We start from the raw sequence: 115343 nt of genomic DNA, 5'->3' as shown, positions 1-115343 counted from the left end.
TTTCCGTTGGAAAACGGATCCGACCCCGCGCTTCTCAGGCGCCGGTCGCCACCGGGCGGCTGCTGTCGCTCACCCAACCGCTCCAGGAGTCGGCGTAGATGCGTGCGCCGCTCAGGCCTGCGCTTTCCATCGCCAGCAGCAGGTGGCAGGCGGTCACGCCGGAGCCGCACATCAGCACCACCTGCTGCGGATCACGGTTGCCGATCACACCCTGCAGCTCGACGCGCAGTTCCTGTGCATCGCGCAGCCGGCCGTCGGCGACGTTCAACGCAAACGGACGGTTGACCGCGCCGGGTACGTGGCCGGCGACCGGGTCCAGCGGCTCGACTTCGCCGCGGAAGCGTTCGCCCGCGCGTGCGTCGACCAGCCAGCCCGGCGCGTGCTTCAGGCGTGCGCTGATCTCCTCGGCATTGGCGATCCGGGTGGTGTCGAAACGGCCCGGGTAAGCCGGCAGCGCGGTCACCTCATCCGGCCCCGTCGCCAAAGGTTGCCCTGCGGCCTGCCACGCGGCGATACCACCATCGAGCACGGCCACCTTGCTGTGCCCGATCAGGCGCAGCAGCCACCACAGGCGCGAGGCGGCCATGCTGCCGTCGCTGCCGTCGTAGACCACCACCTGCGTGTCAGGACCGATACCCCACTGGCCGAGCTTCGCGGCGAAGGCATCGCTGTCCGGCAGCGGATGGCGACCATGGCCGACGCGCGACAGATCGGACAGGTCACGATTCAGATCGGCATACACCGCACCCGGGATATGACCTGTCAGGTACTGGCCGCTGCCCGCCTGCGGATCGGCCAGCGAGGAACGTGCATCAACCACGCGCACCGCGGTGCTGGCGGTGGCGCGTGCGTCGACCACACGGATGCCCTCGCCCAACGCGGCAGCCAGGGTGGCGACATCGACCAGGGTGGTCCACGGCGGATCGATCGGGTTCATTGCACTTGCTCCAGGCGGCGACGCAGGTTGTAGAGAATGGCCGCGGTGGCACCCCAGATGCGCTGGCCGGGCCAGCTGTACTCAAGGACGTGACGGATGCGGCCGCGATGGTTGATTTCGACCTGGCGCAGGTTGTCCGCCGCCATCAGGTAGTCCAGCGGCACCTCGAACACCTCGGCCACTTCGCTGGGCTGCGGCACCGGCACGAAGTCCGGATCGACCACCGCCACCACCGGGGTGACCCGATAGCCGGTGATCGTCACGAAAGGATCGAGATAGCCCAGCGCCTGCACCTGGCCCGGAGCCAAGGCGATTTCTTCCTGGCTCTCGCGCAATGCTGCCGCCAGTGCGTCGCGGTCGTCGGGCTCGGTGCGGCCGCCGGGGAATCCGACCTGGCCACCGTGCGTGCGCAGGGTTTCGGTGCGACGGGTGAGGATCACCTGCGCGCCACTGGCGCGCGGCACGATTCCCGCGAGCACGGCCGCTTCCACCGGAGGCCCGGGCGGTAGCAGATCGATCAGTTCGCTGCGGTTCCAGCCATCGCCGGCCGGCGGATCGGCCAACGGATGCAGCGCGCGCATCAAACGTTCGTGGTCGGCCAGCGAGCCGCGCAATGATTGCTGGAGCTGGGCCCGCAAAGGCTGCACGCGATGCAGGATGCGACTGCGTTCGTCGTTGCTCATCGACGACCACCGTGCGATTTCATCGATATGACGCCCGCAGCCGGTGCACTGCCGGTGCGGATCCAGCGTGCACACGCCGATGCAGGGACTTGCGACAACACGCGCCGTTTCTTCCATTGTTTGCACCCGGCAACAGTAGCGCGAACGGGCTGAATTTGCGCGGGTGGGCCGGTCGGACGGTAGAGTCGACTGTCAGTCGACTCGCGCGCGCAGCGCGGGCGTTTCCCCGATGTGACCCAAGAGCAGTCGACTGACAGTCGACTCTACCGTCAGGCACTACGCAAACAAAAACGCGCCGGTGGAATCACCGGCGCGTTTGGTTTACTGCTTCGATTTACTTGACGCTGACCAGCTTGATCTCGAACTGCACAGCCACGTTCGGCGGGAACGGGGTGCGCGGGTCCGCACCGTAGGCCTGGTCCGGCGGCAGGGTGACTTCCCACTTCGAGCCGGCCGACATCTGCAGCAGGGTCTCGCGCATGGCCTTCATTTCGACTTCGCTGACCTTGATCGACGGGATCTGCTGGGCCGGGCGGGCTTCGGTCGGGCGCTGGCCGTACGGGAACGGACCGGCCACTTCCAGCTGCACGGTGCTGGCCTGGGTCGGCTTGGCACCCTTGCCGGCTTCGATCACGCGGTACTGGACGCCGCTCGGCAGCGACTGCACGCCGGCCTTGGCCTTGTTCGCCGCGATGAACTGATCGCTCTTGGTCTTGTTTTCGGCAGCAGCCTTCTCGTACTCGGCCTTGGCAGCCTGGGCACGGCCCTGCTCGCGCTTCTGGAACGCTTCAACGGCCGGCTTCAGCTGCTCGGCGGTGATCGCCGGCTGCTTCTTGGCGTAGGCATCCTGCAGGCCCTTCACCACCGAGTTGATGTCCAGCTGCTCACCACGACCGGTCAGCTCCGCCAGGTTGTTGCCGTAGTCGTAACCGAAGTAGTAGCTCAGCTTGCCCTTTTCGGACGAGACGTCCTGGGCGAAGGCATTGCCCGTCAGGGCCAGGGCCGCGACGGCGACCGCGATAGAACGCAACTTCATCAAACAGTTCTCCAGGGGTGGTAACTCAGGGACGTTCTGCGCCGCCCTGAGGCGACGGGTTAGGATAACGGGCGCAACGTGTAACCGCTACTCACGATGCAGGCTATGACCCGTCTGCGTTCGCGGAGTTCAATATCACTTTTTTTTAACGTTCCAGGAGTTTCCCCGTGGCCGATGCCCTGATCGCTGTCACCGACGACGGCGCCATCCGCACCGTGACCGTCCAGCGCCCGGACAAGCTCAACGCCCTGAACGCCGCGACCCTGCAGGCCCTGGCCGAGGCCTTCCGCGCCGCGGCCGCAGACCCGGAGATCCGCGTGGTGGTGCTGACCGGTGCCGGCCCGAAGGCGTTCGTGGCTGGCGCTGACATCGCCGAGATGAACACACTCAGCGCGGTTCAGGGACGTGATTTCTCGCTGCTGGGCCAGGCCCTGATGCGCCAGATCGAGCGCATGCCCAAACCGGTCATCGCCCGCGTCAACGGTTTTGCCCTGGGCGGCGGCCTGGAACTGGCCATGGCCTGCCACCTGCGCATTGCCGCCGATACCGCCAAAGTCGGCCAACCGGAAATCAATCTCGGGCTGATTCCCGGCTTCGGCGGCAGCCAGCGCCTGCTGCGCCTGTGCGGCCGCGCCGCCACCCTGGAGCTATGCCTGCTGGGTGCACCGATCAATGCCGCACGTGCGCTGGAACTGGGGATCGTCAACGAGGTGGTACCGGCCGACGCGCTGGACAACCGCGTGCAGGATATCGCCCGGCAGCTGGCACGCTCGGCGCCGCTGGCCCTGCGCGGCCTGCTCGATGCGGTGCACGTGGGCGGCGAATGCAGCCTGGAAGCCGGGCTGGAATACGAAAGCGCACAGTTCGGCCTGCTGTTCGCTACCGAGGACATGCGCGAGGGAACCAGCGCCTTCCTGCAGCGCCGCCCGCCGGCCTTCCAGAACCGCTGACGCCATGGCATCCCGACCCAACCCCGCGCAGCTGTTTGCCCGGGTCCAGGCAGACGATCTCGACGGCGCCCTGCAGGCCGGGCTGATGGACTATGTCGCCCGCGCCGACGACGCGCAGTTGCTGCCCGGCCACCCGGAACTCCCGCAGCGGTTGCAGCAGGCCCAGCAGCAGCTTCAGGCCGCCTGGGCGGCACGCGAACGCTACCGCGCCCGTGCGGTGCGACTGGCCCGCCGGGAAGCCGAACGCGACGCGCGGCGCACGCCCGCCCCGGCGCCGGACGTGAAGCCCGCCCTGCCCGCTGCGGCGGCCGCCATCCTCGCCCGGGCCAAGGCCCGCGCCAGCGGCAAGGAGCAGTAATGGCCACCACGAAGAAGACCCCACGCGCCCCGGCGCTGCGTGGCGGCACGATGCCGCGCGCCGACGTGGTGGAAATGTTCACCCGCCTGCGTGAACTCAATCCGCACCCCAAGACCGAACTGGAGTACAGCTCGCCGTTCGAGCTGCTGGTGGCGGTCGCGCTGTCGGCGCAGGCCACCGACGTCGGCGTCAACAAGGCCACGCGCCGTTTATTCCCGGTCGCCAACACGCCGGCGAAGATCCTTGCGCTTGGCGAGGACGGGCTGAAGCAGTACATCGCCACCATCGGCCTGTTCAACGCCAAGGCCAAGAACGTGATCGCCACCTGCGCGATCCTGCTGGAAAAGCATGGTGGTGAAGTGCCGCGCGATCGCGATGCGCTGGAAGCGCTGCCGGGCGTGGGCCGCAAGACCGCCAACGTGGTGCTCAACACCGCGTTCGGCGAGCCGGTGATGGCGGTGGACACGCATATCTTCCGCGTCTCCAACCGTACCGGCCTGGCCCCGGGAAAGAATGTGCGCGACGTGGAAGACAAGCTGGTGAAGGTGATTCCCGCCGAGTTCCTGCTCGACGCGCATCACTGGCTGATCCTGCACGGTCGTTATGTGTGCAAGGCGCGCAAGCCGGATTGCCCGGGGTGCGTGATCGCCGATCTTTGCCGGTTCAAGGAAAAGACCACGGCCGAGTGACGGCCGCATCCATGCAGGGCGTGGATCGACTGCAACCAAGGCGCAATCCGGGCGTCATACGCAAGCGGTTTCAATGGCAGGCCCTGCCGTGACGGGGCCTGCGGTGGATGTCTGCCGCGCGTGAACTGTCACATTTACGCAATCTTTACCTTCTAGCCTGCGCGCATCTTCCCACCTGCCTGCAAGGCTCCTCTCCATGAAACTGCATCACCAACTCCTGACGGTGGCCGTGGCTGCTGCGCTGTATGTGCCGGCTGCATACGCCGAAGTCGCCATCGACGTGATCGGCGGTTCGGAAATCACCTTCGAAGGCCTGGTCCAGGCCGATGGCAACTGGTTCCACAACGATGTGGTCGACCTCAACGGTGGCGACGCCGGCAACGGCAAGAACAGCGAATTCGAACTGCGTCGCGCCGAGCTGGTGCTGAAGGGCAAGGGCCCGGGCAACGTGGAGTGGGTGGTCGGCTATGACGCCAAGGCCGACAAGTTCCTCGACACCAACGTGAAGTACAAGCTGCTGGGCAACGCCAACCACTTCCTGCAGCTGGGCCAGTTCAAGCAGCCCAACAGCCTGGAAGAACTGTCCAGCACCAAGAACAACGATTTCATTTCCAAGGCAGCGGTCACCAACACCTATGCCATCGCCCGCCGCCTGGGCGGCGCGTACAGCTACGGCCAGGACAACTGGTCGGTGACTGCCAGCGCCTTCGGCCGCGAGCTGACCCGCAACCTGGCCCACGGCAGCGGCTACGGCGCGCGTGGCACCTGGGCCCCGATCAATGAAAAGGGCCAGGTCCTGCACTTCGGACTGAGCTACGTCAACTACGACACCGACGCCGACACCCTGCGCGTGCGTGCACGTCCGAATGCCGACCTCGCCACGGCCCGCCTGGTCGACAGCGGCAACCTGACCGACACCGACCGCGTCAGCACCATCGGTGCCGAAGCGATGTACTTCCAGGGCCCGTTCAAGGCCCAGGCCGAGTACTACACCAGCAAGGCCAAGCGCTACGACCACGACAACTACACCAGCGACGGCTATTACATCAGCGGCGTGTGGAACGTGACAGGCGAGACCTGGAGCTACAAGGGCGGCACCCCGGGCACCGGCCTGCCGAACAACCCGGCCGGCGGCCAGTGGCAGCTGGGCGTGCGCTACGACCACATGGACCTCAATGACGGCAACCTCGCCGCCAACCCGGTTGCCGGTCGCCCGCCGATCGTCGATGGCGTGCTGGGTGGCAAGATGGACATCTGGACCGTGGGCGCCAACTGGTACCTGCGTTCCAACTTCAAGCTGATGCTCAACTACGTGATGGTCGACAGCAAGAAGTACAGCTCCACGGCGCGCGGTTTCGTCAACGATGATCCCAACATCCTGGAAGCCCGCGCGCAGTTCTTCTGGTAAGTCCAGCCCCCTGCGTTGACCCGCGAAGGCACGGCCCCGGCCGTGCCTTCGTCGTTGCATCGGTAGCCGCGCTGCCCTGCCGGCGCAGCGGACGTGACATCGCTCATGACGCGTGTCACGCCCGCGTCATATGACAGACGCGGGGGTGTCACGCAACCGTTATGGAATGTGCACCGAAACGTCGGGCAACCGCCCTTCGACCACCACCCCAGGAGTCTCCCCGTGATCCACGCCTTCAAGTCGCGCGCCGCTGTCGCCATCCTGGCCGCATCGTCCGTGTTCGCCGCCAACGCCGCCGATATCACCGGCGCGGGCGCATCGTTCATCTACCCGGTCATGTCCAAGTGGTCGGCCGACTACAGCACCGCAACCGGCAACAAGGTCAACTACCAGTCCATCGGTTCCGGCGGCGGCATTGCCCAGATCAAGGCCAAGACCGTTGATTTCGGCTCCTCCGACGCGCCGCTGAAGCCGGAAGACCTGGCTGCTGCGGGCCTGGCGCAGTTCCCGTCGGTGATCGGCGGCGTGGTGCCGGTGGTCAACGTGGCCGGCATCGCGCCGGGCGCGCTGAAGCTTGACGGCGCGGTGCTGGCCAACATCTTCCTGGGCAAGATCAAGACCTGGAACGACCCGGCCATCGCCGCGCTGAACCCGGGCGTGACCCTGCCCAACGCCAAGGTCACCGTCGTGCATCGTTCGGACGGCTCGGGCACCACCTTCAACTTCGTCAATTACCTGTCCAAGGTCAGCCCGGAGTGGAAGAGCTCGGTCGGTGAAGGCACCTCGGTGCAGTGGCCGGCCGGCATCGGCGGCAAGGGCAACGAAGGTGTTGCCGCCTATGTGAAGCAGATCAAGGGCGGCATCGGCTATGTCGAACTGTCCTACGCGCTGCAGAACAAGCTCTCCTACACCGCGATGAAGAATGCCGCCGGCAAGTTCGTGCAGCCGAGCGACGCCTCGTTCGCTGCCGCTGCCGCCAGCGCCGACTGGGCCAACGCCCGCGACTTCTACCTGGTGATGACCAACGCGCCGGGCGCCGAGTCCTGGCCGATCACTGCCACCAACTTCATCCTGGTGCAGAAGACGCCGAAGAATGCTGCCAATGGCAAGGCGACCCAGGAGTTCTTCCGCTGGGTCTACAAGAATGGCGACGCCCAGGCCCGCCAGCTGGACTACGTGCCGCTGCCGGACAGCCTGGTCCGCCAGATCGAGACCTACTGGTCGCAGAACCTGAAGTAAGCAAGCGCGTTCCCCCGCAGGAACGGGGGCGGCGGGTCCTCTCTCCCCCGCCGCTCCCACCCGGGCGCGAGATCCTCGAGATCTCGCGCTCTTCTTGTTTTTGGGGGATGGGTCGTGAAGAGCGCTGCGCTTCCAATCTACTGCCCGGAGTCGGCGCAGGGCCCAGCCCGGGACACGCCGTAAACCCCGCTCCGAGGTCCGGCCCAGCCGCTGGCGGCTGTGCGTTCGGGCGCTTGCGAGGCAGTGCCTCGCAGGCAAACCGCCCTCACCCTTGGGGGCTCGTCCACGGCATCCATGCCGTGGACGGTCCTGCACGCCCTGGCCCACCGCCTCTCGACTGTTCATCGGGCGCGCGGTGGGGTCATGGAAGGCAGGAGCAAAGGCAGGAGCGTTTGTAGAGACGAGCCCACGCTCGGCTGGGTGCTGGAGCGTGCGGACCAACGGTCCGCACCTACCGAGAACAGGGAGCAGTCGAGCATGGCTCAACTCTACAAGGGCCAACCGACCGTCATATCGGTGCGCAGATCGGGGGTTTCCGGGCACCTGCCGGATCGGCGCCAATCCTGTGAAACCCTTGTCAGAACGTGATCCAGGACACCCCTGTCATGGTCGTAATACGGCTGTAACAAAAACATCATTTCATAGCCGCATCCGCCGACCACGTCGGCTCTTCCCCGCTATGGAGTGACCATGAAACTGCACTCGGCCGGCCTCGCCGCCCTTTCCCTGGCCATCGCCCTGGGCCTGTCGGCCTGCGGTGGCGACAAGCAGGCCGCGCAGCAGCCGGCTGCCGACGGCGCCGCCGCCCCGGCCGCTGCCGGTGCCAAGGTGACCGCCGAAGTGTCCGGCGCGGGCGCGTCCTTCATCTTCCCGCTGGTCTCCAAGTGGTCGGCTGACTACAACACCAGCACCGGCGCCAAGATCAACTACCAGTCGATCGGCTCCGGCGGCGGTATTGCCCAGATCAAGGCCGGCACCGTCGACTTCGGTTCCTCCGACAAGCCGCTGAGCAGCGAAGAGCTGGCCCAGGCCGGCCTGGCGCAGTTCCCGTCCGCCATCGGCGGCGTGGTGCCGGTGGTCAACATCGAAGGCCTGGAAGCCGGCAAGCTGCGCCTGAGCGGCGCCCTGCTGGCCGACATTTTCCTGGGCAAGGTCAAGACCTGGAACGACCCGGCCATCGTCGCCGCCAACCCGGGCGTGAAGCTGCCGGACGGCAAGATCACCCTGGTCCACCGTTCGGACGGTTCGGGCACCACCTTCAACTTCTCCAACTACCTGTCCAAGGTCAGCCCGGAGTGGAAGAGCAAGGTCGGCGAAGGCACCTCGGTGCAGTGGCCGGACGGCGTCGGTGGCAAGGGCAATGAAGGCGTCGCTTCCTATGTGAAGCAGATCAAGGGCTCGATCGGCTACGTCGAACTGGCTTACGCGCTGCAGAACGGCATGCCGTACACCGCCATGCAGAACGCGGCCGGCAACTGGGTCGAGCCGAGCGCGGAAACCTTCGCCGCCGCGGCCGCCAGCGCCGACTGGGCCAGCGCCAAGGACTTCAACCTGGTCATCACCAACGCTCCGGGCGAGCAGGCGTGGCCGATCACCGCCACCAACTTCATGCTGATGCAGAAGAAGCCGAAGGACGCCAAGCGCAACCAGGACACCCTGGCCTTCTTCAAGTGGGCCTTCGAAAACGGCCAGGCGCAGGCCAACGAGCTGCACTACGTGCCGCTGCCGGCCGAACTGGTCAAGCAGATCGAGGCCTACTGGGCGACCGACCTGAAGTGATGGACACGACGGTGCCCGCCCCACGCGGGCACCGCTTCTTCCACGCCGTGCCGCCCCGCCCCTTCCTGGCCCTGCCGTCCCCATGAATGCCATCGCCCAGCCTGTAGCCGCCCCGTCCACGCGTGATGCGCGTGATGCCCGCAACGACAAACTGTTCCGATGGGTGCTGGTCGGCACCGTCATCTTCGTCCTGATCGCCCTGGCCTGCGCCGCGCTGTCGATGCTGTGGGGCGGCCGCCATGCCCTGCAGATGCAGGGCCTGAGCTTCTTCTTCTCCGCCGACTGGAATCCGGTCGAAAACAAGTTCGGTGCGCTCGCCCCGATCTACGGCACCCTGGTCACCGCCGTCATCGCGATGGTCATCGCCGTGCCGGTCAGCTTCGGTATCGCCTTCTTCCTCACCGAAGTCGCGCCGCGCTGGCTGCGTGGCCCGGTCGGTACCGCCATCGAACTGCTGGCCGGCATTCCCTCGATCATCTACGGCATGTGGGGCCTGTTCGTGCTGGTGCCGGTGATGACCGAGTACGTCACCCCGTTCCTCAACGAGACCCTGGGCGAATGGCCGATCATCGGCCCGATGTTCCAGGGCCCGCCGCTGGGCATCGGCATGCTCACCGCCGGTTTCGTGCTGGCCATCATGGTCATTCCGTTCATCTCCTCGGTGATGCGCGAAGTGTTCCTGACCGTGCCGACCCGCCTGAAGGAGTCGGCGTACGCGCTGGGCTCCACCAAGTGGGAAGTGAGCTGGGACATCGTCCTGCCCTACACCCGCTCGGCAGTGATCGGCGGCATCTTCCTCGGCCTCGGCCGCGCCCTGGGCGAGACGATGGCGGTGGCCTTCGTGATCGGCAACAGCGTGCGCCTGTCGCCGTCGCTGCTGGAACCGGGCACCACCATCGCCGCGCTGATCGCCAACGATTTCGGCGAAGCCACTGAAACCTACCGCTCGGCCCTGCTGCTGCTCGGCTTCGTCCTCTTCATCGTCACCTTCGTGGTGCTTGCCATCGCCCGCCTGATGCTGATGCGCCTGTCCCGCAAGGAGGGCAACTGATGTCCACCACCGCTGATTCGCTGTACCTGCGCCGTCGCATCGGCAATGTCGTTGCGATCACCGCCTCCTGCGCCACCGCCCTGTTCGGCCTGTTCTTCCTGGGCTGGATCCTGTTCACCCTGGCCTCGAAAGGCCTGGCCGGCATCAACTGGGACCTGTTCACCAAGATGACGCCGCCGCCGATGCAGGACGGTGGCCTCGCCAACGCCTTCTTCGGCAGTGCCGTGATGTGTGCGCTGGCGATCGGCATCGGCACGCCGCTGGGCGTGCTGGCCGGTACCTGGCTGGCCGAGTACGGCAACGCCCGCAAGGCCGGCACCGTGGTCCGCTTCGTCAACGACATCCTGCTGTCGGCACCGTCGATCGTGCTGGGCCTGTTCGTCTACACCCTGTACGTGATGCAGACCGGCGGCAACTTCTCGGCGTTCGCCGGTGCCCTGTCGCTGGCCTTCATCGTGCTGCCGGTGGTGGTGCGCACCACCGACGAGATGCTGCGGCTGGTGCCCTCGCAGATGCGCGAAGCGGCCCTGTCGCTGGGCATCCCGCAGTGGAAGGTGATCGTGCAGGTGCTGTACCGCAGCGCCTCGGCCGGCATCATCACCGGCATCCTGCTGGCGCTGGCCCGCATCTCCGGCGAGACCGCTCCGCTGCTGTTCACCGCTTTCGGCAACCAGTACTGGAACAACAACATCTTCCAGCCGATGGCCTCGGTGCCGGTGGTGATGAACCAGTTCGCCGGCAGCCCGTATGAATCCTGGCAGGTGCTGGCCTGGGCCGGTGCCCTGGTGCTGACTGTCTTCGTGTTGCTGGTCAGCCTTGCCGCCCGCGGCATCCTGCTGCGCAACCGTATCTCCCATGACTGACCTTTCCGTGGACAACGCCATGAACGACCTTTCCAACGCCGTGCCGATGCAGCGCATCGCCGTGCCGTCCTCGCACGAGAGCCTGCACACGCCGTCGCCGGTGAAGCTGGCTGCGCGTGGACTGGACTTCTACTACGACAAGTTCCACGCCCTGAAGGGCATCAACCTGGAGATTCCGGAAAAGCGCGTGACCGCGCTGATCGGTCCCTCCGGCTGCGGCAAGTCGACCCTGCTGCGCATCTTCAACCGCATCTACGCGCTGTACCCGAAGCTGGAAGCACGCGGTGAAGTGCTGCTGGACGGCGAGAACATCCTGTCGCCGAAGTACCCGATGAACCGCCTGCGCAGCAAGGTCGGCATGGTGTTCCAGAAGCCGGTGCCGTTCCCGATGACCATCTTCGAGAACGTGGCCTACGGCATCCGCCACCACGAGAAACTGAGCAAGGCCGACATGGCCGACCGCGTCGAGCAGGCACTGCGTCAGGGCGCACTGTGGGACGAAGTGAAGGACAAGCTGGGGCAGAGCGCGCTGGGCCTGTCCGGTGGCCAGCAGCAGCGCCTGTGCATCGCCCGTGCCGTGGCGCTGCGCCCGTCGGTGCTGCTGCTGGACGAGCCGACCTCGGCGCTGGATCCGATCTCGACCAGCCGCATCGAGCAGCTGGTGGAGGAGCTCAAGCACGAGTACACCATCGTCATCGTCACCCACAACATGCAGCAGGCCGCGCGCGTTTCCGACTACACCGCCTTCATGTACCTGGGCGACCTGATCGAGCACGACCGCACCGAAGTGATCTTCTCGCAGCCGTCGCAGCGGCAGACCGAGGACTACATCACCGGTCGCTTCGGCTGATCGACGCTGATCCTTCGCCACATGCCCCAGCCAGGCACGGCCTGGCTCTACCCGGATTGCAGACCATGAACCTTCCCAACGATCACATCGTCAAGAGCTACGACGAAGAGCAGCAGCGCCTGGTGGCCGAAATCGTGCGCATGGGCGAGATGGCCGTCGCCCAGCTCGAAGCGTCGATGGACGTGATCGAGAAGCGCGACGAGAACGCCGCCCATCGCATCATCGCCAACGACGAAGCCATTGATGCGCTGGAGCAGCAGATCAGCCATGACGTGATGCGCCTGGCCCTGCGCGGCCCGATGGCGCGCGACCTGCGCGAGATCCTCGCCGGCCTGCGCATCCCGGCCGACATCGAACGCATCGGCGACTATGCAGCGAACGTGGCCAAGCGTTCGATCGCGCTGGGCAAGGTGCCGCCGCTGCCGCAGATCCAGGGCCTGCGTGCGCTGGGCCGCCTGGCCGCGCAGCAGGTCCGTCGTGCCATTGCCGCCTACCGCGACAACGACGCCGACGCCGCACTGGAACTGCGCGAGGACGACGCCCGCCTGGACGCGCAGTACACCGCGCTGTTCCGCGAGCTGCTGACCTACATGATGGAAGACCCGCGCAACATCACCCCGTGCACGCACCTGCTGTTCATGGCCAAGAACCTGGAGCGCGTGGGCGACCACGCCACCAACATCGCCGAGAACGTGTGGTTCCTGGTGCACGGGGAGCAGCCGCTGCCGCCGCGCGAGAAGCGCGACGAGACCTCCAGCACCGGCCAGCCCTGACGCTGCACTGCAACACCGGAGTTGACTCCAAGGTGGCCGCTGTCCTGGTGACAGCGGCCTTCTTTTTTGGGGTGTTCCACCCGCGTTGTGGGCGCCGGGCTTGCCCGGTGCGAACCTTCCGGATGCTTCTGTAACAAACCTCACGAAAATTTGAGTTCTTGGCGAGGATTCGTTGAGTAGGATCGCTGCACCATCGTTTCCACCGGCATCCCTGCCGGCCATCCGGGCACCCGCCCACACCACCCAGGAGCACGACCGATGAGCAGTTCCAACAAGACCCTGTCCCTGCTGACTGCTACCGCCCTGGCCGCCGGCCTGGGCATGACCGCCAGTGCCTCGGCCCTGAGCATGAGCGACCTCGCCCAGGGCTACCTGGTTGCCGGGCAGGCAGCCAAGGCCAGTACCGATGCCAAGGCCGCCGACACCAAGATGGCCGCTGACGCGACCAAGCATGCCGAAGGCAAGTGTGGCGCCGACGGCAAGACCGCCGAAGGCAAGTGCGGCGCCGACAAGGGCAAGGCTGCCGGCGCTGCGGCAGGCGCCAAGGCCACGTCCGGCGAAAAGAAGGCGGCTGAAGGCAAGTGTGGCGAAGGCAAGTGCGGTGGCAAGCACTGACGTCCGCGCCAGCGTCGTCAGCCCGCGGTCGCCGCTTCGTGCGGCGGCCGCCGGGTTAGGGCTGCGCAGGGCGCTGCTGCAGGACCTGCGTGATGCACCGGCGGGCGACTTCGATTTCCTCGAATGCGCGCCGGAGAACTGGATCCATGTCGGTGGTCCTGCCGGGGATGCACTGGCCGAGCTGGCACAGCGCCATCCGCTGAGCTGCCACGGCCTGTCCCTGTCGCTGGGTGGCAGTGCGCCGCTGGATAGCCGGCTGCTGGAACAGGTCGGCCAGTTCCTGGAAAAGCACCGCGTGCCGCTGTACAGCGAGCACCTGAGCTACTGCAGCGACGACGGCCACCTGTACGACCTGCTGCCGATTCCATTTACCGACGAAGCGGTGCGCCATACCGCCGCACGCATCGCCCGTGTGCAGGACCTGCTGGGTCGCCGCATCGCAGTGGAGAACGTGTCCTACTACGTGGCGCCGGAGCCGGCGATGGACGAGCTGGCCTTCACCAACGCCGTGCTCGCCGAGGCCGACTGCGACCTGCTGCTGGACGTCAACAACGTCTACGTCAACGCCTGCAACCACAGCTACGACGCCGACACCTTCATTGCCGGGCTGCCCGCAGAACGCATCGTCTGCCTGCACATGGCCGGGCACCTGGACGAGGCACCGGACCTGAAGATCGATACCCATGGCAGCGCGGTGATCGATCCCGTCTGGGACCTGCTGGCGCGTACCTACGCGCGCATCGGCGCACGCCCCACCCTGCTTGAGCGCGATTTCAACTTCCCGCCCTACGCCGAACTGCAGGGCGAGCTGCAGACCATCCGCCGCCTGCAGGCGACGCACGCCGGGAGCGCACATGGCTGATGCTCCCGACACGCTGCGCGCGCAGCAGCACGCATTCACTGCCCATCTGCGTGATCCACAGGGCGTGCCGCCGCCGGCCGGGCTGGAATCACGCCGGGTCGCGGTATACCAACGACTGCTGTTCAACAACCTGCTCGGCCTGTTGAGCAACGGCTTCCCGGTCTGCGTGCGCCTGCTCGGCGAGCCGGCCTGGAGCGGACTGGTGCGCCATTACTTCGCGACCCATCGCTGCCAGACACCGCTGTTCACCGAGTTGGCCGCCGAGTTCGTGCAATGGCTGCAGGCACAGCCACAGCTGCCGCATCCGGCGTTGGCCGAACTTGCTCATTACGAGTGGGTGGAAACCGCGCTGTACCAGCTTCCTGCCGAGCCGCTGCCGGTGCCAGGTGACATCGATCCGCTTCGGGTGCCACTGCAACGCTCGCCGCTGGCGTGGCCGCTGCTGTACCAGTGGCCGGTGCACCGGCTGGGCGCCGAGGATGCACCGACGCAGCCACCCTCCGAACCGACCGGCCTGCTGGTGCGCCGTGAGGCTGACGGCGAAGTGCGCTTCGCCGCACTCAGCCCGCTGGCGGTGTACCTGCTGTCCAGCATCGGCGAACAGCCCGGCCTTGATGGACAGGCCTACCTGCAGCGTCTGGCCGCTGCGCACGGCCTGGCCGAGGATGCGCTGGCCGAACCCGGTGCCGCGCTGCTGCGGCAGTTCCTGCAGGCCGCCGTGATCGGCCCGCTCACAGCCCCTCCCTGACACACCTCATTCGCGGAGACCCCCTGATGAACCTTCCGACCCTGGCCACCGCGCGTGGCCAGCTGGACCGTCTCGGCCCCTGGTTGGCCCCGCTCGGCCTGCGCCTGCTGCTGGCCTGGGAATACTTCGAATCCGGCCGCGAGAAACTGCACGGCCAGAACTGGTTCGCCGACCTGCAGGATGCCTTTCCGTTCCCGTTCGATCAGCTGCCGAGCACGCTGAACTGGCAGCTGGCGACCTGGTTCGAACTGGTCGGCGCGGCCTGCCTGCTGTTGGGTTTCGGTACGCGTTTCGCCGCCGCCAGCCTGCTGGTATTGACCGTGGTGGCCACCTACGCCGTGCACTGGCCGATGCAATGGGACTCGCTGGGCGACCTCGCGATGGGCTATGCGATCACTGACCAGGGCTTCGGCAACTTCAAGCTGCCGGTGCTGTTCATGGCGATGCTGCTGCCGTTGATTTTCAGCGGCGCCGGCAGGCTGAGCGTGGATGCGTGGTTGGCACGGTGGCAGCCATCGGGCACGACGGCACGGCCCGCAGTCCGGTAAATGGCGACCCTGGTCGGCGCGTTGTGTGCCAACCAAGGTTGGCACCTACCGGAATCGTGGGCGCGCGGTGCACCGGTGGGTGTCGACCTTGGTCGATACGCTCCTGCGCAGGGAACCCGTGCGCCACGGGCTGGCCGGGCGCTCAGGGTCGCTCTGCTAGAATTCACGCATGAATGACCCCACTCCCGCACCTGCCGCCGCCCCCGATTCCGCAATCCCCCAGGCGCAGCGCGCGATGTCACAACGCTTCCGCGGCTTCCTGCCGGTGGTGGTGGACGTGGAAACCGGCGGCTTCGACAGCCAGCGCAACGCCCTGCTGGAAATCGCCGCGGTGCCGATCGAGATGGACGAGAACGGCCTGCTCTACCCCGGCCAGACCGCCAGTGCCCATGTGGTGCCGGCCGAGGGCCTGGAGATCGACCCGAAGTCGCTGGAAGTGACCGGCATCATCCTCGACCACCCGTTCCGGCTGGCCAAGGAGGAGAAGGCCGCACTGGACCACATCTTCACCCCGGTACGCGCGGCGATGAAGAAGTACGGCTGCCAGCGCGCGATCCTGGTCGGCCACAACGCCCATTTCGACCTGGGCTTCGTCAACGCCGCCGTGGCCCGGACCGGCCACAAGCGCAATCCGTTCCATCCGTTCAGCGTGTTCGACACCGTCACCTTGGCCGGCATCGCCTACGGGCAGACGGTGCTGGCACGTGCAGCCACGGCCGCCGGGTTGGGCTGGGATGCGAACGAAGCACACAGCGCGGTGTATGACACCGAACAGACCGCACGATTGTTCTGCACCATCGCCAACGCCTGGCCGCGGTAAGACAGCCAGCGGCGCAACCACATCCACGCATGGCGTGGATCTACCACGGCAACACCAGTAGATCCACGCCATGCGTGGATGCGATCAACCAATACTCGTACGATCGCGGCCGTCGCTCTTGGCGCGGTACAGCGCGCGGTCGGCGCGCTGGTACAGCAGCGCCGGGGTGCGGTCATCGGCATCCAGTTCCACAAGGCCTGCGCTGAAGGTCACGCGCAGGCCCGCTACACCGGCCCAGTCGGGGTGGTCATGGAACAGGCCGCGCAGACGCGCGCACAGCTGCGCGGCTTCTTCCAGGCGGGTGTCGTTGAGCAGCAGCGCGAACTCCTCGCCACCGGTACGCGCGGGCAGGTCCGAGTCGCGGCAGGCCGCGGCGATCAGCCTGGCCACCTGCACCAGCACCGCATCGCCGATGCTGTGGCTGTGGCGGTCGTTGACGTCCTTGAAGTGGTCGATGTCCAGCACCACCAGGCACAGCGGGTGGCCGCTGCGCTGTGAACGGGCGAAGTCGCGCGCCAGCGTTTCATCGAAGGCACGGCGATTGGCCAGCCCGGTCAGCGCATCCTCGCGCGCTTGCCGCTCAAAGGCCTCGGCCTGCCGTGCAAGGCGCTCGGCCAGCTCGGTCTTTTCCTGGTTCAGCGCCTGCAGGTGCACGGTCTTGGCCTGCAGGTCGAAGGTTGCCTCGTCCACGCGCCGTGCCAGGCGCAGGTTGCTGGCCTTCAGCTGCTGCAGCAGCAGGCGGTACAGCACCACCAGCCCAGCCAGCAGCAACAACCCGCCCAGCAGCTGCACGCTGCGGCGTTGCCACCAGAACGGCTCCACCGTGAAGCTCCACACGGCTTCCTGCTGGCCCCAGGCCCCGCCTGGATGCGCCGCCGACACGTGCAGGGTGTAGTCACCCGGAGGCAGGCCGACGAACTCGACGCTGCGCTGCGGGCCGCGCTCGACCCAGCCGGTGTCCAGGCCATCCAGCCGCGTGCGATAGCGGATCCGGTCCGACATCAGGTAACTCAGGCCCACATAGCTCACCGCCAGACGTCGGCCGCCGGGAATGTAGTTGCGATCCGGGCCCTCCCAATGCACGGGTGCGCCATCCACCTGCACGCTCTCGATCGCTGCCGGCGGTGATGGGCGCTCGCGGAAGCGCTGCAGGCGTTGCGGGTCGACGGTGCTCAGGCCTCCGGCGGTGACCACCCAGAAGGTGCCGTCCTGGCGCAGGATGGCCGATGGCCCGGAGCTGCCGTTGGCCTGCGCGTTGGCCATGCCGTCGATCTCGTTGTAGCGCTCCACCACCACTCGTGGTGCGCGGCCATCGGCCACGGCATTGAGGGTCGCCATGTCGGTGCGCAGCACGCCGCGGTTGCTGCTGATCCACACGTTGCCAAGACGATCCGGCACCAGCTGGAACACCGCATCCACCGGCATGCCCTGCTCCAGGCCGACGCGCGCCAGCTTTCCGCCGAGCCAACGGTACAGGCCGCGGTCGCTGCTGATCCACATCGCGTCGCCCAGCTGGTGGAAACCGAACACACTGCGGCCCCCGCCCATCGGTGCCAGGTCGATCGACTGCACGTGGTCGCCACGCAGCACGCGGATGCCCTCGATGGTGCCGATCCACAGGTTGCCCTGGTGGTCATGCTCGAGTGCGGTGATGAGGCCACCGGGCATGCCCGGGGCAGTCGACACCTGCACCCGGTCGCCGTCGATGCGTACCACGCCCTTCTGCGTACCCGCCCAGACCCTGCCCTGCGGATCGACACTGATCGCACGGATGTTGCCACCCGGCATGCCGTCGGCTGCCGCATAGTTGTGGCGGAGACTGCCATCGCGGTCCAGCCGGTAAACGCCGTCGCCGAACGTACCCACCCACAGGTCGCCGTCCGGCCCCTGCGCCAGACTCAATACCGATGGCGCCTTGCCGCCGCGGTTGTGCAGGGGAACCGCGCGGAAGCGGCCATCGGGTGTCTGCAGGTCGAGACCACTGGCACTACCGACCCACAACTGGCGGTCGCGGTCCTCCAGCACCGTGCGCACATAGTCGCCACTGAGGCCATCGCGCTCGGTGTAGCTGCTGAACAGTGTTTCGCGCAGGCGGTACAGGCCACCGTTGGCCCCCACCCAGATGCTGCCTTCGGCATCCTCGCGCAGGCTGACCACGCGCCCGCCCGGCAGGTTCAGGCCGGCCGGCAAACGTTCCAGACCATGCGCCGAGATCCGCAGCAGGCCCTGGTTCTCGGTTCCCAGCCACAGGTCGCCGTGCCGGTCCTGCAGCATCGAGGTCATGTGCAGCTGTCCCGGCAGCCGGTGCACCAGCACCAGCTGATCGTCCTCCACGCGGTACAGGCGCTCGCCAGCGACGATCCACAGCGCGCCATCAGGAGCCCGGTACGGCGAGGACAGGCCGGTGCCGGCACCCAGGCCCCACGCCGCGGGCGCGCGCTTGAGCACGCCGTCGTTGTCGCGCAGCACCAGCCCGTCAAGCGTGCCAACCCAGACCCGGTCCTGCGCATCGACCACCAGCTTGGTGAAGCTCATCGCCATCGGCAGGTCGGCCGCCGGCGCCTGGTAGACGATGCCCTTGTCCGGCGTGAGATAGCCGATGCCCTTGCCTTCGTACAGCAGCCACAGGCGCCCCTGGCTGTCCATCTGCATGGACTGGATCAGCACCTGCGGGGTGTCGGCCTGATGCTCCCAGACCCGCCACTGGCCGTCGTTGCCACGATGGCTGACGTTACCGCGCGAATCACTGATCCACAGCCCTCCCTGCCGATCGACCAGCAGTGCGCCGATGCCGTTGTCGCGCAGCCCCGGGCGGGTGCTGCGGTCGAACACGGTGAAATCCAGGCCGTTGTAGCGGACCAGGCCTTCCCAGGTGGCAAACCACAGGTGCCCCTCGGGAGTCTGCGCGATATCGCGCAGCGAGTTGTGCGGCAGGCCATTGCGCGAGGTCCACACGTCGATGGCGTAGTCGCGCAGCGGCGGCGCGCCCTCCTGCGCGGCCAGCGGCAGCGCCAGCACCAGCAACACCCACAGCAGACCGCGCTGCAGTGCCTGCCTGGCCTTCGAAACGCGGCGCTCCACCCAGCACCCGTTGTCCCCTGACCTGCCCATCAGCTCGGCGGCAGTGGCCGGTAACGGCTGCAGGGCATGGCAGCAAGCGGGAACGACCGGGCAACGCGGAACGGCGTGCCGTCAGGAACGGGCTGACTCATCGGGGAGAAACTGGGGAGATGCGCAGATGATAGGCCAAACCCTGGCCCCGGCGTCATCGCGTGCGTCCGGCGGGGCTCAGCCGGGCCGGCCAGGCGGCACCACCTGCGCACTGGCCGGCCACTGCACCACCGCCTCCAGACCGCCCTCGGCACGGTTGCGCAGCCACAGCCGCGCGCCATCCTTCTCGGCCAGGGCGCGCGCGATGGTCAGGCCCAGCCCGGCGCCGCCGGTTTCCCGCGAACGCGAGGTTTCCACCCGCACGAACGGGTCGAACACGGCCTCCAGCTGGTCTTCCGCCAGGCCCGGGCCATCGTCGGACACCATCGCCGTGATCGTGCCGCCGCTGCGTTCCACCCGCACGCGCACGCGGTGGGCATACATCACGGCGTTATCCACCAGGTTGGAGAACAGCCGGTGCATGGCCAGCGGGCGCAACATCAGCACCGCACCGGTGCCGCCCTCGAAGACCACGTCGGCACCACCCTCTGCGGCGTCTTCCACGATGCTTTCCAGCAGCGAATCCAGATCCAGCGCGGCGCGCTGCTCGGCGCTCTCGGCACTGCGGGCCAGCTCCAGCCCTTCGCGCACCAGTGCCTGCATCGCCGCCAGATCGCCGATCAGGCGCTCGCGCAGCACCTCGTCGCTGACGTTCTCCAGGCGCAGGCGCAGGCGGGTCAACGGGGTCTGCAGGTCATGGGTGATCGCCGCCAGCATCTGCGTGCGTTCGGCCAGGTGCCGCTGCAGGCGGTGCTGCATGGCATTGAAGGCCTCGGCGGCGCGCTGCACCTCGCGCGGCCCGCGCAACGGCAGTGGATCGCGCTGCAGATCGTCGCCGAGATCCTCCGCGGCCGCCGCCAGCTCCTGCAGCGGCGCACTGGCCATGCGCGCGACGATGTAGGCCAGCACCGCGATGGCCAGCACCAGCAGGGTCAGGAACCACGGGTCCACGGCCAGAATGCCGTTGTGGGCCACTGCTGGCGAATCCAGCGCCAGCTTCAGCAGCGTACCGTCATTGAGCGTCACATCGACCGCGCGGCACTTGGGCGGAATGAAGGCCGGATCACGCTCACGCGGATGCCGTCGGTGCCCCGGCGGCGGTGGCGGCAGCAGATCCTGCAGCTTGGGAATGCAGGAACGGAACGAGGTGAAGTGCACATGCGCGCGCGACACCGGGCCGGGCCGGTCATCCAGGACTTCCATCAGTGCGGTATCCGCCCGCCCCAGGCGCGCGCCGGGCTGCAGCGCACGCACGCTGGGCCCACCGATCTCAAGCAGTCGCTCGCGCAGTTCGGGATTGCCATCGAGCAGGTTGACGTAGCCCTGCAGGCGGTCGGCGATGCGGTTCAGGTTCTGCCGCTCGAACTCCTGCTGGCGTTTGGAGGTGGCCAGCATGGTCGCGCCGATCGCAGCCACGCTCATGCCCAACAGCAGGATGACGAACAACCGCCCGACCATCGAGGACAGGAAATGGCGCAGGCGCTTCATGACAGCTTATTCCAGGTTCACCGAGGAGGCCAGCACGTAGCCTTCGTTGCGCACGGTCTTGATCAGGCCATCCGGCCCACCGTCATCGCCCAGCTTGTTGCGCAGGCGGCTGACCTGCAGGTCGATCGCGCGATCCTGCGCCTCGTAGTTGCGGCCGCTGCTGAGCGCGACCAGCTGTTCGCGCGACAGCACCTTGTTGGCATGGGCGATGAACACGCGCAGCAGGCGGAACTCGGCACCGGACAGCACCACCACGCGATCGTCCGGATCGACCAGGTGGCGATGCTCCAGGTCGAACACCCAGCGCGAGAAACGCGCACGGCGCACCGCCAGCGGCTCCAGGTTGGCCGGCAGCGCCTCGGTCCGGCGCAGCACGTTGCGGATGCGCGCCAGCAGCTCGCGCGGTTCGAACGGCTTGGCCAGGTAGTCGTCGGCGCCCATTTCCAGGCCGAGCACGCGGTCGATCGGCTCGGCGCGCGCGGTCAGCATGATCACCGGCGTGTTCGAGCGCGCCCGCAGGTCGCGACACAGGGTCAGGCCATCCTCGCGCGGCAGGTTGAGGTCAAGCACGATCAGGTCCACGTGTTCGCGGTCCAGCAGCTGGCGCATGGCGGTGCCGTCTGCGGCCGTGCTCACCTGGTAGCCGGCGCGGCCGAGCTGCTCGGCCAGCAGGGTGCGGATGTCGTTGTCGTCGTCGACGATCAGCAGTCGATGCATCGTGTTTTCAGTCTCCATGTCGCGATCATCCCGTGTCGGCAGCTGAACCGCATCCGGGGCAATGCGTACCAGTGTATCCAGCCATGAGCGGGATACCTGTGGTTACGCGTATTCACCGACAGTGTTACATAGAGACATACCCCGAGGATTGAGCCGCCTGTCGCCCGGTCTTCACAATGCCCACCAACGCCGCCGCCGCGGCCCCGAGAGTGAAGCCACGACGTGACGTTCCGCCTGTTGCCCGCGACCCGCCGTGGTCGCCTGATACTGATCGCCCTGCTCGCCCTGATCGTGGCCGTCGCCGCCTGGTGGCTGCTGCGCAAACCCGTCGCCCCGGCGGTGGCGACCACGCCGGTCAGCCGCGGCGACATCGAGCAGACCGTGGAAGCCACCGGCGTCATCGACGCCTACAAGCTGGTCAGCGTCGGTGCGCAGGCCTCGGGCCAGATCAAGTCGCTGAAGGTACAGCTGGGCGATACCGTGAAGGAAGGCGACCTGATCGCCGAGATCGATGCCACCACCCAGCAGAACCAGGTGCTCAACGCACAGGCTTCGCTGGACCAGGTCACCGCCCAGCGCGCCGTGCAGCAGGCCACCCTGCGCCAGGCCGAACTGGAGTTCGCGCGCCAGCAGCAGATGCTGGCGGCCGAGGCCACCTCGCGCCAGGAATACGATGCCGCCGAAGCACAGCTGAAAACTGCCCGTGCCCAGCTGCAGTCCTACGAGGCGCAGATCAAGGGCCGCCAGACCGAGCTGGGCACCGCCCGCGCCAACCTGGCCTACACCCGCATCACCGCGCCGATGGATGGCACCGTGGTGGCGGTGGTGGCCGAGGAAGGCCGCACCGTGAACGCCAACCAGACCGCGCCCACCATCGTGATGCTGGCGCGGCTGGACGTGGTCACGGTCAACGCCGAGATCTCCGAGGCCGACGTGGTCAAGATCAAGGCCGGCATGCCGGTGTACTTCACCACCCTGGGTGACCCCGACCGCAAGTACCACGCCACGCTGCGCCAGATCAATCCGGCGCCGGCCTCGATCGCCAACGAGAATTCGTCCAGCTCCAGCAGTTCGTCCAGCTCCAGTTCCAGCAGCGCGGTCTACTACAACGCGCTGTTCGACGTGGAGAACCCGGACGGCACCCTCCGCATCGACATGACCGCGCAGGTCTCGGTACTGCTCAAGCAGGCCAAGGACGTGCTGATGGTGCCGGCGGTGGCGCTGGGACCGAAGCGCCGCGGCGACGAGCGCATGGTGCGGGTGCTGGACGACAAGGGCCAGCCGCAACCGCGCAAGGTCACCGTGGGCATCAACAACGGCGCCTCGGCCGAAATCCTGTCCGGGCTGAAGGAAGGCGAACGCGTGGTGGTGGGCGAAGCCGGTGCGGCCGGTGCCAGCGCCGGCGCCGGCGCCGGCAACCGCGGCGGCATGCAGATGCGGGTCGGCGGCCCGGGCATGGGTCCGCGCCGATGAGCACGAAGGCGCCGCTGCTGCGCCTGCGCGACCTGCGACGCGAATTCCCGGCGGGCGATGATGTGATCGCCGTCCTGCGCGACGTCAACCTGGATATCCACGCCGGCGAGATGGTGGCGATCGTCGGCCAGTCCGGCTCGGGCAAGTCGACGCTGATGAACATCCTCGGCTGCCTCGATCGCCCTACCCGCGGCAGCTACCAGGTGGCCGGCCGCGAAACCGGCAGGATGGCGCCGGATGAACTGGCCGAACTGCGCCGCGAACATTTCGGCTTCATCTTCCAGCGCTACCACCTGCTGGGCGACCTGGATGCGCGCGGCAACGTGGAGGTACCGGCGGTGTATGCCGGCAGCCTCGGCCCGGTGCGCAACGCGCGTGCCGAGCAGCTGCTGCAGCGGCTGGGCCTGGGCGACCGCATGCACCACAAGCCGGGCCAGCTGTCCGGTGGCCAGCAGCAGCGCGTGTCGATCGCACGTGCGCTGATGAACGGCGGCGAGGTGATCCTGGCCGACGAACCGACCGGCGCGCTCGACACGAAATCCGGCGAGGAAGTGATGGCGATCCTCGGCGAGCTGCACGCCGAAGGCCACACCATCATCATTGTCACCCACGACATGAGCGTGGCCGAACACGCGCAGCGCATCATCGAAATCCGCGATGGCGAAATCATCGCCGACCGCACCAATCCGAACGCACCAACCTACCGCGCGCAGCGCGAGGCCAGCACCGGCGTGGCCCGCGGCAACAGCTGGCGGGCGGCCCGTGACCGCTTCACCGAAGCGTTCCGCATGGCCCTGCTGGCGATGAACGCACATCGGCTGCGCACCTTCCTGACCATGCTCGGCATCATCATCGGCATCGCCTCGGTGGTCTCGGTGGTGGCGCTGGGCAATGGCTCACAGCAGCAGATCCTGCAGAACATCAGCGCGCTCGGCACCAACACCATCGACGTCTATCCCGGCCGTGGTTTCGGCGACATGCGCTCGGCGCGGGTACAGACGCTCAAGGCCAGCGATGCCGATGCACTGGCAAAGCAGAGCTACGTGGACAGCGCCACCCCCAGCGTGTCGACCTCGGTCACCGCGCGTTACCGCAACCAGTCCTCCACCGCCCAGGTCAGTGGCGTCGGCGAGCAGTTCTTCCGGGTCAAGGGCGTGACCCTGCTCAGCGGCAGCTTCTTCGATACCGACGCGGTGAAGGGCCTCGGCCAGGTGGCGGTGATCGACGAGAACACCCAGACCCAGTTCTTCCCCGATGTCGATCCGGTCGGCCAGGTGATCCTGCTCGGCAACGTACCGGCACGCGTGGTCGGCGTGGCCAAGCGCCAGAGCTTCGGCTTTGGTGGCAGCACCAGCCTCAGCGTGTGGGTGCCCTACACCACGGTGATGTCGCGCATGCTCGGCCAGAGCCACGTTTCCAGCATCACCGTGCGCGTGGACGACGACACGCCGATGGATGCGGCGCAGGAAGCGATCACCCGCCTGCTGACCCTGCGCCACGGCACCGAGGACTTCTTCCTCAGCAACAGCGCCGAGATCCGCCAGACCATCGAGCAGACCACGCGCACGATGACCCTGCTGATCGGCGCCATCGCCGCCATCGCGCTGCTGGTCGGCGGCATCGGCGTGATGAACATCATGCTGGTCTCGGTGACCGAGCGCACCCGCGAAATCGGCGTGCGCATGGCGGTGGGGGCACGGCAGAGTGACATCCGCCAGCAGTTCCTGATCGAGGCGGTGCTGGTGTGCCTGCTCGGTGGTCTGCTCGGCATCGGCCTGGCCCTGCTGCTGGGCTCGATGATCGGCCGCTTCGCCAGTGACTTCCAGGTGCTGTTCTCCACCGCCTCGATCGTTGCCGCGTTCGCCTGCTCGACCCTGATCGGCGTGGCATTCGGCTTCCTGCCCGCGCGCAATGCCGCGCAGCTGGACCCGGTGGAGGCCCTGGCCCGCGAATGAAGATGATGACCCGACTGCCCTTCCCTGCTCCCTCGCGCCCGCTGCTGGTGGGCGCTGTTCTGCTTGCCCTCTCAGGCTGTGCCTCGGTGGGCCGCTACCCGGTGCAGGCCCCCGATGTGGCGGCCAGCTACGGCCGTGGCGATGCCACCCTCAACGCACCGGCCGACGACCCGCGCAGCAGCCTGGATACACCGGGCCGCGACATCCGCCAGGACAGCTGGTGGACGGGCTTCGGCGATGAACGACTGAATCGCCTGGTGGCGCAGGCGCTGGCCGCCAACAGCGATCTGGCCGCCGCTGGCCTGGCCGTGCAGCGTTCGCGCCTGCAGGCCGGCCTGGCCAGCAACGCCCTGTGGCCGCAGCCTTCGTCCTCCGGGGTCAGTGGCAGCGCCAGCCGCGCCACCGACCAGTCTGATGATTGGCGTCGCAGCTATTCCACCGGCGTCTCGCTGGGCTGGGAGGTCGATCTGTGGGGCCGCCTGCGCACCCAGCGCGACATCGCCCGCTGGGAAGCCGAGGCCAGCGAGGAAGACCGGCAGAACACCGCACTGCTGGTGATCGGCGACACCATCACCCAGTACTGGAACCTGGCCTATCTCAACCAGTCCATCGCCACCGGCCAGGCCAACCTGGAGCGCCTGGAACGCACACGCGAACTGGTCCAGGCCCGCTTCGACGCCGGTGCGGTATCGCGCCTGGAAGTACGCCAGGCACTGCAGAACCTGCAGTCGCAGCGGTCCTCGCAGAGCGCGCTGGAGCAGCAGCGGGTGGAGGTGCGCAATGCACTGACCGTGCTGCTGGACGGCACACCCTGGCCCCAGCAGGACGAACCGCAGGACCTGCTGGCCGCACGCAGCCCCGGGATCAACGAAGGCCTGCCGACCGACCTGCTCGGCCGCCGTCCCGACCTGCGCGCGGCCGAACTTCGCCTGCGCAACAGCCTGAAGACCATCAAGGTGACCGCTACCCAGTACTACCCGGCGCTGAGCCTGACCGGCAGCCTCGGCTCCAGTGCAACGTCGCTGGGTGACGTGCTGCGCAACCCGGTGGCCACGCTGGGCGCCGGCCTGTCGCTGCCGTTCCTCAACCTGCAGCGCGCACAGCTGGATACCGACATCGCCGGCACCAGCTATCAGATCGCCGCGACCAATTTCCGCAAGACGCTGTACACCGCGCTGTCGGAAGTGGACAACGCGCTGTCGGCACGCGAGCAGCTGGCGCGCCAGGTGGCGGCCTCGCAGGCGTCGTACGACGAAGCAGTGGAAGTGGAGCGCGCGCAGGAAGTGCGCTACCGCGTAGGTGCCACCGACCTGCGCACCTGGCTGGAAGCGCAGCAGACCCGGCGTGATGCCGAGCTGTCGCTGGCGCGCGTGCGCCAGGGCCAGCTGAACAACGACGTCACCCTGTTCAAGGCACTGGGCGGCAGCGCGGGGTGAGGCGGCAAGGGCGCCAACCCGGGTTGGCGACTACCCGGTGGGTGTCGACCTTGGTCGACACGGCAACGACCCGGTAGGTGTCGACCTTGGTCGACACGGCAACGACCCGGTAGGTGTCGACCTTGGTCGACACGGCAACGGCCCGGTAGGTGTCGACCTTGGTCGACACGGCAACGGCCCGGTAGGTGTCGACCTTGGTCGACACGGCACATGGAAAAGAGATCCGACCCCGAAATCAACCGCGCTGGCGCACGGCCTCGAACAGGCTGACGCCCGCGGCGACGGAGACGTTCAGGCTCTCGATCTCGCCCGGCATCGGGATCTTGACGAGGCCATCGCAGTTCTCGCGGGTCAGGCGGCGCAGGCCATCGGCCTCGCCACCCAGCACCAGGGCGATGTTGCCCTTCAGGTCCAGCTGGTACAGCGACGCAGTGGCTTCGCCGGCCAGGCCGTAGATCCACACGCCCTGCTTCTGCAGGTCCTTCAGGCAGCGCGACAGGTTGGTCACCGCCACCACCGGGATCAGATCGGCGGCACCGGCCGAGGTCTTGCGCACGGTCGCGTTCACCGTGGCCGACTTGTCCTTGGGGATGATCACGGCAGTGGCGCCTGCGGCAGCCGCCGAGCGCAGGCAAGCGCCAAGGTTGTGCGGATCCTGCACTTCGTCCAGCACCAGCAGCAGGGCCTTGCCCTCGGCTGCGGTGACCAGGCCCTCCAGCTCGTTCTCGCTGTAAGTGCGGGCGGCGGCATAGCGCGCGGCCACGCCCTGGTGGCGTACCGAACCGCCGACACCGTCCAGCGCCTGGCTGTTCACCTTGCGCACGTCGATGCCCTTGCGGCGGGCGTTTTCCTCGATCTCGGTCAGGCGCGGGTTCTTCGCACCGGCCTCGACCAGCACTTCGCGGACGTTCTCGGCGTCGTTCTCGATGGAGGAGGCGACGGCGTTGACGCCGACGATCCACTGGCTGTTCTTGCTCATGCGGGCGGGGACCGGAAAGGGGGTGGCTATGGTAGAGCATCGGCGGGCCGGGCGCTGCGGCGGGGCCCCTGTTGAGCCGAGCCTGCGCTCGCCGCCGGGCTGAGGCCGCGGCGACCTGCCAGCCGAGCCTGGGCTCGGCGCTACAGGGGCGTTACCGGCTGCGCGGCGGCCAGTGCGGCGTGTCGTGGTCCGGGTGCTGATGGGACACGATGGTGGCCAGGAACTCCAGCGCCGCGATGTCTTCCTCGGTACGACGGGCCGGCAGGCTGGCCAGCGTATCGACGAACGGCAGCTTGCGCTCGACCCCGTACTGGATCGTCGGCGGCAGGCGCTCGGGTTCGTCAAAGGCGCCGGCCGCCACCGCCACGCCGTCCGGCGCCTCGTAGCTCAGCGGCGTGCCGCAGTCGGCACAGAAGCCCCGGCGCACCACGTTGGAGGACTGGAAATAGCGCGGCTGGCCGCGGGTCCAGCTGAACTGCACGCCGCGCACCGACACCAGCGGTGCGTAGTAGGCACCGAAGGCCTTCTGGCACATCCGGCAATGACAGATCGAACTGTCGGTCAGCGCGCCACGCACCTGGAAGCGGATCGCGCCGCACTGGCAGCCGCCGCTGTATTCGGGTTGGCCCTGCATGCGATGTCTCCTGGTGGTGCCGGCCGCTGGCCGGCAACCCGTCGGTGCCGAGGGTGCCATGGATGCCGGCCAGCGGCCGGCACTACCACGGTCATCAGTATTTCTCTTTCTTCCGCTTGGCCGGCTTGCCACGCTCCGGCAGCGGCGGCAGGCCATCGCCTTCGTCCTCGCCCTTGTGTTCGACCAGGCGGAAGTCGATCTTGCGCTCTTCCATGCTGGCCTTCAGTACCAGGATCCGCACGCGGTCACCCAGCCGGTAGCTGCTGCCGCGGCGCTCGCCGGTCAGCGTCTTGCGCGTGGCGTCGAACTTGTAATAGTCCTGCGGCAGCTGGGTCACGTGCACCAGGCCCTGCACCTTCGACTCATCCAGCTCCACGAACAGGCCGAAGCTGGTCACGCCGCTGATCACGCCATCGAACTGGCCACCCACGTGCTTTTCCATCCACGCCGCGCGGTAACGCTCGTCGACCTCGCGCTCGGCTTCATCGGCACGGCGCTCGCGCTCGGAGCACTGCAGCGCCAGCGCAGCCATTTCGCGCGCGTTGTAGGTGAACTTGTCCAGCGGCTTGCCGGACAACGCGTGCTTGATCGCGCGGTGTACCAGCAGGTCGGGGTAACGACGGATTGGCGAGGTGAAGTGCGCGTACGCCTCCAGTGCCAGGCCGAAATGACCGTGGTTTTCCGGGCTGTAGATCGCCAGGCTCTGGCTGCGCAGCAGCACCGATTCCAGCAGCGTGGCATCGGGGCGGTCGCGGATCTTCTTCAGCAGCTTGGTGTAATCCCCCGGGCGCACCTTCGACCATGGCGGCAGGCTCAGCTTGAACTCCTTGAGGAATTCCAGCAGGTCGGCGTACTTGGTTTCCGGCGGCTTCTCGTGGATGCGGTACGGGGCCGGCACATGGCGCGACAGCAGGTACTTCGCCGCCTCCACATTGGCCGCGATCATGCATTCCTCGATCAGCTTGTGCGCGTCGTTGCGCACCAGCATGCCGGCCTGGGTCACTTCACCGCGGTTGTCCAGCACGAAGCGCACTTCGCTGCTTTCGAACTCGATGGCGCCACGCTTGGCACGCGCCTTGGACAGGACCTTGTACAGCTGGTGCAGGCGCTGCACCTGCGGCAGCAGGTCACCCATCCAGGCCTTGGTATCGGCATCGTCCTCGCCCACCGCCTTCCACACTTGGGTGTAGGTCAGGCGCGCATGCGAGTTCATCACCGCTTCGTAGAAGCGCGAATGCGTGACCAGGCCGTCGCGGTCGATCTGCATGTCGCAGACGAAGCACATGCGGTCGACCTTCGGCATCAGCGAACAGATGCCGTTGGACAGCGTCTCCGGCAGCATAGGCACCACGAAGCCCGGGAAGTACACCGAGGTGGCACGCTTCTGCGCCTCTTCGTCCAGTGGCGTGCCGGGCCGGACGTAGTTGGAGACATCGGCAATCGCCACCACCAGCCGGAAGCCATCGGCATTCGGCTCGCAGTACACCGCGTCGTCGAAGTCCTTGGCATCCTCGCCATCGATGGTGACCAGCGGCATGCTGCGCAGGTCCACGCGGTCGCCGATCATCGCCGGCTCAACCACCAGCGGCACCGAGGCGGCTTCGTCCAGCACTTCCTGCGGGAACTCGAATGGCAGTTCATGGCCGTGGATGGCGGTCTCCACCACCAGCGAGGCGGTCAGCTTGTCGCCGAGCACGGCGATGATGCGGCCGATCGGCGGGCGACGGCTGTCCGGCGCCTGGGTCAGTTCGCAGACCACCAGCTGGCCGTCGCGCGCACCACCGGTCTGGTCCGGCGGCACCTGCACGTTGCGCTGCACGCGCTTGTCGTCGGGCACCACGTAGTTGATGCCCATCTCGATGCTGAAGCGACCGATCAGGCGGGTCATGCCGCGCTCCAGCACGCGGGCGATGCTGCCTTCGCGGCGGCCACGGTGGTCGATGCCGGTCACGCGGGCCAGCACCTTGTCGCCGTGCATGACCTTGCGCATTTCATACGGCGGCAGGAACAGGTCGTCGCCGCCCTCGACCGGGCGCAGGAAGCCGAACCCCTCCGGGTTGGCGATCACCACGCCGGTGACCAGGTTCAGGGTCTGGATCGGGGCGAAGCCGCCGCGGCGGTTCTGCACCAGCTGGCCGTCGCGGACCATGGCGCCAAGCCGGCGCGACAGTGCTTCGGCACGGTCCGGGGCGGTCAGGCCCAGGCGTGCGCCCAGTTCCTCTGCCGTCTGCGGCCCTTCGCAACGCTCCAGCAGGGCCAGGATGGCTTCGCGGCTGGCGATGGGCTGTTCGTACTTCTCTGCTTCGCGGGCGGCATAGGGATCGTCGATCACCTTGCCGGTCGGCGGCAACTTGCGGCCCGGGGCCGGGCCCGGTGCGTCGCTGCTGCGGACCTTGCGGCCACGCGGCGGTGCGCCGCCTTCATTCAATTCGGGGAACCAGCCCGGCAACGGCTTGCCCGGCTTGGTGGTGCGGGCCGTGCCCGCCTTGGCGCCCTTCTTCGGGGCCTGGCCGCGGGAGGTGCTCCCGCCCTTGCTTGGTTTTTTGGTAGTCATCGCCCTACATGGTAGCCGTTGACGGCGTGCAGAACGGGTCAGTGGCCGTCTTGAAGGCCTTGCGTGAAAAATATTCAGGAAGTCGTTGACAGCCTGCGGATTCATCTTCACAATTGCGCCTCTGGAACGCCCAGGTGGCGGAATTGGTAGACGCACTAGTTTCAGGTACTAGCGGGTAAAACCGTGGAGGTTCGAGTCCTCTCCTGGGCACCAACGAAAAAACTCCTCGCTTCGGCGGGGATTTTTTTTGCCTGCAATCCAGCAACGGGGCCGAATTCCTTTCCGAAGGAAAGCGCTCCGACCCCAAGCGAGTGAGATGGGGTCAGAGCCCGCTCCGCACCCGAAACGAGGTCCGACACCGGATCCAGAAAAAGTGTTGACACCCCCGTAACAACACCCCATAATCTCGCTCCTCGACGCCCAGGTGGCGGAATTGGTAGACGCACTAGTTTCAGGTACTAGCGGGTAAAACCGTGGAGGTTCGAGTCCTCTCCTGGGCACCACGTCGAGAATGAGAAAAACCCGCGAGAGCGGGTTTTTTCATGCCCGGAATCCGGCATCAGAGCAGCGGCCGCAGCACCAGTTCCAGCCCGAGCAGCAGCAGGAAACCCAGGAAGCAGCCCCGGAACACCCGCGCACTGATGCGCTGCCGGATCACCTGCCCCAGCCACATGCCCAGCAATGCCGGCAGCACCGCCAGCGCACTCAGCCCCAGCTGCTGGATGCCGAATGCGCCGTGCAGCACCAGGCCGGCGGTCAGCGAAATCGTTGACACCGTGAACGCCAGCCCCAGCGCCTGCACCAGCTCCTCGCGCTGCAACCCCAGCGACTGCAGGTACGGCACCGCCGGCATCACGAACACGCCGGTGGCGCCGGTCACCACGCCCGACAACGCACCCACCAGCGGCCCCAGCCAACGCTCGCGCCGCTGCTGCACGCGGAACACCGGCGCAAGCAACGCATAGGCGGCATAGACCACCAATGCCACGCCCAGCGCAACGCGCGACCAAGTGCGATCGACCCGCATCAGCAGCGCCGCCGAGCCCAGCGTCACCACCACCACGGCCAGCATCATCGGCCACAGGCGCCGCACGATGCGGTCCAGTGACGGCCCGGACAACAGCTGCCACGCATTGGTGACGAAAGTGGGAATGAACAGCATCGACGCGGCCGACACCGGCGACAGCGTGCTGCCCAGCAGCCCCATCGCCACCGTCGGCAACCCCATCCCAGTCACACCCTTGACCACACCGGCCAGCACGAACACCACCACCAGCAGCACGTAGAAGTAGATCGATTCATTCATGCCTTCATTGGATCGGCCGGCCGCTCGGCGCACAATGCGGTGTTTCCGGCCTTGCCTTCGGCTGATCCGAAGGCGCAGCCGTTGCGATGAGGGCATCACATGCGGATGGATATCGCCGACCTGCGCCTGTTCCTGGCGATTGCCGAGGCGGGCAGCATCACGGCCGGCGCAGCGCAGGCAAACCTGGCACTGGCGTCGGCCAGCGAACGCCTGCGCACGATCGAAGCCGATGCCGGCACCGCGTTGTTGAACCGGCACCCCCGCGGCGTCAGCCTGACCGAAGCCGGCGCCGCCCTCGCCCACCATGCACGATTGATCCTGCAGCAGCAGGCGCAGCTGCGCGGTGAACTGCAGGCGTTCGCGCACGGCGCGCGCGGCACACTGCATCTGTATGCCAACACCGCAGCACTGACCAACTACCTGCCTTCGCGGCTGGCACCGTGGCTGGCCGAACGCCCGCGCCTGCACGTGGAACTGCTGGAGCGCACCAGCCCCGAAGTCGTGCGTGCGATCAACGCTGGCCAGGCCGAAGCCGGCATCATCAGTGATGCGGTCGACGCTGCCGGCCTGCAGCAGCACGTGGTCGCCGAAGATCCACTGGTGATGCTGCTGCCCGCAGACCACCGGTTCGCATCGCGGCGCAGCGTGGCCTTCGCCGATGTTGCCGGCGAGACCTTCGTCGCGCTGGCCGACGGCAATGCACTGCAGGCCTACATCGAAGACCAGGCACGCGACATCGGGCGACGCCTGGACGTGCGCATCCGCATGAAGACCTTCGAAGGCGTGTGCATCATGGTCGGCCACGGCATTGGTGTCGGCATCGTGCCGCGCACCATCGCCCGCCATCATCGACGCAATACCCGTACTGTTGCGGTTCCGCTTGCAGATGCGTGGGCACAGCGCCGCCTGTGCGCCTGTTTCGCCGGATGGGCGCAGCTGTCACCGGCGATGCGCAGCCTGCTGCTTCACCTGGGCGTGCAGCCGCAGAAAAATGTGTGAAATGTTGTTGACACACTCTCTGCCGTCCCGCACAATTCATCTCCTGAGTCGCCCAGGTGGCGGAATTGGTAGACGCACTAGTTTCAGGTACTAGCGGGTAAAACCGTGGAGGTTCGAGTCCTCTCCTGGGCACCACGACTCAAGATGATCAAACCCGCGAAAGCGGGTTTTTTCGTTTCCGGGGTTTGGCGATCCTGGCATCGCAACCGCCACTCGGACTGTCGTATCTCGCACCGTCCGGGCGTCGTCTGCGGGTGCATACCTCCTCCTGGCGCGTCGTCACCAGACCTTGAACGGCCCCCTTTTGGGGCGCATTTCACGTTCCCCGTTCAATTCGTACTTTTCCTAGTCGAGATCCACCCGATTCCTTTTCGGTGGGAGGCAGATTTGCGGGAGCCGGTTGCAGGTGTATCGCCACGACCTGACCAGCGCCCCTCCTCTCCCCCAAAGGACGCACCAATGCAGCGCAGCATCATCTGCCCACACTGCCATACCGGCTCGAACCACGGCGTAAGCGTATGCGTGGGATGCCAGGCCGAGGTCCACTACGGCGCATCAAAGGAGGCCGTAATGCTTGTCTTTGTCGCCGCCATCATCTGCGGCGCACTTGTCGGCAGCCGATTTCAGGCCACTGCCGGCTGGCTCGCATGCGGCGCCGTACTTGTGGCGGGGATCTGGGCCATTTCCCGATGGTCTTCCGACCGGGTGGTGTTCAAACGCGTCTATCGCACGCGCTGAACCTGCGCCGTTGCACCACCCCGAGGGCAATGCCCGCGCGACCAGCGTCGCCCCAACAAAAACCCCGCCTCGCGGCGGGGTCAAAATACAGCACGGTGTTTCCAGGGAGTTTCAGTGTCCACCACCGGCGGCTGCACCCGCACCTGCGCCGAATGGCGGCTTGGCCAGCCACAGGAACGTAATGATCGCCAGGAAAATCCAGCCCAGCAGGAAGAAGATGTCGTTGAAGCCCATCTGCGATGCCTGGTGGTTGATCATGTTGTTCAGTACCGCTGCGCCGTGCTGCAGGTCGCCCTGCCCCATCGCCGTGACCTGGTCCTGCATGCCCGGCTGATAGGCCGAGATATGCTCGGTCAGGTCGGCATGGTGCACCTGGGTGCGCCGCGCCCACAGCCACGTCGTCAGCGACGCCGCGAAACTGCCACCCAGCGTACGCAGGAACGTGGCCAGGCCGGAGCCCGCCGCGATCTCGCGTCCATCCAGGTCCGACAGCAGGATCTGCAGCACCGGCATGAAGAACAGCGCGACGCCGATGCCCATGATCAGCTGTACGCCGGCCACGTGCATGTAGTCCACCTGCAGGTTGAAGTTCGATCGCAGGAAGCTGGTCATCGACAACACGATGAACGCGACCGTGGCCAGCATGCGCATATCGAAGCGCGACGCATACTTGCCCACGAACGGGGTCATGATCACCGGCAGGATGCCGATCGGCGCCGTCGCCAGGCCCGCCCAGATCGCGGTGTAGCCCATGTCACGCTGCAGCCACTGCGGGATCAGCAGCGCCACGCTGAAGAACGCCGCGTAGGCCACCACCATCGCCAGCGTACCGGCGCGGAAGTTGCGGTGCCGGAACAGCTTCAGGTCAACGATCGGATCCTTGTCGGTCAGCTCCCAGATCAGGAACACCGTCAGCGTCACCACCGCTACGCAGGCCAGCACCACGATCTTCATCGACGAGAACCAGTCCTCGTCGTTGCCCAGGTCGAGGACCAGCTGAAGCGCACCGACGCCGATCACCAGGGTGACCAGGCCGACGTAGTCCATCTTCGGCTTCTCGATCTGCTCCGGTCGCCCCTTCAGCTGGTTGCCGACCACCAGCGCAGCGAAGATGCCCAGCGGCACGTTGATCAGGAAGATCCACTCCCAGCTGTAGTTGTCGGTGATCCAGCCACCGAGGATCGGGCCACAGATCGGCGCAACCACCGTGATCATCGCCAGCAGTGCCAATGCCTGCCCGCGTTTCTCGCGCGGATAGATCGAGACCAGCAGCGACTGCGTGATCGGGTACATCGGGCCGGCAACGAACCCCTGCAGCGCACGCGACAGCACCAGCATGCCCATGCTCTGCGCCAGGCCGCACAGCAGCGAGGTGATGACGAAGGCCAGCGTGGCCCAGACGAACAGCTTGCGTTCGCCGAAACGGCGGCTGAGCCAGCCGGTCAGCGGCAGCGCGATGGCCGTGCTGACCGCGAACGAGGTGATGACCCAGGTCGCCTGCTGCGAACTGGCGCCGAGATTGCCGGCGATGGTCGGCAGCGAGACGTTGGCGATGGTGGTGTCGAGCACCTGCATGAACGAGGCCATCGCCAGGCCCACAGTGCACAGTGCGACGCTGGGCGGCACGAACCCGGAGGCCGCACCCGGCGCCGCCGGTGCGCCCGGAGCGCCGGGCGCGGCTGGAGCTTGTGCGGACATGGCGACCTCAGCCCACCTTCGCCTGCTGCTGCGGCAGGTTGCCCTGGATGATCGTGTGGATCACCTCGTCGGCATCATGCAGCTGCTTGGCATACACGTCGGTGTCGAACACCGTGCCCTTGGCCGGAGTGCTCGGCAGCACTTCGCCCTTCTGGTCGCGCAGGCTCACTTCAGCCTTCATCGACAGGCCGATGCGCAGCGGGTGTTCGGCCAGCTGCTTGGCATCGATGGCGATGCGCACCGGCACGCGCTGCACGATCTTGATCCAGTTGCCGCTGGCGTTCTGCGCCGGCAGCAGCGAGAACGCGGAGCCGGTGCCCAGGCCCAGGCTCTGGATGCGGCCCTTGTACTTCACGTCACCGGCGTACAGGTCCGACTTCAGCTCCACTTCCTGGCCCAGGCGCATGTGGCGCAGCTGGGTTTCCTTGAAGTTGGCCTCGACCCACATCTGCTCGGTCGGCACCACGGCCATCAGGGCATTGCCCGGCTGCACGCGCTGGCCGACCTGCACCGAACGACGGGCGACGTAGCCGGTGACCGGCGCGACGATGCCGGCGCGGGCGTTGTTGAGGAAGGCCTGGCGCAGCTGCGCGGCGGCGGCCTGCACGTCCGGCTGGGTGGCGATCACGGTGTCGTCGACCAGCGCGCGGTTGCGCTCGACGGTCTCGCGCGAGCCGGCCACGGCCGCTTCGGCGGCAGCCAGCTCGTCACGGGCGTGGGCCAGTTCTTCGTTGGAGATGGCGCCGGTGGCGGCCAGGTCCTTGCGGCGGGCGAAGTCTTCGCGCACGCGCTTCAGGGTCACCTGGCGGGCGTTCAAGTCCGCCTGGGCGCCTTCCACGCTGCGGTACAGACCACGGGTCTGGCGTACCGTCTTGGCCAGGTTGGCTTCGGCCTGCTGCAGTGCCACCGCGGTGTCGGACGGGTCCAGCTGCACCAGCAGCTGGCCGCGCTCCACGCGCATGCCGTCATCGGCGTTGATGGCGACCACGGTACCGGCCACCAGCGGGGTGATCTGCACCTGGTTGCCCTGCACGTAGGCATCGTCGGTCTCTTCGAACCAACGGCCGAACATGAAGTACCACAGCGCCAGTGCAGCAAGCAGCAGCACGACGATCACGAACAGGCCGCGCAGCAGGTTGCCGCGGCGGTTGGGGGCGGCCGGGGCCGCGGTGTCTTGGGTCTGGCTCATGGCGGGCGTCTTCAGGAATGCGAGGAATCGGAATGGGAGGCGATCGGTGCGCGGTCGGCGTCAGCGGGCTGGAAACCACCGCCCAGCGCCTTGCTCAGGCGCACCGAGGACTGCACCTGCTGCGACTGCAGGCCGGCCAGCTGCTGCTGCGACTGCAGCAGGGTGGACTGCGCGGTCAGCACGTCCAGATAGCTGCCGATGCCGGCGCGGTAACGCTGCTGGGCCAGGTCGAAGGCCGAGCGTGCGGTATCCACCGCCTGCAGCTGCGAGTGCGCCTGCTGCGCCAGCGAGCGCACCGCGTTGACCTGGTCGGCGACGTCGCGCAGTGCGTCGAGCACGGTCTGGTTGTAGTTGGCCACCGCCAGGTCGTACTGCGCATCGGTGTTGGCCAGGTTGGCGCGCAGCTTGCCACCTTCGAAGATCGGCAGGCTCAGCGCCGGGCCGATGTAGGCGAAGGTGGAGCTGCTCTTCAGCAGGTCACCCACGTTCGGGGCGACCACGCCGGCCAGCGCGGTCAGGTTGAAGCTCGGGTAGAACCTGGTCTTGGCAACCTTGATCTGCTTGTCGGCCGCTTCAACGCGCCAGCGTGCGGCCACGATGTCGGGCCGACGGCCCAGCAGTTCGCTGGGCAGCACGCCCGGCAGCTGCAGCGCCAGCGGGTTCAGCGGCTGCGGGCGCTGGATCGACAGGCCACGGTCCGGGCCCTTGCCGACCAGCGCGGCCAGTGCGGTGCGCGCCGCATCGATCCGCTGCTGCGCAGCCTGCACCTGCTGCTGGGCGGCCGGCACGCGGGCCTCGGCCTGGCGCACCTGCAGATCGCTGTCGATGCCGGCGCGGCGGCGCTGGCGGGTCAGTTCCAGCGACTTCTGCGAGCGGGCCAGTTCTTCTTCGGCCACATCATTGAGCTGCCACGCATAGGCGAGGTTGGCGTAGGCCTGGGTGATGCCGGTGGACAGGTTCAGGCGTGCGGCCTGGGCCTCGACGGTGGCCGCATGCGCGCCATCCACGGCCGCTTCCCAGGCGGCGCGCTTGCCGCCCCACAGGTCCACGCCATAGCTGAAGTCGAAGGCGACCTGGCTGCTGCCGGCGTAATGGCCACCGATCTCGCTGCCTGCCATCGACTCAGGCAGGCGCAGCCCGGTATAGCCACCGGACACCGACAGGCTGGGCAGCTCATCGGCACGTGCGGTGCCGACCTGGGCCTGGGCCTGGCGCAGGCGCGCGTCGGCGGCGTCCAGGCTCGGGTGGCCGGCCAGGCCCTCGGCGACCAGCGCGTCCAGCTGCGCATCGCCCAGCGCCTTCCACCAGTCCTGCGCCGGGAAGCCGGTGGCGCTCAGGTCGGTGTCGGCCAGGGTGCGTTCGCTGTGCAGGCTGTCCACGTCAAGCACGTGGCCCTGCGGGTTGAGGCCACGACTGCTGGCGCAGGCGGCCAGGGCCAGGGCCAGCGCTGACACCAGCAGCGCGCGCCCGGACCGGCGGAGAGTGGAATGCGGGATCGGGTTCATGGGGTCGTCAGGGAATCGCGGATTCGGGTAAGGAGGGACAGCAGCAGCGTGCGCTCGTCGGCGGAAAGATCACGCAGGGCGTAATCCATCACCGCGTCGCCACGCAGCTTCAACCGCGCCCACAATGCGCGGCCTTCATCGGTCAGCACGATCTGCAGCGCACGCCGGTCCTGCGCATGCGGTTCGCGGCGGACGCAGCCCAGTGCCTCGAGCTTGTCCAGCAGGCGGGTGACTGCGCTGGGTACCTGGTCGATGGCCTGGGCCAGTTCGTTGGCCGTGCACGGGGCCATGTGCGAGAGCACCTTCAACCCGATGTAGTGGGTGAAGCCGATACCCAGGTCTTCTTCAGCCATGGACGCGTCGAGTTGCCGGACCAGGCCGTCGCGCACCTGGCGCAGCAGCAGGCCGAAACTGGGGGGAGTGGTTGCAGGACAGATCATGGGGGAGCATTCTCTTCCAAAGAAAATATTTCTCAATGGAAATATTCGATCTGGCATCGAATGCTGTGTTGCAGCAGTAGGCTGGATCAATGAAGGCGCCTACCTTAATGATCTGGTCAGGTGGCCCGGTAGTACAATTCAGCCAATGGATGACACATTTCAGCCAGCGGACATGATGAACAAGGCAGAAATTCCCGCTCCCAAGCGCCTGCTCAGGGACGACGCACTGGATTGGTTCGAGCGCAACGATGGCCCACCGGTGGTCGCTTTCCGCTTTGACAGCCCGCAGGGGCTGGTCCGGGAGGTGGACTGGCACCACCACCAGCGCGCCCAGCTGATCTGTGTCGAGCGTGGCCTGCTGACCACCCGCACCTCGCACGGGACGTGGTCGCTGGCGCCGGGTTCGGCCGGCTGGATGCCGCCGCTGGAGCCGCATACGGTGACCCTGGACGGTCCGCTGCGCGGCTGGGGCATGGCGCTGGCCGCGCCGGCCTGCGCCACCCTGCCCGCCGATCCCTGCGTACTGGGCCTGTCCAAGCTGGCGCAGGCGCTGGCCGACCGCATCTGCGAATGGCCGCTGGGCTATGACACCACGCCTGAGCGCCAGCACATCATCGAGGTGCTGCTGGACGAGATCCGCACCGCGCCGCGCCAGCGCATGCACCTGCCGATGCCGCACGACCGGCGCCTGCTGAAGATCGCCTCGCAGCTGCTGGCCGACCCATCCGACGAGCGCAGCCTGGCCGAATGGGCGCATTGGGCCGGCCTGTCGCCGCGCAGCCTGACCCGTCACTTCCGCGACGAGACCACGCTCAGCTTCGCCCAGTGGCGGCAACAGGCCCGCCTGTCCGAAGCCCTGCGCCAGCTGACCGATGGCCGCAGCGTGGCCGACATCGCCCATGCACTGGGCTTCAGCAGCGCCAGTGCCTTCGTCACCGTGTTCCGCCGCCACTTCGGGCTGCCACCGGGGCGCTATCTGGCGCGGGCCGGGCATGGCCTCGAAACCGGGCTGGACCCTGCACGTGGCTTGGCATCCCCCGCCGCATCCGGATAATCACAGGATTGCGAGCGGCGACCGCCGTCGCCGCCTCCCGACATAGGTAACAACGCCGCATGACCGAACTTGCCCGCCCCGTGTTCCACGGATTCGAACAACTGCCGCTGCGCGAGTACGCCGAACGCGCCTACCTCGACTACTCGATGTACGTGGTCCTGGACCGCGCCCTGCCGTTCATCGGCGACGGCCTGAAGCCGGTGCAGCGCCGCATCATCTATTCGATGAGCGAGCTGGGCCTGAATGCCGCGTCCAAGCCGAAGAAGTCCGCGCGCACCGTCGGTGACGTCATCGGTAAGTACCACCCGCACGGCGACAGCGCGTGCTACGAGGCGCTGGTGCTGATGGCGCAGCCGTTCTCGTACCGCTACCCGCTGATCGAGGGCCAGGGCAACTTCGGCTCCAGCGATGACCCGAAGTCGTTCGCGGCCATGCGTTACACCGAATCCAAGCTGACCCCGATCGCCGAAGTACTGCTGGGCGAACTGGGCCAGGGCACCACCGACTGGGCACCGAACTTCGACGGCACCCTGCAGGAACCGACCTGGATGCCAGCGCGGCTGCCGCACCTGCTGCTGAACGGCACCACCGGCATCGCCGTGGGCATGGCCACCGACGTGCCGCCGCACAATCTCAACGAGATCGTCAGCGCACTGCTGCACCTGCTGGACAACCCCGATGCGACCGTGCGCGACCTGTGCGAGCACGTGCAGGGCCCGGACTACCCGTCCAGCGCCGAGATCATCACCGCCGCCAACGATCTGCGGAACATCTACGAGACCGGCAACGGCAGCGTGCGTGCGCGTGCGACCTTCAACAAGGAAGCCAACAACATCGTGGTGACGGCGCTGCCGTTCCAGGTGTCGCCGTCGAAGGTGATCGAGCAGATCGCCGCGCAGATGCGCGCCAAGAAGCTGCCGTGGCTGGAAGACATCCGCGACGAATCCGACCACGCCAACCCGGTGCGCGTGGTGCTGGTGCCACGTTCCAACCGCGTCGACGCCGACCAGCTGATGGGCCACCTGTTCGCGACCACGGACCTGGAGCGCAGCTACCGCGTCAACCTCAACGTGATCGGGCTGGACGGCCGTCCGCAGGTGAAGAACCTGAAGATGCTGCTCAGCGAATGGCTGACCTTCCGCAGCAACACCGTCACCCGCCGCCTGCAGCACCGCCTGCAGAAGGTCGAGCGCCGCCTGCACCTGCTGGAAGGCCTGCTGGTCGCCTTCCTCAACCTGGACGAGGTGATCCACATCATCCGTACCGAGGACGAACCGAAGGCGGCGCTGATCGCGCGCTTCGGCCTGTCCGAGGAACAGGCCGAGTACATCCTGGAAACCAAGCTGAAGCAGCTGGCCCGCCTGGAGGAGATGAAGATCCGCGGCGAGCAGGACGAGCTGGCCAAGGAACGCGAGAAGATCCTCGGCATCCTCGACAGCAAGGCCAAGCTGAAGAAGCTGATCCGCGACGAACTGACGGCCGACGCCAAGAAGTTCGGCGACGCGCGCCGTTCGCCGCTGGTGCAGCGCCAGGCCGCGCAGGCCATCGACGAGACCGAGCTGGTGCCGAGCGAGCCGATGACCGTGGTGCTGTCGGAAAAGGGCTGGATCCGTGCCGCCAAGGGCCATGACGTCGATGCGTCCGCCCTCTCCTACCGCGACGGTGATGCCCTGCAGGGCGCGGTGCGTGCGCGCAGCACCCAGCAGGTCGCATTCCTCGACAGCGAGGGCCGCGCCTACTCGACGCCGGTACATACCCTGCCCTCCGCGCGTGGCAATGGCGAACCGCTGACCGGCCGCTTCTCGCCGGCTCCCGGTACCAGCTTCGTGACCTTGGCCAGCGCCGAGCCGGATGCCCGCTTCGTGCTGGCCTCCAGCCATGGCTACGGCTTCGTCACCCGCTTCGAGAACCTGATCGGTCGCAACAAGGCCGGCAAGGCGATGCTGAACCTGTCGTCCGGCTCGTCGGTGCTCACCCCGTCGATGGTCGCCAACGTGGCCACCGACCGCATCGTGGCGGTGACCAGTTCCGGCAACCTGCTGGCGATCGCCGCCAACGACCTGCCGGAACTGGACAAGGGCAAGGGCAACAAGATCATCGAGATCCCGAAGGCCAAGCTCGCCACTGAACGCGTGGTCGCCATCGTGGCGATCAGCCCGGGGCAGACCCTGCAGGTGCGCAGCGGTCAGCGCACGATGGGGCTGAAGTTCAACGAGCTCGACGCCTACCTCGGCGCCCGCGCCACCCGCGGCCACCTGCTGCCGCGCGGCTGGCAGAAGGTGGAAGGGTTGTCGGTGGAATAAGGGCTGGGCCCTGCCCCTGGCGGGTGTCAACCTTGGTTGAGGTGGGTGTCAACCTTGGTTGACACGCATTACCCCCGGCAAACGCCAACCTCGGTTGGCGTTTTCGATCCCAATGGGGTCAGAGCCGTTTTCGTTGAAAACGGATCCGACCCCGGACACGAAAAAGCCGGGGAATTCCCCGGCTTTTTCGTTGTCGGCTGGCGGGCGATGGAGCAGCTGGCTGGCGAAGGCTGGCTGGCGGTGCTCCGGTGCTGGCGGGCGACATTGCTTTGTGCCCCTGGTAGAGCCGACCGCTGGTCGGCTGCCTTTTGCTCCTGGTAGAGCCGACTGTCAGTCGGCTGCTCCTTTGCTCCTGGTAGAGCCGACTGTTAGTCGGCTGCTCTGCCGAAAGGCAGCCGACTAACAGTCGGCTCTACCGGGTTGGCTCTACCGGGTCGGCTCTACCGAAAAGAGCGACGTCGGCTCAGTGCGCCGGGGCGCCGTTGCCGTCGATCTTGCTCAGCTGGTACAGCTCCAGGCCGATGCGCTTGATCAGGCCCAGCTGCTGCTCCAGCCACCAGGCGTGGTCTTCCTCGGTGTCCTTCAGCTGGGCCAACAGGATGTCGCGGCTCACGTAGTCACCCTTCTCCTCGCACAGCTTCATGCCGGCGGCGAGATTGTTCCGAACCGCGTATTCAGTGTCGAGATCCTTCTGCAGCATCTCTTCCACGGTCTTGCCCGGCTCGGTGGCATGCGGGCGCATGTCCGGGTCGCCGCCCAGGAACAGGATCCGGCGCAGCAGCGCATCGGCGTGCTGGGTTTCCTCTTCCATCTCGTGGTTCAGGCGTTCGTACAGCGCGAACAGGCCCTGGTCCTCGTAGCGGCGGGAATGGATGAAGTACTGGTCGCGGGCAGCAAGCTCGCCGCGCAGCAGTTCCTTCAGGCAGGCGATGACGTCCGGGTTGCCTTTCATGGGGGGCTCCTGTGAATCGATGCGGCATAGGGTGCCGCATTTCAAAATACGGTGATCTAATCGGAATCAGTCGCAGTTGCGCCTGCGGCTACAATCGGCCCACGAGTTCGGAAAGGACGTGCGATGCGACGTACATGGCGTTGGGTGCTGGGCGTGTTGGTCGCCATCGTGCTGGTCACCGCACTGGTCCTGTGGCTGCTGCTGCGCGGCAGCCTGGCCGACCTGGACGGCGAGCATGCGCTGCCCGGCCTGGCCAGGCCGGTCACCATCGAGCGCGATGCGCTGGGCGTGGTCACCATCACCGCCACCAGCCAGGCCGACGCAATGCGCGCATTGGGCCGCGTGCATGCGCAGGAACGCTATTTCGAGATGGACCTGATGCGCCGTAGCGCCGCCGGCGAACTGTCCGCACTGTTTGGCCCGAAGGCGATCGATGCCGACAAGCGCATGCGCGTGCATCGGCTGCGCGCGCGCACCGAGGCGAACATGCAGGCTGCGCTGGGCGACAACGTCGAAGCCGTGAGCGCCTATGTCGGTGGGGTCAATGAGGGCCTGGCCGGCCTCTCCGTGCGGCCATGGGCCTACCTGCTGCTGCGGCAGTCGCCGCAACCGTGGCAGGCCAGCGACAGCGTGCTGACCGGGCTGGCCATGTACGCCGACCTGCAGGACCCCGGCAACCAGACTGAGCTTGCACTGAGCCGCATCCGCGCAGTGGTGCCGCCGGCGCTGTACGCATTGATCGCCCACGACGGCACCGAATGGGATGCGCCGCTGTTCGGCGAACCCACCGGCAACGCTGCCCTGCCCGATGCCAGCCAGCTGGATCTGCGCACATTGGACGCGAAACCGGGCACCAAGCAGGAAGAGGCCGATGTCATCGGCAGCAACAACTTCGCCGTGGCCGGCGCGCTCACCGCCGACGGTCGCGCGATCGTCGCCGACGACATGCATCTCGGTCTGCGCGCGCCGGGTCTGTGGTTCCGCGTGCGCCTGCGCTACCCCGATCCACAGGCCGCTGGCGGCCAGGTCGACGTCACCGGTTTCTCGCTGCCTGGCCTGCCGGCGGTGATCGTCGGCAGCAACGGCCACGTCGCCTGGGGCTTCACCAACAGTTACATAGACACCGCCGATTACCGCACTGAACCAGCCAACGCCGCAGTGACCGTGCATGAAGAGCGGATTGCGGTGGCCGGCCAGGCCGACGTGCTGTTCCCGGTGCGCGAATCCGCCTGGGGGCCGATCCTGCACACGCATGCCGATGGCAGCGGCGACGCGCTGCGCTGGGTCGCCCACCTGCCCGGCGCGGTGCGCCTGGACTTCGGTGACCTGGCCCGCGCCGGTGACCTGGACAGTGCCCTGCAGTTCGCCGACCACGCCGGCATCCCCGCACAGAACCTGGTGGTCGGCGACCGCAGCGGACGCATCGCCTGGCGCCTGATCGGCGCCCGCCCCGACCGCGGTCCGGGCTGTGCACCGGCCGGCTTCACCGCCGCCAACAACCACGACTGCGCCCCCTGGCCGATCCGCAGCGACGCCTCGCCGGCATTGATCGACCCACCCAACCATCGCCTGTGGACCGCCAACAGCCGCGTCCTCGACGGCGAGGCACTGACCAATGTCGGCAATGGTGGCTATGACCTTGGCGCCCGCGCGCGGCAGATCCGCGATCTGCTCGCCATCCAGGACCGTTTCGACGAGCACGATCTGCTGGCGATCCAGCTCGACGATCGCGCGGTGTTCCTGCAGCGCTGGTGGGCCCTGCTGCACGACGTCATCGAGCGCAGTGACGACCCTGCACTGAAGCGTTTGAAGGAAGTCAGCCATCAATGGGGCGGTCGTGCCGCGGCCAGTTCGGTCAGCTACCGGGTAGTACGTGAATTCCGCACCCAGGTGATGGAGACGTTGTCCGATGCACTGCTGGCACCGGCCAATGCGCAGCTGGGTGATGACTACCTCGACCCACGACTGGCGCAGCTGGAAGGCGTGGCCTGGCCGATGCTGCAACAGCGTCCGGCCCATCTGCTGCCACCGGCCTTCGACAGCTGGGATGCGCTGCTGATCGACGCGGCACGCCGTACCGAGAGCGAGCTGGCCAAGCAGGGACCGCTGTCCAAGCGCACCTGGGGCGAACGCAACACTGCGGCGATCTGCCACCCCATCGCACGGGCGCTGCCGGGCATCGCCAAGCGCTGGCTGTGCATGCCCGCCGACCAGCTGCCCGGCGACCGTGACATGCCACGCGTGCAGACGCCGAACTTCGGTGCTTCCGAGCGCATGGTGGTCTCGCCCGGCCACGAGGCCGACGGCATCGTGCACATGCCGGGCGGCCAGAGCGGCCATCCACTGTCACCCTACTGGGGCGCCGGCCACGAGGACTGGGTGCATGGACGGCCGACGCCCTTCCTGCCCGGCAAGGCGCAGCACGTGATGACACTGGTGCCGGCGCGGTAGTGCCGGCCATTGGCCGGCATCCATGCAGGTGTGTCCAGCATCATGAGGTTGCCGGCCAGCGGCCGGCACCACCGTTCAACGCTCAAGCCCTGCGACGCTCGATCAGGTTCAGCAGCGGCCCGGTCATCGCCGTGGTCACCAGCGCCATGACCACCAGCACCGCGAACAGGCGGTCGCCGAGCAGGCCCAGCTCGTAACCCAGGTTGAGCACGATCAGCTCCATCAGGCCACGGGTGTTCATCAGCGCGCCCAACCGCCACGCCTCGCGCGTGGGCATGCCGGCACTGCGTGCAGCACTGAAGGTGCCCAGCAGCTTGCCGGCCGTTGCCACCACGATCACCACCCCGCACAACACGATGTCGCTGGCCTGCAGCGAATCGGCACGCATGCGCAGGCCGGTCATGGCGAAGAACAACGGCAGCAGCAGGGTCACCGCAAACGGTTCGACGCGGGCCATCAACAGGTCGCGCAGCTGCACGTTGGACGATACCGCGACGCCCGCCGCGAAGGCACCGAACAGCGCGTGGATGCCCAGCATTTCAGTGATCAGGGCACTACCCAACGACAGCAGCAGGATGCCGAGCAGCCAGCGCCCCTCACGGCCCGGCGCAATCTGCTGGCGGGCAAACCACGGCTTCACCAGCCCCAGCATCAGCGCCACGAAGGCGACCACGCACAGCAGGTTGAGGCTGGCCGGCAGCCATCCACTGGCCTGTGCAGCCGCGACGATCAATGCCAGCAGGCACCATGCGGTGGCATCGCCCAATGCCGCGCAGGCGATGGCGGTCTGCCCCAGCGACGTCTGCGCGATGCCGCGGTCGGCAAGGATGCGCAGCAGCACCGGGAACGCGGTGATGCTCATCGAGATGCCGACGAAAAGTGCGAAGGCAGTGAAGCCCACGCCCTGCGGGCCGTGCTGCGGATACAGCCAGATCGCCAACGCGACGCCGAGCACGAACGGCACCGCGATGCCGGCATGGCTGACCGTGAAGGCGAAACGCCGGCGGCCGCGCAGTGCCGCCAGGTCCAGCTCGGCACCGGCCACCAGCAGGAACATCAGCACGCCCAGCTGGCTGAGCATGCCCAACGGCCCCAACGAGTTGGCCGGGAACAACGCACCATGCAACTGCGGCAGCAGGCTGCCGAGCACCAGCGGGCCCATCATCAGGCCGGCCGCCATCTCGCCAATAACCGCCGGCTGGCCCAGCCGCTTCAGCAATGCACCCGCCCCCTTGGCTACCAGCAACAGCACCAGCAGCTGCAGCAGGAACAGGCCCAGCGGTGACGCCAGATGCTGCGCCCAGCTGCCTTCGGCAGCAACCGTGGCACGGGCGACCATCTCGGGCGCCGCCGGCCCGGCATACCGCGCCAGCAGCACGCCGGCCAGCAACGGCACCCCGGCCCACGCCAGATAACGCCATCCCCATTTCGTGGGCGGCGCGTTGCCGCCTGCCTGTACGTCCATGAACATTCCCCAATGCGCAGGGGGCGATCATACAAAAAGGGGACGGAGGGGATTAAGTCGTTTGTGCCACTAACGACTTAATCCCCTCCGTCCCCTTTTTGGGGCTTAGGCCAGTGCCTGCTCGTGCACGCCGGCGATCGCGCGTCCGGAAGGGTCGGCAGCTGCGGCGAAGCTGGCGTCCCAGGCAATGGCCGCCGGCGACGAGCAGGCGATCGACTTGCCGCCCGGCACGGTCTCCGCGGCCGCACGGCTGGGGAAGAACTGCTCGAACAGGTGGCGGTAGTAATACGCCTCCTTGGTCTGCGGCGGGTTGTGCGGGAAGCGCTTGTCGGCCGCCGCCAGCACGCGGTCACTCACCTGCGCCTCGGCATGCGCCTTCAGGCCGTCGATCCATCCATAGCCGACGCCATCGCTGAACTGCTCCTTCTGACGCCACAGGATGCTGTCCGGCAGGTAGCCGTCGAATGCCTCGCGCAGCACCGCCTTCTCGATGCGACGGCCACCGAAGCCGGCACCGACCATCTTGTGCGCAGCATCGAAGCGCATCGCCACGTCGAGGAATTCACGATCCAGGAACGGCACGCGTGGCTCCACCCCCCAGGCCATCATCGACTTGTTGGCACGCAGGCAGTCGTAGTTGTGCAGCGCGTCGAGCTTGCGCACCAGCTCCTCGTGGAATTCACGCGCATCCGGTGCCTTGTGGAAATACAGGTAGCCACCAAAGATCTCATCGCTGCCCTCGCCGGAGAGCACCATCTTCACCCCCATCGCCTTGATCCGCCGCGCCAGCAGGAACATCGGCGTGGAGGCGCGGATGGTGGTGACGTCGTAGGTTTCGATGTGGCGGATCACTTCCGGCAGCGCATCGAGGCCTTCCTCGAAGGTGTATTCGAAGCCGTGATGCACGGTGCCCAGCGCTTCGGCAGCAATGGCAGCGGCAGCCAGATCGGGCGAGCCCTTCAAGCCGATCGCGAACGAATGCAGGCGCGGCCACCAGGCTTCGGTCTGCCCGCCATCCTCGATGCGGCGACGTGCATAGCGCGCGGCTACCGCCGCCACCAGCGACGAGTCCAGGCCACCGGACAGCAGCACGCCGTACGGCACGTCGCTCATCAACTGGCGTTCCACCGCGTGCTCGAAGGCCTGGCGCAGTTCGGCCAGATCGGCCTGGCGACCCTGCACGTCGGCATAGTCACGCCACGGTTGCTGGTAGTAGCGCACCAGTTCACCGCTGGCACTGTCGAAATAGTGGCCCGGCGGGAACTGCGCCACATCGGCACAGGTATCGACCAGCGCCTTCATTTCCGAGGCCACGCGCAAGCGCCCCTGGGCGTCGTGGCCCCAGTACAGCGGCACCACACCGACCGGGTCGCGCGCCACCAGCACGCGTCCACTGTCACGGTCCCACAGCGCGAAGGCGAAGATGCCGTTGAGCTGTTCCAGCCACTGCGCCGGCGCGCCGCCCTGGCGGTACAGCGCGTTGATCACCTCGCAGTCCGAGCCGGTCTGGAAGTCGTAGGTGGTGGTCAGCGCCGCCGTCAACGCCTGGTGGTTGTAGATCTCGCCGTTCACCGCCAGCGCCAGCTGGCCATCGGCCGACAGCAGCGGCTGCGAACCACCGGCCGGATCGACGATGGCCAGCCGTTCATGGACCAGCAGCGCACCTTCGTCGAGGTACACGCCGCTCCAGTCCGGGCCACGGTGGCGCTGGCGTTGCGACAGTTCCAACGCGTGGCGGCGCAGGGTGGGAAGATCGTCACCGGCCTGCAGGCCGAAGATTCCGAAGATCGAACACATGGGGGAGCTCCTGTTGGGGAATTTCACGGGTGGGAAGGTGTTCGACCGGCCATCCAGGCCCGGGCAGGCTGCGCCCGGGCACAAAAAAACCCGCATCGGCTGATGCGGGTTTTCTGGTGTCCGGGCGTGTGTTGCTGTCTATCTACCCAGGGCGCAGTCCCGCATCGGCCGCGCACGATTATTCGCGCGCAGATTATTGCGGTTGTTGTTGTTGACGGCGGTGGCCAGGCGGATCGACATGGCATCGACCCTACCCCGGTTTCCAGCGCGGCGCAACAGTTGCGTCGGCAACCGAGGCACCGGGGCACTGGTTGCCCTGCCCTGCCTGGGCCTGGCGGCCTACCAGACCCTCACCCGCCTTCGGCCCTGCCAGCGGCGGCCGGCTTGTTCGCCAGGCCCCAGGCGCAGCGCTTCTACATGGCCGCGCCAAGCTACTGGGAAAAGGCGATCATGCCGCCGTTACTCATCTTTTCGGACCAGGGCCCGGCTGCAGTCCTGCGGAAGGTGTGCCGACCGACGATCGGCATCCACCCTCCTCACACCAGCAGCCGTTCCACCAGCCGCTGGTACAGCCCCGGCAACGCTTCCAGATCGTCCACGCGCACGTTCTCGTCCACCTGGTGGATGCTGGCATTGACCGGGCCTACTTCGATGCATTGCGCGCCCAATGGCGCGATGAAGCGTGCATCGGAGGTGCCGCCGCCGGTGCTTTCTTCTGGCGCGCGGCCGATGTGCTCGGCCAGCACCGCACGGGCGATGGCGCGCAGCGTGCCTTCCGGGGTGTAGAACGGCTCGCCGCTTCGATGCCACTTCAATGTGTACTGCAGGCCATGCCGTTCCAGTAGTGCGGTGATCTCCGCCTCCAGCGTAGGCGCATCCCAGTGCGGGTTGTAGCGGATGTTGAAATCCACGTCGAGCTCACCGGGAATCACGTTGTTGGCACCGGTGCCGGCGTGGATGTTGGAGATCTGCAGGCTGGTCGGCGGGAAACTCTCGTAGCCGTCGTCCCAGCGCCGCGCGCATAGTTCGGCCAGGGCCGGCGCCGCCTGGTGGATCGGGTTGCGTGCCTTCTCCGGATACGCCACATGGCCCTGTACGCCGTGGACGCGCAGTTTGGCCGACAGGCTGCCACGACGCCCCACGCGCAGCAGATCGCCCAGCGTCGCGGTCGACGACGGCTCACCGGTGATGCACCAGTCGATGCGCTGCCCGCGTGCGGCGAACAGGCGTGCGACGTGACGCACGCCATCGATGGCATCGCCCTCCTCGTCGCTGGTCAGCAGTACCGCCAGCGTGCCGGGATGGTCGGGATGGTCGGCGACGAACTGCTCGGCGGCCACCACGAACGCCGCCACGCTGCCTTTCATGTCGGCGGCACCGCGCCCATACAGCACGCCATCGCGGATCTGCGGCGTGAACGGGTCGCTGGTCCAGGACTCGCGCGGGCCGGTGGGCACCACGTCAGTGTGGCCCAGCAGAACCAGCACCGGCGCGCCCTGGCCATGGGTCGCCCACAGATTGTCAACGTCGCCCAGGCGCAGATGATCGCACTGGAATCCGGCCTGCTTCAGCCGCGCCGCCAACAGCGCCTGGCAACCAGCATCGTCCGGCGTTACCGAAGGTCGCGCAATCAGCTCGCAGGTCAGGTCGAGGACCGCGCTCATGCGTCGCCCACGCCGAAGCGTGCCTTGAAGCCATTGTCACTGAAACCCTGGCTGGCCTTGCCATCGGCGGTGACCACCAGCGGGCGCTTGATCAGCTGCGGATACTCGCGCAGCAGCAGCTTCCATTCGGCCTCGGAGTCCGCGGCCTTGCGGTTGTCCGGCAACTGCCGCCAGGTGGTGGAGGACTTGTTGACCATCGCCGCCAGCCCCCCCAGCTGCGCGGCCCACGCCAGCAGCATTTCCGGGCTGGGCTTGTTGTCGCGGTAGTCGACGAAGGTGTACGGCACGCCGAAGCGGTCCAGCCACTTGGTCGCCTTCTTGCAGGTATCGCAGTTCTTCAAACCGTAGACAGTGGTGCTCATGGCCATCTGTGATGCTGGAAAACAGAGGGCCAGAATCTCACAACAGGCGCTCGGACACGACCCGGAACGGCACTCTCGGCAAGCGGAAGGCCAGGCCCGATGCAAGCGCCACGCCCATCGCCTGCAGACGCGGGCACTGCAGCTCGCGTTCCAAGCGCAGCGGCTGCAGGCTGTCGAGGTCTACCGGCAGCCCGATGCGGGTGCTGGCCCAGCGACAGTCGCAGGTGCGGGCGATGGCCTCGTCCTGGCAGGTGAGGAAACGCAGGAGGGCCTGATGGCCACCGAAGGCGGCGCCGGCATCGGCCAGCGCCGCGACAGTGCGCGGCGCAGTCGGGTCCAGCGCGGGGCGTACAGCATCCGCCCCAACAGGGTGTCGGACGGATGCCGGTAGATCGCGGACTGCGCCAGATCCTCCGGCGCAGCCACCTTCAGTCGGCCAGGCCGCGCAGCAGGTCGTTGACGCTGGTCTTGCTGCGGGTCCTGGCATCAACCTGCTTGACGATCACCGCGCAGTACAGCGAATGCGTACCGTCCTTGCTCGGCAGCGAGCCGGACACCACCACGCTGTACGGCGGGATGTAGCCGTAGCTGATCTCACCGGTCGCGCGGTTGTAGATGCGGGTGCTCTGGCTGAGGAACACGCCCATGCCGATCACACTGTGGTGGCCAACCACTACGCCTTCCACCACTTCCGACCGCGCACCGATGAAGCAGTGGTCTTCAATGATGGTCGGGCTGGCCTGCAGCGGTTCCAGCACGCCGCCGATGCCGGCGCCGCCGGACAGGTGGCAGTGCTGGCCGATCTGGGCGCAGGAACCCACGGTGGCCCAGGTATCGACCATGGTGCCTTCACCTACATAGGCGCCGATGTTGGTGAAGCTCGGCATCAGCACCACGTCCTTGCCGAAGTACGTACCGCGGCGGGCAATGGCGCCCGGCACCACGCGCACGCCACCACGACGGAACTTCGCTTCGTCATAGCCGGCAAAACGCGATTCGACCTTGTCCCAGAACGGCGCCGGGCGCGCATCGACCACGGCCATGTCGTTGACGCGGAAGTACAGCAGCACCGCCTTCTTCAACCACTCGTTGACCTTCCAGCCACCATGGCCGTCCGGTTCGGCAACGCGGAATTCGCCGCTTTCCAGGCCATCGATCACACGGTTGACCAGCGGCCTGGTCGAGCCTTCCAGTTCGTGCAGGGTCAGCGTGGCGCGGCGTTCGAAGGCACTTTCGATGCCGAACTTCAGTTCTTCCACGCCCGGCGTGGCCGGCTTGCGCAGCGACTTGCGGGCGATGGTTTCGGCGCGTGCGGCTTCTGCACTCTTGGCCGGGGCCTTCTTCGGTGCCGCCACCTTCTTCGCCGGCGCCTTCACCGCTGCGGCTTTCTTCGGCGCGGCAGCCTTCTTCGCGGCCGGCACGGCGGCAATCTTCTTGGCCGCTGCGCTCTTGGCGGTGGCAGCAGTCTTCTTAACAGGCTTGGTGGCCATCAGGCGGGGTCTCCGGCGTTTCGATCAGGGTCCAGGCAGGCCAGCATCGCGTCATGCAGCTGCTGCCGGGCAGGTTCAGTCAGGGGGAGGTCGTGTTCGTCACTGATCACGAAGGTGTCTTCGGCGCGTTCGCCGAACGTGGCAATGCGCGCATCATGCACGCGCAGGCCCTGGTTGCGCAGCACGAACGCCACGTCGGCCAGCAGGCCGGGGCGGTCAGGTGCGACCAGGGCAAAACGGGTTGCGCCCGGTTCATCGCGGAACTCGATGCGCGGGGCGAAGCGGAAATGGCGCAGCTGGCGTGGCACCACCCGACGCGACGGGCGCAGGCGCGACAGGTCACCACTGAGTGCCTCGCGCAGCGCGGCCTCCAGATTGGCGCTGCTGCCATCGGCGAAGCTGTCGGCCGGGTTCACTTCGAAGGTATCGAAAATGGTGTCGGCCGGACCATCCAGCACGCGCGCGCGATGGATGCCGTAGCCCTTGCGGTCCAGGGTCATCACGATGGCGGCGAACAGGCCGTCGCGGTCCGGCGAATGCACGAACACTTCCAATGCCGGGTCGTCGACGCTGATGCGGCGCACCTTCACCAGCGCCTGGCCCTGTTTCACCGGTACCAGCGCGGCGGCCTGCCAGGCCAGCTGCTCCGGGCGCAGGCGGATGAAGCCTTCGTCGGGCATCACGGCGAACTGGCGGTCGATGGTGGCATCGTCGTAGCCCTGCTCGCGCACCAGCGCACGCACGCTGTCACGCGCCTCGGCCACGCGCTCGGCGGCAGGCACCGGGTGCTCAAGGCCTTCACGCAGCGCGCGCCGGGTCGCGAAATACAGGTCGGCCAGCAGGCGGTCCTTCCACGCGTTCCACAGCTTCGGGCTGGTGCCGGCGATATCGGCACAGGTCAGCAGGTACAGATAGTCGAGGCGGTCGCGGCTGCCGACCAGGGTCGCAAAGCGATGGATCACCACCGGGTCGGCGATGTCCTGCTTCTGCGCGGTCACCGACATGCGCAGATGCTGTTCGACCAGCCAGGCCACCAGTTCGGTGTCGGAGATGCTCAGGGCATGCGCCTGGCAGAACGCGCGCGCATCGACCGCGCCCAGTTCGGAGTGGTCGCCACCGCGCCCCTTGGCAATGTCATGGAACAGGCCGGCCAGCAGCAACAGCTCCGGCTTGCGCAGGCGCGGCCACACCTCATGTGCGATCGAGAAGCGCTCGTCGGCACGGCTGCTGGCGAACTGGCCGATGTTGCGCAGGACCATCAGCGTGTGCTGGTCCACCGTATAGACATGGAACAGGTCGAACTGCATGCGCCCGCTGACCTGGGCGAATGCCGGAATCCACTGGCCGAGCACGCCCAGCCGCGCCATGCGCGAAAGCGTATCGACCGGGCGCTGGCCACGCAGCAGGGCCAGGAACTGCTCGCGCGCATCGGAGTCGGCCTGGTCGTAGGCCGGCAGCAGCGGCAGCGATTCGGCCAGCGCGCGCGCGGTCAGCGAATGCAGGCCGCGCACCTGCGGATTGTTGGCCCAGCTGGAGAACAGCGCGAACACCTGGCCGATATCGCCACGCGGCCAATCGGCATCATTGGCCGCCAGGTAGCCGCGTCGCAGGGAAAAACCCACGGTCAGCGGTTCCGGCTGCGCCTCGCCATCGAACTGTTCCTCGAAGCGCTGCAGCAGGCGGTCGCTGATCCGGCGTACCACCAGCGCGGCGCGGTAGAAGCCCTGCATCATCTTTTCGACACCGAGATTCTCGGCATCGTCTTCGAAGCCCAGGCGCGCGGCCAGGGTCTTCTGGTAATCGAAGCGCAGGCGCTCTTCCGGGCGGCGTGCCACCAGGTGCAGGCCGAACCGCAACCGCGCCAGCACCGCACGCTCGCGCTTCAGCGCGGCCGCTTCGTCGGCACCCAGGTGGCCCAGGCCGACCAGCGCTTCCAGGTCGCGCACGCCGAAGGCGCGCAGCGCCATCCAGCCCAGCGTGTTGAGATCGCGCAGGCCGCCGGGGCCATCCTTGAGATCCGGTTCCAGGTTGTCGGCGGTGTCGCCGAAACGCTGGTGGCGGTTGCGCAGCTCTTCCAGCTTGGCCAGGAAGAAGGCACGTGCAGGCCACAGCTCACGGTCGTCGATGGCCTCGCGCAGCGCACGGCGGGCAGTGTCCTCGGCCAGGATCGGACGCGCTTCGATCAGCGCGGTCAACACGGTCTGGTCGGCAGCAGCCTCGCGGCACTGCGCGGCACTGCGCACCGCATGGCTGACCGCCAGCCCGCAATCCCACAGCAGCGCGAACAGGCGCGCCAGTGCGGATTCGTGTGCCAGCTGTGCCGGCGGGTCGCCGAACACCAGCAGGTCGATGTCCGAGCGCGGGAACAGTTCACCGCGCCCATACCCCCCCACTGCGAACAGCGACAGGCCGCTGTCGGCCGGCAGGCAGCGCTGCCAGGCCAGGCGGATCAGATGATCGGCGGCACGCGCGCGCAGCGCCAGCAGGCGCTCGATGTTGTCGCCCTGGTCGAAGCGGCGGTACAGGCGCGCGTCGGCCTGCTGCAGCGCCTGGCGCGCAGCAGCAGCCCAGTCCGGGTCGTTGAGCGACGCGGCCGGCGTGTCCAGCAGCGAACTCGCCGGCAGCATCCTCAGGAGACCTGCGACTCGCCCGGCGACAGCGTCAGCACGTCGACGCCGGTCTCGGTGACCGCGATCATGTGCTCCCACTGCGCCGACAGCTTGCGGTCCTTGGTCACCACGGTCCAGCCATCCGGCAGCACCTTGTTGTAGCGGGTGCCCTCGTTGATCATCGGCTCGATGGTGAAGGTCATGCCCGGCTGCAGCACCAGGCCCTGGCCCGGGCGGCCGTAATGCACCACCTGCGGCTCGTCGTGGTAGACCTTGCCGATGCCGTGGCCGCAGTACTCGCGCACCACGCTGAAACGCTCGCCTTCGGCGTAGCTCTGGATGGCATGGCCGATGTCGCCCAGGGTTGCGCCCGGACGCACCGCACGGATGCCGCGCCACATCGCTTCGTACGTGGTTTCCACCAGGCGGCGGGCCATCACCGACGGCGTGCCGACGAAGTACATGCGGCTGGTGTCGCCGTGCCAGCCGTCCTTGATGACGGTAACGTCGATATTGATGATGTCGCCATCCTTGAGCACCTTCCCTTCGCTGGGAATGCCGTGGCAGATGACGTTGTTGACCGAGGTGCACACGGTCTTCGGGAAGCCGCGGTAGCCGACGTTGGCCGGAATCGCGCCCTGCACGTTCACGATGTGGTCGTGGCAGATGCGGTCCAGCTCCTCGGTGGTGACACCGGGCTTGACGTGGGGGGTGACGATGTCGAGCACTTCGCTGGCCAGGCGGCCGGCGATGCGCATCATCTCGATTTCCTGCGGGGTTTTCAGATTCACGCTCATGGCGCCCATTATCGCCGATCCGGCTGCAATCTGAACGAACGCCACCCAACTGGCGATCCGGGGCATGCACGGTTCCGGCAAGGAAAGTGAAAGCGTGACGATCTCCACCCTTTCGCACGCCTGTTTATCACGGATTACAGACACTTACCCGCACAAGCTGGCCGCGACCGTCGTCAAAGCGGCCCTGAACGCGCCGCCTTCGCCTTGTTCAACAGACCTTCGGGTCAGGGAGGTTGTCCATGCGATCCACGTTCCGCTCACCGCTCGCCTGGGCCCTGACCGGACTGTTGCTGGCCGGCCCCGCACTGGCGGCCGATACCACGACCTTCAACGTCACCCTGGTGGTCACCAAGGCCTGCACGATCACGGCCGCGGCCGCCACCAACGTTGATTTCGGCACGGCGGCCTCGACCACGGCGACCCCCACCCTGGGCCAGGGCACGGTGACCGCCCAGTGCTCGGCCCTGACCCCGTACACGATTTCGCTGAACGCGGGCGCCAATGCCAGCACCGCCAACGACGTCGCCACCCGCCGGATGAAGAACACCAATGCTGCGGTGACCGCCAACAACTTCGTCGGCTACCAGCTGTACCAGGACGCCGCGCATACCCTGGTCTGGGGCGCCACCTCAGGCACCAACACCCAGGCCGGCATCGGCACCGGCCTGGCCGTGCCCTACATCGTCTACGGCCAGATCCTGAACCTGAGCACCAACAACCCGGCCACCGGCAACTACCTGGATACGGTCACCGCCACGATCACCTATTGATGGAGCACGCCCGCATGGCCGGACCCCGCCCGTGGCGCGCCACCGGCGTGGCGCTGCTCGCCCTTTGCCTGCTGGCCACCGCCCCTGCCGGTGCCACCAGCCTGCAGGTCGCCCCCACCAGCCTCCAGCTTGAGGCCCGCCAGCGCGCCGGCGAACTGTGGCTGACCAACAGTGGCACCTCGCCGGTCAGGCTGCAGGTGCGCGTCTTCCGCTGGGTACAGCAGGATGGCCAGGAACAACTGCTGCCCACCGATGAACTGCTGGCCACCCCTCCGATGCAGGAACTGGGCGCTGGCCAGCAGCAGCTGGTACGGGTGATGCGCCCGAACCACGAACCGCCTGCGGCACAGCAGTACTACCGGCTGATCGTCGACGAAGTGCCTGACCTGGCGACCCGTGCCAACGGCATGCAGTTCGTGCTGCGCTATTCGATTCCGGTGTTCGTGCAACCCTCGGGCGGCAAGCTGGCGCCGCGCCTGCAGGCCAGCCTGGTCCGGCTGGAGGACGGACGCAATGGCGTGGAGGTAGCCAACACCGGCAACGCCTATGTACAGATCGCCGACCTGGCGCTGGGCAGCGCCCAGCGTCCGCGCATCGTGCACCCCGGCCTGCTGGGGTATGTACTGCCCGGGCAGGTGATGCGCTGGCCGATCGAGCGCACGGCCATCGACCGCGACAACGACCAGATCACGGCCAAGCTCAATGGCGAGTCGGAACAGACGCCGCTGTCGCCACCACCGGCTCGCTGAGGCGTTGATGGGCGCGCTGTTGGCTGCCCTGGCTCCTGCGGCGACCGAGGCCGCCGATGTGTCCGGCATGGCTGCTGCCGGGGCTGCGGATGTCTCCGGGGTGTCGGCCGATGCGATCCTGCCTGCCCCCACGCCCCTGACCGCCAGCCAGACGCTTTACCTGGACGTCTCGCTCAACAGCACGCCGCGCGGCCTGCTGCCGTTCACCGAAAACCGTGGCCGGCTGCAGGCCAGCCCGGAAGTGCTGCGCCAGCTCGGCTTCAGCGCCCGCGGCGATGCGCCGGTCTATCTGGACCAGATCAGCGGGGCCGTGGTGCGCTACGACGCGCATATGCAGACCCTGGCCCTGGACGTGCCACTGGACAAGCTGACCCTGCCGACCACCGTGCTCAGCCAGCCGCAGACCCGCACACCGGCCGGCAGCGCCTCGCCCGGCCTGCTGCTGAACTACGACGTGTATGGCAGCCGGGTCGACACGCTCGGCAACCTCAGTCTCAGCTCTGAACTGCGCCTGTTCGGGATCGGCAACGGCACCTTCGAGAACACCGCGATCAGCCGCCGCTACCAGCAATCCGGTGACCGCCGCTGGCGTGGCGAGAGCGTGCGCCTGGACACCCGGTGGAGCCTGGACTTCCCCGACAGGGCGATGACCCTGGACGTCGGCGACTTCTACAGTGGTTTCGTCGATTGGACCCGGCCCGTGCGCATGGGTGGCCTGCAGATCGGCCGCAACTACGGCCTGCAGCCCTACCGCGTGCTGACCCCTACGCCCAGCTTCCTCGGCCAGGCGGTGGTGCCGTCCACGGTCGAGCTGTACGTCGATGGCCTGCGCCAGTACAGCGGGCAGGTGCCGGTCGGTCCATTCCAGCTGGCCGCGCAGCCCGGCATCAGCGGCACCGGCAATGCGCAGGTGGTGGTGACCGATGCGTTCGGCCGCATGCAGACGCTGGATTTCAGTTTCTATGGCACCCAGCAGCTGCTGGCCAAGGGCCTGTCGGACTGGTCGGTCGGCGTTGGCCGCCTGCGTGAGGATTTCGGCCAGCGCTCCTTCGCCTACGACGATCGCACCGTGGCCAGTGCCAGCTGGCGCGGCGGCGTCAGCGATGCCTTCACCAGCGAAGCACATGCCGAAGGCGGCGGTGGCCTGGCCCAGGCCGGCATCGGCGGCTGGTGACTGCTCGGCGGCGCGGGCGTGTTCAACGCCGCCTATGCGCACAGTGACTATCACGGCCTGCAGGGCGGGCAATGGGCACTGGGCTACAGCTGGAACAACCGCCGGCTCAACGTCAACCTGCGCACCGTGCGCAGCCATGGAGATTACCGCGACCTGGGCGCACTGCAGGGCAACCTGCCGCCGAGCATCAGCGAACAGGCCACGGTCGGCGCCGATCTGCTGCGGCTGGGCACACTCAGCGCCAGCTACCTGCGCCTGCGCTACCCCGACGGCGAGGACAACCGCTACGCCAGCCTGTTCTGGTCGCGCACCTGGAGCCAGCGCTGGTCGGCGTACCTGTCGGTGAACCAGAACCTGGACAAGAGCGATGACCGCAGCATCTACCTCTCGGTCACCGCCAGCCTGGGCAACAACCGCCAGGCCAGCCTGTCCAGCCAGCGCAATGGCGACAGCCAGAGCTGGGTGGCCGATGTCACCCAGCCCGTGCCTGGCGACGGCAGCGCCGGCGGCGTCGGTTGGCGCGCGCAGGTGCGCCATGGCGAAGATGGCAATGGTGGCCTGGCCGAAGTCGGCATCCTCAATGACGTCGGTCGCTACTCATTCGGCGCCTCGCGCCAGGGCGGCCTGAACTATGCCTACGCCAGCGCCAGTGGCAGCCTGGTGTGGATGGGTGGGCATGCCTTCGCCACCCGCGAGGTCTCCGACGCATTCGCGGTGATCAGCACCAATGGCGTCGGCGGCGTGCCGGTGCGGCTGGAAAACCGGCTGATCGGCGTGACCGATGATCGCGGCCTGCTGCTGGTCAGCCCGCTGCTGTCCTGGCAGCGCAACCGCGTCTCCATCGATACCCTGGACCTGCCCGAGGACATGCGCGCCGACCGCATCGAAGACTGGGTGACCCCACGCCAGCGCGCGGGCACGCGGGTGACCTTCGCGCTGCGTTCGCGGCCGTCGTTGAACCTGACCCTGCACGGCATGGACGGGCAACCGCTGGAGGTCGGCAGCGAGGTGCAGCTGCCGGACGGGCGACAGGCGCTGGTGGGCTATGACGGGCTGCTGTACCTGGAAGACGTGTCCGCCGGCAGCGTGCTGTACATCACCACCAGCCGCGGGCAATGCAGGGTGAAGGTACCGGACGTGCCCAAGGTGGTGGCTTCCGGCGCGCGGCCGAAGCCGGCACCGCTGGCGTGCATCCCGGAGGTAGCGCCATGAGGACGTTGCTGCTCGGCCTGCTGCTGGTCGCCGGCCTGCTGGCGGCGGCACCCGCCCGGGCCGTCGCGGTGTGCGCCGCCGTCGCCGACCCGACGCTGCCGTTCGGCAACGTCAACAGCAATGCCCCCGGTGCAACCACCGGCACGCTCAACATCACCGTGACCTGCACCACTGCCGCGCTGAGCGTGCTGGCCACTACCGGCGTGCGGGTCTGCGTGGGCATCGGCGCCGGCAGCGGCGGCGGCAGCAGCTCCAGCTGGCGGACGATGAAGACCAGCACCAGCGACAGCATGAACTTCCAGCTCTACAACACCTCCAACTTCAGCCAGGTGACCGGGTTGACCCCGCGCGGCTCGCCGCCGGCGCAGGAGCTGACCCTGACCTACAACGTGCCCCTGACCGGCGGCAGCGGCACGCAGACCACGCAGCTGTCCGCACAGATCCCCGCCAATCAGATCCTGGCGTCAGGCGCCTACAGCAGCACCTTCAACGGCGCCAACGTGGTGCTGACCTGGGCCTGGAACGAGGTCCTGCTCGGCAATGCCACGGTGCCCGCCAACTGCAACGGCGGCGCCACCGGCACCAACAGCATCAGCAACGCCTTCAGCTTCACCGCCACCGCCAACGTGTTGCCGCAGTGCGGCAGCTACGTCACCACCAACATGGACTTCGGCAACGTCACCGGCGGCATTCCCGCCAACATCGACCGGACCGCCACCCTGACCCTGACCTGCCTGAAGAACACGGCCTACCAGGTCAGCCTCAACAACGGCCAGAACAACCCCTCTGTCACCAGCACGCGGCGCATGGCCACCACCATCGGCGGCAGCACCTACTACCTCACCTACGAGCTGTACCGCAATGCCGCGCGCAGCCTGCGCTGGGGCAACACCCTCAACGTCGATACCGTTGGCGGCACCGGAAGTGGCAGCGCGCAGCAGCTGACCATCTATGGCCGGGTGCCGCCGGTCACCGGCCAGCCCCCGGCCGGCATCTACAACGATGTGGTGCAGGTGACGATCACTTATTGACCTGTGTGCCGACCAACGGTCGGCACCCACCAGGCAGGTTTCGGACGATCGACGCCCACCGGGGCGGTTTCGGCAGATCCACGTCATGCGTGGATGCGCGCATCATTCCTGTGCCAGGAGCAGTCGACTGACAGTCGACGCTACAGATTCGGCCGATCCAGCCGATACCGCGCAGCGAGATCTTTCAGCACGGTGGTTGCCAGGTGGCTCGCGCATTTCTGATCGGGGCGATACTGTTCGCCAGCACATCGGCGTGGGCCGAACCCGGCCCCAGCAACCTGCAGATCCGCCTGACCGTGGTCGAAGCCTGCCGCGATGACCCCGGCAGCACCCACTGCCCCGCACCCCACCAGCGCAGCGACACACCGCAACTTCCGCCCCAGGTCCGCGAGCTCGCGCCTCCCGCCGACGACGAAGACACGACGTCCGCCGTGACCGTCATCTACTGATGCGGGCACTTCTGACCCTGCTGGCGATGCTGCTGGCGTTGCCTGCCGCGGCATTGGACCTGTTGCCGACCACACTGCAGCTGCCCGCCGAAGGTGGCCAGGGCGAACTTTGGCTCTTCAACCCTGGCCCCGGCCGCTGGCAGGGCCGGGTACAGATCCTGTCGTGGGACCAGCAGACCGACGCCGACGTGCTGCGTCCCACCGACCAGCTGCTCGCCAGCCCCACCCTGCTCGACATCCCGCCCGGCGTCCGACAGCGCATCTGGCTGCTGCCACGCCAGCCGGCATCCGCTGTCGGCGAACAGGCCTATCGGGTCGTCCTGGCCCCCACTACGCCAGGCCTGCAGCGCTATTCGCTGCCGTTGTTCCGCGGGCACGCCACGCCAATGACCCAATCGCGGCTGCATGCAGGGATCGAACCCGGCCAGTCACATACCTTCCTGCGACTGAGCAACACCGGTACCCTGCACGCACGCCTGAACGATCTCGCCTACATCACCAGCGGCGGTCAGCGCACCCTGCTGCTGCCCGGCCTGGCCGGGTATCTGCTGGCCGGCCATGAGCGCCGCTGGGCCCTGCCCGCCCGCGCTGATGGCTACGCCGGCGGTCATTTCCAGGCCCGGCTGCAGGATGGCCGCGTGATCGATCTGGTCGCTCCAGGCCCGGCAATTGCAGCCAGCGCACCGAGCGGGCTATAATCGACCGGATTCCTGCCGCCTGCGTGCGCGGGAACCCGTCCACACCGGACGTCACCGGTGAATCCACACCTGCTGCCCCCATCCGTGCCGGGGTGCTCCGCAAGGAGTTCGGCCACGGAGGCAACAGGGAAGCCCAACCCCGGAACCGATCGCGCTTCCACGCGTCCCGCATACCTATCCCCGCGGGCGGAATCGCTGGTTCCATATCAGGAGTATTGCAATGCCCCAGGTCACCATGCGTCAGATGCTGGAAGCCGGCGTCCACTTCGGCCACCAGACCCGCTACTGGAACCCCAAGATGGCTCCGTACATCTTCGGCGCCCGCGGCAAGATCCACATCATCAACCTGGAAAAGACCGTCCCGCTGTTCAACGACGCGATGAACTTCATCTCGTCGGTTGCCCAGAAGCGCGGCACCGTCCTGTTCCTGGGCACCAAGCGCAGCGCCCGCGAAACCATCAAGGAAGAAGCCGAGCGTTGCGGCATGCCGTTCATGAACCAGCGCTGGCTGGGCGGCACCCTGACCAACTTCCGTACCGTCAAGCAGTCGGTTGCCCGCCTGAAGGAACTGGAAGCCGGTGAAACCGACGGCACCTTCGAGAAGCTGGTCAAGCACGAAGTGCTGGGCCTGCGTCGCGAGCGCGACAAGCTGGAAGCCTCGCTGGGCGGCATCAAGGACATGAACCGCCTGCCGGACGCCATCTTCGTGATCGACATCGGCCACGAAGACATCGCGATCAAGGAAGCCAAGAAGCTGGGCATCCCGGTCATCGCCGTGGTCGACACCAACTACAACCCGGAACTGGTGGACTACGCCATCCCGGGCAACGACGACGCCATCCGCGCTGTGCAGCTGTACGCCCGCGCCGCTGCCGACGCCGTGCTGGAAGGCAAGGCTGCTGCTCCGCACGCTGCTTCGGTGCGTGAGGAAGAGTTCGCTGAAGCCGCTGCTGAAGGCGAAGAGAAGCCGGCCCGCCGCGCTCCGGCCAAGAAGGCTGCCAAGAAGGGCGACGACGCCCAGGCCTGATCCAGGCCCGGGGTGGACGCCCGGCGTCCACCCTCCCTGCGCGCAGCCTTTGGCGCGTGACAGGACCGTGTCACACGGGCCGGCCACCATGCCGGCCCAACCCCTTTCTTTCGTGAGGTAATCCCGTGGAAATCACTGCTTCCCTGGTCAAGGAACTGCGCGAGCGCACCGGCGCCGGCATGATGGAATGCAAGAAGGCGCTCACCGAAGCCAACGGCGACATCGACGCTGCTGCTGAAGCCATGCGCAAGTCCGGCGCCGCCAAGGCCGACAAGAAGGCTGACCGCGTGGCCGCCGAAGGCCGTCTGGGCCTGGCCCAGGATGGCGGCAAGGCCGTGCTGGTCGAAGTCAACTCGGAAACCGACTTCGTCGCCAACGATGACAACTTCAAGTCCTTCGTCAATGCCGTTGCCGCTGCCGCCCTGGCATCGGGCGCCACCGACGTCGAAGCCGTGAAGGCTGCCAAGCTGGCCGATGGCCGCACCGTTGAAGAAGCCCGCGCCACCGCCGTGCAGACCCTGGGTGAGAACATCCAGATCCGTCGCATGGTGAATGTCGACACCACCGGCAACATCGGTGCGTATGTCCACACCAACGGCAAGGTCGGCGTGCTGGTCGATCTGATCGGCGGCGACGTCGAGCTGGCCCGTGGCCTGGCCATGCACGTGGCTGCGCTGAAGCCGCCGCACAACAAGGCTGCGGACGTTCCGGCCGACTTCGTCGAGAAGGAAAAGGAAATCGAGCTGGCCAAGATGTCCGAAAAGGACAAGGCCAAGCCGGCCGACATCCTGGAAAAGATCATCAGCGGCAAGATCAACAAGATCGTCAGCGACGTGACCCTGTACGGCCAGACCTACGTGCTGGGCGACACCACCGTCGAGCAGGTGGTCAAGGCCGCTGGCGCCGATGTTGCTGGCTTCAAACTGCTGATCGTCGGCGAAGGCATCGAGAAGGTGGTGGAAGACTACGCCGCCGAAGTTGCCAAGGCGATGCAGGTCTGATTCCAGCCTTCCGGCTGTGAAGCAACCAGAAGGAGCCGCGGGAGACCGCGGCTCTTTTTTTATGCCGGCGGCCCTGTGGGGTGCGCACAGCGGCACCTTTGCGTTGCGCGCGAATCAAGCCGATACTCGGCACAGGGAATCAACAGTCATTTAGCAGGAACGAAAATCGCGGACTGTGATGCATTCCTAGGTATTCTTGTCCCAATGGAATTGAACGACCCGACATGCCTCCCGAGCTGACAGCTGCCCTGGCGCTCTGCCGCAACCTGCCCTCGCCACCCGGTATTGCCCTGCGCATCATCGAACTGGCACAGGACCCGGAAGCGGATATCGCCACCGCCGCCGACATCATCGCCATCGACATGGCGCTGAGCGCTCGCATGCTGCGCATCGCCAATTCGCCGCTGTACGCCAGCCGCCGCCGGATCGAGAACCTCGGCCAGGCACTGACCATGCTCGGCCTGAATGCCACGATCAGCCTGGCCCTCGGCTTCACCGTCACCCAGGGGCTGACCGGCGGCACCGGCGCCGACCACGACCTGCGCCAACGCGCCTGGAAGCGCAGCATCCTCAGCGCGCTGGCCGCCAGCCAGCTGGGCCAGGCCCGCGGCCTGCGCCGGCTGGAAGAACTGATGCTGGCCGGCCTGCTGCAGGACCTGGGCGTACTGTGCCTGGCCCAGGCCGAATCGGAGCGCTACCTGCCGCTGCTGCGCGAAGCACGCGACAACATCGACCTGGTCGCGCGCGAGCGCGACGAACTGGGCTGCAGCCACGCCGAGGTCGGCGCCTGGGTGGCCGAGCAGTGGGGCCTGCCGCGCTACCTGGTGGAGAGCATCAGCCACAGCGAAGACCTGGACGCCGCGGAATCGCCGTTCCAGGCCTGCGTGCAGCTGTCCGGTGCCGTGGCCGACATCTGGCTGGACGATGACGCCGATGCCGCCCGCGAGCGCGCCCTGCAGCAGGTGCATGACCGCCTTGAACTGGACAGCGCCCGTTTCGACCAGGTCCTGACCCGCATCAGCGAGGCCCTGCCGGACATCGCCAGCCTGTTCGAGGCCGGCCTGAATTCCCCCTCGCGGGTGCGCGAACTGATCGACCACGCGCAGGAGCTGGCCACCCTGCGCAACCTGCGCGAACTGCAGGATGCCGACCAGGCCCGTCGCCGCGCCGACGAATTCGAAGCCCGGGCCAAGCGCCTGGCCGACCAGGCCCATCGAGATGCCCTCACCGGCGTGCTCAACCGGCGCCAGCTGGAAGCCGTGCTGGAGCAGGAATTCCTGCGCGCCGGTCGCCAGGGCTGGCCGCTGTCGGTGGCCTTCATCGACCTGGACGACTTCAAGAAGATCAACGACGCCCATGGCCACCTGACCGGCGACGAGGTGCTGCGGGCCTTTGCCGGCAAACTGCAGGGCCAGCTGCGCCACAGCGACACCGTGGCCCGCTTCGGCGGCGAGGAGTTCGTCGCGCTGCTGCCCAACACCAGCGAAACGGTAGCACTGGACGTGATCCGCCGAGTGCTGGCCAACATCGTTGCCACGCCGATGGCCGAACTGGAAGGCGGCCCGCTGTTCGTCACCTTCTCCGCCGGCGTGGCCACCCAGGGCGGCTACGAACGCTTCGCCGACGTGCAGGACCTGCTGCGCGCCGCCGACGACGTGCTGTACCGCTCCAAGAACCTCGGCCGCAACCGGGTGATCGCGCGCTCCCCCGGCGCCCTCGGCCACGACGAGCTGTCAGCGACCGCGGGCGCCGAGCTGGGCTGAACCGGAAGCCCCGGATGACCGGGGCGAACGCCAGGATTTTACGCCGCAGTGCACAAAACACTATGGCCCGACGCCGCATGCGCGTAGAATCGCCCGCGATTTCCACGCACCCGAGGTCCCCATGTCCAAGCTCGCCTATCGCCGCATCCTTCTGAAACTGTCCGGGGAGGCGCTGATGGGAGATGAGGACTACGGCATCGACCCGAAGATCATCAACCGCCTGGCCCGTGAGGTCATCGAAGCCCAGCAGGCCGGTGCCGAAGTAGCCCTGGTGATCGGCGGCGGCAACATCTTCCGCGGCGCTGGCCTGGCCGCCGGCGGCATGGACCGGGTCACCGGCGACCAGATGGGCATGCTGGCGACGGTCATCAACGCCCTGGCCATGCAGGACGCCCTGGAGAAGCTGGGCGCCAAGGCGCGCGTGATGAGCGCGATCAAGATCAACGACGTGTGCGAGGACTACATCCGCCGCCGCGCCATCCGCCACCTGGAAAAGGGCCGCCTGGTGATCTTCGCCGCCGGCGTCGGCAGCCCGTTCTTCACCACCGACTCCGGCGCCGCCCTGCGCGCGATCGAGATCGGTGCCGACCTGCTGCTGAAGGCCACCAAGGTCGATGGCGTGTACGACAAGGACCCGAACAAGCACAGCGATGCGGTCCGCTTCGACAGCCTGAGCTATGACGAAGTGATCCGCCGCGGCCTGGAAGTGATGGATACCGCCGCCTTCGCACTGGCCCGCGACAGCGACCTGCCGATGCGCGTGTTCGACATGGGCCAGCCGGGCGAGCTGCTGAAGATCCTCAACGGCGAGAACATCGGCACCCTGGTCCAGGGCCGCGATCCGGCCTGAGCCTGAGCGCGCGGCGACAACCGGGCCGATTCAGGCCCGGCAGCGTCCCGTATTCGCCTATAATCGCCCGATTCCAGATACATCCAGGACCGGGCGATGCTCAACGACATCAAGAACAACGCGCAGACGCGCATGGCCAAGAGCATCGACGCTCTGAAGCACACCCTCACCTCCATCCGGACCGGGCGTGCCACGCCGGCCCTGCTGGACCGCGTGACGGTCAATGCCTACGGCAACGCCAGCACCCCGCTGAACCAGGTTGCCTCGATCTCCAACGCCGATGCGCACTCGCTGCTGGTCACCCCGTTCGACAAGGGCATGATCAAGGAGATCGAGAAGGGTCTCTACAACGCCGAGTTCACCCCGAACACGCTGGGCACCGCGATCCGCATCAACATGCCGCCGCCGACCGAAGAGCGCCGCAAGGAGCTGGTCAAGCAGGTGCAGAAGGAAGGCGAAGGCGCCAAGATCGCGATCCGCAACATCCGTCAGGACGCGAACAAGGAAATCGCCAAGCTGGTCAAGGACAAGGCGATCAGCGAGGACGAGAAGAAGCGCGGTGAGGACGACATCCAGAAGTTGACCGACACCAACATCAAGGACGTCGACAAGGTCGTTGCCGACAAGGAAAAAGAACTGCTGTCGGTCTGAAGTCGATGCCTTCAGTCCCGCCTCCGTTGCCGGCCACCCTGCCCCGCCACGTCGCCATCATCATGGATGGCAACGGGCGCTGGGCACAGCAGCGCCGCCGCCCGCGCGTGATCGGTCATCGTGCCGGCGCGCGCGCGGTCAACCGCACCATCGAGCGCTGCCTTGAACTGGGCATTCCGGCGCTGACCCTGTTCGCGTTTTCCAGCGAGAACTGGGGCCGGCCGCAGGAAGAAGTCGACGCCCTGATGAAGCTGTTCCTCGGCGCGCTCGACCGCGAAGTGGACGAACTGCACCGACGCGGCGTGCGCGTACGCTTCATCGGCGAACGCGAGCGCTTTGGTGCCGGACTGGTCAGCCGCATGCAGCTGGCCGAGCAGCGCACCGCCGACAACACCACCCTGACCCTGTCGATCGCCGCCAGTTACGGCGGTCGCCAGGACATCGCCCGTGCCGCGCGCGCGCTGGCCGCTGAAGTCGCCGCAGGACGCCTGCTGCCCGAACAGATCGACGAATCGCTGCTGGGCAGCCAGGTCGCCCTGGCCGACCTGCCGCCGCCGGATCTGTTCATCCGCACCGGTGGCGACACCCGCATCAGCAACTTCCTGCTGTGGCAACTGGCCTACACCGAGCTGTGGTTCACCGAGGCGCTGTGGCCGGACTTCGATGCCGCCCTGCTGCAGCAGGCGCTGGATGCCTATGGCAGCCGCGAGCGTCGTTTCGGCCTGACCAGCGCCCAGATCGCCGCACTGGCCACCGAGACCTCCAGCCCATGACCAAGACCCGAGTCCTCGCCGCGCTGATCATGGCGCCGCTCGCCATTGCCGCGATCCTGCTGCTGCCGACGCAATGGCTGGCCGCCGCCGCCGCCGCCGTGCTGCTGATCGGCCTGTGGGAATGGCTGAAGCTGGCCGGCATCGAAGACACCCTCGCGCGCACCGTGCTGCTGGTGCTGAACCTGCTGCTGATGGTGCTGCTGGTGTGGGCCGATGGCAGCACGCTGGTGCTGTTCCAGATCACCACACTGGCGGGTGTTGCCTGGTGGCTGGCGGCGCTGGCCTGGCTGCGCTTCTTCAACTTTGGCGCCCAGCCGACGGCCCCCTCCCGGATCGTGAAGATGCTGGCCGGCACCCTGGCCATCGTTCCTGCCTGGGCAGCGCTGGTACTGATCCACGCTGGCGGTGACCCGCCAGGCAAGCAGGGCCACCTGTGGCTGCTGGCGGCACTGGCACTGGTCTGGGCAGCCGATTCGGGCGCCTATTTCGCCGGCCGTCACTTCGGCAAGCACAAGCTGGCGCCGCGGATCAGCCCCAACAAGACCTGGGAAGGCCTGTTCGGCGGCCTGCTGGCCGGTGTCGCCGTGGCCCTCGGCCTGGGCTGGCTGGCCGGCATCGACATCGCGCACCTGCCGGGCCTGCTGATCACCTCGGTGGTGGCCGTATTCGCGTCGGTGCTGGGTGACCTGTTCGAAAGCCTGATCAAGCGCCACGCCGGTGCCAAGGACTCGGGCAACCTGATTCCGGGCCATGGTGGCGTGCTCGACCGCGTCGACGGCGTCCTCGCCGCCGTGCCGGTGTTCGCGCTGGGCAAGGAAATCTTCGGGTTCTGACCATGAATGCTGTCGCAGACCTGCGCCGGGTCGCCGTATACGGCGCCACCGGCTCGATCGGTGCCTCCACGCTGGACGTCATCGCCCGCCACCCGCAGCGCTACCAGGCCACGGTGCTGGCCGCCGGCCGCCAGGTGCAGGCACTGCTGGCCCTGTGCCGCCAACACGAGCCGGCGCACGCGGTCATCGCCGACGAAGCGCTGTTCACCGAACTGCGCGACGGCCTGCGCGATGCCGGGCTGTCGACCGAGGCCCACGCCGGTCATGCCGCACTGGACCAGCTGGCAGCAAGCGATGCCTGCGACACGGTCGTCGCGGCCATTGTCGGTGCTGCAGGGCTGTCCTCGACCCTCGCCGCCGCTGCGGCCGGCAAGCGCATCCTGCTGGCCAACAAGGAATCGCTGGTACTGGCCGGCGAGCTGCTGACCCGCACCGCCGAGCGCGCCGGCGCCGAGATCATTCCGATCGACAGCGAGCACAGCGCGATCTTCCAGTGCCTGCGTTCGCGCGACGCCAGCATCGACGGCGCCGGCGTGCGCCGGATCCTGCTGACCGCGTCGGGCGGCCCGTTCCGCGGCCGCAGCCGCGCCGAGCTGGCCGAGGTCACCCCGGCCCAGGCCGTGGCTCACCCGAAGTGGTCGATGGGCCCGAAGATCTCGGTCGATTCGGCGACGTTGATGAACAAGGGCCTGGAAGTCATCGAGGCGCACCATCTGTTCTCGGTGCCCGGCGAGCGCATCGAGGTGCTGGTGCACCCGCAGAGCCTGGTCCATTCGCTGGTCGAATTCGTCGACGGCTCGACCCTGGCCCAGATGGGCCTGCCGGACATGCGCACCACCCTGGCGGTCGGCCTGGGCTGGCCGCAGCGCATCGAATCGGGCGTGGCCGGGCTGGACCTGCTGGCGCAGGGCCGGCTGGATTTCGAGGCGCCTGACACCGACGCCTTCCCCTGCCTGGCGCTGGCCTGGCAGGCCATGCAGGCCGGCGGTACTGCCCCGGCGGTGCTGAACGCCGCCAATGAAGAGGCGGTTTCAGCATTTCTTCAGGGCCGGATCGGTTTCCTGACCATCCCGCAGCTGGTTGCTAACGCTCTTTCAACACTGCCGACCCAGCCAGCCGATACACTGGAGGTCCTGTTGTCCGCCGACCAGCGGGCACGCCAGCTCACCCTGAACGCCATCGACGCCGCCTGAACGACCGCCTCGCCCAGCATGACGCCGCCCCTGCCCGCCACTGTGAGCCTGCATGACTGACTTCCTCGGATCGGTCTGGTGGATGATTGTCAGCCTCGGGCTGCTGGTCACGTTCCACGAGTTCGGGCATTACTGGGTCGGCCGCCTCTGCGGGGTCAAGATCCTGCGCTTCTCGGTCGGCTTCGGCCGTCCGCTGTGGTCGCGCCGCGACAGGCACGGCACCGAGTTCGCCATTGCCGCCATCCCGCTGGGTGGCTACGTGAAGTTCCTCGACGAACGTGAGGTCGAGGTCCATCCCCACGAGCGCGGCCAGGCCTTCAACCACAAGACCGTGTGGCAGCGCATCGCCATTGTTGCTGCAGGGCCGATCGCCAATCTGCTGCTGTGCATCCTGCTGCTGTGGGCGATGTTCGTGATCGGCAAGCAGGACTACTCGCCGACGATCGGCCGGGTTGACGGCATCGCCGCCAGCGCCGGACTGCTCAGCGGTGACCGCGTTCTGCGGGTGGATGAGCGCCAGGTCGCCACCCTGGGCGAGGCCAGCATGGCGCTGACCGCCGCCGCGATGGATCGCCGCGACGTCACGCTTGAGGTACTCGACCCTGCGGACCAGGTGCGCGTGCGCACCCTGCCGCTGTCGCAGCTGCCCGCCGGCTTCGATGAACGACGGGTACCGATCCTGGCCGGCCTGTACTGGCAATCGTGGCTGCAGCCGGCACTGGTCGACTCGCTCACCGCCGATTCGGTGGTCACCGGGCTGCTGCAGCCGGGCGACCTGATCGTGGCGATCGACGGCCAGCGCATCGACAGCGTCGACCAGGTGATCGGCGAGATCCAGGCCCTCGGCCGTGCCGGAGGCCCCGGCATGATCGAGGTCCTGCGAGGCGGTGAACGCCTTGCACTGGAAGTCACGCCCCGCCAGGGCAAGGATGGCAAGGGCAACCCGGTCTGGCAGATCGGCGTCGGCTTCCCCACCACCTACAGCCCCTCCTACGACACCCTGCTGCGCTATGGGCCGCTGGATGCAGTGACCGTCGCCGTACGTGAAACCGGCCGGCTTGCCGCCGATTCGCTGGGCATGATGGCCCGCATCGTTACCGGCAAAGCCTCGCTGCAGAACGTTTCCGGGCCGGTCACCATCGCCCGCGTGGCCAATGTCTCGGCCAAACGCGGCCTCGACTGGTTCCTGCAGTTCCTTGCCCTGCTGTCACTCAGCCTGTGCATCATCAACCTGTTGCCGATCCCGATCTTGGACGGCGGGCACCTGCTGTATTACCTTATCGAGTTGGTCAAGGGCAGCCCGCTGAGCGAGCGTGCCATCGCCGCCGGCCAATACATCGGCTTGGCGTTGCTGGCCGGGCTGATGGGGTTGGCGTTCTACAACGACATCCTCGGCCTGGTCCCGCGATGAACTTTTCCACGTTGTTGCCGTCTACAGCGTCGGCATCCCGCACCAATGAAATCGACCTTCCTACCGGACGTGACATGACGCGACTCCCCAATCGCCGCCTGCTGGCCCTCGCCCTCGCCGCCGTCACCGGCGCTCCCGCCCTGGCCCAGGCAGCCGAGCCCTTCACTGTCAGCGACATCCGCGTCGATGGCCTGCAGCGCATCAGCTCGGGCACGGTGTTCACCTACCTGCCGGTGGAACGGGGCGAGACGATCACCGACAACAAGGTCGGCGAGACCATCCGCGCGCTGTACAAGACCGGCTTCTTCGAAGACGTGCAGCTGGACCGCCAGGGCAGCATCCTGGTGGTGACCGTCAAGGAACGCCCGGCGATCAACAAGCTGACCGTGACCGGCAACAAGGACATCAAGTCCGAGCAGCTGCTCAAGGGCCTGTCCGACATCGGCCTGACCGAGGGTGGCACCTTCGACCGCCTGAGCCTGGACCGCGTGACCCAGGAACTGCGCCGCCAGTACAACGACCGCGGCAAGTACACCGTCGAGATCACCCCGACCGTGAGCCCGCTGGACCGCAACCGCGTGGACATCGCGATCGCCATCAAGGAAGGCAAGGCGGCCAAGATCCGCCACGTCAACCTGGTCGGCACCGAGAAGTTCGAGAGCAAGGACATCCTGGAGACCTGGGAGTCCAAGGAGCACAACTGGGCGTCGTGGTACCGCCGTGACGACCAGTACTCCAAGGAAAAGCTGTCCGGCGACCTGGAAAAGCTCAACTCGTGGTACCTGGACCGCGGCTACGTCGACTTCAGCATCGATTCCACCCAGGTTTCGATCAGCCCCGACAAGCGCGACATGTTCCTCACCGCGGGCGTGACCGAGGGTGCGCAGTACAAGATCTCCGAGATCAAGGTCAGCGGCGACACCATCCTTCCGCAGGAGGACGTCGAGCGCATGGTGATCCAGAAGCCGGGCGACACGTTCTCGCGTGCCCTGCTGGAATTCAGCTCGGACACCATCACCAACTCGCTGTCCAACATCGGCTACGCGTTCGCCAAGGTGAACCCGATCCCGACCACCAACCGTGCCGAACAGACGGTAGGGATCAACATGCAGGTCGTGCCCGGCCCGCGCGTGTCGGTGCGCCGCATCCTGTTCCGTGGCAACACCCGCACCTCCGACGAAGTGATGCGTCGCGAAATGCGCCAGTTCGAGAACAGCTGGTACTCGCAGGCCGCGATCGACCGCTCCAAGATCCGCCTGCAGCGCCTGGGCTACTTCGAGTCGGTGGACGTCGAGACCCCGGCCGTCAGCGGCAGCAACGACCAGGTCGACGTCGTCTACAACGTCAAGGAAACCACCTCCGGCAGCTTCGTGTTCGGCCTGGGCTATTCGCAGTCCTACGGCATGACCACCTCGGTGCAGCTGTCGCAGAACAACTTCCTCGGCGGCGGCAACCGCGTGTCGGTCGAAGCCTCGCGCAGCAGCTACCTGCAGCGCTACGGCTTCAGCTACACCAACCCGTACTTCACCGACGACGGCGTTTCGCTGGGCTACAACCTGTCCTGGCGTGAACTGGACTACTCCGACTTCAACACCGCGCAGTACAACAGCACCAATGGTTCTGCGCAGGTGGTATTCGGCGTGCCGCTGACCGAGACCGACACCGTCTCGCTGATGTTCGGCATCGACAGCAACCAGATCACGACCTACCGTGGCTCGACCCCGGCCTCGATCATCGATTACATCGATGCGGTCGGTTCGCGCACCTTCCATGCCTGGCGTACCGAGCTGGGCTGGGCGCGCGACTCGCGCAACGATTACTTCATGCCGACCCGCGGTACCTACCAGCGCGTCGGTCTGGAAACCACGCTGCCGGGCTCGACCATCGAGTACTACAAGCTGAACTACCAGATCAGCAAGTACTGGCCGATCATGCCGTCGCTGGTGATCAACACCCGCGCCGAAGTGGGCTACGGCGATGCCTACGGCAAGGACTACACCCGTACGATCACCGACGCCGACGGCAAAACCCGTACCGTCACCGCCAGCGGCCTGCCGTTCTTCGAGAACTTCTACGCCGGTGGTACCAACTCGGTACGTGGCTTCGAGGACAACACCCTCGGTCCGCGCGAAGTAACCCAGGGTTATCCGGAAGGCCAGCCGCTGGGTGGTTCGCTGAAGACCGTCGGTTCGGTTGAAGCCTACTTCCCGCGCCTGTTCGACAGCCCATCGGCCCGCGTGTCGGCCTTTGTCGACTTCGGTAACGTCTACAACGGCACCAAGAACTTCAAGGCCAACGAACTGCGCGTCTCCACCGGTGTGGCCCTGCTGTGGCGCGCCCCGGTCGGCCCGATCTCGATCAGCTACGCGTTCCCGCTGAAGAAGGAAGACGGCGACAAGATCGAACGCCTGCAATTTACCTTCGGCGGTCAGTTCTAAGAACTGAACACCGAAGGTGCGCCGCGGCTTGCTGCGCAAGCAGCGGGTCCCGACCTACCTCCTATCCCCCGCGCCATTGGCGCGCCCCCCTTAACAGAAGGGGGGCTCTCCACCAGACGGGGTGCGAATCGCCGGGCTCTGCCCGGCGTTTTCGTTTTACTTGCTCACCACCGTTACTTCCCGCGCTCGCGTGAAATCATCTGGTGATGGCGCAGGGGGCTGACCAGGACCGTTGGCGCCATGGATGGCGCCATCGAGCCCCCAGGGATGGGTCTACGGCGTGTCCTGGGCAGCCCCCTGCGCCATCACCCCGGGACATCAGGCAGGCGCCGCTTTTGACCCCGCATGACCGCAATGGCGTCACACGTTAAACTCCCGCCGTGAATACTCCCACCTACACCGCCCAGCAACTCGCCGAGCAGTTCGGCCTGCAGGTCCATGGCGACCCCGCCACCGCCATCCACGGCGTGGCCACCCTCGCCCACGCCGGTCCTGGCCAGCTGACCTTCCTCGCCAATCCACGCTACCGCGCCCAGCTGGCCGACAGCCAGGCCTCGCTGGTCGTGCTGCGCGCCGACGACGCCGAAGCCGCCCCCGGCGCCGCGCTCGTGGCTAAGGACCCGTACACCACCTTCGCCAAGATCGCCGCGCTGTTCGACATCGCGCCCACGCGCCCACCGGGCATCCACCCCAGCGCCGTCATCGATCCCAGCGCCCAGGTCGCCGCCAGCGCCCACATCGGCCCCTTCGTCTCCATCGGCGCGCGCAGCGTGGTCGGCGAGAACTGCATCATCGGCACCGGCAGCGTGATCGGCGAAGACTGCAGCCTGGACAGCGGCTGCGAACTGATCGCCCGGGTCACCCTGGTCACCCGGGTCAAGCTCGGCAAGCGCGTGCGCGTGCACCCCGGTGCCGTGCTCGGTGCCGATGGCTTCGGCCTGGCGATGGACGCCGGCAAGTGGATCAAGGTGCCGCAGCTCGGCGGCGTGCGCATCGGCGACGATTGCGAAATCGGCGCCAACACCTGCGTCGACCGTGGTGCACTGGAAGACACCGTGCTGGACGAAGACGTGCGCCTGGACAACCTGGTACAGATCGCGCACAACGTGCAGATCGGCGCGCACTCGGCCATCGCCGGCTGCACCGGCATCGCCGGCAGCGCCAGGATCGGCCGCTACTGCCTGCTCGGCGGCCACGTCGGCGTGGTCGGCCACCTCGAGATCTGCGACAAGGTCGTGATCACCGGCAAGTCGGTGGTCCGCAATTCCATCCATGAGCCGGGCGAGTACTCGTCCGGCACCCCGTTGACCGACAACCGCACGTGGCGCAAGAACGCCGCGCGCTTCAAGCAGCTGGACGCATTGGCTCGCCGCGTCCTGGCCGCTGGCAAGGAGAAAGAATGAACGACACGCTGCAGCTTCCGATCGACGTCTGCCAGATCCAGGAACTGCTCCCGCACCGCTACCCGTTCCTGCTGGTGGACCGGGTGCTTGAGCTCGACATCGACGCCAAGCGCATCCTGGCGCAGAAGAACGTCAGCATCAACGAGCCGTTCTTCCAGGGTCACTTCCCGGGCCGCCCGATCATGCCCGGCGTGCTGATCATCGAAGCGCTGGCCCAGGCCGGTGGCGTGATGACCCAGCTGACGCTTGGCCGCGATGCGCAGTCCAAGCTGTTCTACATGGTCAAGGTGGAAAACGCCCGCTTCAACAAGCAGGTCGTGCCCGGCGACGTGCTGATGCTGGATGTGCAGATGAAGCGCCTGATCCGCAACATGGGCTGGTACTACGGCGAGGCCAAGGTCAACGGTGAAGTCGTTGCCTCGGCCGAGGTCATGTGCGCCGGTGCCAAGGGCTGATCCACGGGAGGCAGCAATGACTGACAACGCACCACGGATCCACCCGACTGCCGTCATCGATCCGGCCGCGCGCCTGGCCGACGACGTCCAGGTCGGCGCGTTCACCCTGATCGGTGCCGATGTGGAAATCGGCGCCGGCACAGTGGTCGGCCCCCATTGCAGCATCCACGGCCCGACCAGGATCGGCCGTGACAACCGCTTCATCGGTCACGCCGCGATCGGTGGCGAGCCGCAGGACAAGAAGTTTGCCGGCGAACGCACCGAACTGGTGATCGGCGACCGCAACGTGTTCCGCGAGTTCGTCACCCTGAACCGTGGCACCGGCCGCGGCGGCGGCATCACCACGATCGGCAACGACAACTGGATGCTGGCCTACACGCACGTGGCGCACGACTGCCATGTCGGCAACTTCTGCGTGTTCTCCAACAACACCACCCTGGCCGGCCACGTGACCGTGGGCGACTACGTGATCATCAGCGGCTTCGCCGGTGCCCACCAGTTCTGCCGCATCGGTGCCCACGCCTTCCTCGGCATGGGCGCGCTGACCAACGGCGACGTTCCGCCGTTCACCATGGTCGGCACCGATTCGCTGGGCCGCCCGCGCGGCATCAACAGCGAAGGGCTGAAGCGTCGTGGCTTCGACGCCGAGCGCATCTCCGCCATCAAGCGCGCCTACCGCACCCTGTACGTGGCGGGCCTGCCGCTGGCCGAAGCCAAGGTGCAGCTGACCGAACAGGCACGCGACAGCGATGACGTGAAGGCCATGCTGGACTTCATCGAGCACGCTGAGAGGCCCTTGCTGCGATGAGCAGCACGACCGGCCAGGCGCCGGCCGGCGCCGCCGTGATTCCGCTGGCCTCGATGGCCGGCAGCGTCCCCGCGCAGCGGGTGCTCAGCGAGCGCCCGTTGCGGATCGCTCTGGTGGCCGGTGAGGCCTCCGGTGATCTGCTGGGCGCGGGCCTGGTGCGCGAGCTGAAGGCACGCTTTCCGAACGCCGAATTCGCCGGCATCGGTGGCGATGCCATGCGCAGCGCCGGCTGCCTGACCTGGCACGATGCCAGCGAGCTGGCGGTGATGGGCCTGACCGAAGTGCTGCGCCACCTGCCACGCCTGCTGAAACTGCGTTCCGCGTTCCGCCAGCGTGCACTGGAATGGCAGCCGGACGTGTTCATCGGCATCGACGCGCCCGACTTCAACCTGGGCATCGAACGCTGGCTGAAGCAGCGCGGCGTGCGCACCGTGCACTACGTCAGCCCCTCGGTCTGGGCCTGGCGCGAGAAGCGCGCCGAGAAGATCGGCAGCAGTGCCGACCTGGTGCTGTGCCTGTTCCCGATGGAACCCCCGATCTATGCCAGGCACGGCATCGACGCGCGCTTCGTTGGCCATCCGATGGCCGATGACATCCCCCTGCAGGGCAACCGCGAGGAAGCGCGCGCCGCGCTTGGCCTGCCGACCTCGGCCAAGGTGCTGGCAGTGCTGCCAGGCAGCCGCCTGGGCGAAATCTCGCGCCTCGGTGAACCGTTCTTCGAGGCCGCCTGGCAGGTCTCCGAGCGCATCCCCGGCCTGCACGTGGTAGTGCCTGCCGCCAACCCGGCCTGCAAGCGCCTGATCGAAGAACAGCTGTCACGCTCGGCGCTGCCGGTAGCCTTCTCGCATGTACTCGACGGTGAGGCGCGCAACGCCATGATCGCCGCCGATGTGGTGGTGCTGGCCTCGGGCACCGCGACGCTGGAGGCGATGCTGGTCAAGCGGCCGATGGTGGTCGGTTACCGCGTCAACGAGCTGACCTACCGCCTGGTCAAGGCGCTGGGCCTGATCAAGGTCGACCGCTTTGCCCTGCCCAACATCCTGGCGGGCCAGGACCTGGCACCGGAACTGATGCAGCACGACTGCACGCCGGACAAGCTGGCGGCGGCCATCCAGCAATGGTTCGACCACCCGCAGCGGGTGACCGACCTGCAGGACACCTATGCCCGCCTGCATCAACGACTGCGCCGCAATGCCTCGGCCCGCGCGGCCGACGCTGTGGGCGAGCTGTTGATGCGCGACCAGGCCCAGGCATGAGCCGCCGCCATGCCGCAGCGGCCAGCCTGGCCCTGTTCGACGGTGCTGCCGTGGTCGAGCCGGAGCGTCTGGTCGCCGGCGTCGACGAAGCCGGCCGCGGTCCGCTGGCCGGACCGGTCGCGGTGGCGGCGGTGGTGTTCGACCCGGCACGGCCACGCATCAACGGCCTGGACGATTCCAAGCAACTCACCGCAGCCCGCCGCGAGCAACTGCATGACCGCATCATCGAACGTGCCCTGGCCTGGCACGTGGTGCTGGTGGACGTGGACACCATCGACCGCCTGAACATCTACCAGGCCACCCTGCAGGGCATGCGTGACGTCGTTGCAGCGGTCGCCCACGTGGCCGGCTTTGCCCGCATCGACGGCAACGTGGTGCCCAAGGGCCTGGTACTGCCGGCGCAGGCGCTGGTCGGCGGTGATGGCATCGACCGCGCAATCATGGCCGCCTCGATCCTGGCCAAGGTCTCGCGCGACCGCTACATGCAGGACGTGCATGCCCGCCACCCGCAGTACGGCTTCGAGCAGCACAAGGGCTACGGCACCCCGGCCCATCTGGCCGCCCTGCGCGAGCACGGCCCCTGCATGGAGCACCGGCGCAGCTTCGCCCCGGTGCGTGAGTGCCTGGAAAACCCGGCAGCTGTGACCGCAGACATCGCAATCGCCTGAATCGCCTGAACGGTCGCTGCACCCGGCTGCGAAAGCAGGGTCAGGCGGGGCCCGCGGTTTGCCAGCGAACCGTAGGGAGCGATAGCGCGGATGCGATATCGCATGCCGTCAAGAGCTTGTCGCGCCCTCCAGCCCTCGCTACCCTGACCGGGCACTCCAGCGCTTCCCGACCCCGGCGACGATTCCCCCGTCAGCACCCGGGGCCCGCGCGCTCCAACCTGGTCCGGCATGTCCAACTCCCGCTTCGTACATCTCCACGTCCACACCGAGTTCTCGCTGGCGGACTCCACCATCCGTGTGCCGGCCAAGCCGGACCAGGCGGACCCGAAGAAGGCCAAGCAGGCCAACCTGCTGTCACGCTCGGTCGAGCTCGGCCTGCCCGCGCTGGCGGTGACCGACCTCAACAACCTGTTCGCCCTGGTCAAGTTCTACAAGGCGGCCGAAGGCGTGGGCATCAAGCCTATCGCCGGCGCCGACGTGCTGATCGCCGAGGAAGGGCAGGATCCGTGGCGGATGACCCTGCTGTGCCGCGACCGCGAGGGCTACCTGAGCCTGTCGCGGCTGCTGACCCGCGCGTGGATGGAAGGCCATCGCCCCGAAGGCGGCGTGGCCATCCATCCGGACTGGCTGAAGGCCGGCAACGCCAACCTGTTCGCGCTGGCCGGCCGGCAGAGCCTGGCCGGGCGCCTGGCGCTGGACGGCAAGCATGAACTGGCCGAGCAGCAGCTGGCCGATTGGCAGCGCGTGTTCGGCGATGGCCTGCACCTGGAGCTGACCCGCACCGGCCGCGAGGGCGAGGAAACCTTCAACCAGTTCGCGCTGATGGCCGCCGGCCAGCGTGGCCTGCCGGTGGTGGCCAGCAATGATGTGCGCTTCCTGGCGCCCACCGATTTCAGCGCGCACGAAGCGCGCGTGTGCATTTCCACCGGCCGCGTACTGGACGACCCCAAGCGCCCGCGCGAGTACAGCGACCAGCAGTACCTGAAATCGGCCGAAGAGATGTGTGCGCTGTTCGCCGACATTCCCGATGCCATCGACAACACGCTGGCGCTGGCCGAGCGCTGCAACATCGAGATGCGGCTGGGCACCTACTTCCTGCCCAATTACCCGGTGCCCGACGACGAGACCCTGGACACCTGGATCCAGAAGATGTCGCGCGACGGCCTGGAAGAGCGCCTGGAGAAGAATCCGCTGGCGCCGGGCAAGACCCGCGAAGATTATTTCGAGCGCCTGGAGTTCGAGCTCAACACCATCATCAAGATGGGTTTCCCCGGCTACTTCCTGATCGTGGCCGACTTCATCCAGTGGGGCAAGAACCAGGGCATCCCGATCGGCCCGGGCCGTGGTTCGGGTGCCGGTTCGCTGGTGGCGTGGGCACTGAAGATCACCGATCTGGACCCACTGCCGTACAACCTGCTGTTCGAGCGCTTCCTGAACCCGGAACGCGTGTCGATGCCCGACTTCGACATCGACTTCTGCATGGACCGCCGCGACGAGGTGATCGACTACGTCGCGCGCAAGTACGGGCGCGAGCGCGTCAGCCAGATCATCACCTACGGCACCATGGCCGCCAAGGCGGTGGTGCGCGACTCCGGCCGCGTGCTCGGCTTCCCGTACGGCCTGGTCGACGGTGTTTCCAAGCTGATCCCGAACATCCTCGGCATCCACCTGAAGGATGCACTGGGCAAGGGCAAGGAAGGCCCCAGCTCGGAAATGGCGTCGCCGGAACTGATCCAGCGCTACGAGACCGAGGACGATGTCCGCGACCTGATCGACCTGGCGCTGCAGCTGGAAGACCTGACCCGCAACGCCGGCAAGCACGCCGGTGGCGTGGTGATCGGGCCCGAACCGCTGAGCGAGTTCTGCCCGCTGTACGCCGAACACGACGAGAACGGTCTCGGCAAGAACCCCGTCACCCAGTTCGACAAGAACGACGTGGAAGAAGTGGGCCTGGTGAAGTTCGACTTCCTCGGCCTGCGCACGCTGACCATCATCGACTGGGCGGTGAAGGCGATCAACAAGCGCCATGAGCGCGCCGGCATCCCGCCGGTGGACATCGCCGCGATTCCGCTGGACGACACGCCCACCTACAAGGACATCTTCGCCAACGGCAATACGGGCGCAGTGTTCCAGTTCGAATCCTCGGGCATGCGCCGCCTGCTGAAGGACGCGCGCCCCGATCGTTTCGAAGACCTGATCGCGCTGGTGTCGCTGTACCGCCCCGGCCCGATGGACCTGATTCCCTCCTTCAATGCGCGTAAGCACGGCCAGGAAGAAATCATCTATCCCGATCCGCGCACCGAAGCGATCCTGAAAGACACCTACGGCATCATGGTGTACCAGGAGCAGGTGATGCAGATGGCGCAGATCGTCGGCGGCTACTCGCTGGGCGGCGCCGACCTGCTGCGCCGTGCGATGGGCAAGAAGGTGCCGGCCGAAATGGCCAAGCACCGCGAGATCTTCCGCGAAGGTGCGGCCAAGGACGGCGTGGACGAAGCCAAGGCCGACGCGATCTTCGACCTGATGGAGAAGTTCGCCGGCTACGGCTTCAACAAGTCGCACGCCGCCGCCTACGCGCTGGTCAGTTACCAGACCGCATGGCTGAAACGCCATTACCCGGCCGAGTTCATGGCGGCCACGCTGTCGTCCGATCTGGACAACACCGACAAGGTGGTCGGCTTCCTCGACGAGGTGCGTAACCTCGGCCTGACCGTGCTGCCGCCCAAGGTGAACCAGTCAGCCTTCATGTTCGAAGCGGTGACGCCGGACACCATCCAGTACGGCCTCGGTGCGATCAAGGGCGTCGGCCAGGGTGCCTGCGAGGCGGTGGTCGAGGAGCGGCTGAAGGGCGGCCCGTTCAAGGACCTGCTCGACTTCTGCACCCGCGTCGGCTCGGCCAAGCTCAACCGGCGCACGCTGGAAGCGATGATCAACTGTGGTGCGTTGGACGAGCTTGGCCGCAACCGTGCCTCGCTGATGCTGCAGCTGCCGGAGGTGATCAAGGCTACCGACCAGATGGCCCGCGAGCGCGCTTCGGGACAGAACTCGCTGTTCGGTGGCCCGGACCCGAGCGCGACCACGATCCAGCTGGATCTGCCCGAAGCCGAAGAATGGCCGCTGCTGCAGCGCCTCAACGGCGAGCGCGACACGCTGGGCTTCTATCTCAGTGGCCACCCGTTCGATCCATGGCGCGACGATGTACGCGATCTGGTCGGCAACGACCTGGGTTCGGTGGAGAAGATCTGGAGCGCCAACAGCGGTGGTGGCGGCGGCGGCGAAAAGCGCTGGCGCCCGGAAGTGCAGACCGTGCTGGCCGGCCAGGTGGTCGGTGTGCGTCGCAAGGGCGAGAGCCAGATCTTCATCCAGCTGGAAGATGGCCGCGGCCGCGTCGAGTGCAGCGCCTTCTCCGACGCGATGGCCGAGTTCGGGCACCTGATGACCAAGGACCGCATCCTGGTGGTCAAGGGCGGCCTGCGCGAGGACGAGTTCAACGGCGGCTACGCATTGCGCATCCGCCAGTGCTGGGACTTCGACGAAGTCTGCGCCAACTACGCCACGCGGCTGTCGCTGCGCCTGGATCTGCGCCAGCAGCGCCCGGTCTGGGAGCGCGTCAATGCGCTGCTGGACCGCCATCGCCCGGGGCGCACGCCGCTGCGCCTGGACCTGCTGCTGAAGGGCCCGCACGGCGGCGTCGCCGGCATGCTCGATGTGTCCGGGCAGAGCGCGGTGCGCATCGATTCCAAGTTGATGGAGGCGCTGCGCGCCGACCCCGCCGTGCGCACGCTGAAAGTGCGCTACAGCCCACCGTGGGCCAGCTGAGGTCGGCTCCTCCGTATTCCTGTTTTTCCCGTTCCAGTCATCAAGGACGATTGCCAATGAAGACCCTGCTGTTCCCGTTCGCCGCCGCGCTGGCCCTGGCCGCCTGCTCGCCCTCGAAGGTCGAGTTCCAGATCGACAACCCGACCGACGCGCCGCTGGCACTGAGCATCGATGGCAAGGACCTGCCAGTGGCCGCACAGGGCTCGCGCCCGATCTCGCTCGCTGTCGGTGAGCACCGCCTGCACACCGACAAGCTCGGCGACGTGCGCTTCATCGTCTACGTCGACGGTCGTGGCGGCCTGATCAATCCGACCCTCAGCGAGTACGTGATCGCCCGCGAGGTCTATGTCACCGACGAGAGCAAGCTGAAGAACTTCGGCGTCGGCAACAAGGGCATCGAACTTGGCGGGGTCGACTTCGAAGGCCCGTTCGAAAAGAGCCACGACCTGTTCATCGACAAAACCTGGACCTACGGCGTGCGCGAGCCCTTCCCGAAGGAAAAGGTGGTGGCCCACGTCGACGCCAGCGGCGGCCAGATCGTGGCCAAGGTGTTCACCGCCACGGACTTCATCGCTTACGTGGAAGAAGGCATGGGCGAGCCCGGCGCGTTCAAGCGCGAGCAGCCGGCTGGCTACGTGGCCCCGGCGTTCAGCCTGGAACCGGCCCCGGCCAGCCTGCCGGCGCTGGTGCCGGCCTTCGAGGCCCACGCCGCGCCGCTGCGCGAGGTCTATGCGCGCTGGCTGAAGGCGACCACCGCCGATGAACAGAAGGCCCTGCGCAAGCAGGACTTCGCCGCGCAGATGGCCTTCACCTCGGCCACCGCCACGCTGGGCAGCGGGCTGGGCCGTGACGCCAACGAGGCCTACAACGACTTCGTTTCCCAGCGCAGCCAGCTGATGGGCCGCAGCGCCTTGGTGGTGCCCTGAGCTGACTGGCGCGCCCCGCCCGGCTGCGCTACCGTCGCCTTCCAGACGAAGGCGTACGGGTGGTTTGCGCGCATTCGGCTAGAATTCCCCTCTTCTTTACACGACGGCTTCCGATGAATCCGAACTACCTCGACTTCGAGCAACCCATCGCCGACCTGGAAGCCAAGATCCAGGAACTGCGCAACGCCAGTGCCGGGCCGGCGGTCAATGTCGAGGCGGAAGTGCACGCGCTGCAGGACAAGCTGCGCATGCGCACCGCGCAGATCTTCCGCAACCTGACCTCGTGGCAGGTGCTGCAGCTGGCCCGTCATCCGTCGCGCCCGTACACCGCCGACTACCTCCGCGTCATGTTCGATGAGTTCCAGGAGCTGGCCGGCGACCGTGCCTTCGCCGACGACAAGGCGATCATGGGTGGCCTGGCCCGCATCAACGGCCGTGCAGTGATGGTGATCGGCCACCAGAAGGGCCGTGACACCAAGGAGAAGATCAAGCGCAACTTCGGCATGCCCAAGCCGGAGGGCTACCGCAAGGCCCTGCGCCTGATGAAGATGGCCGAGCGCTTCGGCCTGCCGGTGCTGACCCTGATCGACACCGCTGGCGCCTGGCCGGGCATCGACGCCGAATCGCGCGGCCAGTCCGAAGCGATCGCGCGCAACCTGATCGAGATGGCCGAGCTGAAGGTGCCGATCATCTGCACCGTGATCGGTGAAGGCGGCTCAGGCGGCGCGCTGGCGCTGGGCGTGGGCGACCGCACCGTGATGCTGGAATACGCGGTGTACTCGACCATCACCCCGGAAGGCTGCGCCTCGATCCTGTGGAAGGACGCCGGCAAGGCCAAGGACGCGGCCGAACAGCTGGGCCTGACCGCCCCGCGCCTGAAGAGCCTGGGCCTGGTCGACAAGGTCGTGCGCGAGCCCACCGGCGGCGCCCACCGCAACCCGACGCAGATGGCCAAGCGCCTGAAGGCGGTGCTGCTGAACGAGCTGGATGCGCTGGACAAGCTGTCCACCGAACAGCTGCTGGAACAGCGCTACGCGCGCCTGCGCAGCTACGGCACGTACGAAGCAGCCTGACGTAGTGCCGGCCGCTGGCCAGCATGCAGGTAGGCCTGGTAGTGCCGGCCGCTGGCCGGCAACACGCAGGTGATTGCAGAAACGAAAGCGCCGGGCATTTGCCCGGCGCTTTCGTTTGCGCCCTGACGGCATCCACGCATGGCGTGGATCTACCGGGTGCAGATGACCCCGCCTCAGAACGGCTTGGCCAGCACCAGCCATACGATCGGAATGAAGGCCAGCAGCGGGATCTCGTTGATCCAGCGCAGCGCGCGCGACGACGGCAGCGCCCTGCCCTTGGCCACGCCCTTGAGCAGGCGGCCGATCCAGCCGAAGTACACCAGCAGCAGCACCACCAGCCCCAGCTTGGCATGCAGCCAGCCGGCGCCACCAGGCGCGACCATGGTCGGGAAATCGGGGATGACCTTGTAGCCCAGCCACAGCACCAGGCCCAGCAGGAATGCCAGGCCGAACATCGAGTGGCCGAAGCGGTACAGGCGCAGGCCCATCAGCTGCAGGCGCTCGGTCACCGCCGGCTGGCCCGCAGTCTCGGCCAGGTTCACCAGGATGCGCGGCAGGTAGAACACCGTGGCCATCCACGCCACCACGAACACGATGTGGAAGGTCTTGACCCAGTAGTAGCTCTGCATGCGCTCGCTCCGGCGGCTGGCGTAAATGGGTACCCATTGTCGCAGTAGAGCCACCCCATGGGTGGGTGCCGCGTCCAATCGCCGCAGCATGGCAGCCACCCATGGCGTGGCTCTACTGCAGGCCCGCCACACCCGGGGGCGCAACACCGTACGATAGGCGCCGTTTTCCCCGATCGCGCACCGCCCCATGGACAAGACCTACGACGCCGCCTATTTCCAACGCTGGTACCGCCGTGCCGACATCGGCGGCAGCGCCCGCCTGGCGCGAAAGGTCGCCCTGGCCGTGGCCAGTGCCGAGTACTACCTGGAACGACCGATCCGCAGCGTGCTGGACATCGGCTGCGGCGAAGGCGCCTGGCGCGCACCGCTGCTGAAGCTGCGTCCGAAGGTCGAATACCTCGGCTTCGACAGCAGCGAGTACGCTGTGCGCCGCTACGGCAGGACCCGCAACCTGCACATGGCCCGCTTCGGCGATTTCGCCTGGCTGCGGCCCTGTGCCCCGGTCGACCTGCTGGTCTGCTCGGACGTGATGCACTACGTGCCCGACCACGAGCTGCGCGCCGGACTGGCCGGCGTGGCAGAGCTGACGGGCGGCGTGGCCTTCCTGGAGACCTTCGCCGCCGAGGACGCGTTCGAAGGCGACCACGACGGCTTCCAGGCGCGTCCGGCGCGCTGGTACCGCCGCACGCTGGCCCGGCATGGCCTGCAGCCGGTGGGGTCGCACTGCTGGCTCGGCCCCGCCCTGGCAGGCGATGCGGCCGCGCTGGAACGGATGTGAATCCAGATTCATTATTTTCAGCCGACTTAACCTGCGGGACACCCGGATGGGATATGCTGCGCGGCAACATATGACCATACATATTCGGTCGTCATGCTCTATCAACTGCACGAACTGACCCGCAACCTGCTCGCCCCCTGGGTGCACCAGGCCCAGGCCAACGCCAGGTTCTTCGCCAACCAGGGCCACTGGTGGTCGCAGATGCCCGGCGCTGATCGTCTGGCGGCGGTCAATGAACTCTTCCACCGCATCGGCAAGGATTACGAGAAGCCCGAGTGGGGCATCAACGAAATCGACGTCGATGGCGAACGCGTGCCGATCGTCGTGCACGAGGAAGTAAGCAAGCCGTTCTGCAAGCTGCTGCGCTTCAAGCGCCACAGCAATGAAGCCGACCAGCTGCACACGATGCTCAACCAGCCGTTCGTGCTGGTCGTTGCGCCGCTGTCAGGCCACCATGCCACGCTGCTGCGTGATACCGTGCGCACGCTGCTGCGCGACCACCGCGTGTACGTCACCGACTGGGTGGATGCGCGCATGGTGCCGGCCAGCGAAGGCGAATTCGGCCTGGACGACTACATCGCCTACATCCAGGAATTCATCCGCCACCTCGGCGTGGAGCGCCTGCACGTGGTGAGCGTGTGCCAGCCGACCGTACCGGTGCTGGCCGCGGTTTCGTTGATGGCCAGCCGTGGCGAACCGACGCCGCGTACGCTGGTGATGATGGGTGGCCCGATCGATGCGCGATGCAGCCCGACCGCAGTGAACAACCTGGCCACGCAGAACCCGCTGTCGTGGTTCGAGAACAACGTCATCCACACCGTGCCGGCCAGCTATCCCGGCGCCGGTCGCCGCGTGTACCCGGGCTTCCTGCAGCACGCCGGCTTCCTGTCGATGAACCCGAGCCGCCACTTCAGTTCGCACTGGGATTTCTATACCGACCTGGTCAAGGGCGACCTGGAAGACGCCGACGCGCACCGTCGTTTCTACGACGAGTACAACGCGGTGCTCGACATGCCGGCCAGGTACTACCTGGATACGATCCGCGTGGTGTTCCAGGACTTCCTGTTGCCGCGTGGTGAGTGGGTGGTCAACGGCGAGAAGGTCGATCCGTCGGCGATCCGCGATACCGCGCTGCTGAGCATCGAGGGCGAGCTGGACGATATCGCCGGCCTCGGCCAGACCGAAGCCGCACAGGCGCTGTGCACCGGCATCACTGCGGACCGCCGTGAGCATTTCATCGTCGAAGGTGCCGGCCACTACGGCATCTTCAGCGGCCGTCGCTGGCGCGAAGTGGTGTACCCGAAGGTGCGCGACTTCTTCGCCGCGCATGCCGAAGCACCGGCGGCGAAGGCCACGAAGAAGAAGAGCAACGTCACCCCGTTGCGGCGAAAGGCGGGCTGATTCCCGGCAGGGGTCGGATCCCTTTCCAACGGAAAGGGCTCTGACCCCAGCATGATGGGATCCGGGGTCAGAGCCCTGTTCTGCGAACAGGGATCCGACCCCTGGCCTGTTACAACCGCACCAGCAGGTTCTTGGCGATCAGCCCGTGCAGCTTGCCGATGCCGCGTGCCAGATGCATCGTCAGCAGCAGCAGCAGCGCGCCCGCCGCAGCAACCGTGATCGCCACCAGCGGCGATGCAGCCATCGGCAGTACGTTCACGCCATCGACGTACACGCCCGGAATGTCGCCACTGAAGATCGCCGCGACCGGCGCCCAGATCAGGCTCAGCGACAGCGACAGCAGCGTCACCGCGAGGGTGAAGTAGATGACGCCCAGCGGCAGCATCAGCACGAAGTACAGCAGGGTCAGCCAGGTGCGGCCATCGGTGAACATGTCGCCGATGCGCTGCAGCCAGGTGCGGCTGCGATCGGTGTAACGCGGACGGCGCGGCATGCGTTCTCCCAGCAGCGCTTCCACCAGCCGCCCTTCCAGCAGCGCCAGCCCGCGCACCGAGCCGAAGAACAGCACGGTCAGCGGAATGCCCACGATCAGGATCAGCAGGCCCAGCGACAGCGACAGGCCGGTCACCACCCAGGTGAAGAAGAAGATGCCGGTGGCCAGCGACAGCAGCATGTAGAACAGCGCACCGTAGGTGTGCGGATCGGTCACCACACCGAAGAAGCGCGCCAGCAGCGAGCGCTGCACCGGCGCCGGCGGCGGTGCGGCCGGCTCGACGCCACTGGCTTCGGCCGCTGCGCGCAGCACCGGTGCGGTATCCGCACGCGGCGTGCGCAGCGCGCGGTTCACCGTCACTTCGGTCTCGCGATAGATCTCGGCCACTTCGTCCGGGGCGCCATAGCTGCCAGCGACGTCGGCGATCACCTCGGCCTCGCTGCGGCCGGGCTGCGCGGACAGTTCCGAGCGCAGGTATTCCTCGGCGTCGTACAGGGCGTCCTGCACCATCGCCGGGTCGGCGCCTTCCAGCGCCGCGCGCAGCTGCGCCAGGTACTGCGGGATGGTCGTGGGCAGGGCTCGGCCTGCCAGGCTCGGGTCGTTCATTGCGGTACCCCCTCCAACACGGAATCGACGGAATCGCGGGTGGCCTGCCAGGCCTGGCGCCACTGCGCCAGCACCTCGCGGCCACGTTCATTGATGCGGTAGTAGCGCCGCGGCGGACCGCTGCTGGACGGCTCCACGTGGCTTTCCAGCAGACCGGCAGCCTCCAGGTTGCGCAGCACCGGGTACAGCGCGCTCTGCTTGCCGCTCAGCACGCCCTCGCCCGCCCGCTCCAGCTCCTTGGCAATGAGGTAGCCGTACAGCGGCTCCCCGGCCCGGGCCAGCACCGCCAGCAGGGCCAGCGACACCGTTCCGGCGCTGAGCTCCTTCTGGAACTTCTTCAGCTGGACATCGTCCTCGGACATGACCGGCCCTCCACTACGTTGAAGTCCACAGTAGTGCGAAGTTCGGTATAGCGAATGTGTCGTTAGTCACTCTGCCGGTTGGCGAGGGTCGGCCGACCATCTGGCGGGCAGGCCCGTTGGCTTGCTTGCCCCTCTGCGAGCCGCGGCATACCGTCGGCTTCCAAGAACGCAGCGTCTGATCCAGCCTCTGCAAGCAAGATGATCCCGGGAATGCCCACTTATGACTGAGCTTCACTATTGCGACTTCTGGTTTTCTGCGAAGAAGTCCGCGCGAAACATAATCAGTGAATCCGAGGCCAAATCGAGACATGAGAGCCAGGCTCGCTACACGGTTCTCGTTGGCTCCCCCACCACGCCATCAGCGATCGTCGATGTGCTGTTGGACAAAGACATGATTGGCGTCGACTTTCTGGATGAACACCTAAGGAAGCGCCTGTCGTATCAGTTTCAGCAGGTGGCACCGGACAAGCTGTTCCTGAGCATGGTGGTGTACACGGAATTCACTGGAAAGAGCGACAACGTTGCTGAAGGAACCTGCTATATCTTCAACGAAGATGGTCGGCTCACCATAATCAAGGAAGCTTTTTCGCCCCATCATCTGGAAGAGTGTTCGACTACGCACGACCCAATAGGCAACTACGAGCCTGTTCCTGTCTTCGGCCATTACTCCGGTCTAATTGCAGAAGAAAGATAGACGTTGATGCCGGACCGATTGGATCGGCCAAGAGGCGGCGCGCAGGCTGACGGGATTGCCCTATATACCGCTTGGCGATGCAGTCCCTAGTCGCGCAGAATCGAAGCCTCGTTCATGTTCCGGGGATCCCATGCCGCACCGTCGCCGTCTTGCCCTGACCGCCCTCGCCCTGGCCTGCCTGCTGCCCTCGCTGGCCAGCGCGGCAACGCCCTACCGCAGCCCGCAGCAGATCCTTGATGCCTCCGCGGCCAGCGACTGGCGTACCCCGGACCCGGCCAACCTGCTGTACATGGACCTGCCGGCTGGACGGGTGATCATCGAGCTGGCGCCGCAGTTCGCCCCGCGCCATGTCGCCAACATCCAGACCTTCGCCCATGAGCACTTCTGGGACGGCACCAGCATCTACCGCTCACAGGACAACTTCGTGGTGCAGTTCGGCGATGCCGACGCCGATGACGCGGCCAAAGCCAGGCCGTTCGGCAGTGCCGCGCGCAAGCTGCCGGCCGAATTCGAACGTGCCAGCGCGGGCCTGAAGGTCAGCGTGCTGCCCGACCGCGATGGCTGGGCCGCGCAGACCGGTTTCGTCGATGGCTTCCCGGTGGGCCAGGACCCGCAGGCCGGCAAGACCTGGCTGGCGCACTGCTACGGCATGCTCGGTGCCGGCCGCAGCAACGAGGAAGACAGCAGCATCGGCGCCGAACTGTACGTGGTGACCGGCCAGTCGCCGCGCCAGCTGGACCGCAACATCACGCTGGTCGGTCGCGTGCTGAAGGGCATGGAACTGCTCAGCGCAACGCCGCGCGGACCGGCACCGATGGGCTTCTACACCGACCCGAAGCTGCGTACGCCGATCGTGTCGATCCGCCGTGCCAGCGACGTACCGACGGCAGAGCGCACGCCGATCCAGGTGCTGCGTACCGATTCGAAGACCTTTGCCGATACGGTGGAGGCACGGCGTAATCGCGTGGATGATTTCTACAAGCGTCCGGCGGGGCATATCGATCTCTGCAATATTCCGGTGCCGGTGCGGTAGGAGCCTGGCTTCCTGCACGTTGCGCGTGCTGAAGGTGCTTCACCGTTCATGGGCGTTACTTTTCTTTGTACGCAAAGAAAAGTAACCAAAAGAAACGTTCCGCCGGCCGCGAGCCGGTGCTACGCACCGGTGCCCTGCGCTCAAGGCGGATCCAAGATCAAAAGCAGAAGCGGTCGCTTCGCTCGCCGGGCCCGGCCCGGCACTACCAAGCATCGTCGTGCAGCTGTGGCTCTTGACCTTGGGTCCGCCTTGAGCGAGCCGAGCATCGCAGGGGAATCAGGGGTGAAGAGGTGCCGATGTCCTGTAGAGCCGACTGCTAGTTGTGATCTCTCTGTACGTTGTTCATCCGGGACATCTTTGGAAAATGGTGGTTACCACACCTCTCCAGACCCCAAAGAGCCCGGATGAACCACCATAAAAATGCCCGTTTGACCGTCCATAGTCGAGCACTTCTTATTCGCCGCATCCTCCACGAGGGCCTGCGCCCAGAGGAAGCAGCCCAAGCATGCGGCGTAAGTGTGCGTACGGCCTACAAATGGCTGGCCCGATTCCGCCAGTTCGGGGCACCGGGGCTGGAAAACCGCAGCTCACGGCCTCACCAGACGCCGCATGCCACACCTGCTCCGGTAATCGAGCAAATCAAGGAGCACGCCGTAAACGGCAGACCTACCTGACCATCTCCAAGGCGCTGGGGGTCGGCCACAGTACGATTTCAAGGCTGATGCGTGCCCACGGCCTCAATCGGCTGTGTCGGCTTGAACCGCCCAAGGAGGTCATCCGATACGAATACGATCAGCCCGGAGGGCTGCTGCACCTGGACATCAAGAAGCTGGGCAACTTCCAGCGGCCAGGGCACAGAACCGATGCCAAACGTCGGGGAAACGCCGCTGGCGGTGGCTGGGGCTACGTCCACGTGGCCATCGACGATCACTCCCGGGTCGCCTTCAGCAGCGTCCACCCCAACGAACAGGCCGAAACCGCCTGCCAGGCGCTGCTGGGCGCTCTGCAGTACTACGCCAGCCTGGGAATCACCTTCAAGCGGATCCTGACCGACAACGGTGCCTGCTATCGCTCCACCGCCTTTGCCAAACTGCTCAAATCCCTTGGCATCAAGCACATCAGAACCAAGCCCTACACGCCGCGGACCAATGGCAAAGCCGAGCGCTTCATCCAAACCAGCCTGCGCGAATGGGCCTACGCCCGCGAATACGCCTCCTCGGACCAGCGCAATTCCGTGCTGACCCAATGGCTGCACCACTACAACTGGCACCGCCCTCACATGGGGATCGGTGGCCAGCCACCTATTTCCAGAGTCCTGCTGAACAACGTGGTGGGTTTACACAGCTAGTCGGCTGCCTTGTGCACACCGTCCCCTGATTCACCGAGAAGCGCAGGGGACCGACGTGCGAAGCACGGCGGCTCGCGGCTCGGCGGCGTGTTTCTTTGGTTACTTTCTTTGCAAGAGCAAAGAAAGTGACACCTCTCCGCAGGCCTGGAAAAGAGCTGCCGGGCAGCGCCCGGCACTACCAGTGCGTCGGCGCGCTCAGCCCTTCTGGCTCACCGCCACGCTACCCAGAATCAACACACCCGCAATCAACATCTGCACCGTCACCGCCTCCCCCAGGAACAACCACGCAAACGCCGCGCCGAACAGCGGAATCAGGTAGGTCACCGTCGACGCCCGTGACGGGCCGATACGGCCGATCAGGCGGTAGAACATCAGGAACGCCAGCCCGGTGCAGGCCACGCCCAGTGCGATCGCCGCGCCCCACGCCTTCAGCGGAATCGCCGCCTGCGGCCAGTGGGTCACCGCCATCGGCAGCATCCACAGCGAGGCACACGACAGCGTTGCCGCCGCCGCGGCCGCCGACGGCAGGCCGGTCATGTGCCGCTTCACCAGGTTCACGCCCAGGCCGTACAGCAGCGAAGCCGCCGCACCGGCCAGCACCGCGGTGCCGATACTCAGGCCGGAAACCTTGGCGGTGGCCAGCACCACTACGCCAGCGAAGCCAACCAGCAAGGCACCGGCGCGGCGCAAGCCGATCTTCTCGCCGAAGAACAGGAAGGCGATCAGCGCGGCGAACAGCACGGTCATCGCATTGCAGATCGCGCCGATCGCCGCCGGCGCCTGTTCCGCTGCATAGGCGAACAGCACAAACGGCAACGCCGAGTTGATCAGGCCGATCGGTGCCAGCCACAGCCAGCGCCGCGGCGGGAACTGCGCGCGGGCGCGCCACAGGAACGGCAGCAGCACCAGCGCACCCAGCACCAGCCGCACTTCGACCAGCGCGAACGGGCCGAACGACGGCACCGCCACCCGCATGAACAGGAACGAGCAGCCCCAGATGGCGCCCAGCAGGGTCAATTCCAGCGGCGTGCGCCAATCGCGCTCGGCCGCCTGTGGGACCGCATTCATGCCTTGCCTCCGTACATCGTCAATTCCTCGCCAAGGCGGATAGGATCAGGCGCAGACGCCCGCCGCACAAGCGCGTAGTATCGCTGCCAGCCACAAATATGGTTTGAGGCTCGACATGCTGCTACGCCCTTCCCTGCTACCCGCACTGGCCGTGTTCGCGGTCGCCGCGCGCCACCAGAACTTCGCCCAGGCCGCGCAGGAGCTGCACCTGACCGCCAGCGCGGTCAGCCACCACGTGCGCCGCCTGGAAGAGGTGCTCGAGGTGCGCCTGTTCCTGCGCCACGCGCGTGGCGTGCGCCTGACCGCCGAGGGCCGGCAACTGGCCGACGCCGCCAGCGCCGCCTTCACCGATGTCGCGGCCGTCGCCCATCACCTGCAGCCGGATGCCGACAGCGTGCCGCTGCGGATCACCACGCTGCGCTCGCTGTCCTACTGCTGGCTGCTGCCACGGCTGCCGCGCTTCACCCAGGCCTACCCGCACATCCGCATCGAACTGCATACCGGCAGCGGGCTGGATCGCTATGACGACAACGGCCCGGAAGTGGGCATCCGCTACGGCCTGGGCCAATGGCCCGGCCTGCGTGCGCAGCACCTGATGGATGACTACCTGTTCCCGGTCGCCTCACCGGCACTGGCCGGCGTCGAAACGCTGGTCGATCCGGCGCGCATCGCCGACCTGCCGCTGCTCACCGACCTGTCGCCGCAGGGCTGGCGCGACTGGTTCCGCCACGCCGGCGTGCGCACGCCGTCGCCGCTGCCACCCATGCACACCTTCGCCGACAGCACCGATGCGATGCGTGCTGCGGTGTATGGCATGGGCGCGGTGCTGGCGCGCACCCACATCGCCCAGCCCTATCTGCAGCGCTACGAGGTGGTGCGCCTGCCCGGCCCGGCGCTGAAGGCGCGCTATGCGTATCACGTAGTGCATGCCGAAGGACAACCGCCCAGCCCGGCCGCGCGCCTGTTCATCGACTGGCTGCTGGAGCAGGCGCAGGACGAACGCACACCGATTCCCGCATTGCCGGACAGCCTGCTCGGGCGTCCGGCCACACGCGCCTGACTGCACCCTCACCCGTTCTTTGCCCGGCGCTGGCTAGGCTGCAGGCAACTCCACAACGTACCTACGCCATGGCCATGCTGCGACTGCGCATCACCGGAACTGAAGACGACGCCCGTGCCATCAGCGACCTGCTGCTCGGCCTGGAGGGCATCGAGCATGTCGAGGAAACCGACGATCTGATGCCGCACATGGACGACGACGATTCCAGCTCGGCCGGGCTGTCCGACGACATCGGCCCGGGCATCCATGAGCTGGAAGTGGAAGTCGGCAATGAAAGCACCGCGCAGAAGGTGCGCGACGCAGTGCAGGAACTGGCGCTGGAGCTGGATGTGTTCGTCGAGTACGAGACCGACGAGGGCTGATGCCGGCGGGCTGCCGGCATCAGCCTCCACCTCAGAGGTTGGGCGGCAGCTTGCGACGGCGGCGGCGCCACCATGCCCGCACACCCCAGGCCGCGATCAAGGCCAGCACCGCCACCGGCAGCAGCGCGGCAACGGCGCGGATCAGGAACGCAACGCTGCTGCTGAGGATGCTGCCCGACTCGCTCAGCGCCTCGCCGATCTCGCTGCGGCTGCGCTGGCCGGACGTGGTATCGAAATGGATCGTCACCAGCTGGGTATCGATGCGCCGGCGCTGCTGCGCGGCATCCTTGCTGGCCTGCTCGACACCCGCCTCGATCTCGGACAGCCGCGTGGTGATCGCCATCAGGTCCTCGATCTTCAGGTCCTTGCGGTCCTGGTAGGCCAGCAGCCGCGCGTGTTCCTTCTCCAGCCGCGCCTTGGTCAGCGCGGTGTCGGCCACGGCCTGCGCGAGGTCCTCGGCACGCGTGTTGCGCGACTGCAGCGTGCCGCCCTCACCGGCCAACGCGATCAACGGCTCGGTGCCCTTCGGTGCAATCCGCACCTTGACCTCGCCGCTGGGCTGCTCGCCGCTGCGCTGGTCTACCTGCAGCACCGCGCAGTCACCGAACTTCGCGCTCTGGCAGGCCTGTGCCACCTGCTGGATGCGCGGTGCGATCTGCGCCGCTTCCAGTTGCACCTGCACGTCGTGTTCGTAGGGGAGGAATGCGCCTTCCGGTGAAGCGATGGCAGCCTCGGCCGCCGTGGCGCCCGCATCCGCCGCCATGTCGCCCTGCTTGGCGCAGGCGCCCAGCGCCAGCAGCAGCACCGGCATTGCTGCCATGCACGTCCACGCGCGCACCGGCCTCACAGTGCGGCCCCGTCGTAGGAGGTCACCGCCAGCGTGGCCAGATCCACTGCAGGCACGCAGCGCACGTTCACCGCCACCATCGGCATACCGCTGCGTGGATCCACCGCCTCGCTGTAGGGGGCAATGCCGCATTCGCGGCAATGGTGATGGTCGATGTGGGCCTTGTTGAAGTGGTAGGTGGCCAGGTCCGCCGGATCGGTGCTCAGCTGGAACGCTTCGCGCGGGGCGAACCACAGCAGGCTGCCACGGCGGCGGCACATCGAGCAGTTGCAGTCGATGACGTCGCTGATCGGCGCCCCGGCCTGTACGGTGAATGCGATCCTGCCGCAATGGCAGCTTCCCTGGTATTCCATGTTCTGCGCTCCTTTGGAGGGTCCTTGTCTGCGCCCATGGTAATCCTATGGCACGGGGACAAAGCAGCCACGCGGCCCTATGCTCAGGGTTTGACCCCGTACAGGAACGCCGATGCGCCCGCATCTTCTTGCCCTCGCCCTGGTCGCCGCGCTGGCCGGTTGCCAGCCGGCCGACGCCCCGACCAACGCTTCCACCCCGGCCACCAGCCAGCAGGCCGGTGACGCGGCGGTCGATGCCGCCTTCGCCGACCTGTCCAAGCGCGCCCTGGACACCTGGATGCAGCTGTCGCCGGTCAGCGCTACCCAGATCGGTGACCACCGCTACGACAGCGAGCTGGACGACCTCAGTGCCGCCGGCCAGCAGAAGACCCTGGCCGCCTACAAGGCGCTGCTGGGCGAGCTGGACAAGATCGAGGTGGCCAAGCTGGGCCGCGAGAACCAGGTGGACGCAGCGATCCTGCGCAACCAGCTGCAGTCGGAAATATGGAACGCCGAAGTGCTGCAGTCCGGCAAGTGGGACCCGCAGCTGTACAACGGCATCGCCGGCAGCGCGATCTACGGCCTGATGGCGCGCGAGTTCGCGCCGCTCCCGGAGCGCCTGAAGTCGGCCACCGCGCGCATGGAAAAGCTGCCGGCGATCTTCGCCCAGGCCCGCGAGAACCTGGATCCGGCACGGGTGCCGAAGATCCACGCCGAAACGGTGGCCAAGCAGAACAAGGGCATCCTCAGCATCGTCGATACCTTCATCACCCCGCACATCGGTGAACTGCCGCAGGCCGACCAGCAGCGCCTGCAGGCCGCCATCGACGGCCTGAAGAAGGCGGTGGACGACCAGCAGACCTGGCTGGACAAGACCCTGGTGCCGAATGCCAAGGGCGACTTCCGCATCGGTGCGGAAAAGTACGACCAGAAGCTGAAGTTCGCGCTGAGCTCCTCGCTGTCGCGCCAGGAGATCGGTGAGCGTGCACGCGCTGAACTCAAGCGCGTGCGCGAAGACATGTACGGCATCGCGCAGACCGTGCTGAAGGACAAGCCGGGTGCGCCGGAGATGCCGGCCCAGCCGACCGACGAGCAGCAGCAGAAGGCCATTGAAGCTGCGCTGGAGCTGGCCTACGCCGACAAGCCGGCACGCGACAAGGTCGTCGACGATGCCAAGGCCGCACTGGAGCAGTCCACCGCGTTCGTGCGCGAGCACGATCTGATGACGCTGCCCGACGCGCCGGTGGACATCATCCTGATGCCGGAATTCCAGCGTGGCGTGGCCGTGGCCTACTGTGATTCACCGGGTCCGCTGGACAAGAACCTGAAGACCTTCTACGCCGTGTCGCCGATTCCGGACGACTGGAACGACAAGCAGGTCGACTCGTTCCTGCGTGAGTACAACTCGCGCATGATCCACCTGCTGAGCATCCACGAAGGCACCCCGGGCCACTACCTGGAAGGCTGGCATTCGGCCAAGTTCCCCTCCACCCTGCGTGCGGTGCTGCGTTCAGGCCTGTTCGCCGAAGGCTGGGCGGTCTACACCGAGCGCATGATGCAGGAGCAGGGCTACCTCAACAACGACCCGCTGTTCCACCTGGTGCAGCTGAAGTTCTACCTGCGCACGATCTCCAACGCGATCCTCGACCAGGGCGTGCACGTGGACAACTGGGATCGCGAGAAGGCAATGCACCTGATGACCCACGACGCGTTCCAGCAGGAAAGCGAAGCGGCGGGCAAGTGGGTGCGTGCACAGCTGACCTCGGCACAGCTACCGACCTACTTCGTCGGTGCGCAGGAACACTTCGACACCCGCAAGGCGGTGCAGGAGAAGCTGGGCGACAAGTTCAACCTGAAGGCGTACCACGACCAGGTACTGTCCTACGGCGCACCGCCGGTGCGTTTCGCACGCCAGCTGATGCTGGACCAGCCGATCGAGTGATCGGGGTGGTGTGAGTTGAAGCGGAGCGGCCCGGGGAAACCCGGGCCGATCTGTTTGTGGGGGATCGCCAGACCATCTCCGCATCACATGCCGGCAACATGGCCAGGCGCATCGTTCGCCGGATTCCCCCTTCCGCCGGTTTCCAATGTCTCTCCCCTTGCGCCTCGCCCTGCTGCCCACGCTGCTGGCCAGTGCGGGTGCCTTCGCCGCCTGCCCCGCGCCGCCGCCCGGCCAGCTGGACATCCGCGCGCTTGGCTACTACACCGACAAAGTCGGCTCGATCATCGACCCGGTACTGAACCAGCAGAACAAGGACGCCACTGCACCGCTGGACCGCTATGCCGCCGACGTGGCGCGCATGAGCGATGACTACCTGCGCAACGGTGACCCGGCAGCGGCACAGTGCACGCTGAGCTGGTTGGGTGCGTGGGCCGACGACGGCGCCATGCTCGGGCAGATGATCCGGGTCAACAACGATCAGTCGTTCTACATGCGGCAGTGGATGCTCGATGCGGTAGCCATGGCCTACCTGAAAGTGCATGACCAGGCCAACCCGCAGCAGCGTGCGCGTATCGATCCGTGGCTGCAGAAGCTGGCACGGGCCAATCTGGCGTACTGGGACAATCCGAAACGGCGCCGCAACAACCACTACTACTGGGGCGGGCTGGGCGTGCTGGCCACCGGACTGGCCACCGACGACGACGCCCTATGGCAGGCCGGCCACGCCGCGTTCCAGAAGGGCATCGATGACATCCAGGACGATGGCAGCCTGCCGCTGGAGATGGCCCGCGGGCAACGGGCCCTGCACTATCACGACTACGCATTGGCGCCACTGGTGATGATGGCCGAGCTGGCGCGGCTGCGCGGCCAGGACTGGTATGCCAGCAAGGACCATGCAATTGACCGCCTTGCCCGCCGCGTCATCGAAGGCAGCAAGGACCCTGCATGGTTCAACCAGCACACCGGCGTTGCCCAGTTGCCCCTGCAGGCCAGCGGCTGGGTCGAGTTCTACCGCCTGCGCTCACCTGACGGCGGCGTGTTCGACGCCGCGCATGCACGCGGCCCGTTCCACTCGCCACGGCTGGGCGGCGACCTTACGCTGATGGCCACGCATGGCATCGTGCGCACGCCGCTGCGTTAGCAGCGCGCCTCAGCGGGCTTTCGGATGCAGCAGGCGCTGGAACTCGGCGACGGTGCACCCCTGAGCCGCGCACCCCGGCACACGCAGCACGACGCGGCCCGGCGGCTGCGCGTTGGCCAGCGGCAGCGCATCGCGCAGCTGCGCGGTGGTCGGGTAGACGTAGGCCAGGCGGATCCGTTCCACCCCGCTGTGGCGATCACGCCAGCGTTCGAACTGCAGCAGGCCGCCGATCGGCGTCTTCTCGTACTGGCCCGGCAGGCTGTAGTCGCTGATTCCCAACGCCGCCAGCACCGAGCCGATGTTGGAATCGTGACCGACCAGCAGGGTCACCTTCGGCGACGCCGGGTCGTCGAACAACGCATTCACTCTTGTCAGCAGCGGAGCGGCCACATCACGCGCCACCTCGGGCGTTCCGAACAGGATGTCCTGGTAGCGGTTGCGGATCTGCGCCAGCGCCTGCCATTGCGCCTCGGTGGTCAACCGGCCCCAGCCTTCGCGGGGGATGCCACTGCCCTGGTAGTGCTCCATCAACAAGGCATCGACCATCCCGCTGGCCAGCGCCAGTGATCCGGACGCGCGAGGCTCCTTGCCCGGTTCCGTACTGAAGGTGGTATCGGCCAGCGCCAGATGGCAGTCGCTGTGCCCCTTGCATGCCGCCGACTGCGGATAGCGGGTGATCTCTTCCACCACGGACAGAGCCGGTGCAAGGTCCGCTGCGGCCAGCGCTCGCTGCATTGACTCCAGCGCGCGCGTGCGGAATGCCGCGTCGTCGCGGCGGATCACCGGATCGAACAACGGATCCATCGAGCCCAGCGGCATGCGCTGTTCGACCGAAACATGGCAGCCCGGGAAAGCACCGGCAACGAAGAACTGCGCGGTGGCCTGGGTGCGCTGCAGGCTGTTGGCGTACGCGTGGAAGTCATCCTCCTGCGGGCAACCCGACACCGGCAACAGCTGCGCCTGGCGCAGCCACTGGGCGATGTAGCGGCCCATGTAGACCTCCAGCACGCCTCCCTTGGTAGTCAGCTCGCCCGGTGCCACCTCCCAGCGCGGCCAGGTCTCGGGCGTCGCGTTGGCGAGCGCGCCGGAGGCTACCACCGGCGCGCGCAGGTTGTGACGGCTGAGCAGGACGACCTGCTCGAGCTGGTCGCCGTCCATGGGTGCCGGCGCAGCCGTGGCAACCGTGGCAACCAGGCTGAGTGCCAGCAACAGCGAGCGCAGGGGGCGGATCATGCAGGTCTCCGGAAACACGCTGGGGTCAGAGCCCTTTCCTGCGGAAAGGGATCCGACCCCGAAGCGATCATTGATCGGCAGCAACAAATCCACCGGTCTGTCGCGCCCACAACCGTGCGTACAGGCCACCGGCCGCAATCAGCTCGGCATGGGTGCCGGTCTCCACGATGCGTCCCTGGTCCATCACCACCAACCGGTCCATGCGCGCGATGGTCGACAGCCGGTGCGCGATCGCGATCACCGTCTTGCCGCCCATCAGCTCATCCAGACTGTCCTGGATCGCCGCTTCCACTTCCGAGTCCAGTGCCGAGGTTGCTTCGTCCAGCACCAGGATCGGAGCGTCCTTCAGCAGCACGCGGGCAATGGCGATGCGCTGGCGCTGGCCGCCGGAGAGTTTCACGCCACGCTCGCCGACATGCGCGTCGTAGCCGCGACGCCCCTGACCGTCCACCAGCGTGTCGATGAAGGCTTCGGCACGCGCCTTGACCACGGCAGCGCGCAACTGCTCATCGGTCGCGTCTGGACGGCCGTACAGCAGGTTGTCGCGGATCGAGCGATGCAGCAGCGAGGTGTCCTGGGTGACCACACCGATCTGCTGGCGCAGGCTTTCCTGGGTGACGTAGGCAATGTCCTGGCCGTCGATCAGGATGCGGCCGCTTTCCAGGTCGTACAGGCGCAGCAGCACATTGACCAGGGTCGACTTGCCGGCCCCCGAAGGACCGACCAGGCCGATCTTCTCGCCCGGCTTCACCACCAGGTCCAGGCCTGCGATCACGCCCCCCTTCTTGCCGTAGTGGAAGTGGATGTCCTGGAAATGCACGCCGCCACGGGTCACCTGCAACGGCACCGCATCCTCGCGGTCCTGCACGGTCAGCGGCTGGGCGATGGTGGTGATGCCATCCTGCACCGTGCCGATGTCCTCGAAGATGCCGTTGATGGTCCACATGATCCAGCCGGACATGTTGTGGATGCGGATCACCAGGCCGGTCGCCAGCGTGATCGCACCGACGGTGATGTGGCCGCCATTCCACAGCCACAGCGCCAGCCCACAGGTACCGGCGATCAGGAAACCGTTGACGATGGCGATGGTCAGGTCCATGCCGGTGGTCACCCGGGTCTGCGCGCGGTGCTTGACCGCCAGTTCCTGGATCGACTCGGCCACGTAAGCCTGCTCGCGCCCGCCATGGGCGAACAGCTTCAGCGTGGGAATGTTGGTGTAGCCATCGACGATGCGGCCCATCGCCTTGGAACGCGCTTCGGACGCAATCCAGGCCCGTTCCTTCGCGCGCGGCACGAAGTAGACCATGATCACCGCATAGGCCAGCAGCCACAGGATCAGCGGCACCATCAGCCGCCAGTCGGCCTGCGCGAACAGGTACAGCGCGGTGCCGGTATAGACCACGATGTACCAGAGCGAATCGACCATCTGCACCGCCGACTCGCGCAGCGAGGTACCGGTCTGCATCACCCGGTTGGCGACGCTGCCGGCGAAGTCGTTCTGGAAGAAGCTCAGGCTCTGCCGCACCACATAGTTGTGCATCAACCAGCGCGAGCGGTTGCTCAGGCCGGGCACGATGGCCTGGTTGACCAGCAGGTTGTGCAGGCCGACCAGGATCGGACGCGCGATGACCGTGATGAACAGCATCCAGCCCAGGTCGTTGGCATGGCGCTTGAAGAAGTCGGCACCGGGCTGCTCGGCAACCATGTCGACGATGCGGCCCAGGTAATCGAACATCGCCACTTCCACCAGCGCCAGCAGCAGGCCGGCGATGAGCGTGGCCAGCAGCACCGGCCACACCGGGCGCAGGTAGTGCAGGTAGAACGGCAGCACCTTGCGCGGAGGCATCCGCCCGTCCACGGGCGGGAACACCGGAATCAGGGATTCAAACCAACGGAACATCGCATTCCCTCGCCATCTTTAGCTGGCGGAGTATCCCATGCCGCATGTGTACGCCGGCCGACGATCGCTGCGGCTGCGGTCGTGCCGGCCGCTGGCCGGCACCCTTGCGACGCATCCGGGGATCATGAGGTTGCCGGCCAGCGGCCGGCACTACCCATCGGATTCGTCAAACGTCAGCGCCGGGCCACGCCCGGCGGCGTCATTTCACTGGGGTGAACAGCAGGTCCTGGAAATCGAAACTGAAATCGGTCAGGTCGGAAATCGGCTGCATGCGCACCTCGCGCACCTTGCCGTCCGGGTCCAGGCTGAAGTTCACGAACGCGTCGGCGTTGAGCGAACGGTCGTCCCAGCGCACGATGAAGGTGTCGTGCTGCCAGTGCTCCAGGCGTCCGCTCAGCTGCGCGGTCTTGGCAAAGCGCAGGCGCAGTCCCTTGCCCTCGGCACTGACCTGCATGTCGCCATACCAGCGGTCGCGGAACATGCCTGTGTAGCCGGCCAGCGCCAGCGACGGCCTGCTGCCCTTGTCGCGCGCGCTCTGGTGCTTGGCCCACGCCTCGTCGGCCTTGTCCTGTCCCTTGGCCACGGCCTTGGCATAGGCGTCCACCCAGTCATGCTTTTCACCGCCCAGGTAGGCATCGAGCACACTCAGGGTGATCGCATTGAACGCCGCGCCCACTTCCTGATTGGTCAGCACCACCACGCCCAGTTTCTCGCCCGGTACCAGGGTCAGCCGCGAAACCATGCCCGGCCAGCCACCGGTGTGCCAGACCAGCTTCTGCCCACGGTAGTCGCTCAGGCTCCAGCCTTCGCCATAGCCGGCGAAGTTGGCCCGCGCCGGTGCCAGCTCCGGCACGCTCGGCGCCGGGATCGACTGCGGCGTGATCATCCGCCACATCTGCTGCTGGCTCTTCTCGGAGAACAACGGCGTGCCGTCGGCCAGTTTGCCTTCGGCCAGCTGCACCTGCATCCAGCGCGCCATGTCGTGCGCGCTGGAATAGATGCCGCCGGCGCCGGCATTGTTCGACCAGGTCAGCGGCGCGACGGTGCGCAGGTCCTTGAAATCGTACTTGGCGTGGCCGACCGCGGCCTTGTCGCCCGGCTTCAGGTGATCGGCGTTGTAGCGCGTGCCGGCCATGCCCACCTTGTCGAAGATGCGGGTCTGCAGGAACTGCTGGTAACTCATGCCGGAAACATGCTCGATCACCTGCTGGGCGACCGCGTACAGGATGTTGTCGTACGCATAGCCCTCGCGGAATCCACCCTTCAGCGGCACCCTGCCCAGCCGTTCCACCACTTCGGCATTGCTGTAGGAGGTGGTCGGCCAGAACAACAGGTCACCGGCGCCCAGGCTCAGTCCGCTGCGATGCGACAGCAGGTCGCGGATGGTCATCTGGCCGGTCACGAACGGATCGGACATGCGGAACGACGGCAGGTGGTCGATCACCTTGTCGTCCATCTTCAGCTTGCCGTCCTCGGCCAGCAGGTTCAGCGAGGTGGCGGTGAACGCCTTGGTATTGGACGCAATGGCAAACAGCGTATCGGCCTGCACCGGTTCCGGCTTGCCCTGCTCGCGCACGCCCCAGCCGCGCTCCAGCACCACCTCGCCATCCTTGACCACCGCCACCGCAATACCGGGCACGTCGAACTGCGCGCGCACGCGCTCGACGGTTGCATCCAGCTCCTGCAGCTGCGCCGGGGTGGCAGCGCTCGCCATGGTCGTGCACGCCAGCAGCACGGCTCCTCCAATCCAGGGTTTCATCCAGCACGATCTCCGAACAGGGGTGGCGGCCATGTGCAGGCCGTCACCGGGGTTTCGCGGGATGGTAACGTTCTGCGTTGCACCCTGCCCTGTGCCATAGGAGGGGTGTCATGGGCGGGAACGGCCAACCGAGCAGCGGCTCCACCATCATTCCGTGCCTGCGCTACCGCGATGCGCAGGCTGCCATCGACTGGCTGCAGCGCGCCTTCGGCTTCCATGCCCAGGCCGTCTACGCCGATGGCGATACGGTGTTCCATGCGCAGCTGACCTTCGGCACCGGCATGATCATGCTGGGCTCGGCCAGCAACCAGAGCGCGTGGAGCGAGCATGCGGCGATGCCTGATGAGGTCGGCGGCCGCCAGACGCAGAGTGCCTGCGTGATCGTCACCGATGCCGACGCGCACTACGCCCGGGCCAAGGCCGCCGGTGCCCGAATCGTCATCGACATCGCCGACCAGGACTACGGCGGTCGTGGCTATGCCTGCGCCGACCCGGAAGGCTACCTGTGGTGGTTCGGCAGCTACGACCCGTGGCGCGCGGACCACGGCCAGTGACCGCCGGAACGATCCGCTGCGGCATCGGTGGCTGGGTGTTTCCCGAATGGCGCGGCGGCGTTTTCTACCCCGTGGGCCTGCCGCAGCGTGAAGAACTGGCCCATGCCAGCCGTGCCATGCGTTGCATCGAAATCAACGGCACCTTCTACCGCACGCCCACCGCCGCGCAGTGCGCGCAGTGGGCCGCACAGACGCCGGAAGGCTTCCGGTTTTCGATGAAGGCGCCACGCTACCTGGTGCAGCGCCGCGACCTGTCCAGCACGGTCGAGGCGGCCGCGCCCTTCCTGCAGGCGGCGACCGCGCTCGGTGACCGGCTGGGCCCGCTGCTGTGGCAGTTCGATCCACGGCATCCGGCCGACGCCGAAGCACTGGAACGGCTGGTGGCACAGCTGCCGAAGCAGCTGGACGGGGTGCCGCTGCAGCATGCGCTGGAGGTCCGCAACGCCGAGGCACATGGCCCGGCACTGGTCGACGCCGCCCGCCGCCATGGCGTGGCGCTGGTGATCGAGGACAGCGACGAGGCGCCATTGCACGGCGATGTCAGTGCCGGCTTCGTCTATGCGCGAATCAAGCGCAGCCAGGCCCGCTTGAACGAGGGCCTGCCGGCGCCCGTGCAGCAGCGCTGGGCCGAACGCGCACGCCGCTGGTCACGCGGTGAACCAGTGGATGACCTGCCCTGCCTGGCCGCGCCAGCTCCGGAAACCCCGCGCGAGGTCTACCTGCTGTGCATCGGCGCGGGCAAGGCACGCAACCCGGCGGCGGCGATGGCACTGCAGCGGCGGGTTGACCAGGGCAGCGATCCCACACGCGGGTAGCGCTGCGACGTTCGCCTTGCCTCACAATAGGCGGATGAGCACACCCGACACCCGCAAAGCGCTGTGGCAGATCCACTTCTGTGTCCTGCTGTGGGGCGTCACCGCCATCCTCGGCAAGCTGATCACCCTGCCCGCATTGCCGCTGGTGTGGTGGCGCATGCTGCTGGTGACGGCGATGCTGGCCCTGCTGCCGCGGGTCTGGCGCGGGCTGCGCACCCTGCCCCTGCGGCTGGTGGCCGGTTACGCCGGCATCGGTGCGCTGGTCGCCCTGCACTGGCTGACCTTCTACGGCGCGGTGAAACTGGCCAATGCCTCGGTGGCCGCCACCTGCATTGCACTGGCGCCGGTGTTCACCTCGATCATCGAACCCTGGGTCGCCAAGCGGCCGTTCCAGCTACGTGAACTGGCGTTCGGCCTGGCGGTGCTGCCGGGTGTTGCGCTGGTGGTCGGTGGCGTGCCCGATGGCATGCGCCTGGGTGTCTTGATCGGCGCGATATCGGCGCTGCTGGTGGCGGTGTTCGGCTCGCTCAACAAACGCATGGTCAGCCACGCCGATCCGCTCACGGTCACCGCACTGGAGCTGGGTGCCGGCACCCTCACCCTGACCCTGCTGGCACCGCTGATGCCCTACCTGCTGCCAGCACTGGCCAGCCCGCTGTGGGTGGTCCCGAATCTGCACGACGGCATCCTGCTGCTGGTGCTGGCCGGGTTCTGCACGCTGCTGCCGTTCGCCCTGGCCCTGGTCGCACTGCGCCACCTGAGCGCCTATACGGTGCAGTTGGTGACCAACCTGGAACCGGTCTATGCGGTGGTGCTGGCGGTGGTGCTGCTGCGCGAGCAGCACGAGGTCACGCCGTGGTTCTACCTGGGCGTGGCCATCATTGTCGGCGCGGTGTTCCTGCATCCGCTGCTGAACCGCCGCAAGCCGGTGCAGCACCCGGAAATCCTTGGCACGGCCGAAGCACGCAACATCGCCGATTGAATGCATCCGCGCATGGCGTGGATCTACCGGATCCGGATCGATGTCTCAACGCTGCGGCCAATGCCAGGCCGGCGCATCCAGCAGGCCCTGCCCGCTCAGCAGCGTGCGGCCCTGTTCCTTGTGCAGATGCAGCGAGTGGCAGCCCGGCGCCTGCTCCAACGCCGCGATCAGCCGGCTGGCGTGTGACACCACCCACACCTGGCTGCGCGCACTGGCGGCGATGATCAGCCGCGCCAGCGCCGGCAGCAGGTCCGGATGCAGGCTGGTCTCCGGCTCGTTCAGCACCAGCAGCGGCGGTGGCCGCGGCGTGTGCAGTGCCGCGGCCAGCAGCAGGAATCGCAGGGTACCGTCAGACAATTCGGCCATCGACAACGGCCGCAGCAGCCCGGGCTGGTGGAATCGCAGGGCCAGTCGACCGTCCAGCTCTTCGAAGCCGACCGTGGCGCCGGGGAAGGCATCATCGACACTGCGTGCCAACGCAACCGGATCTCCGATCTCGAGAATGGTCACCCAGGCCGCCGCCAGATCCCGCCCGTCGTGATGCAGCACCGGCGTGCGCGTTGCCATCGCCGGTTGTCGCGCCGGGGCATCGGCGTCGCTGCGGAAATGATCGTAGAAGCGCCAGCGACGGATGTACTCACGCAGGGCGATGGTTTCCGGCATGCGCTGCGGATCGCCGACCTGGGTGAACAGGCTGTCGAACAGCGACAACCGGTCATCCACGAGATCCCAGCCGTGCGCATGGCGTTGGCGCACCATTGCCCCACGGCGATCGACCAGCAGGTTGGCGCTGCGCAGGAACGGCCCGGCCCAGATCGCCTCCGCCTTGATCTGCGGATCCAGCGCAAACGCGGAACGGCTGGGTGGCGGGTAGCCCAGGTCGATGGCATAGCCGAACTCGTCGGTGGTGAATCCCAGCTTCAGCCCCACTGACGCCTGCCGGGGTCCGCCCTGCAGCGGGATCTCGCCGGCCGCAACCCGGCGATCGATGGATTCGGGGCCGGCCCACAGCGCCGAACCAAGCCCGCCTTCGCGGGCCAGCACCGCCGCGACGCCGCCCTGGGCGGTTTCCGCCAGCAGGCGCAGCGCGCGGTACAGGCTGGATTTGCCACTGCCGTTGTCACCGGTGACCACGTTCAACGGCTGCAGCGGCAGTACCAGCCCGTGCAGCGAGCGATAGTGGGCGATGGCCAGGGTCTGCAGCATGGCTGGTATCCGTGGAAACAGGGACGTCATGCTGGCCGGTTCTGATCGCAGGAGCTGCGACGCCAAGTGAAACGGGAAGAGCATCCACGCATGGCGTGGATCTACTGGAGCGGCATCGAATCATCCACGCGTCGCATGCGTTCAACGCGCGAACCGCCGTGTTTCAGCCCGCCAGCTCCACCCGGTTGCGACCGTTGCCCTTGGCCCGGTACAGCGCCTTGTCGGCGCGCGCCAGCATCTCATCCACGCTTTCACCGGGCTGGTGCTGGGCCACACCAATGCTGATCGTGACCGGGAATCCCAGCGGCAGATCCGCCACGGCCAGGCGCAGGAACTCGCATTGCAGTTCGGCCGTGCGCAGATCAGTGCCCGGCATCACCGCCACGAACTCCTCGCCGCCATAGCGCGCGGCCATGCCACGGCCGGCAAAATGCGAACGCAGCAGCACGCCCAGCTCGGCCAGTACCCGGTCGCCGGTGGCGTGGCCCTGGAAGTCATTGATGTGCTTGAAATGGTCGATGTCCAGCAGGGCCACGCAGGCTACTCCCGGCTGCCCATCGATCTCCGCAACCGCCTCTTCCAGTGCCGCTGCCATCGCGCGGCGGTTGGGCAGGCCGGTCAGCGCATCGGTGCGGCTCTGTTCGGCCAGGTCGGCATTCTGCGCCAGCAGCACGTCCTGGTACTCCGACAGCAGGCGCTCGTAGTCATCGCGTTCCAGCATGTGCTTCTGGATGTCGAGCGCGAAACGGCGCAGCTCCATCACCAGCATCACCTGCCGTGAAAGCGCGGCCAGCGCCTCGGCCTTGTCGCTGGGCAGGTGCTGCGGCTGTGCATCGAACACGCACAGCGTACCCAGCGGCAGGCCATCGGAACTGATCAGCGGCGCACCGGCGTAGAAGCGGATGTGCGGGTCGCCGGTCACCACCGGGTTGTCATGGAAGCGGATGTCCTGCAACGCATCCTCGACCACCATGATTTGGTGCGGCTGCAGGATGGCGTGGCCACACATCGATTCGCTGCGCAGGTTTTCCGCCGCGTCGATGCCCTGGATCGACTTGAACCATTGCCGTTCGACGTCAATCAGGGTCACCGCCGCCATCGAGGTACCGCAGACCGCCTTGGCGATCGCCACCAGGTCGTCGAATGACTTCTCGCGCTGCGAATCAAGGATCCGGTAGCGGTACAGCGCCTGGAGCCGAAGGGCTTCGTTGGCAGGCTTGTCGGGCTTGATCATGCAGCGTCACGTTCCGGCAGGTCACTGCAAAGTCTAGCTGATGCCGGCGCGTAATCCGCACAACGCGTAGTGCCGGCCGCTGGCCGGCATCCCGCGCTCTCTCGATGGCTGGAGCAGCCGGCCAGCGGCCGGCACTACCGCGCGTTACCAGTCCAGCTGCTTCGGCAGCAGGCCCTGCAGTTCCTGCTCGGTCAGGTTGCGCCACTGGCCCGGCTTCAGCGCGCCGATCTTGATGTTGTCGATGCGCACGCGGCGCAGCTGGGTCACGCGATAGCCGAATTCGGCGGCCATCAGGCGGATCTGCCGGTTCAGGCCCTGCTGCAGGGTGATACGGAAGCCGAACTTGGCGATGCGCGAGGTCTTGCACGGCAGCGTCATCTGGTCGTGGATGCGCACGCCGCGCGCCATGCCGCGCAGGAACTCATCGGTGACCGGCTTGTTCACCGCCACCAGGTATTCCTTCTGGTGGCCATTTTCGGCGCGCAGGATCTGGTTGACGATGTCGCCGTTGCTGGTCATCAGGATCAACCCCTCGGATTCCTTGTCCAGGCGGCCGATCGGGAAGATGCGCTGTTCGTGGCCGACGAAGTCGACGATGTTGCCCTTGACCGAAGTTTCGGTCGTGCAGGTGACGCCTACCGGCTTGTTCAATGCGATGTAGACGTGGCGGCGGGCGCCGGGCTTGCGTGCCACGCGGGCGCGCAGCGGCTGGCCGTCGACCAGCACCTGGTCTTCCTCGCCCACCACCGCGCCGGTACCGGCCGGATGGCCGTTGACGGTAACGCGGCGCGCGGCGATCAGGCGATCGGCCTCGCGGCGGGAGCAGAAGCCGGTGTCGGCGATATGTTTGTTGAGTCGGGTGGTCATCGGCCCATTATCCGGCATCGCCGCCCGCTGCGCTTCATGCCAGGGCGGGCGGATCGAGCTCCTCACCGTCGAAGACCCGGTTGCGGCCCGCCCGCTTTGCCACGTACATGGCATGGTCGGCGCGCCGCAGCAGCCCGGCCAGATCGTCCTCGCCCGGTCGCCACTGCGCCAGGCCGATGCTGGCGGTCACCTCCAGCCCCGGCACCTGCAGGGCCTGGCCAGCCTCGGTGATGCGCTGGCGCAGGCGGTCCAGCCGCGCCGACGCCGCCTCGCGCGGCATGCCGGGCATCAGCAGCAGGAACTCTTCGCCGCCCATCCGCACCACTTCGTCCTGGCTGCGCACCGCCGCGCGCAGGGCACGCGCCACCGCCACCAGCACCTGGTCGCCCACTGCGTGGCCGTGGCGGTCGTTGATGTCCTTGAACAGGTCGATGTCGAGGAAGCCGATCACCAACGGGCCGCGCTCACGGTCCACCCGTTCCAGATGGCGGGCCAGCTGCTGCAGTCCGGCGCGACGGTTGGGAAGCCCGGTCAGGCCATCGGTCTCGGCCAGCTGGCGAAGTTCATCACGCTGCTGGCGCAGCCGGCCCAGCCGCTGGTTCAACGCATACGCGGCCATCATCAACAGCCAGGTCACCGCCAGCTGCAGCGCCTCCACCCGGTATTCCAGCAGCCACGCCGCACCACAGGCATCGGCGATGATCAGTACCAGCATCGGTGCCAGCGCGGCCAGACCCGCCTGTGCCCAACGGTCGCCGCGCCAGCGTGCCCAGACGCCGACCATCAGTGCCAGGCCACATCCGGACAGATAGGACACCTGCAAGCCCTTCGCGACCCAGGCCAGATGCTCCCAGCGCAGCCACGGCACCAGCACGGCCAGCGCCATCAGGGTCCACAACACCGCCAGCTGGGCCGGGCGCGATCGAGGCAGCACGCGGTCGCCTCCGTTCAGCCGCCACAGCGCCGGCAGCACCAGTGCCTGGGTCGCAGCGGTCAGCGCCAGCAGCCACCAGGCGCCGTGCTCGCCCACCGGCAGCCAGGGTTCCGGATAGCCGCTCAGCCCGCCGAGGATGGCCTGCCACAGCACCATCACGGTGGTGCCGGCGATGTAGACCAGGAAACTGCGGTCCCGGGTGGTCAGGAAGGCCATCAACGCCGACAGCGCCAGCGCAATCGCCACCGCGATGCAGGCCGCGCGCACCAGCAGGCGGGCGGTGTCGTTCTGCTGCACCGGGCTGGGCGCGCCCAGCCGCAGGGTCGGCACCCAACGTGCCTTCAGCGGTGTCTGCCAGGAGACCAGGAACGGCTCATGGCTGCCGGCCGGCGGCACGGCCACCAGGCCGATGCCAGCCCGGAAACGTGAATCGCGGGTGCGCGCATCGTGCATGTTGCCGCAGATCTCGCGGTCGCCATGCTGGACGCGCACTTCACCGGCAAAGACGTTGAACACGTCCAGCGCCTGCGGTTGCCCTGACCAGCCCTGCGGCGGAGCCGGTACCAGCACCTGCTGGCGGGCGCCGGACAGCATCTGCGGCGTGCATGCGCGGTGCGGCGTCGGCTCGTCGGTAGCGCCGCCGACCAGGAGATAATCATGGCCCGACACGGCCTCTGCAGCCTGAAGCGGCCACGGCAACGCCAACCACACCATCAGGACGGCCAGCACCGCTCCTGTTCCATACCGCCACTGCCTGCCGCCCACGCCACGTCCTGTTCCTGCTTACGTCCGCGCCCACTGCGCGCCGCCCCTGGCGCGCATTATCGCAGCCGGGCACGCCACGCATGTGTAGACCAAAGTCGGCGCCCGCGGTTCAGCCAGCCGCCGGCGGCCCCTTCACCGCGACCAGCCGTACCGGGCGCAGATCGACCAGGGTCAGCCGCTCCAGCGGCTGCGGCCGTTCGATGGCATAGCCCTGCAGCCCCTGCACGCCAAGCCGGGTCAGCGCACCGGCGACCTCGGCGGTCTCCACCCACTCGGCCACCACTTCCATCTGCAGCTCGCGCCCGAGCTCGCTGATCGCGCGCACCGTGGCGTGGCTGACAGGGTCGGTATCCATGTCGCGCACGAAGGCGCCGTCGATCTTCAGGATGTCCGCCGGCAACTGGCGCAGGTAGCCGAAGGAAGACAGGCCGGAGCCGAAGTCATCCAGCGCCATCCGGCACCCCCGTGCCTTCACCGCATCGATGAAGGCGCGGGCCTGGCTGAGGTTGCTGATCGCCGCAGTCTCGGTGATCTCGAAGCACAACTTGGAGGCCAGCGCGCGGTTGCGCTCGAGCAGGTCGCAGACGAAGGCGAGGAATCCCGGCTCGGCGATCGACTGCGCGGACACGTTGACGTTGCACAGGCCCAGCTGGCGCACGTGCGCCGGGCACACCTGCAGGTGGCGGAACAGCAGCCCGAGCACGTGCCGGTCCAGCGCCACTGCCATGCCATAGCGCTCCACCGCCGGCATGAACTGGCCGGGCAGATGCAGGCTGCCATCGGTACCGCGCATGCGCACCAGCACCTCGTAGTGCAGGTAGGACGGATCGCCCACGCGGGCGATGCGCTGTGCATACAGCAGCATGCGATTCTCGGCCATCGCCAGGCTGACGCCCTGCAGGCGCTCGGCCTCCTGCCGCCGCTCCTCCAGCGCCATGCGGTTCTCATTGAAGCAGTGCACGCGGTTGCGCCCGGCCTGCTTGGAGCATAGCAGGCGCTGTCGGCAGCACTCATCAACCAGTTCACGTCCGGCGCATCTGCACTGACCTCGACCACGCCGATGCTGCAGCTCAGCTGCGGGCTGCCCTCGCTGACCGGGAACGTCGCCTGCCCCAGATTGCGGATCACCCGCTGCAGCACCCGCTTGGCTTCGTCCTGCCCGGCATGGGCGAGGAACACGGCGAACTCGTCGGCACCCAGCCGGCCGACCCAGTCACCGTCACGCACGGCCGCCACCAGATAGTCGGCGAAACTGCGCAGCATCTGGTCACCGGCGGCATGGCCGAAGCTGTCGTTGACCAGCTTGAAGTGGTCCAGGTTGATGTAGCACAGCGCATGCGTACCGCCATCACTGCGTACCTGCAGCAGCGCACGCTCCAGCAGCCGCTCGATCTCGCGGCGGTTGATCAGGCCGGTCAGCGGATCGTGGCTGGCGTGATGCTCGATCTCACGTACCAATGCATGGTTCTGGCTGACATCCTCGATGATCGCAAACACCGACAGGCCGCCTCCCGCGCTGCGCACGCCGGTGCCACTCCAGCGCCCCCACACCAGGCTGCCATCGCGGCGGCAGAAGCGCAGTTCACTCGGCCGCAGCTGCCGGTCCCAGTCGATGCGGCCGACGCCATCGATGACCAGTTCGCCTTCCATCAACAGATCGCCGAGCGACATCTGCAGCAGCACGTCGCGTCGGTAGTCGAGGATGTCGGCCATCGCCTGGTTGGCTTCGATCACCTTGCCGTCGGTGTCGAGCTTGAGCATGCCGACATTGGCCTGGTAGAAGGCCGCACGGAAGCGGCTTTCATGCTCGGTCAGGTCCTTGCCGACGCGGCGCGCGAGGGCCACCGCCATCAGGCTGATCGCCAGCACCGACAACCCGCCGACCACAAGCGTGGCGATCCGTACCATCGTGGCCATGCGCAGCAACGCTTGCGAAAATGCCTGCGCCTGGACCTGCAGCCGCCGGTCCAGATCACGCAGTTGTTGCAGGTACCGGTCGCGCTCCGCCACTGGCAGCACACCTTGCGCATGCCCCGACTGCAGCTCGGCAACCAGCCGTTGCACGGCCAACAGATCATTATCGGTCTGGCGCCACAGCGTGGTTGCTTCCCGGAATGCACCGATGTCGCGTGCATAGCGGAACGAGAACACCAGGCGCGGGATATCGGCACGCGCGTTGCCACCCTGCAGGAAGCCCTGCCGGGCCTTCTCCTCGTCCGGTACCGCCTGTTCCAGCGCCAGCCGGGCCTGCAGATCCCCCAACGGAATCCGCAGGGCTTGGCGAGCGTCATCCAGGTCCTGGGCATGGCCGCGCGCCAGGTAGCGGCTCAGCGCAGCGGTTGCATCCTGCTGCCCCCGTGACCAGTAGCCCTGGCCGGCAATCCAGGCCGTCGAGGCCGCCTGCAGTTCCTGGATCAACGCGGACAACGCGACCAACCCGATCGCCATGCCCGTCAACAACGCAAAGCGCAATCCCAGGCCACGGGTCATCGGCACCCGCCGGCTCTGCTGGTCCGTGCCACTTCTACCCATCCCGGATCCCCCCGAATGTGCTGCGGTGACAACCTGCCTTGGAACCGGCCCAGCCTATGACCGGCAATGTGTGGGCCATGCGAAAAAGGGGACGGAGGGGATTAAGTCGTTTTCGGCATAAGCGCATGGCCTGCCATTTACGACTTAATCCCCTCCGTCCCCTTTTCCTGTACGCCAGCCCGGGGGCTGGCGTTGTTATGGACGGCTGCGGGTGCGGCTTAGAAGCTGCGCGGGCCGCGCGGCTTGAAGCCGTCACGACGCGGCGGCCGGCTGTCGCGGTCACCGCCGCGGTCGCCACCGTGGCCACCCGGACCACCCGGGCCACCACGACGCGGACCACCCGGGCCGCCCGGGCCACGCTTGTCGAAGCGCGGCTTGAACGGACGCGGGGCCGGGTTGGTGTCTTCACCCGGAGCCAGCGCACGCATCTGCAGCTGCTGGCCGGACACCCACACCTTCTGCAGGTGCGACAGCACGTCCGGCGGCATCTGTGCAGGCAGGTCCAGCAGCGAGAAGTCGTCGTGGATGTCGATGCGGCCGATGAAGCGGCTTTCCAGGCCCGCTTCGTTGGCGATGGCGCCGACGATGTTGGCCGGCTTCACGCCATGCTGGTGGCCCACCGAAATGCGGTAGGTCTCCATGCCCTGCTCCGGTGCACCACGCGGCGGAACCTCACGGCGCGGACGCTGCTCGAAACCACCTTCGGCGTCGTCGCGACGCGGGCCACGCTCGAAGCGCGGACCACGCTCGTTGCGGTCGAAGCGATCGCCACGCTCCGGACGGTCGCCACGGTCGAAACGCTCGCGCGGGGCGCGCTCTTCACGCGGGGCACGCACCGGCGGCTGCAGCAGGAACGGGGTGTCACCCTGCAGCATCTTGGCCAGCGCGGCGGCGATCTCGATGGCCGGCACGTTCTGCTCGTTCTCGAAGCGCTCCAGCAGCTGGCGGTAGAAATCCAGGCCACCGGCACCCAGGGTTTCGCTGATGCGCGAGGTGAACTTGTTGATGCGGGTGTCGTTGACCGCTTCCACGCTCGGCAGCTGCATCTCTTCGATCGGCTGGCGGGTGGCGCGCTCGATCTGGCGCAGCATGCCCTTCTCGCGCGGGGTGGCGAACAGGATCGCCTCGCCGCTGCGGCCGGCACGACCGGTACGGCCGATACGGTGCACGTAGCTTTCGGTGTCGTACGGAATGTCGTAGTTCAGCACGTGGCTGATGCGCTCCACGTCCAGGCCGCGCGCAGCCACGTCGGTGGCGACCAGGATGTCCAGCTTGCCTTCCTTCAGCATGGCGATGGTGCGCTCACGCTGGGCCTGCTGCATGTCGCCGTTGATGGCGGCAGCGGCCAGGCCACGGGCCTGCAGCTTGCTGGCCAGTTCTTCGGTGCCGGCCTTGGTGCGCGCGAAGATGATCATCGCGTCGAACGGCTCGACTTCCAGGATGCGGGTCAGCGCATCCAGCTTGTGCATGCCGCTCACCCACCAGTAACGCTGGCGGATGTTGGCCGAGGTGGTGGTCTTGGCCGCGATGGTCACTTCCACCGGGTCCTGCAGGTAGGTCTGCGCGATGCGGCGGATCTGCGGCGGCATGGTGGCCGAGAACAGGGCCACCTGGCGCTGCTCCGGCAGCTTCTTCAGCACCGCTTCGACGTCGTCGATGAAGCCCATGCGCAGCATTTCATCGGCTTCGTCCAGCACCAGGGTCTTCAGCTCGGACAGGTCCAGGGTGCTGCGGTCGAGGTGGTCGATCACGCGACCGGGAGTACCGACCACGATATGCACGCCACGGCGCAGCGCCGACAGCTGCTGCCCGTAAGGCTGGCCGCCGTACACCGGCAGCACGCGGAAGCCCGGGATCTTCGACGAGTAGGACTGGAACGCCTCGGCGACCTGGATGGCCAGTTCGCGGGTCGGCGCCAGGATCAGGGCCTGCGGCTTGATCTGCTGCAGGTCGATGTTGGACAGTACCGGCAGCGCGAACGCGGCGGTCTTGCCGGTACCGGTCTGGGCCTGGCCCAGCACGTCGCGGCCTTCCAGCATCGCCGGGATGGTGGCGGCCTGGATCGGCGACGGGGTTTCGTAGCCGATGGCGGTGACCGCCTGCATCACGGGCTCGGACAGGCCGAGCTGCGCAAACTGCAGCGGCGCTTGGGAATCTTGGGACATGGGGAACTCCGAAGGCACTGCCGTCTTCCTGGCAGTGCGATAAAAAAGGTGATGGTCCGCGCTTTGGGCGCCCTTCTTATCGCGTGCCCTGGCGCTGCTCGGTCGGAGGAGATTTCACTCGCTCAGAGCGGAATGATACCGCATTGATCCTGAACGAGGCGTACAGCTTTCCGTGCGCGTGCCGTCATGCCCCGTGCTGGCGCACAATACGCGCCCTCTTCCCGGCCCGGCCGCTGGCCTGCGCCCCTCTTCCCAGGAACCCCGCTCCATGCAGATTCTCGAATTCGACCTCGACGGCGACTACGTCGAACTCAAGCAGCTGCTCAAGCTGGCCGACCTGGTCACCAGCGGCGGCGAAGCCAAGATGGTCATCAGCGAAGGCCTGGTGCGGGTCGA

The 115343-nt window shown here is 67.1% G+C and carries 95 protein-coding genes, 3 tRNA genes and 4 pseudogenes (1 of these 102 only partly in view); 63 read left to right on the top strand and 39 right to left on the bottom strand.

Annotated features, from left to right (window positions below; genetic code table 11):
- Positions 1-34: 34 nt before the first annotated feature.
- The 3 genes from CKW06_RS08375 to CKW06_RS08365 all read right to left on the bottom strand — a co-directional run bounded on the left by CKW06_RS08375 (position 35) and on the right by CKW06_RS08365 (position 2656).
- Entirely contained in the window at positions 35-937 is a 903-nt protein-coding gene (locus CKW06_RS08375) for a sulfurtransferase (RefSeq protein WP_024957876.1), read from the bottom strand.
- A complete protein-coding gene (locus CKW06_RS08370) occupies positions 934-1737 on the bottom strand; it encodes a CoA pyrophosphatase (RefSeq protein ID WP_024957875.1) in 804 nt (267 codons plus the stop codon). Before CKW06_RS08370 ends, CKW06_RS08375 begins: the two co-directional genes overlap by 4 nt.
- 217 nt (positions 1738-1954) lie before the next feature.
- Positions 1955-2656, bottom strand: a complete 702-nt coding sequence (locus CKW06_RS08365) for an FKBP-type peptidyl-prolyl cis-trans isomerase N-terminal domain-containing protein (RefSeq protein WP_024957874.1) — start codon at positions 2654-2656, stop codon at positions 1955-1957.
- A gap of 167 nt (positions 2657-2823) precedes the next feature.
- Here CKW06_RS08365 and CKW06_RS08360 point away from each other — a divergent pair, with 167 nt between their 5' ends.
- From CKW06_RS08360 to rnt, 15 genes are all read left to right on the top strand, one after another.
- Positions 2824-3606: an enoyl-CoA hydratase/isomerase family protein gene (locus CKW06_RS08360; protein ID WP_024957873.1), complete on the top strand. Its 783-nt coding sequence runs from the start codon at positions 2824-2826 to the stop codon at positions 3604-3606.
- Between the two features lie 4 nt (positions 3607-3610).
- The gene (locus tag CKW06_RS08355) at positions 3611-3964 is read left to right on the top strand and encodes a hypothetical protein (RefSeq protein ID WP_005408795.1); all 354 of its coding nucleotides are present in this window, start codon (positions 3611-3613) and stop codon (positions 3962-3964) included.
- Positions 3964-4653 (top strand): endonuclease III, encoded by a 690-nt coding sequence (nth, locus tag CKW06_RS08350; protein WP_024957872.1) that lies wholly within the window; start codon positions 3964-3966, stop codon positions 4651-4653. Before CKW06_RS08355 ends, nth begins: the two co-directional genes overlap by 1 nt.
- 196 nt (positions 4654-4849) lie before the next feature.
- On the top strand, positions 4850-6061 hold the full coding sequence (locus CKW06_RS08345) for an OprO/OprP family phosphate-selective porin (protein WP_024957871.1): 1212 nt from the start codon (positions 4850-4852) through the stop codon (positions 6059-6061).
- 222 nt (positions 6062-6283) lie between these two features.
- Positions 6284-7300 (top strand): phosphate ABC transporter substrate-binding protein PstS, encoded by a 1017-nt coding sequence (gene pstS, locus CKW06_RS08340; protein WP_012479636.1) that lies wholly within the window; start codon positions 6284-6286, stop codon positions 7298-7300.
- Positions 7301-7990: 690 nt separating this feature from the next.
- A complete protein-coding gene (gene pstS / locus CKW06_RS08335) occupies positions 7991-9079 on the top strand; it encodes a phosphate ABC transporter substrate-binding protein PstS (protein ID WP_005408791.1) in 1089 nt (362 codons plus the stop codon).
- 82 nt (positions 9080-9161) lie between these two features.
- Entirely contained in the window at positions 9162-10130 is a 969-nt protein-coding gene (gene pstC / locus CKW06_RS08330; protein WP_005412771.1) for a phosphate ABC transporter permease subunit PstC, read from the top strand.
- Positions 10130-10993 carry a phosphate ABC transporter permease PstA gene (gene pstA, locus CKW06_RS08325; RefSeq protein WP_005408789.1) on the top strand — a complete coding sequence of 288 codons (864 nt, stop codon included), beginning with the start codon at positions 10130-10132 and terminating at the stop codon, positions 10991-10993. The genes pstC and pstA overlap by 1 nt, the downstream gene beginning before the upstream one ends.
- A 19-nt stretch (positions 10994-11012) precedes the next feature.
- Entirely contained in the window at positions 11013-11843 is an 831-nt protein-coding gene (gene pstB / locus CKW06_RS08320) for a phosphate ABC transporter ATP-binding protein PstB (RefSeq protein ID WP_005408788.1), read from the top strand.
- 65 nt (positions 11844-11908) lie between these two features.
- Positions 11909-12616, top strand: coding sequence for a phosphate signaling complex protein PhoU (gene phoU / locus CKW06_RS08315; RefSeq protein WP_005408787.1), 708 nt, complete (start codon positions 11909-11911; stop codon positions 12614-12616).
- Positions 12617-12874: 258 nt separating this feature from the next.
- Complete coding sequence (locus CKW06_RS08310; RefSeq protein WP_024957870.1) at positions 12875-13231, top strand: HvfA family oxazolone/thioamide-modified RiPP metallophore; 357 nt, start codon at positions 12875-12877, stop codon at positions 13229-13231.
- Positions 13218-14093, top strand: coding sequence for an HvfB family MNIO-type RiPP peptide maturase (locus CKW06_RS08305; protein WP_024957869.1), 876 nt, complete (start codon positions 13218-13220; stop codon positions 14091-14093). Before CKW06_RS08310 ends, CKW06_RS08305 begins: the two co-directional genes overlap by 14 nt.
- Positions 14086-14841 (top strand): HvfC family RiPP maturation protein, encoded by a 756-nt coding sequence (locus CKW06_RS08300; protein ID WP_024957868.1) that lies wholly within the window; start codon positions 14086-14088, stop codon positions 14839-14841. Before CKW06_RS08305 ends, CKW06_RS08300 begins: the two co-directional genes overlap by 8 nt.
- A 26-nt stretch (positions 14842-14867) precedes the next feature.
- Entirely contained in the window at positions 14868-15389 is a 522-nt protein-coding gene (locus CKW06_RS08295) for an HvfX family Cu-binding RiPP maturation protein (protein ID WP_024957867.1), read from the top strand.
- 169 nt (positions 15390-15558) lie between these two features.
- Positions 15559-16209 carry a ribonuclease T gene (rnt, locus tag CKW06_RS08290; protein WP_024957866.1) on the top strand — a complete coding sequence of 217 codons (651 nt, stop codon included), beginning with the start codon at positions 15559-15561 and terminating at the stop codon, positions 16207-16209.
- Between the two features lie 84 nt (positions 16210-16293).
- Here the strand turns inward: rnt and CKW06_RS08285 are convergent, their stop codons facing one another.
- The 3 genes from CKW06_RS08285 to CKW06_RS08275 all read right to left on the bottom strand — a co-directional run bounded on the left by CKW06_RS08285 (position 16294) and on the right by CKW06_RS08275 (position 21642).
- Entirely contained in the window at positions 16294-19320 is a 3027-nt protein-coding gene (locus CKW06_RS08285) for a ligand-binding sensor domain-containing diguanylate cyclase (protein WP_024957865.1), read from the bottom strand.
- 177 nt (positions 19321-19497) lie between these two features.
- Positions 19498-20907, bottom strand: coding sequence for an ATP-binding protein (locus tag CKW06_RS08280; RefSeq protein WP_005408780.1), 1410 nt, complete (start codon positions 20905-20907; stop codon positions 19498-19500).
- A 6-nt stretch (positions 20908-20913) separates the two neighbouring features.
- Positions 20914-21642 (bottom strand): response regulator, encoded by a 729-nt coding sequence (locus tag CKW06_RS08275; protein WP_005408779.1) that lies wholly within the window; start codon positions 21640-21642, stop codon positions 20914-20916.
- Between the two features lie 204 nt (positions 21643-21846).
- Here CKW06_RS08275 and CKW06_RS08270 point away from each other — a divergent pair, with 204 nt between their 5' ends.
- The 3 genes from CKW06_RS08270 to CKW06_RS08260 are packed head-to-tail and all read left to right on the top strand — an operon-like array spanning position 21847 to position 26488.
- Positions 21847-23097 (top strand): efflux RND transporter periplasmic adaptor subunit, encoded by a 1251-nt coding sequence (locus CKW06_RS08270; protein WP_024957864.1) that lies wholly within the window; start codon positions 21847-21849, stop codon positions 23095-23097.
- Positions 23094-25052: a MacB family efflux pump subunit gene (locus CKW06_RS08265; protein ID WP_024957863.1), complete on the top strand. Its 1959-nt coding sequence runs from the start codon at positions 23094-23096 to the stop codon at positions 25050-25052. The genes CKW06_RS08270 and CKW06_RS08265 overlap by 4 nt, the downstream gene beginning before the upstream one ends.
- Entirely contained in the window at positions 25049-26488 is a 1440-nt protein-coding gene (locus tag CKW06_RS08260) for an efflux transporter outer membrane subunit (protein WP_024957862.1), read from the top strand. Before CKW06_RS08265 ends, CKW06_RS08260 begins: the two co-directional genes overlap by 4 nt.
- On the opposite strand, the gene CKW06_RS08255 is transcribed toward CKW06_RS08260, so the two are convergent.
- From CKW06_RS08255 to rnr, 4 genes are all read right to left on the bottom strand, one after another.
- Positions 26460-26693, bottom strand: coding sequence for a hypothetical protein (locus CKW06_RS08255; RefSeq protein ID WP_024957861.1), 234 nt, complete (start codon positions 26691-26693; stop codon positions 26460-26462). The two genes, CKW06_RS08260 and CKW06_RS08255, sit on opposite strands and share 29 nt — an antisense overlap.
- 30 nt (positions 26694-26723) lie before the next feature.
- A complete protein-coding gene (gene rlmB, locus CKW06_RS08250) occupies positions 26724-27467 on the bottom strand; it encodes a 23S rRNA (guanosine(2251)-2'-O)-methyltransferase RlmB (protein WP_005408775.1) in 744 nt (247 codons plus the stop codon).
- 151 nt (positions 27468-27618) lie between these two features.
- Complete coding sequence (locus CKW06_RS08245) at positions 27619-28101, bottom strand: GFA family protein (protein ID WP_005408774.1); 483 nt, start codon at positions 28099-28101, stop codon at positions 27619-27621.
- A 94-nt stretch (positions 28102-28195) separates the two neighbouring features.
- Entirely contained in the window at positions 28196-30655 is a 2460-nt protein-coding gene (rnr, locus tag CKW06_RS08240; protein ID WP_024957860.1) for a ribonuclease R, read from the bottom strand.
- 128 nt (positions 30656-30783) lie between these two features.
- On the opposite strand from rnr, the gene CKW06_RS08235 reads away from it, so the two are divergent.
- A tRNA-Leu gene (locus CKW06_RS08235) sits at positions 30784-30868 on the top strand.
- A gap of 205 nt (positions 30869-31073) precedes the next feature.
- A tRNA-Leu gene (locus tag CKW06_RS08230) sits at positions 31074-31158 on the top strand.
- 56 nt (positions 31159-31214) lie between these two features.
- On the opposite strand, the gene CKW06_RS08225 is transcribed toward CKW06_RS08230, so the two are convergent.
- Positions 31215-31961: a sulfite exporter TauE/SafE family protein gene (locus tag CKW06_RS08225; RefSeq protein WP_024957859.1), complete on the bottom strand. Its 747-nt coding sequence runs from the start codon at positions 31959-31961 to the stop codon at positions 31215-31217.
- 99 nt (positions 31962-32060) lie between these two features.
- On the opposite strand from CKW06_RS08225, the gene CKW06_RS08220 reads away from it, so the two are divergent.
- The 3 genes from CKW06_RS08220 to CKW06_RS08210 all read left to right on the top strand — a co-directional run bounded on the left by CKW06_RS08220 (position 32061) and on the right by CKW06_RS08210 (position 33698).
- Positions 32061-32960: a LysR family transcriptional regulator gene (locus CKW06_RS08220; RefSeq protein ID WP_024957858.1), complete on the top strand. Its 900-nt coding sequence runs from the start codon at positions 32061-32063 to the stop codon at positions 32958-32960.
- Positions 32961-33010: 50 nt separating this feature from the next.
- Positions 33011-33095 (top strand) — tRNA-Leu (locus CKW06_RS08215).
- Positions 33096-33419: 324 nt separating this feature from the next.
- Positions 33420-33698, top strand: a complete 279-nt coding sequence (locus tag CKW06_RS08210) for a hypothetical protein (protein WP_024957857.1) — start codon at positions 33420-33422, stop codon at positions 33696-33698.
- 111 nt (positions 33699-33809) lie between these two features.
- Here CKW06_RS08210 and emrB read toward each other — a convergent pair whose 3' ends face one another.
- The 4 genes from emrB to emrR are packed head-to-tail and all read right to left on the bottom strand — an operon-like array spanning position 33810 to position 38530.
- Positions 33810-35396, bottom strand: coding sequence for a multidrug efflux MFS transporter permease subunit EmrB (emrB, locus tag CKW06_RS08205; protein WP_024957856.1), 1587 nt, complete (start codon positions 35394-35396; stop codon positions 33810-33812).
- Between the two features lie 7 nt (positions 35397-35403).
- On the bottom strand, positions 35404-36585 hold the full coding sequence (gene emrA, locus CKW06_RS08200; protein WP_005408768.1) for a multidrug efflux MFS transporter periplasmic adaptor subunit EmrA: 1182 nt from the start codon (positions 36583-36585) through the stop codon (positions 35404-35406).
- A gap of 11 nt (positions 36586-36596) precedes the next feature.
- Complete coding sequence (gene emrC, locus CKW06_RS08195) at positions 36597-38090, bottom strand: multidrug efflux transporter outer membrane subunit EmrC (RefSeq protein WP_024957855.1); 1494 nt, start codon at positions 38088-38090, stop codon at positions 36597-36599.
- A complete protein-coding gene (gene emrR, locus CKW06_RS08190; RefSeq protein ID WP_005408766.1) occupies positions 38087-38530 on the bottom strand; it encodes a multidrug efflux system transcriptional regulator EmrR in 444 nt (147 codons plus the stop codon). Before emrR ends, emrC begins: the two co-directional genes overlap by 4 nt.
- Before the next feature lie 172 nt (positions 38531-38702).
- On the opposite strand from emrR, the gene CKW06_RS08185 reads away from it, so the two are divergent.
- Positions 38703-39584 (top strand): helix-turn-helix domain-containing protein, encoded by an 882-nt coding sequence (locus CKW06_RS08185; RefSeq protein WP_005408765.1) that lies wholly within the window; start codon positions 38703-38705, stop codon positions 39582-39584.
- Positions 39585-39643: 59 nt separating this feature from the next.
- The gene (gene parC / locus CKW06_RS08180) at positions 39644-41887 is read left to right on the top strand and encodes a DNA topoisomerase IV subunit A (RefSeq protein ID WP_024957854.1); all 2244 of its coding nucleotides are present in this window, start codon (positions 39644-39646) and stop codon (positions 41885-41887) included.
- Positions 41888-42350: 463 nt separating this feature from the next.
- Here the strand turns inward: parC and bfr are convergent, their stop codons facing one another.
- Complete coding sequence (gene bfr, locus CKW06_RS08175) at positions 42351-42839, bottom strand: bacterioferritin (protein ID WP_005408763.1); 489 nt, start codon at positions 42837-42839, stop codon at positions 42351-42353.
- Positions 42840-42962: 123 nt separating this feature from the next.
- On the opposite strand from bfr, the gene CKW06_RS08170 reads away from it, so the two are divergent.
- Positions 42963-45290 (top strand): penicillin acylase family protein, encoded by a 2328-nt coding sequence (locus tag CKW06_RS08170; RefSeq protein ID WP_024957853.1) that lies wholly within the window; start codon positions 42963-42965, stop codon positions 45288-45290.
- Positions 45291-45372: 82 nt separating this feature from the next.
- On the opposite strand, the gene CKW06_RS08165 is transcribed toward CKW06_RS08170, so the two are convergent.
- From CKW06_RS08165 to map, 8 genes and pseudogenes are all read right to left on the bottom strand, one after another.
- Positions 45373-46761, bottom strand: a complete 1389-nt coding sequence (locus CKW06_RS08165; protein WP_032964109.1) for a cation:proton antiporter domain-containing protein — start codon at positions 46759-46761, stop codon at positions 45373-45375.
- Positions 46762-46860: 99 nt separating this feature from the next.
- Positions 46861-48552, bottom strand: a complete 1692-nt coding sequence (gene asnB, locus CKW06_RS08160) for an asparagine synthase B (protein WP_024957851.1) — start codon at positions 48550-48552, stop codon at positions 46861-46863.
- A 536-nt stretch (positions 48553-49088) separates the two neighbouring features.
- Positions 49089-50216 (bottom strand): succinyl-diaminopimelate desuccinylase, encoded by a 1128-nt coding sequence (gene dapE, locus CKW06_RS08150; protein WP_024957850.1) that lies wholly within the window; start codon positions 50214-50216, stop codon positions 49089-49091.
- The gene (locus CKW06_RS08145) at positions 50213-50584 is read right to left on the bottom strand and encodes an arsenate reductase (protein WP_024957849.1); all 372 of its coding nucleotides are present in this window, start codon (positions 50582-50584) and stop codon (positions 50213-50215) included. The genes dapE and CKW06_RS08145 overlap by 4 nt, the downstream gene beginning before the upstream one ends.
- 31 nt (positions 50585-50615) lie before the next feature.
- A pseudogene (locus CKW06_RS24180) lies at positions 50616-50846 on the bottom strand (hypothetical protein); the annotation flags it as partial.
- A gap of 160 nt (positions 50847-51006) precedes the next feature.
- Complete coding sequence (gene dapD, locus CKW06_RS08135; RefSeq protein WP_024957848.1) at positions 51007-52068, bottom strand: 2,3,4,5-tetrahydropyridine-2,6-dicarboxylate N-succinyltransferase; 1062 nt, start codon at positions 52066-52068, stop codon at positions 51007-51009.
- Positions 52068-54677: a [protein-PII] uridylyltransferase gene (locus CKW06_RS08130; RefSeq protein WP_457853131.1), complete on the bottom strand. Its 2610-nt coding sequence runs from the start codon at positions 54675-54677 to the stop codon at positions 52068-52070. The genes dapD and CKW06_RS08130 overlap by 1 nt, the downstream gene beginning before the upstream one ends.
- A gap of 20 nt (positions 54678-54697) precedes the next feature.
- Complete coding sequence (map, locus tag CKW06_RS08125; RefSeq protein ID WP_005408754.1) at positions 54698-55540, bottom strand: type I methionyl aminopeptidase; 843 nt, start codon at positions 55538-55540, stop codon at positions 54698-54700.
- A 173-nt stretch (positions 55541-55713) separates the two neighbouring features.
- Here map and CKW06_RS08120 point away from each other — a divergent pair, with 173 nt between their 5' ends.
- The 24 genes and pseudogenes from CKW06_RS08120 (at position 55714) to CKW06_RS08005 (ending at position 83905) form a co-directional block, all read left to right on the top strand.
- Complete coding sequence (locus CKW06_RS08120; RefSeq protein WP_024957846.1) at positions 55714-56244, top strand: Csu type fimbrial protein; 531 nt, start codon at positions 55714-55716, stop codon at positions 56242-56244.
- Positions 56244-56993 carry a fimbrial biogenesis chaperone gene (locus tag CKW06_RS08115; RefSeq protein ID WP_024957845.1) on the top strand — a complete coding sequence of 250 codons (750 nt, stop codon included), beginning with the start codon at positions 56244-56246 and terminating at the stop codon, positions 56991-56993. Before CKW06_RS08120 ends, CKW06_RS08115 begins: the two co-directional genes overlap by 1 nt.
- Before the next feature lie 7 nt (positions 56994-57000).
- Positions 57001-59379, top strand: a pseudogene (locus CKW06_RS08110) (fimbria/pilus outer membrane usher protein).
- Positions 59376-60410 (top strand): Csu type fimbrial protein, encoded by a 1035-nt coding sequence (locus tag CKW06_RS08105; protein WP_024957844.1) that lies wholly within the window; start codon positions 59376-59378, stop codon positions 60408-60410. The pseudogene CKW06_RS08110 and the gene CKW06_RS08105 overlap by 4 nt, the downstream one beginning before the upstream one ends.
- A 203-nt stretch (positions 60411-60613) precedes the next feature.
- The gene (locus CKW06_RS08100) at positions 60614-60859 is read left to right on the top strand and encodes a hypothetical protein (RefSeq protein ID WP_012479612.1); all 246 of its coding nucleotides are present in this window, start codon (positions 60614-60616) and stop codon (positions 60857-60859) included.
- Entirely contained in the window at positions 60859-61557 is a 699-nt protein-coding gene (locus tag CKW06_RS08095) for a fimbrial biogenesis chaperone (RefSeq protein WP_024957842.1), read from the top strand. Before CKW06_RS08100 ends, CKW06_RS08095 begins: the two co-directional genes overlap by 1 nt.
- 220 nt (positions 61558-61777) lie before the next feature.
- Entirely contained in the window at positions 61778-62584 is an 807-nt protein-coding gene (gene rpsB / locus CKW06_RS08090; RefSeq protein WP_005408748.1) for a 30S ribosomal protein S2, read from the top strand.
- Positions 62585-62709: 125 nt separating this feature from the next.
- Positions 62710-63585, top strand: coding sequence for a translation elongation factor Ts (gene tsf / locus CKW06_RS08085; protein ID WP_005408747.1), 876 nt, complete (start codon positions 62710-62712; stop codon positions 63583-63585).
- A gap of 224 nt (positions 63586-63809) precedes the next feature.
- Positions 63810-65348 carry a GGDEF domain-containing protein gene (locus CKW06_RS08080; protein ID WP_005412741.1) on the top strand — a complete coding sequence of 513 codons (1539 nt, stop codon included), beginning with the start codon at positions 63810-63812 and terminating at the stop codon, positions 65346-65348.
- 121 nt (positions 65349-65469) lie between these two features.
- Positions 65470-66198 (top strand): UMP kinase, encoded by a 729-nt coding sequence (pyrH, locus tag CKW06_RS08075; protein WP_005408745.1) that lies wholly within the window; start codon positions 65470-65472, stop codon positions 66196-66198.
- Between the two features lie 96 nt (positions 66199-66294).
- Positions 66295-66849, top strand: a complete 555-nt coding sequence (gene frr / locus CKW06_RS08070) for a ribosome recycling factor (protein WP_005408744.1) — start codon at positions 66295-66297, stop codon at positions 66847-66849.
- Between the two features lie 5 nt (positions 66850-66854).
- Positions 66855-67622 carry a polyprenyl diphosphate synthase gene (uppS, locus tag CKW06_RS08065; RefSeq protein WP_005408743.1) on the top strand — a complete coding sequence of 256 codons (768 nt, stop codon included), beginning with the start codon at positions 66855-66857 and terminating at the stop codon, positions 67620-67622.
- Positions 67619-68455, top strand: coding sequence for a phosphatidate cytidylyltransferase (locus tag CKW06_RS08060; protein ID WP_005408742.1), 837 nt, complete (start codon positions 67619-67621; stop codon positions 68453-68455). The genes uppS and CKW06_RS08060 overlap by 4 nt, the downstream gene beginning before the upstream one ends.
- 2 nt (positions 68456-68457) lie before the next feature.
- Complete coding sequence (locus tag CKW06_RS08055) at positions 68458-69648, top strand: 1-deoxy-D-xylulose-5-phosphate reductoisomerase (protein ID WP_024956314.1); 1191 nt, start codon at positions 68458-68460, stop codon at positions 69646-69648.
- 52 nt (positions 69649-69700) lie between these two features.
- Positions 69701-71059 (top strand): RIP metalloprotease RseP, encoded by a 1359-nt coding sequence (rseP, locus tag CKW06_RS08050; protein WP_005408740.1) that lies wholly within the window; start codon positions 69701-69703, stop codon positions 71057-71059.
- Between the two features lie 74 nt (positions 71060-71133).
- A complete protein-coding gene (gene bamA / locus CKW06_RS08045; RefSeq protein ID WP_024956313.1) occupies positions 71134-73497 on the top strand; it encodes an outer membrane protein assembly factor BamA in 2364 nt (787 codons plus the stop codon).
- Positions 73498-73877: 380 nt separating this feature from the next.
- Complete coding sequence (gene lpxD, locus CKW06_RS08040) at positions 73878-74900, top strand: UDP-3-O-(3-hydroxymyristoyl)glucosamine N-acyltransferase (protein ID WP_005408738.1); 1023 nt, start codon at positions 73878-73880, stop codon at positions 74898-74900.
- Entirely contained in the window at positions 74897-75355 is a 459-nt protein-coding gene (gene fabZ / locus CKW06_RS08035; RefSeq protein ID WP_005408737.1) for a 3-hydroxyacyl-ACP dehydratase FabZ, read from the top strand. Before lpxD ends, fabZ begins: the two co-directional genes overlap by 4 nt.
- Positions 75356-75371: 16 nt before the next feature.
- A complete protein-coding gene (lpxA, locus tag CKW06_RS08030; RefSeq protein ID WP_024956312.1) occupies positions 75372-76163 on the top strand; it encodes an acyl-ACP--UDP-N-acetylglucosamine O-acyltransferase in 792 nt (263 codons plus the stop codon).
- 53 nt (positions 76164-76216) lie between these two features.
- A complete protein-coding gene (lpxB, locus tag CKW06_RS08025; protein WP_043034888.1) occupies positions 76217-77419 on the top strand; it encodes a lipid-A-disaccharide synthase in 1203 nt (400 codons plus the stop codon).
- Complete coding sequence (locus CKW06_RS08020) at positions 77416-78087, top strand: ribonuclease HII (protein WP_005412735.1); 672 nt, start codon at positions 77416-77418, stop codon at positions 78085-78087. The genes lpxB and CKW06_RS08020 overlap by 4 nt, the downstream gene beginning before the upstream one ends.
- A gap of 228 nt (positions 78088-78315) precedes the next feature.
- The gene (gene dnaE / locus CKW06_RS08015) at positions 78316-81906 is read left to right on the top strand and encodes a DNA polymerase III subunit alpha (RefSeq protein WP_005412734.1); all 3591 of its coding nucleotides are present in this window, start codon (positions 78316-78318) and stop codon (positions 81904-81906) included.
- 56 nt (positions 81907-81962) lie between these two features.
- A complete protein-coding gene (locus CKW06_RS08010) occupies positions 81963-82832 on the top strand; it encodes a hypothetical protein (RefSeq protein ID WP_024956311.1) in 870 nt (289 codons plus the stop codon).
- A gap of 113 nt (positions 82833-82945) precedes the next feature.
- Positions 82946-83905, top strand: a complete 960-nt coding sequence (locus tag CKW06_RS08005) for an acetyl-CoA carboxylase carboxyltransferase subunit alpha (protein ID WP_005408731.1) — start codon at positions 82946-82948, stop codon at positions 83903-83905.
- Between the two features lie 173 nt (positions 83906-84078).
- On the opposite strand, the gene CKW06_RS08000 is transcribed toward CKW06_RS08005, so the two are convergent.
- A complete protein-coding gene (locus CKW06_RS08000) occupies positions 84079-84534 on the bottom strand; it encodes a CopD family protein (protein ID WP_005408730.1) in 456 nt (151 codons plus the stop codon).
- A gap of 187 nt (positions 84535-84721) precedes the next feature.
- Here CKW06_RS08000 and CKW06_RS07995 point away from each other — a divergent pair, with 187 nt between their 5' ends.
- Both CKW06_RS07995 and CKW06_RS07990 read left to right on the top strand, forming a co-directional pair.
- Positions 84722-85312 carry a class I SAM-dependent DNA methyltransferase gene (locus tag CKW06_RS07995; RefSeq protein WP_024956310.1) on the top strand — a complete coding sequence of 197 codons (591 nt, stop codon included), beginning with the start codon at positions 84722-84724 and terminating at the stop codon, positions 85310-85312.
- A 93-nt stretch (positions 85313-85405) separates the two neighbouring features.
- On the top strand, positions 85406-86713 hold the full coding sequence (locus CKW06_RS07990; protein WP_005408728.1) for a polyhydroxyalkanoate depolymerase: 1308 nt from the start codon (positions 85406-85408) through the stop codon (positions 86711-86713).
- A gap of 109 nt (positions 86714-86822) precedes the next feature.
- Here the strand turns inward: CKW06_RS07990 and CKW06_RS07985 are convergent, their stop codons facing one another.
- Together CKW06_RS07985 and CKW06_RS07980 are read right to left on the bottom strand one after the other, a co-directional pair.
- Complete coding sequence (locus CKW06_RS07985) at positions 86823-87812, bottom strand: sensor domain-containing protein (RefSeq protein WP_024956309.1); 990 nt, start codon at positions 87810-87812, stop codon at positions 86823-86825.
- Complete coding sequence (locus tag CKW06_RS07980; protein ID WP_024956308.1) at positions 87809-88174, bottom strand: PadR family transcriptional regulator; 366 nt, start codon at positions 88172-88174, stop codon at positions 87809-87811. The genes CKW06_RS07985 and CKW06_RS07980 overlap by 4 nt, the downstream gene beginning before the upstream one ends.
- A gap of 220 nt (positions 88175-88394) precedes the next feature.
- On the opposite strand from CKW06_RS07980, the gene CKW06_RS07975 reads away from it, so the two are divergent.
- From CKW06_RS07975 to CKW06_RS07965, 3 genes and pseudogenes are all read left to right on the top strand, one after another.
- Positions 88395-88868 carry a hypothetical protein gene (locus tag CKW06_RS07975; protein WP_024956307.1) on the top strand — a complete coding sequence of 158 codons (474 nt, stop codon included), beginning with the start codon at positions 88395-88397 and terminating at the stop codon, positions 88866-88868.
- Between the two features lie 130 nt (positions 88869-88998).
- Positions 88999-89901, top strand: coding sequence for a peptidylprolyl isomerase (locus CKW06_RS07970; RefSeq protein ID WP_024956306.1), 903 nt, complete (start codon positions 88999-89001; stop codon positions 89899-89901).
- Between the two features lie 404 nt (positions 89902-90305).
- A pseudogene (locus CKW06_RS07965) lies at positions 90306-91249 on the top strand (IS481-like element ISStma1 family transposase).
- Between the two features lie 195 nt (positions 91250-91444).
- Here the strand turns inward: CKW06_RS07965 and CKW06_RS07960 are convergent.
- Positions 91445-92317 carry a DMT family transporter gene (locus CKW06_RS07960; protein ID WP_024956265.1) on the bottom strand — a complete coding sequence of 291 codons (873 nt, stop codon included), beginning with the start codon at positions 92315-92317 and terminating at the stop codon, positions 91445-91447.
- Between the two features lie 115 nt (positions 92318-92432).
- On the opposite strand from CKW06_RS07960, the gene CKW06_RS07955 reads away from it, so the two are divergent.
- Positions 92433-93377 carry a LysR substrate-binding domain-containing protein gene (locus CKW06_RS07955; protein ID WP_005408722.1) on the top strand — a complete coding sequence of 315 codons (945 nt, stop codon included), beginning with the start codon at positions 92433-92435 and terminating at the stop codon, positions 93375-93377.
- Positions 93378-93445: 68 nt separating this feature from the next.
- Complete coding sequence (locus tag CKW06_RS07950) at positions 93446-93739, top strand: hypothetical protein (protein WP_005408721.1); 294 nt, start codon at positions 93446-93448, stop codon at positions 93737-93739.
- Positions 93740-93770: 31 nt separating this feature from the next.
- On the opposite strand, the gene CKW06_RS07945 is transcribed toward CKW06_RS07950, so the two are convergent.
- Entirely contained in the window at positions 93771-94559 is a 789-nt protein-coding gene (locus CKW06_RS07945) for a DUF4349 domain-containing protein (protein WP_024956266.1), read from the bottom strand.
- 23 nt (positions 94560-94582) lie between these two features.
- Complete coding sequence (locus CKW06_RS07940) at positions 94583-94939, bottom strand: GFA family protein (RefSeq protein ID WP_024956267.1); 357 nt, start codon at positions 94937-94939, stop codon at positions 94583-94585.
- Between the two features lie 112 nt (positions 94940-95051).
- On the opposite strand from CKW06_RS07940, the gene CKW06_RS07935 reads away from it, so the two are divergent.
- Both CKW06_RS07935 and CKW06_RS07930 read left to right on the top strand, forming a co-directional pair.
- On the top strand, positions 95052-96860 hold the full coding sequence (locus CKW06_RS07935; protein ID WP_024956268.1) for a DUF885 domain-containing protein: 1809 nt from the start codon (positions 95052-95054) through the stop codon (positions 96858-96860).
- Between the two features lie 145 nt (positions 96861-97005).
- Positions 97006-98001, top strand: a complete 996-nt coding sequence (locus CKW06_RS07930) for a polysaccharide lyase (RefSeq protein WP_024956269.1) — start codon at positions 97006-97008, stop codon at positions 97999-98001.
- A 9-nt stretch (positions 98002-98010) separates the two neighbouring features.
- On the opposite strand, the gene agp is transcribed toward CKW06_RS07930, so the two are convergent.
- The 3 genes from agp to CKW06_RS07915 form a co-directional block, all read right to left on the bottom strand.
- Positions 98011-99234 (bottom strand): bifunctional glucose-1-phosphatase/inositol phosphatase, encoded by a 1224-nt coding sequence (gene agp / locus CKW06_RS07925; protein WP_024956270.1) that lies wholly within the window; start codon positions 99232-99234, stop codon positions 98011-98013.
- A 67-nt stretch (positions 99235-99301) separates the two neighbouring features.
- The gene (gene smrA / locus CKW06_RS07920) at positions 99302-101134 is read right to left on the bottom strand and encodes a multidrug efflux ABC transporter SmrA (RefSeq protein WP_024956271.1); all 1833 of its coding nucleotides are present in this window, start codon (positions 101132-101134) and stop codon (positions 99302-99304) included.
- 199 nt (positions 101135-101333) lie between these two features.
- Positions 101334-102893: a serine hydrolase gene (locus tag CKW06_RS07915; RefSeq protein ID WP_012479596.1), complete on the bottom strand. Its 1560-nt coding sequence runs from the start codon at positions 102891-102893 to the stop codon at positions 101334-101336.
- 110 nt (positions 102894-103003) lie between these two features.
- Between CKW06_RS07915 and CKW06_RS07910 the strand changes: the two genes are divergently transcribed.
- From CKW06_RS07910 to CKW06_RS07900, 3 genes are read left to right on the top strand one after another with little or no spacing between them, the layout of a single operon-like run.
- Positions 103004-103447 carry a VOC family protein gene (locus CKW06_RS07910; protein WP_005412719.1) on the top strand — a complete coding sequence of 148 codons (444 nt, stop codon included), beginning with the start codon at positions 103004-103006 and terminating at the stop codon, positions 103445-103447.
- On the top strand, positions 103444-104262 hold the full coding sequence (locus CKW06_RS07905; protein ID WP_024956272.1) for a DUF72 domain-containing protein: 819 nt from the start codon (positions 103444-103446) through the stop codon (positions 104260-104262). The genes CKW06_RS07910 and CKW06_RS07905 overlap by 4 nt, the downstream gene beginning before the upstream one ends.
- A gap of 34 nt (positions 104263-104296) precedes the next feature.
- On the top strand, positions 104297-105244 hold the full coding sequence (locus tag CKW06_RS07900) for a DMT family transporter (protein WP_012479593.1): 948 nt from the start codon (positions 104297-104299) through the stop codon (positions 105242-105244).
- A gap of 45 nt (positions 105245-105289) precedes the next feature.
- Here CKW06_RS07900 and CKW06_RS07895 read toward each other — a convergent pair whose 3' ends face one another.
- The 6 genes and pseudogenes from CKW06_RS07895 to CKW06_RS07870 form a co-directional block, all read right to left on the bottom strand.
- Complete coding sequence (locus CKW06_RS07895; RefSeq protein ID WP_024956273.1) at positions 105290-106450, bottom strand: AAA family ATPase; 1161 nt, start codon at positions 106448-106450, stop codon at positions 105290-105292.
- A gap of 163 nt (positions 106451-106613) precedes the next feature.
- Positions 106614-107684 carry a sensor domain-containing diguanylate cyclase gene (locus CKW06_RS07890; RefSeq protein ID WP_012479591.1) on the bottom strand — a complete coding sequence of 357 codons (1071 nt, stop codon included), beginning with the start codon at positions 107682-107684 and terminating at the stop codon, positions 106614-106616.
- A 144-nt stretch (positions 107685-107828) separates the two neighbouring features.
- A complete protein-coding gene (locus CKW06_RS07885; RefSeq protein WP_005408708.1) occupies positions 107829-108551 on the bottom strand; it encodes a pseudouridine synthase in 723 nt (240 codons plus the stop codon).
- Between the two features lie 34 nt (positions 108552-108585).
- Positions 108586-110250, bottom strand: a complete 1665-nt coding sequence (locus CKW06_RS07880; protein ID WP_024956274.1) for a sensor domain-containing diguanylate cyclase — start codon at positions 110248-110250, stop codon at positions 108586-108588.
- A 109-nt stretch (positions 110251-110359) separates the two neighbouring features.
- Positions 110360-112782, bottom strand: a pseudogene (locus CKW06_RS24115) (putative bifunctional diguanylate cyclase/phosphodiesterase).
- A gap of 218 nt (positions 112783-113000) precedes the next feature.
- Entirely contained in the window at positions 113001-114947 is a 1947-nt protein-coding gene (locus CKW06_RS07870) for a DEAD/DEAH box helicase (RefSeq protein ID WP_024956275.1), read from the bottom strand.
- Between the two features lie 268 nt (positions 114948-115215).
- On the opposite strand from CKW06_RS07870, the gene CKW06_RS07865 reads away from it, so the two are divergent.
- A protein-coding gene (locus CKW06_RS07865; RefSeq protein ID WP_005408703.1) for an RNA-binding S4 domain-containing protein crosses the window boundary here: on the top strand, positions 115216-115343 show its 5' portion. The gene runs 94 nt beyond the window's last position; 128 of the gene's 222 nt are visible here — the first part of the coding sequence; it begins with the start codon at positions 115216-115218; its stop codon lies beyond the right edge, outside the window.

Origin of the sequence: Stenotrophomonas maltophilia (genome assembly GCF_900186865.1) — a bacterium.
In the GTDB taxonomy this organism is placed as follows: Bacteria; Pseudomonadota; Gammaproteobacteria; order Xanthomonadales; family Xanthomonadaceae; genus Stenotrophomonas; species Stenotrophomonas maltophilia.
This window is presented reverse-complemented; position numbering and strand designations above follow the sequence as displayed.

Coding starts and splice junctions, on each gene's coding strand:
- CKW06_RS08170 (WP_024957853.1), top strand. CDS start 42,963: ATGCGACGTACATGGCGTTGGGTGCTGGGCGTGTTGGTCGCCATCGTG.
- CKW06_RS07950 (WP_005408721.1), top strand. CDS start 93,446: ATGGCCATGCTGCGACTGCGCATCACCGGAACTGAAGACGACGCCCGT.
- CKW06_RS07985 (WP_024956309.1), bottom strand. CDS start 87,812: ATGAACGACCCGAGCCTGGCAGGCCGAGCCCTGCCCACGACCATCCCG.
- CKW06_RS08370 (WP_024957875.1), bottom strand. CDS start 1,737: ATGGAAGAAACGGCGCGTGTTGTCGCAAGTCCCTGCATCGGCGTGTGC.
- CKW06_RS07955 (WP_005408722.1), top strand. CDS start 92,433: ATGCTGCTACGCCCTTCCCTGCTACCCGCACTGGCCGTGTTCGCGGTC.
- emrC (WP_024957855.1), bottom strand. CDS start 38,090: ATGAACCCGATCCCGCATTCCACTCTCCGCCGGTCCGGGCGCGCGCTG.
- uppS (WP_005408743.1), top strand. CDS start 66,855: ATGCCTTCAGTCCCGCCTCCGTTGCCGGCCACCCTGCCCCGCCACGTC.
- CKW06_RS07990 (WP_005408728.1), top strand. CDS start 85,406: ATGCTCTATCAACTGCACGAACTGACCCGCAACCTGCTCGCCCCCTGG.
- CKW06_RS08080 (WP_005412741.1), top strand. CDS start 63,810: ATGCCTCCCGAGCTGACAGCTGCCCTGGCGCTCTGCCGCAACCTGCCC.
- CKW06_RS07900 (WP_012479593.1), top strand. CDS start 104,297: ATGAGCACACCCGACACCCGCAAAGCGCTGTGGCAGATCCACTTCTGT.
- fabZ (WP_005408737.1), top strand. CDS start 74,897: ATGAACGACACGCTGCAGCTTCCGATCGACGTCTGCCAGATCCAGGAA.
- CKW06_RS08355 (WP_005408795.1), top strand. CDS start 3,611: ATGGCATCCCGACCCAACCCCGCGCAGCTGTTTGCCCGGGTCCAGGCA.
- CKW06_RS08115 (WP_024957845.1), top strand. CDS start 56,244: ATGGAGCACGCCCGCATGGCCGGACCCCGCCCGTGGCGCGCCACCGGC.
- CKW06_RS07970 (WP_024956306.1), top strand. CDS start 88,999: ATGCCGCACCGTCGCCGTCTTGCCCTGACCGCCCTCGCCCTGGCCTGC.
- CKW06_RS08275 (WP_005408779.1), bottom strand. CDS start 21,642: ATGGAGACTGAAAACACGATGCATCGACTGCTGATCGTCGACGACGAC.
- CKW06_RS08185 (WP_005408765.1), top strand. CDS start 38,703: ATGATGAACAAGGCAGAAATTCCCGCTCCCAAGCGCCTGCTCAGGGAC.
- CKW06_RS08245 (WP_005408774.1), bottom strand. CDS start 28,101: ATGCAGGGCCAACCCGAATACAGCGGCGGCTGCCAGTGCGGCGCGATC.
- CKW06_RS08310 (WP_024957870.1), top strand. CDS start 12,875: ATGAGCAGTTCCAACAAGACCCTGTCCCTGCTGACTGCTACCGCCCTG.
- rlmB (WP_005408775.1), bottom strand. CDS start 27,467: ATGAGCAAGAACAGCCAGTGGATCGTCGGCGTCAACGCCGTCGCCTCC.
- CKW06_RS07930 (WP_024956269.1), top strand. CDS start 97,006: ATGTCTCTCCCCTTGCGCCTCGCCCTGCTGCCCACGCTGCTGGCCAGT.
- pstB (WP_005408788.1), top strand. CDS start 11,013: ATGAACGACCTTTCCAACGCCGTGCCGATGCAGCGCATCGCCGTGCCG.
- phoU (WP_005408787.1), top strand. CDS start 11,909: ATGAACCTTCCCAACGATCACATCGTCAAGAGCTACGACGAAGAGCAG.
- agp (WP_024956270.1), bottom strand. CDS start 99,234: ATGATCCGCCCCCTGCGCTCGCTGTTGCTGGCACTCAGCCTGGTTGCC.
- asnB (WP_024957851.1), bottom strand. CDS start 48,552: ATGTGTTCGATCTTCGGAATCTTCGGCCTGCAGGCCGGTGACGATCTT.
- CKW06_RS08345 (WP_024957871.1), top strand. CDS start 4,850: ATGAAACTGCATCACCAACTCCTGACGGTGGCCGTGGCTGCTGCGCTG.
- CKW06_RS08365 (WP_024957874.1), bottom strand. CDS start 2,656: ATGAAGTTGCGTTCTATCGCGGTCGCCGTCGCGGCCCTGGCCCTGACG.
- dapD (WP_024957848.1), bottom strand. CDS start 52,068: ATGGCCACCAAGCCTGTTAAGAAGACTGCTGCCACCGCCAAGAGCGCA.
- CKW06_RS07915 (WP_012479596.1), bottom strand. CDS start 102,893: ATGAAACCCTGGATTGGAGGAGCCGTGCTGCTGGCGTGCACGACCATG.
- CKW06_RS08210 (WP_024957857.1), top strand. CDS start 33,420: ATGCAGCGCAGCATCATCTGCCCACACTGCCATACCGGCTCGAACCAC.
- CKW06_RS07995 (WP_024956310.1), top strand. CDS start 84,722: ATGGACAAGACCTACGACGCCGCCTATTTCCAACGCTGGTACCGCCGT.
- CKW06_RS08265 (WP_024957863.1), top strand. CDS start 23,094: ATGAGCACGAAGGCGCCGCTGCTGCGCCTGCGCGACCTGCGACGCGAA.
- rnr (WP_024957860.1), bottom strand. CDS start 30,655: ATGACTACCAAAAAACCAAGCAAGGGCGGGAGCACCTCCCGCGGCCAG.
- CKW06_RS07940 (WP_024956267.1), bottom strand. CDS start 94,939: ATGGAATACCAGGGAAGCTGCCATTGCGGCAGGATCGCATTCACCGTA.
- CKW06_RS07890 (WP_012479591.1), bottom strand. CDS start 107,684: ATGATCAAGCCCGACAAGCCTGCCAACGAAGCCCTTCGGCTCCAGGCG.
- pyrH (WP_005408745.1), top strand. CDS start 65,470: ATGTCCAAGCTCGCCTATCGCCGCATCCTTCTGAAACTGTCCGGGGAG.
- CKW06_RS08280 (WP_005408780.1), bottom strand. CDS start 20,907: ATGAAGCGCCTGCGCCATTTCCTGTCCTCGATGGTCGGGCGGTTGTTC.
- emrR (WP_005408766.1), bottom strand. CDS start 38,530: ATGATCTGTCCTGCAACCACTCCCCCCAGTTTCGGCCTGCTGCTGCGC.
- CKW06_RS08375 (WP_024957876.1), bottom strand. CDS start 937: ATGAACCCGATCGATCCGCCGTGGACCACCCTGGTCGATGTCGCCACC.
- CKW06_RS08055 (WP_024956314.1), top strand. CDS start 68,458: ATGAATGCTGTCGCAGACCTGCGCCGGGTCGCCGTATACGGCGCCACC.
- dnaE (WP_005412734.1), top strand. CDS start 78,316: ATGTCCAACTCCCGCTTCGTACATCTCCACGTCCACACCGAGTTCTCG.
- CKW06_RS08005 (WP_005408731.1), top strand. CDS start 82,946: ATGAATCCGAACTACCTCGACTTCGAGCAACCCATCGCCGACCTGGAA.
- CKW06_RS07960 (WP_024956265.1), bottom strand. CDS start 92,317: ATGAATGCGGTCCCACAGGCGGCCGAGCGCGATTGGCGCACGCCGCTG.
- CKW06_RS07935 (WP_024956268.1), top strand. CDS start 95,052: ATGCGCCCGCATCTTCTTGCCCTCGCCCTGGTCGCCGCGCTGGCCGGT.
- bamA (WP_024956313.1), top strand. CDS start 71,134: ATGACGCGACTCCCCAATCGCCGCCTGCTGGCCCTCGCCCTCGCCGCC.
- CKW06_RS08095 (WP_024957842.1), top strand. CDS start 60,859: ATGCGGGCACTTCTGACCCTGCTGGCGATGCTGCTGGCGTTGCCTGCC.
- frr (WP_005408744.1), top strand. CDS start 66,295: ATGCTCAACGACATCAAGAACAACGCGCAGACGCGCATGGCCAAGAGC.
- pstA (WP_005408789.1), top strand. CDS start 10,130: ATGTCCACCACCGCTGATTCGCTGTACCTGCGCCGTCGCATCGGCAAT.
- rseP (WP_005408740.1), top strand. CDS start 69,701: ATGACTGACTTCCTCGGATCGGTCTGGTGGATGATTGTCAGCCTCGGG.
- rpsB (WP_005408748.1), top strand. CDS start 61,778: ATGCCCCAGGTCACCATGCGTCAGATGCTGGAAGCCGGCGTCCACTTC.
- pstC (WP_005412771.1), top strand. CDS start 9,162: ATGAATGCCATCGCCCAGCCTGTAGCCGCCCCGTCCACGCGTGATGCG.
- CKW06_RS08295 (WP_024957867.1), top strand. CDS start 14,868: ATGAACCTTCCGACCCTGGCCACCGCGCGTGGCCAGCTGGACCGTCTC.
- CKW06_RS08010 (WP_024956311.1), top strand. CDS start 81,963: ATGAAGACCCTGCTGTTCCCGTTCGCCGCCGCGCTGGCCCTGGCCGCC.
- CKW06_RS08120 (WP_024957846.1), top strand. CDS start 55,714: ATGCGATCCACGTTCCGCTCACCGCTCGCCTGGGCCCTGACCGGACTG.
- lpxA (WP_024956312.1), top strand. CDS start 75,372: ATGACTGACAACGCACCACGGATCCACCCGACTGCCGTCATCGATCCG.
- CKW06_RS08300 (WP_024957868.1), top strand. CDS start 14,086: ATGGCTGATGCTCCCGACACGCTGCGCGCGCAGCAGCACGCATTCACT.
- CKW06_RS08000 (WP_005408730.1), bottom strand. CDS start 84,534: ATGCAGAGCTACTACTGGGTCAAGACCTTCCACATCGTGTTCGTGGTG.
- CKW06_RS07895 (WP_024956273.1), bottom strand. CDS start 106,450: ATGCTGCAGACCCTGGCCATCGCCCACTATCGCTCGCTGCACGGGCTG.
- CKW06_RS08060 (WP_005408742.1), top strand. CDS start 67,619: ATGACCAAGACCCGAGTCCTCGCCGCGCTGATCATGGCGCCGCTCGCC.
- smrA (WP_024956271.1), bottom strand. CDS start 101,134: ATGTTCCGTTGGTTTGAATCCCTGATTCCGGTGTTCCCGCCCGTGGAC.
- CKW06_RS08020 (WP_005412735.1), top strand. CDS start 77,416: ATGAGCCGCCGCCATGCCGCAGCGGCCAGCCTGGCCCTGTTCGACGGT.
- CKW06_RS08260 (WP_024957862.1), top strand. CDS start 25,049: ATGAAGATGATGACCCGACTGCCCTTCCCTGCTCCCTCGCGCCCGCTG.
- map (WP_005408754.1), bottom strand. CDS start 55,540: ATGCCCCGGATCGCCAGTTGGGTGGCGTTCGTTCAGATTGCAGCCGGA.
- CKW06_RS08285 (WP_024957865.1), bottom strand. CDS start 19,320: ATGGGCAGGTCAGGGGACAACGGGTGCTGGGTGGAGCGCCGCGTTTCG.
- CKW06_RS07980 (WP_024956308.1), bottom strand. CDS start 88,174: ATGTCCGAGGACGATGTCCAGCTGAAGAAGTTCCAGAAGGAGCTCAGC.
- CKW06_RS08165 (WP_032964109.1), bottom strand. CDS start 46,761: ATGTTCATGGACGTACAGGCAGGCGGCAACGCGCCGCCCACGAAATGG.
- parC (WP_024957854.1), top strand. CDS start 39,644: ATGACCGAACTTGCCCGCCCCGTGTTCCACGGATTCGAACAACTGCCG.
- CKW06_RS07945 (WP_024956266.1), bottom strand. CDS start 94,559: ATGGCAGCAATGCCGGTGCTGCTGCTGGCGCTGGGCGCCTGCGCCAAG.
- CKW06_RS07975 (WP_024956307.1), top strand. CDS start 88,395: ATGACTGAGCTTCACTATTGCGACTTCTGGTTTTCTGCGAAGAAGTCC.
- CKW06_RS08225 (WP_024957859.1), bottom strand. CDS start 31,961: ATGAATGAATCGATCTACTTCTACGTGCTGCTGGTGGTGGTGTTCGTG.
- rnt (WP_024957866.1), top strand. CDS start 15,559: ATGAATGACCCCACTCCCGCACCTGCCGCCGCCCCCGATTCCGCAATC.
- CKW06_RS08105 (WP_024957844.1), top strand. CDS start 59,376: ATGAGGACGTTGCTGCTCGGCCTGCTGCTGGTCGCCGGCCTGCTGGCG.
- nth (WP_024957872.1), top strand. CDS start 3,964: ATGGCCACCACGAAGAAGACCCCACGCGCCCCGGCGCTGCGTGGCGGC.
- emrB (WP_024957856.1), bottom strand. CDS start 35,396: ATGTCCGCACAAGCTCCAGCCGCGCCCGGCGCTCCGGGCGCACCGGCG.
- CKW06_RS08145 (WP_024957849.1), bottom strand. CDS start 50,584: ATGGCCATGAGCACCACTGTCTACGGTTTGAAGAACTGCGATACCTGC.
- dapE (WP_024957850.1), bottom strand. CDS start 50,216: ATGAGCGCGGTCCTCGACCTGACCTGCGAGCTGATTGCGCGACCTTCG.
- lpxB (WP_043034888.1), top strand. CDS start 76,217: ATGGCCGGCAGCGTCCCCGCGCAGCGGGTGCTCAGCGAGCGCCCGTTG.
- emrA (WP_005408768.1), bottom strand. CDS start 36,585: ATGAGCCAGACCCAAGACACCGCGGCCCCGGCCGCCCCCAACCGCCGC.
- CKW06_RS07870 (WP_024956275.1), bottom strand. CDS start 114,947: ATGTCCCAAGATTCCCAAGCGCCGCTGCAGTTTGCGCAGCTCGGCCTG.
- CKW06_RS07910 (WP_005412719.1), top strand. CDS start 103,004: ATGGGCGGGAACGGCCAACCGAGCAGCGGCTCCACCATCATTCCGTGC.
- bfr (WP_005408763.1), bottom strand. CDS start 42,839: ATGAAAGGCAACCCGGACGTCATCGCCTGCCTGAAGGAACTGCTGCGC.
- pstS (WP_005408791.1), top strand. CDS start 7,991: ATGAAACTGCACTCGGCCGGCCTCGCCGCCCTTTCCCTGGCCATCGCC.
- CKW06_RS08220 (WP_024957858.1), top strand. CDS start 32,061: ATGCGGATGGATATCGCCGACCTGCGCCTGTTCCTGGCGATTGCCGAG.
- CKW06_RS07885 (WP_005408708.1), bottom strand. CDS start 108,551: ATGACCACCCGACTCAACAAACATATCGCCGACACCGGCTTCTGCTCC.